Source organism: Mesorhizobium sp. CA14, assembly GCF_020165195.1.
Lineage (GTDB): Bacteria > Pseudomonadota > Alphaproteobacteria > Rhizobiales > Rhizobiaceae > Mesorhizobium.
This window is the reverse complement of record NZ_JAIUHR010000017.1, coordinates 1-112,237: the sequence shown is the minus strand read 5'-3', so window position 1 is coordinate 112,237 and position 112,237 is coordinate 1. Positions and strand designations below refer to the sequence as shown.

Annotated in this window: 102 protein-coding genes, 4 pseudogenes and 1 riboswitch (1 of these 107 cut by a window edge); of the genes and pseudogenes, 64 read left to right on the top strand and 42 right to left on the bottom strand. The window is 63.1% G+C overall.

All coding sequences use genetic code 11. From position 1 onward, the window contains the following. Together asnB (LB565_RS18600) and LB565_RS18595 are read left to right on the top strand one after the other, a co-directional pair. Positions 1-1,508: the 3' portion of an asparagine synthase (glutamine-hydrolyzing) gene (gene asnB, locus LB565_RS18600; RefSeq protein WP_224586477.1), read on the top strand. 478 nt of this gene lie to the left of the window's left edge; the window shows 1,508 of its 1,986 coding nt (coding positions 479-1,986); its start codon lies beyond the left edge, outside the window; it ends in the stop codon at positions 1,506-1,508. A 2-nt stretch (positions 1,509-1,510) separates the two neighbouring features. Continuing rightward, positions 1,511-3,715, top strand: a complete 2,205-nt coding sequence (locus LB565_RS18595) for a GumC family protein (protein ID WP_224586475.1) — start codon at positions 1,511-1,513, stop codon at positions 3,713-3,715. Between the two features lie 174 nt (positions 3,716-3,889). Here the strand turns inward: LB565_RS18595 and LB565_RS18590 are convergent. From LB565_RS18590 to LB565_RS18570, 5 genes and pseudogenes are all read right to left on the bottom strand, one after another. Then, positions 3,890-4,503: pseudogene (locus LB565_RS18590) on the bottom strand (transposase); the annotation flags it as partial. 989 nt (positions 4,504-5,492) lie between these two features. Next, the gene (locus LB565_RS18585) at positions 5,493-5,720 is read right to left on the bottom strand and encodes a Trm112 family protein (RefSeq protein WP_224586472.1); all 228 of its coding nucleotides are present in this window, start codon (positions 5,718-5,720) and stop codon (positions 5,493-5,495) included. A 435-nt stretch (positions 5,721-6,155) separates the two neighbouring features. Then, positions 6,156-7,385 (bottom strand): hypothetical protein, encoded by a 1,230-nt coding sequence (locus LB565_RS18580; protein ID WP_411970665.1) that lies wholly within the window; start codon positions 7,383-7,385, stop codon positions 6,156-6,158. 90 nt (positions 7,386-7,475) lie between these two features. Further along, positions 7,476-8,123 carry a hypothetical protein gene (locus LB565_RS18575; RefSeq protein WP_224586469.1) on the bottom strand — a complete coding sequence of 216 codons (648 nt, stop codon included), beginning with the start codon at positions 8,121-8,123 and terminating at the stop codon, positions 7,476-7,478. 120 nt (positions 8,124-8,243) lie between these two features. After that, positions 8,244-9,764 (bottom strand): lipopolysaccharide biosynthesis protein, encoded by a 1,521-nt coding sequence (locus LB565_RS18570; protein WP_224586466.1) that lies wholly within the window; start codon positions 9,762-9,764, stop codon positions 8,244-8,246. Positions 9,765-10,214: 450 nt separating this feature from the next. On the opposite strand from LB565_RS18570, the gene LB565_RS18565 reads away from it, so the two are divergent. The 3 genes from LB565_RS18565 to LB565_RS18555 all read left to right on the top strand — a co-directional run bounded on the left by LB565_RS18565 (position 10,215) and on the right by LB565_RS18555 (position 13,925). Next, positions 10,215-10,964: a class I SAM-dependent methyltransferase gene (locus LB565_RS18565; protein ID WP_224586465.1), complete on the top strand. Its 750-nt coding sequence runs from the start codon at positions 10,215-10,217 to the stop codon at positions 10,962-10,964. Positions 10,965-10,995: 31 nt separating this feature from the next. Beyond that, positions 10,996-12,105: an acyltransferase family protein gene (locus tag LB565_RS18560; RefSeq protein ID WP_224586464.1), complete on the top strand. Its 1,110-nt coding sequence runs from the start codon at positions 10,996-10,998 to the stop codon at positions 12,103-12,105. A 257-nt stretch (positions 12,106-12,362) separates the two neighbouring features. After that, entirely contained in the window at positions 12,363-13,925 is a 1,563-nt protein-coding gene (locus tag LB565_RS18555; protein ID WP_224586462.1) for a calcium-binding protein, read from the top strand. A gap of 186 nt (positions 13,926-14,111) precedes the next feature. On the opposite strand, the gene LB565_RS18550 is transcribed toward LB565_RS18555, so the two are convergent. Continuing rightward, positions 14,112-14,636, bottom strand: a complete 525-nt coding sequence (locus LB565_RS18550; RefSeq protein ID WP_224586460.1) for a helix-turn-helix transcriptional regulator — start codon at positions 14,634-14,636, stop codon at positions 14,112-14,114. A 538-nt stretch (positions 14,637-15,174) separates the two neighbouring features. On the opposite strand from LB565_RS18550, the gene LB565_RS18545 reads away from it, so the two are divergent. Further along, positions 15,175-16,698, top strand: a complete 1,524-nt coding sequence (locus LB565_RS18545; RefSeq protein WP_224586458.1) for a sensor histidine kinase — start codon at positions 15,175-15,177, stop codon at positions 16,696-16,698. 1 nt (position 16,699) lies between these two features. Here LB565_RS18545 and LB565_RS18540 read toward each other — a convergent pair whose 3' ends face one another. Beyond that, complete coding sequence (locus LB565_RS18540; protein WP_224586456.1) at positions 16,700-17,356, bottom strand: LuxR C-terminal-related transcriptional regulator; 657 nt, start codon at positions 17,354-17,356, stop codon at positions 16,700-16,702. Between the two features lie 428 nt (positions 17,357-17,784). Here LB565_RS18540 and LB565_RS18535 point away from each other — a divergent pair, with 428 nt between their 5' ends. From LB565_RS18535 to LB565_RS18505, 7 genes are all read left to right on the top strand, one after another. Continuing rightward, on the top strand, positions 17,785-18,507 hold the full coding sequence (locus tag LB565_RS18535; RefSeq protein ID WP_224586454.1) for an NDP-sugar synthase: 723 nt from the start codon (positions 17,785-17,787) through the stop codon (positions 18,505-18,507). 39 nt (positions 18,508-18,546) lie between these two features. Continuing rightward, a complete protein-coding gene (locus tag LB565_RS18530) occupies positions 18,547-19,683 on the top strand; it encodes a DegT/DnrJ/EryC1/StrS family aminotransferase (RefSeq protein ID WP_224586453.1) in 1,137 nt (378 codons plus the stop codon). Then, a complete protein-coding gene (locus LB565_RS18525) occupies positions 19,680-20,354 on the top strand; it encodes a sugar transferase (protein WP_224586451.1) in 675 nt (224 codons plus the stop codon). Before LB565_RS18530 ends, LB565_RS18525 begins: the two co-directional genes overlap by 4 nt. Positions 20,355-20,419: 65 nt before the next feature. Beyond that, a complete protein-coding gene (locus tag LB565_RS18520; RefSeq protein ID WP_224586449.1) occupies positions 20,420-21,424 on the top strand; it encodes an SDR family NAD(P)-dependent oxidoreductase in 1,005 nt (334 codons plus the stop codon). Between the two features lie 115 nt (positions 21,425-21,539). Further along, positions 21,540-21,851, top strand: a complete 312-nt coding sequence (locus tag LB565_RS18515) for a hypothetical protein (RefSeq protein WP_224586448.1) — start codon at positions 21,540-21,542, stop codon at positions 21,849-21,851. Next, on the top strand, positions 21,838-23,100 hold the full coding sequence (locus LB565_RS18510) for a polysaccharide biosynthesis/export family protein (protein WP_224586446.1): 1,263 nt from the start codon (positions 21,838-21,840) through the stop codon (positions 23,098-23,100). The genes LB565_RS18515 and LB565_RS18510 overlap by 14 nt, the downstream gene beginning before the upstream one ends. A gap of 55 nt (positions 23,101-23,155) precedes the next feature. After that, the gene (locus LB565_RS18505) at positions 23,156-23,848 is read left to right on the top strand and encodes a N5-glutamine methyltransferase family protein (RefSeq protein ID WP_224586444.1); all 693 of its coding nucleotides are present in this window, start codon (positions 23,156-23,158) and stop codon (positions 23,846-23,848) included. Positions 23,849-23,866: 18 nt separating this feature from the next. Here LB565_RS18505 and LB565_RS18500 read toward each other — a convergent pair whose 3' ends face one another. The 5 genes from LB565_RS18500 to LB565_RS18480 are packed head-to-tail and all read right to left on the bottom strand — an operon-like array spanning position 23,867 to position 31,396. Continuing rightward, positions 23,867-24,142, bottom strand: coding sequence for an acyl carrier protein (locus tag LB565_RS18500; RefSeq protein ID WP_318012171.1), 276 nt, complete (start codon positions 24,140-24,142; stop codon positions 23,867-23,869). 48 nt (positions 24,143-24,190) lie between these two features. Then, complete coding sequence (locus tag LB565_RS18495) at positions 24,191-25,744, bottom strand: class I adenylate-forming enzyme family protein (protein ID WP_224586439.1); 1,554 nt, start codon at positions 25,742-25,744, stop codon at positions 24,191-24,193. Further along, positions 25,741-27,762 (bottom strand): asparagine synthase (glutamine-hydrolyzing), encoded by a 2,022-nt coding sequence (gene asnB / locus LB565_RS18490; RefSeq protein ID WP_224586437.1) that lies wholly within the window; start codon positions 27,760-27,762, stop codon positions 25,741-25,743. The genes LB565_RS18495 and asnB (LB565_RS18490) overlap by 4 nt, the downstream gene beginning before the upstream one ends. Positions 27,763-27,767: 5 nt before the next feature. Next, positions 27,768-28,727, bottom strand: a complete 960-nt coding sequence (nadE, locus tag LB565_RS18485) for an NAD(+) synthase (RefSeq protein WP_411970664.1) — start codon at positions 28,725-28,727, stop codon at positions 27,768-27,770. Between the two features lie 20 nt (positions 28,728-28,747). After that, complete coding sequence (locus LB565_RS18480; protein WP_318012170.1) at positions 28,748-31,396, bottom strand: AMP-binding protein; 2,649 nt, start codon at positions 31,394-31,396, stop codon at positions 28,748-28,750. A 233-nt stretch (positions 31,397-31,629) separates the two neighbouring features. Between LB565_RS18480 and LB565_RS18475 the strand changes: the two genes are divergently transcribed. From LB565_RS18475 to LB565_RS18465, 3 genes and pseudogenes are all read left to right on the top strand, one after another. Beyond that, complete coding sequence (locus LB565_RS18475; protein WP_224586431.1) at positions 31,630-32,649, top strand: NAD-dependent epimerase; 1,020 nt, start codon at positions 31,630-31,632, stop codon at positions 32,647-32,649. A gap of 226 nt (positions 32,650-32,875) precedes the next feature. Further along, a pseudogene (locus LB565_RS18470) lies at positions 32,876-32,986 on the top strand (FCD domain-containing protein); the annotation flags it as partial. A 368-nt stretch (positions 32,987-33,354) separates the two neighbouring features. Then, positions 33,355-33,609: a hypothetical protein gene (locus LB565_RS18465; protein ID WP_224515723.1), complete on the top strand. Its 255-nt coding sequence runs from the start codon at positions 33,355-33,357 to the stop codon at positions 33,607-33,609. Positions 33,610-33,637: 28 nt separating this feature from the next. Here the strand turns inward: LB565_RS18465 and LB565_RS18460 are convergent, their stop codons facing one another. The 3 genes from LB565_RS18460 to LB565_RS18450 all read right to left on the bottom strand — a co-directional run bounded on the left by LB565_RS18460 (position 33,638) and on the right by LB565_RS18450 (position 37,492). Further along, positions 33,638-34,756 carry a P1 family peptidase gene (locus LB565_RS18460; RefSeq protein ID WP_224586430.1) on the bottom strand — a complete coding sequence of 373 codons (1,119 nt, stop codon included), beginning with the start codon at positions 34,754-34,756 and terminating at the stop codon, positions 33,638-33,640. Between the two features lie 7 nt (positions 34,757-34,763). Beyond that, positions 34,764-36,329, bottom strand: a complete 1,566-nt coding sequence (gene xseA, locus LB565_RS18455; RefSeq protein WP_224586428.1) for an exodeoxyribonuclease VII large subunit — start codon at positions 36,327-36,329, stop codon at positions 34,764-34,766. 206 nt (positions 36,330-36,535) lie between these two features. After that, on the bottom strand, positions 36,536-37,492 hold the full coding sequence (locus LB565_RS18450) for a LysR substrate-binding domain-containing protein (RefSeq protein WP_224515716.1): 957 nt from the start codon (positions 37,490-37,492) through the stop codon (positions 36,536-36,538). 237 nt (positions 37,493-37,729) lie between these two features. Between LB565_RS18450 and LB565_RS18445 the strand changes: the two genes are divergently transcribed. Continuing rightward, positions 37,730-38,020: a DUF1127 domain-containing protein gene (locus LB565_RS18445; protein ID WP_224515713.1), complete on the top strand. Its 291-nt coding sequence runs from the start codon at positions 37,730-37,732 to the stop codon at positions 38,018-38,020. Positions 38,021-38,326: 306 nt separating this feature from the next. On the opposite strand, the gene LB565_RS18440 is transcribed toward LB565_RS18445, so the two are convergent. From LB565_RS18440 to LB565_RS18425, 4 genes are all read right to left on the bottom strand, one after another. Then, entirely contained in the window at positions 38,327-39,343 is a 1,017-nt protein-coding gene (locus LB565_RS18440; RefSeq protein WP_224586426.1) for a DUF937 domain-containing protein, read from the bottom strand. A gap of 102 nt (positions 39,344-39,445) precedes the next feature. Continuing rightward, positions 39,446-40,819, bottom strand: coding sequence for a glutamate--cysteine ligase (locus tag LB565_RS18435; protein ID WP_224586423.1), 1,374 nt, complete (start codon positions 40,817-40,819; stop codon positions 39,446-39,448). Positions 40,820-40,924: 105 nt separating this feature from the next. After that, a complete protein-coding gene (locus LB565_RS18430) occupies positions 40,925-41,659 on the bottom strand; it encodes a 16S rRNA (uracil(1498)-N(3))-methyltransferase (protein ID WP_224586421.1) in 735 nt (244 codons plus the stop codon). A 133-nt stretch (positions 41,660-41,792) separates the two neighbouring features. Continuing rightward, positions 41,793-42,440, bottom strand: a complete 648-nt coding sequence (locus tag LB565_RS18425; RefSeq protein ID WP_224586419.1) for a hypothetical protein — start codon at positions 42,438-42,440, stop codon at positions 41,793-41,795. An 86-nt stretch (positions 42,441-42,526) separates the two neighbouring features. Here LB565_RS18425 and LB565_RS18420 point away from each other — a divergent pair, with 86 nt between their 5' ends. Together LB565_RS18420 and LB565_RS29860 are read left to right on the top strand one after the other, a co-directional pair. Beyond that, positions 42,527-43,225: a type 1 glutamine amidotransferase gene (locus tag LB565_RS18420; RefSeq protein ID WP_224586497.1), complete on the top strand. Its 699-nt coding sequence runs from the start codon at positions 42,527-42,529 to the stop codon at positions 43,223-43,225. 292 nt (positions 43,226-43,517) lie between these two features. Continuing rightward, positions 43,518-43,649 (top strand): hypothetical protein, encoded by a 132-nt coding sequence (locus LB565_RS29860; RefSeq protein WP_263488543.1) that lies wholly within the window; start codon positions 43,518-43,520, stop codon positions 43,647-43,649. A 46-nt stretch (positions 43,650-43,695) separates the two neighbouring features. Here the strand turns inward: LB565_RS29860 and LB565_RS18415 are convergent, their stop codons facing one another. The 3 genes from LB565_RS18415 to LB565_RS18405 are packed head-to-tail and all read right to left on the bottom strand — an operon-like array spanning position 43,696 to position 46,495. Beyond that, positions 43,696-44,472: a metallophosphoesterase gene (locus tag LB565_RS18415; RefSeq protein WP_224586417.1), complete on the bottom strand. Its 777-nt coding sequence runs from the start codon at positions 44,470-44,472 to the stop codon at positions 43,696-43,698. A 59-nt stretch (positions 44,473-44,531) separates the two neighbouring features. After that, positions 44,532-45,668: an alpha-hydroxy acid oxidase gene (locus LB565_RS18410; protein WP_224586414.1), complete on the bottom strand. Its 1,137-nt coding sequence runs from the start codon at positions 45,666-45,668 to the stop codon at positions 44,532-44,534. Between the two features lie 23 nt (positions 45,669-45,691). Beyond that, positions 45,692-46,495, bottom strand: a complete 804-nt coding sequence (locus tag LB565_RS18405) for an FCD domain-containing protein (protein ID WP_224586412.1) — start codon at positions 46,493-46,495, stop codon at positions 45,692-45,694. 257 nt (positions 46,496-46,752) lie between these two features. Here LB565_RS18405 and LB565_RS18400 point away from each other — a divergent pair, with 257 nt between their 5' ends. The 5 genes from LB565_RS18400 (at position 46,753) to glcF (ending at position 53,132) form a co-directional block, all read left to right on the top strand. Beyond that, positions 46,753-48,021, top strand: coding sequence for a DUF3422 family protein (locus LB565_RS18400; RefSeq protein WP_263488542.1), 1,269 nt, complete (start codon positions 46,753-46,755; stop codon positions 48,019-48,021). 280 nt (positions 48,022-48,301) lie between these two features. After that, positions 48,302-49,798 (top strand): FAD-linked oxidase C-terminal domain-containing protein, encoded by a 1,497-nt coding sequence (locus LB565_RS18395; protein WP_224586407.1) that lies wholly within the window; start codon positions 48,302-48,304, stop codon positions 49,796-49,798. Continuing rightward, a complete protein-coding gene (locus LB565_RS18390) occupies positions 49,798-50,310 on the top strand; it encodes an endonuclease domain-containing protein (protein ID WP_224586405.1) in 513 nt (170 codons plus the stop codon). The genes LB565_RS18395 and LB565_RS18390 overlap by 1 nt, the downstream gene beginning before the upstream one ends. Before the next feature lie 214 nt (positions 50,311-50,524). Continuing rightward, entirely contained in the window at positions 50,525-51,742 is a 1,218-nt protein-coding gene (locus LB565_RS18385) for an FAD-binding protein (RefSeq protein WP_224586402.1), read from the top strand. A gap of 64 nt (positions 51,743-51,806) precedes the next feature. After that, a complete protein-coding gene (gene glcF / locus LB565_RS18380) occupies positions 51,807-53,132 on the top strand; it encodes a glycolate oxidase subunit GlcF (protein WP_224586400.1) in 1,326 nt (441 codons plus the stop codon). Here glcF and LB565_RS18375 read toward each other — a convergent pair whose 3' ends face one another. Continuing rightward, a complete protein-coding gene (locus LB565_RS18375) occupies positions 53,133-54,053 on the bottom strand; it encodes a bifunctional 5,10-methylenetetrahydrofolate dehydrogenase/5,10-methenyltetrahydrofolate cyclohydrolase (protein ID WP_224586398.1) in 921 nt (306 codons plus the stop codon). Between the two features lie 368 nt (positions 54,054-54,421). Beyond that, positions 54,422-55,162: a L,D-transpeptidase gene (locus LB565_RS18370; protein ID WP_224586395.1), complete on the bottom strand. Its 741-nt coding sequence runs from the start codon at positions 55,160-55,162 to the stop codon at positions 54,422-54,424. A gap of 213 nt (positions 55,163-55,375) precedes the next feature. Here LB565_RS18370 and LB565_RS18365 point away from each other — a divergent pair, with 213 nt between their 5' ends. Next, a complete protein-coding gene (locus LB565_RS18365) occupies positions 55,376-56,014 on the top strand; it encodes a DNA-3-methyladenine glycosylase I (RefSeq protein ID WP_224586393.1) in 639 nt (212 codons plus the stop codon). 92 nt (positions 56,015-56,106) lie between these two features. On the opposite strand, the gene LB565_RS18360 is transcribed toward LB565_RS18365, so the two are convergent. Beyond that, the gene (locus LB565_RS18360) at positions 56,107-56,334 is read right to left on the bottom strand and encodes a hypothetical protein (RefSeq protein ID WP_224586391.1); all 228 of its coding nucleotides are present in this window, start codon (positions 56,332-56,334) and stop codon (positions 56,107-56,109) included. A 329-nt stretch (positions 56,335-56,663) separates the two neighbouring features. Here LB565_RS18360 and hisS point away from each other — a divergent pair, with 329 nt between their 5' ends. The 6 genes from hisS to LB565_RS18330 all read left to right on the top strand — a co-directional run bounded on the left by hisS (position 56,664) and on the right by LB565_RS18330 (position 63,831). Next, positions 56,664-58,175, top strand: coding sequence for a histidine--tRNA ligase (gene hisS / locus LB565_RS18355; RefSeq protein WP_224586495.1), 1,512 nt, complete (start codon positions 56,664-56,666; stop codon positions 58,173-58,175). A 174-nt stretch (positions 58,176-58,349) separates the two neighbouring features. Then, positions 58,350-59,468: an ATP phosphoribosyltransferase regulatory subunit gene (locus LB565_RS18350; RefSeq protein WP_224586389.1), complete on the top strand. Its 1,119-nt coding sequence runs from the start codon at positions 58,350-58,352 to the stop codon at positions 59,466-59,468. Beyond that, positions 59,465-60,166, top strand: coding sequence for an ATP phosphoribosyltransferase (hisG, locus tag LB565_RS18345; protein ID WP_224586386.1), 702 nt, complete (start codon positions 59,465-59,467; stop codon positions 60,164-60,166). The genes LB565_RS18350 and hisG overlap by 4 nt, the downstream gene beginning before the upstream one ends. 84 nt (positions 60,167-60,250) lie before the next feature. Beyond that, entirely contained in the window at positions 60,251-62,011 is a 1,761-nt protein-coding gene (locus LB565_RS18340; protein ID WP_224586385.1) for an AMP-binding protein, read from the top strand. A gap of 9 nt (positions 62,012-62,020) precedes the next feature. Next, the gene (locus LB565_RS18335; RefSeq protein ID WP_224586383.1) at positions 62,021-62,644 is read left to right on the top strand and encodes a poly-gamma-glutamate hydrolase family protein; all 624 of its coding nucleotides are present in this window, start codon (positions 62,021-62,023) and stop codon (positions 62,642-62,644) included. A 119-nt stretch (positions 62,645-62,763) separates the two neighbouring features. Continuing rightward, positions 62,764-63,831 (top strand): calcium:proton antiporter, encoded by a 1,068-nt coding sequence (locus LB565_RS18330; RefSeq protein WP_224586492.1) that lies wholly within the window; start codon positions 62,764-62,766, stop codon positions 63,829-63,831. A gap of 58 nt (positions 63,832-63,889) precedes the next feature. Here LB565_RS18330 and LB565_RS18325 read toward each other — a convergent pair whose 3' ends face one another. After that, the gene (locus LB565_RS18325) at positions 63,890-64,798 is read right to left on the bottom strand and encodes a hydrogen peroxide-inducible genes activator (RefSeq protein WP_224586381.1); all 909 of its coding nucleotides are present in this window, start codon (positions 64,796-64,798) and stop codon (positions 63,890-63,892) included. Positions 64,799-64,971: 173 nt separating this feature from the next. On the opposite strand from LB565_RS18325, the gene katG reads away from it, so the two are divergent. After that, positions 64,972-67,179, top strand: coding sequence for a catalase/peroxidase HPI (katG, locus tag LB565_RS18320; protein ID WP_224586380.1), 2,208 nt, complete (start codon positions 64,972-64,974; stop codon positions 67,177-67,179). A 67-nt stretch (positions 67,180-67,246) separates the two neighbouring features. On the opposite strand, the gene LB565_RS18315 is transcribed toward katG, so the two are convergent. Further along, positions 67,247-67,924, bottom strand: a complete 678-nt coding sequence (locus tag LB565_RS18315; RefSeq protein WP_224586379.1) for an MIP family channel protein — start codon at positions 67,922-67,924, stop codon at positions 67,247-67,249. A gap of 330 nt (positions 67,925-68,254) precedes the next feature. Between LB565_RS18315 and LB565_RS18310 the strand changes: the two genes are divergently transcribed. From LB565_RS18310 to guaA, 4 genes are all read left to right on the top strand, one after another. Then, entirely contained in the window at positions 68,255-69,547 is a 1,293-nt protein-coding gene (locus tag LB565_RS18310; RefSeq protein WP_224586378.1) for an RsmB/NOP family class I SAM-dependent RNA methyltransferase, read from the top strand. A 92-nt stretch (positions 69,548-69,639) separates the two neighbouring features. Next, positions 69,640-70,101, top strand: coding sequence for a PaaI family thioesterase (locus LB565_RS18305; RefSeq protein ID WP_140635058.1), 462 nt, complete (start codon positions 69,640-69,642; stop codon positions 70,099-70,101). Positions 70,102-70,104: 3 nt separating this feature from the next. Next, complete coding sequence (locus LB565_RS18300) at positions 70,105-70,737, top strand: 5'-methylthioadenosine/S-adenosylhomocysteine nucleosidase (protein WP_224586377.1); 633 nt, start codon at positions 70,105-70,107, stop codon at positions 70,735-70,737. A gap of 74 nt (positions 70,738-70,811) precedes the next feature. Continuing rightward, complete coding sequence (gene guaA / locus LB565_RS18295) at positions 70,812-72,377, top strand: glutamine-hydrolyzing GMP synthase (RefSeq protein ID WP_224586376.1); 1,566 nt, start codon at positions 70,812-70,814, stop codon at positions 72,375-72,377. Positions 72,378-72,540: 163 nt separating this feature from the next. Here guaA and LB565_RS18290 read toward each other — a convergent pair whose 3' ends face one another. Both LB565_RS18290 and LB565_RS30050 read right to left on the bottom strand, forming a co-directional pair. Then, positions 72,541-73,263, bottom strand: a complete 723-nt coding sequence (locus tag LB565_RS18290; RefSeq protein WP_224586375.1) for a helix-turn-helix domain-containing protein — start codon at positions 73,261-73,263, stop codon at positions 72,541-72,543. Between the two features lie 22 nt (positions 73,264-73,285). Continuing rightward, positions 73,286-73,567 (bottom strand): annotated as a pseudogene (locus LB565_RS30050) (AraC family transcriptional regulator ligand-binding domain-containing protein); the annotation flags it as partial. 209 nt (positions 73,568-73,776) lie between these two features. On the opposite strand from LB565_RS30050, the gene LB565_RS18280 reads away from it, so the two are divergent. The 11 genes from LB565_RS18280 (at position 73,777) to LB565_RS18230 (ending at position 83,212) form a co-directional block, all read left to right on the top strand. Beyond that, entirely contained in the window at positions 73,777-74,850 is a 1,074-nt protein-coding gene (locus LB565_RS18280; protein WP_224586374.1) for a class I SAM-dependent methyltransferase, read from the top strand. Between the two features lie 226 nt (positions 74,851-75,076). Beyond that, positions 75,077-75,505 (top strand): MaoC family dehydratase, encoded by a 429-nt coding sequence (locus tag LB565_RS18275; RefSeq protein ID WP_224586490.1) that lies wholly within the window; start codon positions 75,077-75,079, stop codon positions 75,503-75,505. Between the two features lie 185 nt (positions 75,506-75,690). Then, positions 75,691-76,056: a VOC family protein gene (locus LB565_RS18270; RefSeq protein WP_224586373.1), complete on the top strand. Its 366-nt coding sequence runs from the start codon at positions 75,691-75,693 to the stop codon at positions 76,054-76,056. A 358-nt stretch (positions 76,057-76,414) separates the two neighbouring features. Beyond that, a complete protein-coding gene (locus LB565_RS18265) occupies positions 76,415-76,684 on the top strand; it encodes a hypothetical protein (RefSeq protein ID WP_224586371.1) in 270 nt (89 codons plus the stop codon). A gap of 291 nt (positions 76,685-76,975) precedes the next feature. Then, positions 76,976-78,178, top strand: coding sequence for an ABC transporter substrate-binding protein (locus LB565_RS18260; protein ID WP_224586369.1), 1,203 nt, complete (start codon positions 76,976-76,978; stop codon positions 78,176-78,178). A gap of 78 nt (positions 78,179-78,256) precedes the next feature. Further along, positions 78,257-79,123 carry a branched-chain amino acid ABC transporter permease gene (locus LB565_RS18255; protein ID WP_224586367.1) on the top strand — a complete coding sequence of 289 codons (867 nt, stop codon included), beginning with the start codon at positions 78,257-78,259 and terminating at the stop codon, positions 79,121-79,123. Positions 79,124-79,130: 7 nt separating this feature from the next. Further along, positions 79,131-80,111, top strand: a complete 981-nt coding sequence (locus LB565_RS18250) for a branched-chain amino acid ABC transporter permease (RefSeq protein WP_224586365.1) — start codon at positions 79,131-79,133, stop codon at positions 80,109-80,111. A gap of 3 nt (positions 80,112-80,114) precedes the next feature. Continuing rightward, on the top strand, positions 80,115-80,894 hold the full coding sequence (locus tag LB565_RS18245; protein ID WP_224586363.1) for an ABC transporter ATP-binding protein: 780 nt from the start codon (positions 80,115-80,117) through the stop codon (positions 80,892-80,894). Beyond that, positions 80,891-81,613 (top strand): ABC transporter ATP-binding protein, encoded by a 723-nt coding sequence (locus LB565_RS18240; RefSeq protein ID WP_224586361.1) that lies wholly within the window; start codon positions 80,891-80,893, stop codon positions 81,611-81,613. Before LB565_RS18245 ends, LB565_RS18240 begins: the two co-directional genes overlap by 4 nt. Before the next feature lie 11 nt (positions 81,614-81,624). Next, complete coding sequence (locus tag LB565_RS18235) at positions 81,625-82,368, top strand: aspartate/glutamate racemase family protein (protein ID WP_224586360.1); 744 nt, start codon at positions 81,625-81,627, stop codon at positions 82,366-82,368. A gap of 136 nt (positions 82,369-82,504) precedes the next feature. Further along, the gene (locus LB565_RS18230) at positions 82,505-83,212 is read left to right on the top strand and encodes a GntR family transcriptional regulator (protein WP_224517853.1); all 708 of its coding nucleotides are present in this window, start codon (positions 82,505-82,507) and stop codon (positions 83,210-83,212) included. Positions 83,213-83,258: 46 nt separating this feature from the next. Here LB565_RS18230 and LB565_RS18225 read toward each other — a convergent pair whose 3' ends face one another. Beyond that, a complete protein-coding gene (locus LB565_RS18225) occupies positions 83,259-84,161 on the bottom strand; it encodes an SDR family oxidoreductase (RefSeq protein WP_224586358.1) in 903 nt (300 codons plus the stop codon). Between the two features lie 98 nt (positions 84,162-84,259). Here LB565_RS18225 and LB565_RS18220 point away from each other — a divergent pair, with 98 nt between their 5' ends. Together LB565_RS18220 and LB565_RS18215 are read left to right on the top strand one after the other, a co-directional pair. Beyond that, complete coding sequence (locus LB565_RS18220) at positions 84,260-85,096, top strand: helix-turn-helix transcriptional regulator (protein ID WP_224586356.1); 837 nt, start codon at positions 84,260-84,262, stop codon at positions 85,094-85,096. 109 nt (positions 85,097-85,205) lie between these two features. Further along, entirely contained in the window at positions 85,206-85,541 is a 336-nt protein-coding gene (locus LB565_RS18215; RefSeq protein ID WP_224586354.1) for a hypothetical protein, read from the top strand. Between the two features lie 147 nt (positions 85,542-85,688). Here the strand turns inward: LB565_RS18215 and LB565_RS18210 are convergent, their stop codons facing one another. After that, positions 85,689-86,669 (bottom strand): LysR family transcriptional regulator, encoded by a 981-nt coding sequence (locus LB565_RS18210; protein ID WP_224586352.1) that lies wholly within the window; start codon positions 86,667-86,669, stop codon positions 85,689-85,691. An 84-nt stretch (positions 86,670-86,753) separates the two neighbouring features. Between LB565_RS18210 and LB565_RS18205 the strand changes: the two genes are divergently transcribed. Further along, on the top strand, positions 86,754-87,578 hold the full coding sequence (locus LB565_RS18205) for a class I SAM-dependent methyltransferase (RefSeq protein ID WP_224586350.1): 825 nt from the start codon (positions 86,754-86,756) through the stop codon (positions 87,576-87,578). A gap of 95 nt (positions 87,579-87,673) precedes the next feature. Further along, positions 87,674-88,177 (top strand): hypothetical protein, encoded by a 504-nt coding sequence (locus LB565_RS18200; RefSeq protein ID WP_224586348.1) that lies wholly within the window; start codon positions 87,674-87,676, stop codon positions 88,175-88,177. On the opposite strand, the gene LB565_RS18195 is transcribed toward LB565_RS18200, so the two are convergent. Beyond that, a complete protein-coding gene (locus LB565_RS18195; protein WP_224586346.1) occupies positions 88,174-88,713 on the bottom strand; it encodes an Lrp/AsnC family transcriptional regulator in 540 nt (179 codons plus the stop codon). The two genes, LB565_RS18200 and LB565_RS18195, sit on opposite strands and share 4 nt — an antisense overlap. Positions 88,714-88,761: 48 nt before the next feature. Between LB565_RS18195 and LB565_RS18190 the strand changes: the two genes are divergently transcribed. Next, the gene (locus LB565_RS18190) at positions 88,762-89,940 is read left to right on the top strand and encodes an MFS transporter (RefSeq protein WP_224586344.1); all 1,179 of its coding nucleotides are present in this window, start codon (positions 88,762-88,764) and stop codon (positions 89,938-89,940) included. On the opposite strand, the gene LB565_RS18185 is transcribed toward LB565_RS18190, so the two are convergent. The 3 genes from LB565_RS18185 to LB565_RS18175 all read right to left on the bottom strand — a co-directional run bounded on the left by LB565_RS18185 (position 89,929) and on the right by LB565_RS18175 (position 92,003). After that, on the bottom strand, positions 89,929-90,912 hold the full coding sequence (locus LB565_RS18185) for an RNA polymerase sigma factor (protein WP_224586343.1): 984 nt from the start codon (positions 90,910-90,912) through the stop codon (positions 89,929-89,931). The two genes, LB565_RS18190 and LB565_RS18185, sit on opposite strands and share 12 nt — an antisense overlap. A gap of 1 nt (position 90,913) precedes the next feature. Beyond that, positions 90,914-91,333, bottom strand: a complete 420-nt coding sequence (locus LB565_RS18180; protein WP_224586341.1) for a GFA family protein — start codon at positions 91,331-91,333, stop codon at positions 90,914-90,916. A gap of 130 nt (positions 91,334-91,463) precedes the next feature. After that, positions 91,464-92,003, bottom strand: a complete 540-nt coding sequence (locus LB565_RS18175) for a dihydrofolate reductase family protein (protein ID WP_224586339.1) — start codon at positions 92,001-92,003, stop codon at positions 91,464-91,466. Between the two features lie 157 nt (positions 92,004-92,160). Between LB565_RS18175 and LB565_RS18170 the strand changes: the two genes are divergently transcribed. Next, on the top strand, positions 92,161-92,586 hold the full coding sequence (locus LB565_RS18170) for a GNAT family N-acetyltransferase (protein ID WP_224586337.1): 426 nt from the start codon (positions 92,161-92,163) through the stop codon (positions 92,584-92,586). On the opposite strand, the gene LB565_RS18165 is transcribed toward LB565_RS18170, so the two are convergent. Further along, positions 92,587-93,702 carry an anhydro-N-acetylmuramic acid kinase gene (locus LB565_RS18165; RefSeq protein WP_224586335.1) on the bottom strand — a complete coding sequence of 372 codons (1,116 nt, stop codon included), beginning with the start codon at positions 93,700-93,702 and terminating at the stop codon, positions 92,587-92,589. 184 nt (positions 93,703-93,886) lie between these two features. Between LB565_RS18165 and LB565_RS18160 the strand changes: the two genes are divergently transcribed. The 8 genes and pseudogenes from LB565_RS18160 to LB565_RS18125 all read left to right on the top strand — a co-directional run bounded on the left by LB565_RS18160 (position 93,887) and on the right by LB565_RS18125 (position 101,879). Further along, complete coding sequence (locus tag LB565_RS18160) at positions 93,887-94,576, top strand: SDR family NAD(P)-dependent oxidoreductase (protein ID WP_224586333.1); 690 nt, start codon at positions 93,887-93,889, stop codon at positions 94,574-94,576. Positions 94,577-94,779: 203 nt separating this feature from the next. Then, complete coding sequence (locus LB565_RS18155) at positions 94,780-95,616, top strand: substrate-binding periplasmic protein (RefSeq protein ID WP_224586330.1); 837 nt, start codon at positions 94,780-94,782, stop codon at positions 95,614-95,616. Between the two features lie 2 nt (positions 95,617-95,618). Next, the gene (locus LB565_RS18150) at positions 95,619-96,983 is read left to right on the top strand and encodes a dicarboxylate/amino acid:cation symporter (RefSeq protein ID WP_224586329.1); all 1,365 of its coding nucleotides are present in this window, start codon (positions 95,619-95,621) and stop codon (positions 96,981-96,983) included. Further along, positions 96,980-97,747 carry an aspartate/glutamate racemase family protein gene (locus LB565_RS18145; RefSeq protein ID WP_224586327.1) on the top strand — a complete coding sequence of 256 codons (768 nt, stop codon included), beginning with the start codon at positions 96,980-96,982 and terminating at the stop codon, positions 97,745-97,747. The genes LB565_RS18150 and LB565_RS18145 overlap by 4 nt, the downstream gene beginning before the upstream one ends. Positions 97,748-97,979: 232 nt before the next feature. After that, on the top strand, positions 97,980-98,822 hold the full coding sequence (locus LB565_RS18140; RefSeq protein WP_224586326.1) for a MetQ/NlpA family ABC transporter substrate-binding protein: 843 nt from the start codon (positions 97,980-97,982) through the stop codon (positions 98,820-98,822). An 83-nt stretch (positions 98,823-98,905) separates the two neighbouring features. After that, on the top strand, positions 98,906-99,997 hold the full coding sequence (locus LB565_RS18135; RefSeq protein ID WP_224586324.1) for a methionine ABC transporter ATP-binding protein: 1,092 nt from the start codon (positions 98,906-98,908) through the stop codon (positions 99,995-99,997). Further along, complete coding sequence (locus LB565_RS18130) at positions 99,978-100,634, top strand: methionine ABC transporter permease (protein ID WP_224586322.1); 657 nt, start codon at positions 99,978-99,980, stop codon at positions 100,632-100,634. Before LB565_RS18135 ends, LB565_RS18130 begins: the two co-directional genes overlap by 20 nt. A 226-nt stretch (positions 100,635-100,860) precedes the next feature. Then, positions 100,861-101,879, top strand: a pseudogene (locus LB565_RS18125) (isopenicillin N synthase family dioxygenase). Here LB565_RS18125 and LB565_RS18120 read toward each other — a convergent pair. After that, complete coding sequence (locus tag LB565_RS18120) at positions 101,840-102,127, bottom strand: hypothetical protein (protein WP_224586498.1); 288 nt, start codon at positions 102,125-102,127, stop codon at positions 101,840-101,842. The pseudogene LB565_RS18125 and the gene LB565_RS18120 sit on opposite strands and share 40 nt — an antisense overlap. A gap of 214 nt (positions 102,128-102,341) precedes the next feature. Here LB565_RS18120 and LB565_RS18115 point away from each other — a divergent pair, with 214 nt between their 5' ends. From LB565_RS18115 to LB565_RS18105, 3 genes are all read left to right on the top strand, one after another. Next, the gene (locus LB565_RS18115) at positions 102,342-102,689 is read left to right on the top strand and encodes a hypothetical protein (protein WP_224586320.1); all 348 of its coding nucleotides are present in this window, start codon (positions 102,342-102,344) and stop codon (positions 102,687-102,689) included. 211 nt (positions 102,690-102,900) lie between these two features. Continuing rightward, positions 102,901-103,887: a zinc-dependent alcohol dehydrogenase family protein gene (locus LB565_RS18110; RefSeq protein ID WP_224586318.1), complete on the top strand. Its 987-nt coding sequence runs from the start codon at positions 102,901-102,903 to the stop codon at positions 103,885-103,887. Between the two features lie 99 nt (positions 103,888-103,986). Then, positions 103,987-104,946, top strand: coding sequence for a dihydrodipicolinate synthase family protein (locus LB565_RS18105; protein ID WP_224586316.1), 960 nt, complete (start codon positions 103,987-103,989; stop codon positions 104,944-104,946). 75 nt (positions 104,947-105,021) lie between these two features. Here LB565_RS18105 and LB565_RS18100 read toward each other — a convergent pair whose 3' ends face one another. The 5 genes from LB565_RS18100 to LB565_RS18080 all read right to left on the bottom strand — a co-directional run bounded on the left by LB565_RS18100 (position 105,022) and on the right by LB565_RS18080 (position 111,878). Beyond that, positions 105,022-108,426, bottom strand: a complete 3,405-nt coding sequence (locus LB565_RS18100; RefSeq protein WP_224586313.1) for an acyl-[ACP]--phospholipid O-acyltransferase — start codon at positions 108,424-108,426, stop codon at positions 105,022-105,024. A 628-nt stretch (positions 108,427-109,054) separates the two neighbouring features. Further along, complete coding sequence (locus LB565_RS18095; RefSeq protein ID WP_224586312.1) at positions 109,055-109,780, bottom strand: MgtC/SapB family protein; 726 nt, start codon at positions 109,778-109,780, stop codon at positions 109,055-109,057. A gap of 114 nt (positions 109,781-109,894) precedes the next feature. Beyond that, complete coding sequence (locus LB565_RS18090; protein ID WP_224586310.1) at positions 109,895-110,053, bottom strand: peptide ABC transporter permease; 159 nt, start codon at positions 110,051-110,053, stop codon at positions 109,895-109,897. 132 nt (positions 110,054-110,185) lie between these two features. Next, a complete protein-coding gene (gene fba, locus LB565_RS18085; RefSeq protein ID WP_224586308.1) occupies positions 110,186-111,250 on the bottom strand; it encodes a class II fructose-bisphosphate aldolase in 1,065 nt (354 codons plus the stop codon). Between the two features lie 160 nt (positions 111,251-111,410). Further along, on the bottom strand, positions 111,411-111,878 hold the full coding sequence (locus LB565_RS18080; protein ID WP_224586306.1) for a 6,7-dimethyl-8-ribityllumazine synthase: 468 nt from the start codon (positions 111,876-111,878) through the stop codon (positions 111,411-111,413). A gap of 78 nt (positions 111,879-111,956) precedes the next feature. After that, positions 111,957-112,103: riboswitch (FMN riboswitch) on the bottom strand. Positions 112,104-112,237 lie beyond the last annotated feature (134 nt).

Here is a 112,237-nt window from a genome sequence, read left to right as displayed (position 1 = left end):
CCCTGGTTTTTGCGTCGGAACTCAAGGCTATCAGGTACTTTCCGCACTTTTCTCCTGAGCTCGATCTTGGCGCCGCCGGAGCTATGCTTTCGAAGGGGTGGGTGCCGGATTGTGCATGCATCTGGCGCAATGTATTCAAGCTGCCGCCCGGTTCCGTGCTCTCGGTCAGATCTGCGGACCTCGCACAGGCGGGCAGCGCCGGATCGCTTTCTCAGCGTGTCGAGCACTGGTGGTCGCTGGCCGAAATTGCCACGAAAGGCCGCGAGGATCCGATCGACGGGACTGACGGCGATCTCACCAATGAGCTCGACGATCTGCTGCGGCTCGCAGTTCGCGAACGTATGATCTCCGATGTGCCTTTGGGCAGCTTCCTGTCGGGCGGTATCGACAGTTCCACCGTAGTGGCTTTGATGCAGGCCCAATCCACGAGCCCGGTGCGCACTTTCACCATCGCGTTCGCGGAGGGGGGATTTGACGAGAGCGGCTATGCGGCCGACGTGGCAAAACATCTAGGCGCAGATCATACGGAGCTTCACCTTTCGCCCGATGCCGCGCGCCAGGTCATCCCCGAGTTGCCCCGGATATGGGACGAGCCATTCGCCGACGAGTCCCAAATACCGACTCTGCTGGTGGCGCGGCTCGCCCGTCAGCATGTGACGGTCGCTCTGTCGGGCGACGGTGGCGACGAGTGCTTCGCGGGCTATGGTCGCCACTTCATGGCAGATCGGCTGAAGCGCCAGCAAAGTCTCCCGCTGGCAATGCGGCGTATGGTGGCCAGGGGCTTGGACCTGCTGGCTCGCGCAGCACGCGAGGATATTTTGGACAGGCTCCCGCTTACCGCAAATGTGCGCCATATGCTGCGGAGCGACCGGCTCAATCGGTTCGCCGGTTTGCTCGGCGCAAGGCATGAAGATGAATTGTATCAGCGGTTGGTAACATCACCGGCCGGGAGCCTCACGCGCCACGCGCATTCGTCGCCGATCGCCACGCCGAAACTCGACGGACTGCTGTCGCGCGTTCTCTACGACGATATGGCCGGCTATTTGCCTGGCGACATACTTGTGAAGCTGGACCGCGCAACCATGGCCAACGGGCTTGAGGGGCGCTGTCCCTTGCTTGACCATCGTGTCGTGGAGTTCGCCTGGCGCGTGCCGTCGCAGGCAAAGGTGCGCGACGGCAAAGGCAAGTGGATCCTTCGCAATCTGCTGCGCCGCTATCTTCCGGACCGGCTGATCGATAGGCCGAAGCAAGGTTTCGACGTTCCGATTGCCGCATGGCTGAGAGGTCCGCTGCACAACTGGGCGACCGATCTTCTCGCCGACATCCGGCATGACGGTGAGGGTGTGCTGGATAGCGCCAAAGTGGACGGCTACTGGCGCGATCACATGCGAGGGCAGGACCACTCACGGGAGCTGTGGTCCGCGTTGATGTTTCAGGCCTGGCGCGATGAGGCAAGGCGAGCGCCAATCGCGACCTCGTCGCGCGAACTGGACATGGCAGGAGTATGAAAATGGCAGGTTCCGCCGTCAGCCGAATGAAACTTCCGCGAACCGTTTCCCAGCCTGTTCCAGCAGTTGTCGAACAAAGGGATCGCTTACGGTCGCGGCGCAAACATCAACCACCGACGCCCACGCATGAGCTGTTGGCTGCCCTGGCAAGAAGAAAATGGCTGATCCTTGCCTTCGCGGTGTTGGGCGGCATCCTTGCGGCATTTGTGGGCGTCGCCCGGCCCGTGATGTTCGAGGCCACCAGCCAGCTGATAATCGATCCGCCGGCACGCGGTTCGCTTGCTCCGGGGGGGTCCTCTGTGCAGGACCTTATCGATTCCAGCATCGATGATCACATCACCATGCTGTCCTCGCAAGGCCATTTGCGCCGCGTTGCGGCGGCGCTGCACGACCTGGAAGGCGCCACGCCGGCGCAGGATGCGCCTGCAACCGGAACCTCCGGGCCTGGAGCAGTTTCCGCCGCGACACAGTCGCGTGCTGCCGAGATCATCGAGCGACTTTGGCCGCAGGGTGGCGAGGCAGGGGTCGATCCCGACCTGAAGCTGTTGAGGAAAAGAATTAGGATTGGGCAGGAACTGCGCTCAAGGGTCATCTCCGTCGCTTTCGCAGATGAAGATCCGGCACGCGCCGCCATGGTCGCGAATACATTTTCCCAAGTCTATATCGACGAGCTCGCGAAAAAGCGGCAGGCCGAGGACCGGTTGGAACTCAATAGAGTGGCCGCCAGCCTGCCGGCTGTGCAAAGCGATCTCGTTGCGGCGACCGATCGACTGGAGAAATACCGGCTGAGCCACGGTGCCGTAGATCAAGGTGCAGCTGACAACGCTGCAAGGGAACAGGCGGATCTCAACCAGCAGATATCGATGTCCAAGGCCGATCTGGCCGCAATGGAAGCACGCCTTGCTCATATTCAGGATCTTCGCAATCAGCGTGCGCCGGTCGTCTCGCTGGCCGAAACCATGGGCATGCCAGATCTGGCCGACCTCGAGGCTCGCAAGGCTAAGGCTCCGGCGGATACGGATCTTAGCGCAAGGATCGACAACGAGATCCAGCAGGGGGTGGCGAGCATCGAGAAGCAGGTGAGCACCTACCGGGCTCAGGTCAAGGCGCTGGAAGACCGCAAGAATGTTCTCGATGTCGTCGTGGCCGACACCGCCAGCCGGCTTTCCGGTTTGCGCGCGCTCGAACCGCAAGTTAACCTGCTGACCCAAAGATACAACGACCTACTGAGCCGGCAGCAGGATTTGACGCGGCGCATCGCGGCTCCTTCAGCAGGCGTCTCAATCCTTTCCCAGGCATGGCCGCCGTCCAAGCCGCTGACCTTGCCGCCGATATTCCTAGTGCCGCCCGGAATGATCGTCTTCGCCATGCTCGGCGCAGCCTTTGTGCTGTTCCGCAACAGGTTCAATCGGTCCCTGCGCGGCGAGGCCGAGACTGAAGCAGCGCTCAGAGTTCCCTGCATTGGCCTCATTCCAGATCCTGGCAATATCGTCATAAAGCAGCTGCGGCAATTGATTCTGGATCAACCCAGATCCGCTTACAGTCGTGCCGTCACGTCGCTTTTGGTTAGCGCTGCGGCAGATCAAGCGAGGCTGCGTTCCCCACATACTATCCTTGTCACGTCCAGCCTGCGCAATGACGGCGCGAATGAGCTTGCCTGGAGTTTAGCATTGGCCGCTACACGGTTGGGCGACCCGGTGCTTCTGATTGATCTGGAACCTAAACACCATCAGCTTACGCAAGAATTCGTCCGTCAGGGCGGCGGGCCGAAGGCTCACCGGTCATTCGGCGATTTCATCCGCAATCGCTGCAGTCTAGAGGATGCAGTGGTGGGTGTACCTGGCGCGGGCGTCGACCTGATGACCGTCGCCCCGGCCGAAGATTTGCTCGAGCTTCTTGCGCGAGCGGACAGCATTGAGTGCAGGGAAGAACTGCAGGCAGAGTACAGCTTGGTCATCATCAACGGGCCCTCCGGCCTTGCCGGCCCGGAAGCGAGGTTCCTGACGAGATGGGCGGATGCGGTTCTTCTTGCCGTCCGCTGGAACAGGACGCCGCGCGATATCGCTCGCGCCGTTTTGGAACTGCTTGAAAGGGATGGCGCGAGCTCGATTCCTATCGGGAGCGTCCTTACCCGGGTCAATCTCAAACGACACGCCAAGTACCAGTTCGGTGACAGCGCAGATTTGTTACTTGAGAGAATACCATGAATCCGGCCGTGATGCGCAGGGTTGAGGGCTGATCCTGATCGGATCATCATCTCGGAAGTGGTGTAGCTGACGGCGTTGGTCGCCGCGCTCTCGGGCGGGAAGCCGGGCTGCTCAGCGCGCGGCTGGCAGGTTGATGAGCGGATCATCACTCATCTGCCTGATGGTTTGCAGGGGGACGAAGGCCGAGACGACGCCGGCGGCCGCTTTGGCGGCGTGCGCCAGCACGTTCCTCAGGAAGTGGATCCGGCAGAGCTGCCATGTGGCTGAGAGCACCTTGGTCACGGTGGCCCTCAGACCAGACCTCATGGGCGTCGGAGACGACCAGCTTGACCCCGCGCGGGCCGCGTCGGGCGAGCTTGCGCAGGAACTCCGTCCAGATCGGCTCGGCCTCCGAGGTGCCGACCTCCATGCCGAGAACTTCGCGGCGACGTCTGAGTTGACGCCGACGGCGATGGTCACGGCGACCGAGACGATACGGCCGCCGCAGCGCCGCTCAGGTAGGTCGCATCCATCCCGATGTAAGGGCCAATCGCCCTCGATCGGCCGCTCGAGGAAGGCCTTGGCCTTGCCGTCGATCTCCTCGCACGGCCGCCTCACCCGGCTCTTGGAGATGCCGCTCATGTTCATGGCCTTGACCAAGTCGTCGACCGAGCGCGTCGAGATGCCCTGCACGTAGGCGTCTTGGATCGCCGGGGTGAGCGCCTTCTCCGCCATGCGCCGCGGTTCCAGGAAGCTCGGGACATAGGAACCCTTCCTGAGCCTGGGTTGCGCAGCTCGACCGTGCCGGCCACCGCGGCGCCGCTCGCTCGCTACGGCGCTGTTGAGGGCGCGCTCGCGAGCGGCTTCGCTACCGACGAGCTACACCACGTCCGGGGAGTACGTCATGCCAAGCTGATGATTGCTTGTGGGTGAAAGTCCCATCCGACCAAAGCCGTAGCGGGCAGGCCGGGACCGAGTCTTGCGGGCGTCGCGGCAACGCGGGGTCTGAAGTGTAGACAGGAGCCATGCGGGGTGCGGGACTGAGCCTCGAAAGGTGGATGTTCGCGGAGGCCGAGTGTGTTCCCACTCACGAAGGCAGCATGAGCATTGTCGATATGCGAGACGATGCCGCTCCGCCGGCGTCGAAGGCCGGATCATGCATGGAAGGTAATCATCGGAACATGAGAGGCCCGACCGGGTCCGCTGGATTCGTCTCCAGCGGGGACAGCGGCAAGGCACTGCCAGAGCTGCTGTCCGAGCTGAGGTCGGGAGTCGGACTGGCCCATAGTACCAATGAAGCTGTGGAAGGAAACGAGACGCGTGGAGGGAAGGGGCCAGCCCAAGAGGAGCCCGCGCGAGGAGGCCACGGTCCGGACGCAGAACCGGGTTGCTCGCCGCCGTTCTGCGTGGACGCTACGGCTACTACGGCAGGTCGCGCAACTACCCAGCGCTCAACGGATTCCATCGGCAAGTGCGCCGCATATGGCTACGGTGTCTGAGACGGCGCAGCCAGAAAAGCCGGCGCATGGGCTGGTCGGAGTTCGAGAACCTGACGGCGCGCTTCCCCTTCCAACTCCGCGCATCACTCGAATTTGGGCGCAAGCACGGATATGACGCGGGTTACTCTTGGGAAGAGCCGGGGTGCGGGCAAGCTGCACGCCCGGATCTGTGAGGGCGAAAGCCGAATGGCTGAACTACTCGACCAGTCGCCGGTTTAAACAAGCCAACTTCGGACACATTGCCCGCGACCGGCAAGAGGCTTATCGGGCCGAGGGTTCTCGGCGATTGCGGCCAGCGATCAGGTCTGGAACACTCGATTGGGCACCTTCGAAGATCGTCTCATCACCGCATCGATTGTCCGCGCCTCGGAAGCCAGCATAACCGGAATGCCGTCGCGTATGGGATAAGCAAGCCCAGCGGTTGTTGAGAGGAGTTCGTCGTGATCCGAATCCCAGGCAAGCGAACCCCCTGTCATTGGGCACACCAGCCAATCTAAGAGCACTGGGTCAAATGAAAGCGTTCTCATCCTCGCGTCTCTCCGTCTTCTTGCCCACCCTCACTAAGCTCCGATCCGAACGACCCTTCACCACAAACCATCCACCGGGATACTGAAGACGACGATGCACCCCGGAAGGTCTCGTCTCGCGTCCCATGTACCATGAGCTCGGAAGGGTGGCACAGAAAGTGGGAACTGCGGCACCAGGGAGCCATCCCACTTTGGGCGCCGTCTCAGCGGCCCCGATCTTAGACGCTTTGCCGCTGCTTCGCTCAAGACCGTGCTCTGGCATGTTACCGCAGACCCGCCGCGCGAATGACATAGCCACCCCTATCTGCAGGGCTGGGCACTGTCGTCGTCCATTCGAATGAATCGCCGAGTTCGAGCGACGCCACGCCGAAGGTTGGACCCGAGAATCAGCCATATGTGAACTAGTTCATCGCAATTGGCGGGAACGAGATTACCTCATGGAAGGCAACTCGCGGCCAAAGCTCCCCGTCCCTCGTCAGGGTTTCTTGGCCAGTCGACACGGGTGACGAAGTCGTAGACGGGACCACCAGGCACGCCCCAATTGCTCGACCATACCACCTGTGAACCGTCTGGGGACGGCGAGGCGTGGGTCTCACTCCAGTAGTCGGAAGGAGCGTTTCTCGTCTGCGCGATGCGTCTTATCTCTCCGCTGCCGTCCGTGCGTAGCGCTATAATTTCCCGGGCGTATGGTGCCCAAGCTGAGTGTTTCGACACTTCGTCCGGATCGCCGGAATAGCTAAGGAACACCCAGCCCAACCTGTCCAGCGACCTCAGCGACGCATGCTGGGCTTCGCCATACTTCATCAGCGAGGTAACCTTCCCGTCTGACAGCCTCCGCTTGATCACCTGAAATTTGTCAGGATCTGACTTGCTGATTCCGACATAGATTTCACAACCATCGGCATCGACCGTCATGTCACCATGACCAGGCCGGTGATGCTCAGTCCATTTCTGGCCCAGAACGCCATCAACTGAAAAGATGAACGTCTGTTGAGCGTCTTCTTTCAGGTTCTGAATACACACGATATTGCCTCCCAAGGGCGAAATCGAGCACGCGCCATTGACTCCCGGGAGTTGTGCAAGATCGATTTCTGGAAATTTTCGCCGCTGTTGAAGATCGAAGGCAAAAACGACCGCTTTCCCGTCCCGTCGAACGGCGCGCACCGCAATACGATTCCCGTCACGGCTTGGATTCCCTTTATACGGACCGAACTGGAGAATGCTGTGGTCAGCCGAAACAAACAGTACCTCCTCGTGATTGGTACGTGGCGCCCACGTGGAGATTTGCTGCCCCCCGACGCAAATCATCAGATCGGGGTCCCGCGGATGCCATTCACATTCGGCCGACTGAGCACGGCGAAAGAGCGGCACATAGGTTTGTCCATCGAGGAAACACAAGCCGCCGCAACCGTTGCTGATTACAAGAAGGCTCTGATCCGCATTCCAGGCCTGAGCGCTAGAGTAACGGTGACTGCAATAATTCCCGCATGCAATGCCAGCGCCAAGGACTCCGGGCTTCGTTATTCGCGTGAAGTTCGTACCGAACGCCGGATCCACCGCCATACGCAAATAGCCCGGCAGTTCCATCGGCACCGGTGCCACGAACTTTGTCGATGCGGCGTTTTCGCCGCTCGTACTTGCCGAGGTGGCGACCGCCGCTAACATAATTCCCACCAATTCCGATATACGACGTAGTTTCATGGTCTGACCCATGGTTCATTCCGCAACATCGACGTGCATCGTCATACCAGCATGCTATCTAACAATGGTACCAAGTTTGTGATAATTAGGATCGAGATTGTAGGGTCGGTGAGGTGTGCGTCGCGTCCGCTCGATCGTGTCTTTGACAATCGTCTCGACAGCCGCTGCGCGACCGACCGCATCTAAGCTTTCGTGAGAACTTATCGGTACCCCGGACGATTCCAAGAGTTCTTCAACTAGATTGACGTGCTCTATCTGGTCGAGGCTTCTCTTCATGTCTAGCTCAAGGAGCTTTTGAAGGATACCCAGAGTGTGCTGGCGCTCCCTCAGTCGCACCTCTAGGATCTCTCTCGGCGCCTGCAATCGGACGAGCAGGTTCGGTTTGGGTATAAGCGCAAGGGCGCGGGACACTCTTTCAGGATCCGTGATGCCGCTGAACAGGACCAGCGAGCAGACGAATTGAACCATGCCTTGGTCAAATATTGAAATCGTTTCATCGGCAAGAAGTGCTGCCTTCCACAGCCGGATAAGGCCTTCAAAATGCCAATTAAGACGAGTTGCCCATAGATCGTTCTTTGGTGGAAGAAGGCTGAATATATCGTTGGTCAGAGAATGATGCCCCATCCATTTTGAATGCATACCAGATGCCAACTTGAACGCAGCTCTTCTGATTGGGTGCCTACGGTCGCCGATCTGCAACACAACGGTGTATCCGCGGCTGCGCAATTGAGGCACAAGCTCGGATGTTAGCGTCGTCTTTCCAGCGCCTGACGGTCCGAATATTTCCAAGATCATTTTGGGACCCGAGTGAATCTTGCTTCGTTAAGGCGCGCTACTATTCCGTCCGAATCGCGCGCGTTCCTTTAGCGTCCATGCCGCGCCAGGAACAATTCCCAAGCGGGAGTAGACATAGACAGCTTGGGCGACGCTCCAGAAAATCAGCATCGCACTTGTGCTAATGGCTGCTCCTTCAACCCCATCTAGCGCGATGCCTCCGATGCATCCCAGAATGTTGATGATCGCCGAAACGGACATGAGCGTGGCGGCCGCGCGTTCGTGTCCCGCCATGGTCAGAAGTTGCTGCTGCGGCCCGGCAGCGACGGCAATCAGCTGCCCGACCACGAGAATTCGAGTTACTTCGACGCCAGAGGCGAATCCGCTGCCAAACAAATGAAAGATCGTCTCCGTGAATATGAGCAACGGGAACGCTAACGTTAAGCCCCCTGCGCAAGACAGAATGGTGGCTTTGGCAAAAACAGTCTGGAGCCTGGGCAAGTCGTTGCGCGCAGACAGGCGCGCGATCGTGGGTGCGAAGGCGCTGCTCACGGCAACCCGCGGCAGAGCAACGAGCATCGCCATATTCGCGGCCGCCGAGAATATGCCTGCATCCTTTACATATCCATTCCACCCGAGCAGCATCACGGCTGTTCGGTTCATCAGGGTATCGATGAACACCATGATCACAATCGGAAGGAGCGAAGGCCACCAATCCCGAAACACATAGGCCGGCTTTGCGGAACTCAGATCAGTCGGCCAATGTCGCCAACCGGCGAAAGCCGTGATGCCTGCCGCAACGGCTGAAGCAATCAGCAGCATCCACATCACGTCCACTGCGTCCAAACGCCACGAGGTTAGAGACGCTGCCGTGCAGACAAGTGCCAGCACAAGTCCGTCGCGCACGATCCGCTCAGGGAGGAGGGCCGATATCAGCGCTTCGAACGCGCGCACGAGGCCCGCGCCTGTAAGGTAGACGGTGACCAAGGGAAGCGTGGCCATGCCCACCAATAAACTGCCGGCGAGTTCCGGACTGAACTCGTGCGCCTCTTCCGTGACAATAAAGGCGCCGACAATCGCAATTAGCAGTGCTGCGGCAATACAGGCTTTGGCGCCGAATAGGATGAACCCTCGCGCCATCGGAAACTGCTTCGTGGCTAGGTAAGTCGGCACGAACCGCATGACCGCCACATGAAAGCCAAGCGTCGATCCGTAAGACAAAAGGGCGATCCAGGCGAAAACGTAGGCATAGATGCCGTAGCTTGCCGGCCCGACCGTGCGCGCAATGGCGATTTGAGTCACGAAGGTCAAGGCGGCGCCGGCCATGTAAATAAAAAACGCCCAAAGGCTTGCGTGAGAGAGACGTCGGGTCAACCCATGAGTTTCGCTGGCCGTTTTCGGCTTGACGTCAACAGTGGGCGGCGAAGAAATCGCCTGCGACTCAACTGGTGGTAAGTCGAATTCGCCGTTTACCCCGTGACGGAAAATGGAAATCCCGGATGTACCGGGGGCTCTGAGGGGAGCCACCGGCAGCGCTTCAGTAGCTATGCTTCCCGGTCGCCCTTGCATTCTTTTTCCGTTCTGTCCCCGCAAAGACCTTGCGGCACGATTTCGCGGCCCTTGACGACAGCACGGTAGTCACAAGTGTTCGCAAGTCTTCATCCGTTCGGGGGATGCGTCAGACACGGTCATCTGGAAGCCTGACCCCGCGATGGACGCCGCAATCCAATCCACTACGTCAGCACGCGTTCGATCGCGTAGCATGACAACGTCCTCGGGCCCGATGGGCCGAGCGGTTACTCACACAAAGGACCGATTTGCAATCATGTTCGGCCGAGCCGCTTGACCAGCTTCCAGTTTTTTCGACTTGTGCTATCGGCCACAACCGGCGTTGTGCCGTCGGCAGACACACCCAGCACCGACGTGCCATACCGCCAAAGCAAAGGCAGTGCTTCCATGAACGTATTGGACAGACATCCGCGATCTCGCAGGCAGGACAAATCTGATGAAAGCCGGCCGATGAGCGAGCATCTCAACTCACGTCAGACTGCAGGAGCGAACATCGCGACGCCAATGAATTACGATGCCGATGTCGCGGCCTATGAACTCGCGACCAAGCACAGATATCAAAATCCAAGCTTTGCGGAGCGATATCTGGACGGATATGCCGGAGGCCTGAAGCTGTCGACGTTTGCATCTCACGTCATCGCACGACGGGAGCAGAACTGCATCGCCAAGGCGCTGAAGACCTGTTCCCCACTTCCGGCTCAGGTGCTCGACATCCCATGCGGAACCGGAAAGCTGGCCGATGTGCTAAGCCGGCACGATTGTCAAGTTATGGCTGCGGACATTTCGATGGAAATGATGGCTTTGGCCAAGACGGCATATGAAGGTCGCCCCGGATTCCGGGGCTTCATCCGATGCGATGTAACCCAGCTGCCATTGGCCGACGAAAGCTTTGACACGGTGATCTGCCTTCGACTGATCCATCTTATCCCGCCGCATCTCAGGCGCAAGATCATCAATGAACTGGCGCGCGTGACCAGCCGTCGCCTCATCGTCTCCTACGGCCTGGCTTCCCGCTTCCAGAGAATACGATTGAGGCTGCGAAGGATGATCACCGGCAGAGTCTCTGCGCCGCATCCGGTCAATTTCAACGTTGCGCGGGAAGATTTCTCAGAGGCCGGTCTAAAGCTGGTTAGCTCGTTCAGTATCCTCCCGCTCTTATCGTGCGAGCAGGTGTTCGTGCTTGAGAAGGTAAGGCCTTAGCCTGCCGGGTTAAGCGATGCAGGAGGTCGGTATGGGATCCATAGGCAAGGTCGGCACCTCGCGGATGACATCACTCGATCTGCTTCGCTTGATTGCAGCCCTCGCGGTTATGCTCTATCACTATCTTTTCCGCGGCGCGATAGCTGGCAATCTCGACGTGAGTTACCCTGCCGCCGCACCTTATGCCATCTATGGCAATCTCGGCGTCAATTTGTTTTTTCTGATTAGCGGTTTTGTTATCGCGTGGTCGGCCGAAGGCCGTACTTGGCAAGAATTCGCTGTCGCGCGCTTCGCCCGGCTTTATCCGGGATTTCTCGTCTGCATGACGGTTACCTTTATTTTCCTGATGGTCGCCAAGGACCAGCGTTTGCCCACCAACGCAACCACCTATATCGCCAATCTTACCATGTTCGCCCGCATCTTTGGTCGGCAGTCCATGGATGGCGTTTACTGGTCAATCATGATCGAAATCCTATTCTACGGCTGGGTTGCGATGCTGATGCTGGCGGGCGCCTTTCAGCGCTGGAAAGTACCCATCGTTGCCGCATGGCTTGCCGTCTCGGCAAGCAACGAATTCTTGTTCGGGAACACAGCGATACGCATTCTTTTCATCACAGATTACGCGCCCTTTTTCGCTGGTGGCATACTGGCCGAAGAGATGGTTGCAAGAGGTCGTTCGCCGGCTGCGCTCCTGCTTCTGGCCGTCGCCTTCCTGGTCTCGTACAAGGCCATGGTACTTCCCCAGGCCTGGATGCAGGAGCACTATGGCGTCTCGCTTTCGCGTGCTGGGCTCATAATCGCCAATACCGGGATATTCGGAATATTCGGTGCGGCGATACTGCTCGGTTCCGCAATTGAACCTTCAAAAACCGTCCTTATGCTCGGGGGACTGACTTACCCCCTATATCTTTTGCACCAGTATATCGGCTACATTTCGCTGAACACGCTGGCGCCTCATGTCGGGAAAAACGCCGCATTCTTCATCGTGTCGGGCGGGGTTCTTTTTGCCTCTTTTCTTGTCTGGCGCTTCATCGAAACTCCGGTGCGCAAGCCGCTTATCCGCGCCCTTACGTCTGGGATATACCGGCTGGCACCAGCTGCGCAGCGAATACGGCCGAACTCCCATACACTGACGTCATAACCGGAGTTTTTCGTGAGCACCGTCTGATGGCGCGGGGACAGAGAGTATCTGCCAATGGCAACGCTTTATGAGGCTCTCCATGCCTCATGCCGGGCGTCTAAGCCGTGTCGCAACGGAAGCCTCATGCGAAGCCATGCACTCGGCCCGTCCAGCGATCAAGGTATCTGTCAGGAGCTGACGATATTTGATTTGGCGCTAATGTAGGTCTCCAATAGGTAAGCCGGAGGGGCATTGTCGAATCAGCCGAAGGAAAGCGCATGCCAACTCTCCACTACACGTCTGGCGGATCAGGCGCCGATATTGCAACGGCCGGATTTAATTTGGCCGACGTCTCGTCCGTTGACCAACTCAATGCCCTACCGGCAGGTATGAAGGGCTTGGTCTGGCTCGGCGAGACCAACGGGGCGACCGCGTCTTTTATCCAAAAAGTCACGCCTTTCATCGGCAATCCGAAGGTATTTGGCTTCTTTCTCGTTGATGAGCCGGACCCCACCGGTAAATGGGGTACCTACGCCAGCGCCGCAAATTTGAAGGCGGAATCAGACTGGATCCATTCCCATCTGCCCGGCACCAAGACCTACATCACGATGATGAGTTTGGGGACTTCGGCCAATCCGGATTTTTCGAACACGTACAACCCCGCCAACACGCATATCGATTATTACGGGGTGGATGCCTATCCGGTGCGCACGGGAGGTGCGATCGACTACAACATGATCGACCGATATGTTGCTGCCGCTGCGGCATCGGGCATCCCGGTGAGCCAGATGATTCCAGGCTACCAGGCGTTTGGCGGCGGCACCTATAACACTGACACGGGCGGCAAGTATCTCGTGCCCACGGCTGCTCAGGAGCAAGCCATTATAGACCACTTCGCCAAGCTGGTGCCATCGCCCGCCTTTGACTACGCATACGCGTGGGGCTCTCAGCAAGGCGATACCCCGCTTGGCCAATCGGCGGAGCTGAAGGCTTTTTTCCTTCAACATAACCATAACGTGGAGAATCTGACGCCGGCCAGCAATGTGTCTGCGGCCACCAACGTGCCTCCGACTACCACCGCACCGTCGACCAGCACGGTGGCTCCATCCAGTTCGACGCCGCATGGCACCATGGCCCCATCCAGCTCGACGCCGCAGGGCACCGTGGCCCCATCCAGCTCGACCCCGGCCAGCCATCACGTTTTCAATGGCACTGGCAGCGCGGATATATTTCACGGCACCGCCGGCGCCGACACGATGATTGGCTACGGGTATAACGACACATATTACGTCAACAACGCTGGCGACAAGGTAGTAGAGCTGCCGGGTAGCGGCAACGATGCGGTGCTGGCCTCGGTAACATATGCGCTCTCGGCCGGATCGGCGGTCGAGCACCTCGCCACAACAAATTCCTCCGGAACCGCCGCAATCAACCTCGCGGGAAATGAGTTCTCCCAAACCATAAGGGGCAATGCCGGCAACAATGTCATAAATGGCGGTGGCGGGCATGATGTTTTAACGGGAGGTGGAGGAAAAGATGTTTTCGTCTTCAACTCTGCCCTAAAGGCTGGCAATGTCGCTAAGGTCACCGACTTCAGCGTGGCTCAGGACAAGATTCAGCTGGACCACAAAGTGTTTGCGGGGCTTCACGTGGGCGCTCTGGCGGCGGGGCAGTTTCACGTCGGCGCGAGTGCGCACGACAGCACCGACCACATTGTCTACAACAGTTCGACTGGAGCGCTCTCATTCGATAGCGATGGAATCGGTGGTGCGCATCAGGTCCAGTTTGCCGCCCTTTCCCATCATCTACACTTGACCGCGTCCTCGTTCGTCGTGATTTGAGCGTCGAAAACGTTCAAGATTTGCCCGAGGCTCTAGAGCCGTGCAGACCCATAAACGCCGCCGAATGCCGCCCGTCCATCGACGTCTCATTCGGCTGGTGTGCGGGGAACAAGGTCCGCTGAGCGATGTCGTTGTATTGGTAAGCTCCGAAGGGGGAGGCGCGCTCGACGATCGGGTTTACCGGCTCTACGGCAGCACCGAGATGCGTCCCAGAAGTGCGACCAGTTCCGCCTGGCGCCTCGTCTCCGTCTTGGCAAACAGGGAGGCGAGCTGGCTGCGGATCGTGGTTCGGCTGAGCCGGCTCCGCTCCGCAATTTCCAAGGGAGCATCGCCACTTGCCAGACGCAAAGCCAGCTGCGTTTCAGCACTGGTCAATCCAAACATTTTCCGCAGCGTCTCCGGATTGGGCCCTGTCCTTGGCTGGCGGTCAAGGAGCGCGACAATGATCGACCCATCGGGCGTGACAACGCCTTCCTCATTCATGACAACCGGCCGATCGCCGGCGTTGCGGATAACGATCCAGGACAACGATCCGGCCACAAAATGGGTAGGCACGCCTGCTATCAGGTTCCTCAACGCCGCGGAGAGATCACCAGGTGGGCCAATGGAATCCTCACAGGCCCAGAGGATGGTTTCGGCGGCCGCATTCCACTCGAGCACCCGCTTTGCCTCACTCAGCACAAGCCACCCGCAGCCAATACGCTCGAGCATGGCCGTTACGGAATTAAGGCACGGCCGCACGCATTTGCTCGCCGTGATCGGCCTAGCGGCCGTGCGAGAGGCACTTCGAGCGAAGGTGGTCGCTGCTCTGCTGCCGGAACTGGGCGCTATCATGCCAGGTCTCGCGACCGATCCCACATCATTCCGCCCGCTGACCAGATTCATGGGTTATCCATCCTCATTCTCTATCACTGCTATCGGTGCTTAACGATCGATAGCCGGCTTCGCTTATAAGGCCTTGGATTCCTAAGATCTGAAAGCAAGCAAACGGACTAGCTGCACGCTCAACGGTCTAAGCTCGACGGGTTAGACCAAAAGTTGTAGTTAGGTTGGATGAGGTAGCCGAGGAGGTCCGATCCTGTCGCGAACTCACCTGGCGTCGGCGGCTGTACTGATCGCTACGCTTCTCTTCGAGGTAAGGGTATCCTTAACGGGCGCTACAGACCCTGCTTTCCTCGAATTTGTCCCGGCGATAATTGTCACCGCCTTCCTCGCAGACCGCCGGCTTGCACTCGCCTCAACGCTTTTGATGGCGGCTGCAGGCCTGGGCGCCCGGATAATCGTGAATGGCCACTCTCTCGCCGATGATTGGGTGCGCGCCATCCTGCTTGTGCTTTGCGGTGGGATGATTGCCTTTCTTTTCGATCGCTCCAGGCAGAGCTTGCGGGCCGCACTGGACGTCAAGCTCGCTGCCGTCGAAGCTGCAGAGTCGCGTTACCGCCGCGCTTTTGAACGAGCCGCGCTGGGCTTTGCGACCGCGAATGACCGCGGAGAATTGCTACAGCTGAACAAACGCCTCAGCGCGTTGCTCGGCTATCTCGAAGACGATCTTGTCGGGCGGCCCATAGATGAGCTTGTCCATCAAGATGATCGCGCGCCGCTTAAGAATTCGCTCGCCGCATTGACTTCCGAAGCGCCGTGGTTCGGCTCGGAAATGCGCCTGATCAGACGGGACGGCAGCATACTTTGGGCCTGGTTGACGCTTTCTCTTTCTGCGTCGGACACGGTGCCGTTGGACAGCCTGTTTGTGGTCGTAGATGACATAACCGAGCGAAGAGCCGCCCGCGAAGCGCTCATAGCTCAAAACGAATGGCTCGACCTCGCGCTATCAGCCGGCCGGTTGGGCACCTGGCGGATAGAGTACGGCCAGAACGTCATCTCGGGCTCACGTCAGTTTTGGGAGATTCTCGGCTTGCCTCCGGCCGCGTTCCGCCCCTTGTCCGATCTATCATCCATCGTCCACGCCGCGGACTGGGACAAACTGGTGTCGCCTCCAGGAAAGGAGCAGCCGGGGGCAAATTACGACGTGGAGGTTCGCCTCAAGCGACCGGACGGCCAGGTCCGTTGGGTCGCCTTGCGAGGACGCGCGGAAAGCCATAGTGGCCGTGACCAGCGCATTGGCATCGCGGCGGATCTGACTGAGCGACGGCAAACCACGCTGCTGCGGGCTGCGGTAAGGCGGCAAGAGAAATTGATGCTGGAGCAGCGCCACCGGTTCAGCAATTTGTTCCCCGTCATCACGGCGATAGTGAAGATGCTGGACGCGCCGGACGGCAGCCTCGCCAAGTTCAAAGAAACGCTGGTGGAGCGAATTCGCGCGCTTGAGGCGACGCATATGCTGCTCACGCGCAGCGCGGATGGATCAACCGCCATCCGGGATCTCGTGGTGCAGGAACTGAAGCCCTTCTCGGACGCCGGCAGGACAATAGTCGCAGGTCCCGACATCAGGATTTCAGGCGGGACGGCGGAGAGTTTCGCAATGATTATCCACGAGCTCACGACCAACTCGATCAAGCATGGCGTGCTCGGCGATGGGCAGGGCAAGGTTGAGGCACGTTGGGATTTCACATCGGCCGAGGCGGGCGATGAGATTGTTTTTGAGTGGATAGAAACGGGGCGCCGACGCGCGGCTCCCTTCAGGCGTCCGGGTTTCGGATCTGTGGTTCTGGGAGTCGACGGGACACCCCTCGTGGGCCATTCCTCGCAATTCGAGGTGCGGGAGGATGGATTGCGATATTCCCTTCGGCTGTCTTCGAAGGAAGTGCACGCTTAGCTCACACCGTTCCCAACCAGGTCTTTATCAGGACTGCGGCTTCCGTACGGTTTCGAACCCCCAATTCCCGCATGATTGCCGCCGCATGTATCTTCGTCGTGGCCTCGGCGATATCGAGATCTCTCGCGATCTCCTTGTTCGAATATCCTTCCGCCATCAGCCTTAGTACATCCTTTTGCCGGGATGTGAGCCTTTCGAGAGCGCCGGTGCCGGCGATGCTCCCGTGACGGATCTCGAGAGGCTGCTCGTGGCTTCCAAAATGCCGGGACAAGAGCGCCGGCACGTAGATTCGGCCTGCCAGGATTTCCTTCACCGCCAGGACGACCTCTTCGTCACTTTGCGATTTCACGATATAGCCGTGCAGCCCCACATTGAGAGCGGTCAGGATTTCGGAGCGTGAATCGTTTCCCGAAACGATCGCAAAGCGCGTGTCGGGGTACGCAGCCAAAACATCGCCAATCACTTCCTGGGTGAAGAGTCCCGGCATGTTCAGGTCAAGCATCGCTAGGTTGACGCGCTCATGTTCGGCGAGAAGCCCCACCACGGCATCGAAGCACGCGGCCTCAAATATCTCAACGCTTTCAATGCCGGCGGTCAGCGCCAACCGTAAGCCACGCCTATAGAGACCGTGATCATCGGCGATGACGATTTTGTACATTTTACCCCAACGCACACGCTTTCGGCCCGGGGACTATGGTACGCGTCCAGAACGTTTTTTGCCTACGCGGCTAATTCTGTGACGATGCTGGACCTGTCCGCCAAGCCGGAACCCAACAGAAATGTGCCTCTTTCGAAGGAAAAAAGCTACTCTGCGTTTACTATAATGCAAAGTCGGACCTTGGTCCCTAGCCATCGCTGCGTCCGCGCCCGGGCCCACGCTCCTGCACCGCCCGCCATTTCACGTCGGCCCAGTCGAGCGCCATTCGAACGCACGACGACAGGCGTACAGGCTGAGCGTATTTCTCGCTCAATTCGGAGCACGTTCGGCAGATCGGGTGGGGAGACCCGCATAGCCGCATGCGTGAGATTTCCGGACGCCGAGCTTGATTGTTGGCCTGTGTCGGCCGAGTGCGCAGGGAGTATCAAATGAAAGCGGTTATCCAATGCGGTGGAATGGGCATGCGTCTGCGCCCGTTCACATCGGTTCTGCCGAAGCCTCTGATGCCGATCGGTGCCCGGCCGGTGCTTGAGTTGCTGCTCAAATGGTTGCGGCGCAACGGTATTGAGAACGTCTACGTCACGACCGGCTATCTGGGCCATTTGATCCGCAGCGTGTGCGGAGATGGTTCGCAATGGAACCTCAAGATACGCTACACGCAGGAAATGGAACCGCTCGGAACCATCGGCCCGCTCTCCTTGATCCGGGATGAACTGGACGAACCGTTTCTGGTCCTCAACGGCGACGTGCTTACCGATCTGAGCCTCAGCCGTTTCGTGGCGGCGCACCGGGCGCACAAGGACCTGGTTACGATCGCGACGGCGGCGCGTGTCACCAAAATGGACTTCGGCGTCATCGACGAGGTCAATGACACTGTTCAGGTGTTTCGCGAAAAGCCTTCGCTCACGCATCTGGTGAGCATGGGAATCTACTGCATGGATCCGGCGGTTCTGCAGTTCATTCCGTCCGGCATTCCCTTCGGCTTCGACGATCTCATGCTGCAAATGCTCCAGGATGGGCAGGTCGTGCACGTCTACAAGCACGAGGGGCTTTGGCTGGACATTGGCCGCGTCGAGGACTTCCAGAAGGCGCAGACGGTTTCCTGGGAGGAGCAGTCAGCTTCGATAGAGGTCGCCGCGGCTGCCGCGTGAGGCGCCTTTCTACTCGCGAGAGTTCACCGGGAGGTTGGGATGCTCTTGGTTAGTGCTCCCTTGTTGGGTGTGCCGGAGAAGGCCGCTTTGTCGAAAGTAATCGACAGCGGCTGGCTGACGATGGGCGAACGCGTCAGGGCATTCGAAGAAGCGTTCGCCGCGATGCACGACGCCGACGATTGCGTCGCCGTCAACTCCTGCACCGCAGCCCTCCACCTCATTCTCCATGGACTTGGGATCGGGCCCGGTGACGAGGTTCTGGTGCCTTCATTGACCTTCGTCGCGACCGTAAATGCGGTCTTGTACGTTGGGGCCAAGCCCGTCTTTGTCGATATAGAATCCGATGACGTGCCTCTGATGTCGATCGAAGATGCGGAGGCAAGCTGCACCTCTCGGACCAGGGCTGTGATCCTGGTCCATTTCGCAGGCTATCTCGCAAACAAACAGGAGTGGCAGACATTTGCCAGCGTGCGAGGGCTCTACATCATCGAAGACGCCGCGCATGCTCCCGGCCTGAAGGAGGTTGGGACCTTTGGCGCGGGAGCGGCGTTCAGCTTCTACGGCAATAAGAACATGACCACCGCCGAAGGCGGTGCGGTCATTACGCGCGACCCCGACCTGCGGGAGAAGATTCGCCAGGCGCGTGGCCACGGCATGACCACCGGCACGCGGCAGAGACTGAACAGCCGCACGCCGCAATATGATGTGACCATGCTGGGCTTCAATTATCGCATGGATGAAATGAGAGCTGCCATCGGCCTGGTTCAACTTCGCAATCTGCAGGAATGGAATGAGGTCAGGCGCGTCCTTGTCACATTGTATAGACGCCTCATAGGCATGCGCTGTCCGGCCGTTTCGATGCCGTTTGCCGAGCCGCGCAGCTCTGCCTATCACATCATGCCGATCCTCTTGCCTCGTTACGTCAATAGGCAGGATGTCATCGATGAGTTGCGCGCGCAGGGCATACAAACGACAATTCATTACCCGCCCGTGCATCAAATGACCTTCTACCGGGAGCTTTTTCCCGGAATTCACCTGCCGCGCACGGAGGACTTCGCCGACCGTGAGCTGACCATTCCGCTGCATCCGCAGATAACATCTCCCGTGGCGGAAGCGGTCGTGGATGCCCTGGCATCCGCCCTCAACAGCGGCGTCCGGGCAGGGACAGCGGCATGAACGCGTTCGACATGCCCATTGGCCGGCTTGCAATGCGCTGCGTAAGCCATGGATTTGGCCGACGCGCCATGGACATCATTGCCGCGTTCGTCGGCCTGGTTGTCCTGTCGCCGCTGATGCTGCTTATCGCAGTGGCGCTGCTGCTGGAAAGCGGGCGCCCGGTGCTCTTTGTTCAGCCGCGCATCGGCGCCGGCGGTCAACTTTTCCGTATGTACAAGTTCCGAAAATTCGATCCGCGCTGCGATGCGGGAGGCCTTGCGCTGACCCTTGCCAATGATCAGCGCATGACGACGGTGGGCAGGTTCCTCGCTTTCAGCAAAATGGATGAACTGCCGCAGTTGTGGAACGTTCTGAAAGGCGAAATGGCCCTGGTCGGTCCGCGTCCGGAGAGTTTGTCATTCGCTGAGTGCTTCAGGGACGGATACGAAGCTGTCCTGCAATATAAGCCAGGCCTGTTCGGTCCAGCTCAGATCATATTCCGCCATGAGGCTCATTTCTATCCTCGAGATGTCGAGCCGACTGTCTTCTACAAGGAGGTCCTGTTTCCGGCAAAGGCGAGGATCGATCTTTCTTATTATGGCCGCCGGACGATCCTCTCAGACACGGCGCTCATCATTCGAGGTGTTTTCATCGTTCTCGGCGTGACCGTGGACCGTTCGATTGGCGCGTGAGTCGTTCGAATGGTTGCAGCAGCATTCGCCGGATTAAGGCCAAGGAGTGCGAGGACTGTCAGGACATGACCTACAAGGGAAAGAGGGTTTTGGTCACTGGGGCGGATGGGTTCATAGGGTCGCATCTGACTGAAGCCCTGGTTCGCGGCGGGGCCGATGTGACGGCACTGGCTCTCTACAATTCATTCGACAGCCACGGGTGGCTGGATGACCTGCCGGACGACATCCGAAGCCAGCTCAAGCTCGTCCGCGGCGACGTCCGCGACAGTGCCTTCCTGAACCGGATCGTACGTGGCCAGGCCGTCGTGTTCCATCTCGCCGCATTGATCGCCATTCCGTACTCCTACGCAGCTGCCCAGTCCTACGTGGAGACCAACGTCCTGGGCACCGTGAATGTGCTCGAAGCCGCCCGTCAGTGGGATACCGAGCGCATAGTGCACACCTCGACCAGTGAGGTGTATGGCACCGCTTTGACCATGCCGATCAATGAGACCCACCCGCTGCAGGGCCAGTCGCCCTACTCAGCTTCCAAGATCGGAGCCGACATGATGGCGGAGTCCTACGCCCGTTCGTTCGACGTTCCAGTCGTGGTGCTTCGTCCGTTCAACACATTCGGGCCACGGCAAAGCGAACGGGCGATCGTTCCGACCCTGATCAGGCAGGCCATCGACCCGAAATGCCAGGCCATCATGGTGGGAGATACGAGTCCGGTTCGCGATCTCACCTTCGTCGAAGACACGGCCGCCGCGTTTCTCAGCGCAGGCTCCGCCGATCTCCAATTCGGCCATGCCTACAATGCCGGAAGCCAGCGTGCCGTGACCATATCCGACGTGCTGGACCTGGTGCTGGAGTTGAGCGGTTCCAACAAGCCGGTCCATCGTGACGAGAGCCGGCTGCGCCCGCAAAATTCCGAGGTCCGGGCACTGCTGGCGGATTCATCCCGGCTTGAGAGCGCAACAGGATGGAGGGCTCAAACGGACTTGCGCGAAGGCCTGAGACGGACCATTGCGTGGTGGCGGGCGCGCCTGAGCGAGGGGCGAGTACGACATGAGATGAGCTACATGACATGAGGCTTCCCAGGCTTTTCGCTGCATTGCTGCTGGTTCGCGTTGCCGGATTTGTCGGCCCGCGGCCGGCCGAGGGGGAGGCGAGCGACACGTCAGCCGGCTTCGGGGCTGCGTGGCGATGAATTTGCCTGACCATCTTCTTCCCGCCACCGACCCGGGGACAGCCAGTTCCCGCACGATCTCGCCGCTCGGAACGTATGTGGTGTGCTTCAAGAACCTTGCGGATGACACGCAGCAGAGAGCCACAGTCACGGTCGACGGCATCTTGCATCAAAGATGGACTAACCATCATCGGCCCGACCATGGCTCCCAGGTGATCTGGTCAAGCAATTGGGGCGTGCCGGGCGGGCCGGTTTACGAGTTCGTCACCCGTGTCGATTGGTCCGAACAACACAACCCGAAGGAGGTTGTTGCGAATGGTCAACCTTAGCCGGTCATTTCTCGCGGCTCTTGCTCTGCTGGGGGCGCTGCCCACGGCCGCGGCCGCCGATCCGTCAACACCCTATCGGATTTCGCCGGGAGATACGGTTGAAATCGGAATAGTCTCCATTCCCGACCGGACTCAGCGTGCCGTTGTCCAGATGGATGGCACGATCGTGCTGCCCGAGGCCGGCGCGGTCTCGGTCGGCGGTCTGACGTCGCCCGAATTGCAGACGCGTATGCAAGCGATCCTGCCGACCAAGATCTTCCACATCCGCATGCCCGATGGCCGTGAACAGATGGCGGTCGTAAGGCCGAGCGACGTGACTGCGATCATCGCCGAGTATCGCCCGATCTATGTGACCGGTGATGTGCTCACCCCCGGACAACAGGTTTATCGTCCGCTGATGACTGTGCGCCAGGCGATCGCCGTGGCCGGCGGTTTCAGCCTTTTGCGGGCGCGAGGCAACCAGGCAGGCCCGGATCCGACGGATCTGCGACGCGATTACGAGATGATCTGGGGAGAATACACCAGGGACTACTTCCACAGCGCCCGCCTGCGCGCGGAGCTTGAAAAGCAGGAAAGCTTCGACATGCAGCCTCCGCAAGGGTCGCCCCTCTCCCCCGCGCTCGCTGCGGGAATAGCAAAGGCTGAAGCGGAAGCGCTCAAGCTCTCCCTGGATAATTTTCAGCAAGAGCAGACCTTTGTCGAAAAGGGCGCCAAGGATGCCGCGGCGCAGATCGAAACCCTGATCAAGCGTGCGCAGGATGAGGCGGATGCAGTTAAGGCCGATGAAGAGGACCTGGAGCAGGTCACCAAGGCGTTCAAGGCTGGAAACCTGACGAACAACAGGCTCGCCGACGTCCGGCGCGCCGTCCTGCTTTCGTCCAGCCGGGCGCTGGAGACGTCCGTCGAGCTGATGAGGACAAAGCGCCAGCAGGAAGACTTTGCAAGGCAGATGGAGCGCAACGAGAACCAAAGGCGCATCGGTCTGCTGAACGAATTGCGCGACACCGAGGTGCGACTGGCCGACATCGGCACGAGGCTTCGTGCCGCGAGCCAGAAGCTGCAGCCCCTGGGCGCGACCGCTGCGCCTCTGTCGATCGCCGGCGAGACTGTTCGAGCCCAGATGACGCTCATTCGCAATGTCGATGGGCAATGGCGCAAGCAGGCCGCCGATGAGGACGCCGAGGTGGCGCCGGGAGATACGATCGAGGTCAGGTTCAGCAACGAGCTGGAGAGCGCGGCGGCACAATAGTGCCGGCGCTTCTGCACCGCTCGGCGAGCGCTGGATCCGGTTGTGGAGGCAGGTCTTGAGCCAGGACATCGATGTCGCGGACGCCTATAGCAGAGGCAGCGCGGTCTTCATGGGCATGGAGATGCTTGTCGCGTCCGGCGCACTTGTGCCGAGGCCGGAGACGGAGCTGTTGGGCTCGTCCGCGGTCGACGTGTTGCATCAAATGAACCTGCCGGCGCCGCGCGTGGTCGACATGTGCTGCGGAGCCGGCAATCTTGCTTGCGCCATCGCCCATCAGGTTCCGGCGGCGCGGGTCTGGGCAAGCGATCTTACAGATGGATGTGTCGAGGTGGCGCGCCGAAATGTCGTCCACCATGGCCTGGCCGAGCGGGTGTCGGTCCACCAGGGCGACTTGTTCGAAGCTCTCTCCACTCTGGTGCCTAAGGGCTCGATCGATGTTGTCGTGTGCAATCCCCCCTACATCTCGGAGAAGCGGCTTGAGGGTGATCGCTCCCATCTGGTCGCGCTCGAGCCGCGTGAGGCTTTTGCGGCCGGGCCCTATGGCATCGCTATCCACATGCGCGTGGTGAAGGATGCCTTGTGGTATCTGCGGCCCGGCGGTGCATTGCTGTTCGAGGTCGGCCTGGGCCAGGATCGCCAGGTGGCGAGCCTGTTGGAGCGCAGCAGGAGCTACGAGAGCATCCGCGCCGTCATCAACCGCGCCGGCGAGGCGCGTGTCGTGCTCGGATACGCCAGGCCGCAGCCCTGAGCGCCTCGCAGCTGGAGCTCATCCCCTCTTGCGGGCGATGAACTGCGCTATTCCCTGGATGGAATCGAGATTCTCCGGGAGGAGCTCGCTGTCCTCGACAATGACGCCAAAGGTCTCTTCGATGAAGCCGATGACCTCGAGCACGCCGGTGGAATCGACGATGCCCTGATCGAGCAGCGATTCCGTGGTGCTGAGCGATTTCACGTCGGCGATGTAGAAGTTCGAAGCCAGGAAATCGCGAATTTGCTTGACGTAAATGTCGCCCGCGGGGTTCGCTGCCAAGATCGTATCCATAACCCACCCTCCAATAAAAACTAAATACTGTGCGCCGTCCAACAGGCGCTACGAAAGAGCCACCTTCTTGAGTTTCCCTGTATCCGTCCTCGGCAGGCTGGGCACGATGACGATAGACTTCGGGACCATGAAGTTTTCAAGCCGCTTCTGACACTCCATCTGAAGCTGCCGCTCGCCGACAATGCGGCCCTGCTCGATCACGACGAAGGCCTTCACGGCTTGGCCGAGAAGCTCGTCGGGCACGCCGACCACCGCGGCCTCCTTGACGCCGGGGATATTCACCAGCACGTTTTCGACTTCCTTCGGCGCAACCTTCTCGCCCCTGGATTTTATGATCTCGTCGCCGCGGCCGATGAAGTAGAGATAGCCCTCCGCGTCCATTCGGCAGTAGTCCCCGGTGTAAAGCACCTGCTCGCCCGGCAAGGGGCCGGGCTTGAGCTTTCTGGCGGTCGCTTCCGGTTTGCCCCAGTAGCCCCTCATCACCGTCGCGCCACGGATGACGAGCTGGCCGACGGTCCCGGGTTCGACGAGTTGATCGTTGTCGTCGACGATCCACATCTCGGTGTTCGGGATCGCGATCCCCACGCTCAGCGGTTTTCGTTCGAGATCTTCCGGCGGCAGATAGGTGCAGCGCTTGCACTCGGTGAGGCCATACATCGAATAGATTCGGGCGCCCTTAAACAGATCCCTGAGCATGGTGATATGCTTGAGCGGCAAGGCGGCGGCGGTGTTGGTGACATAGCGGATGCTCGAGAAGTCGTGATCCTTCAGCGACTTGAGCTCCGCCAGCGAGGCGAAGATGGTGGGCACGCCGGGAAAGCCTGTGATCCTCTCATCCTTGATGATCTGAAGGATTTGCGCCGGAAACGCGAAAGAGCGTTCGAGAACCAGCCGGGCGCCGGTGCGGAACGCCATCAGCATCTGATAGAGACCGTAATCGAAGGCGAGGGGCAGGACGTTGAGGATAACCTCGTCTTCCCGAAGCTCCAGATAGGACGCGATCGAGGTGCACGCCGCCATCATGTTGCGGTGTGTCAGCATCACGCCTTTGGGCTCGCCCGTGGATCCGGACGTGTAGATGATGGCGGCGAGATCGATGTCGATCGATTTGCGCGCAGGCGCAGCGGGATTTCTCTCGGCGGCCGTTTCCCAGCGTATCGCGTGCGGCAGCCGGCTGAGCTCGTCGTCCTCCATCGGCCCCGACACGATCACCTGGCGTAGCGAGTGACAATTGCGCGCCGGCTCGCCGAACACGGAGCGCAGATGCCGGTCACTGATCAGCGCCGCCGGCCGGCAATCATTCAGCAGGTATTCGAGCTTCTCGCTTTTTGTCAGCGGGTTGACGATGCACACGACGGCGTTTGCCTTCAGCACCGCCCAGAAGCTGACAACCGTCTCGACCGTATTGTCGGCGAAGATCATCACCCGATCGCCGCGTTGCACGCCGGCTGTTGTCAGACATTGTGCGACCCCGTTGGAACGCTCGTCGATTTCGGCATAGGTGACGCGTCGCCCGTTGCAGACCAACGCCACCTTGTCGCCGAGCCGGCCGGCTGAGTGGATCAGATAATCGTGCAGGAGCGGTACGGCGCCGTGGATCATGCCAGTTCCCTTTCGCGATGCTCGTAGTCGACATCGATCCTGAGATCCGGCTCTGTCACACCGGCTGGGCGGGTCGCGACAAATTGCTGATGCAGAAGCTGCGTCGAGAGCACGCCGACCAGGGCCATGTTGTCGGAATTCGACATGTCTCCCTCGCCGGTTCGAGCTCGGCACTTCCCGACCAGCCGCGTAACCGACTGTGGATCGAAGATGCCGGCCGCCCGCACTGCCGTCTCGGACAAGGCATCACCAATGTAGGCCGGCGCGCCGTCGGCAAAGAAACTCAGCGCATTCGGCGCCCGGTAGGGCTGCTTCTTCCGGGCGACCACCTGCGGCGGCAGGATCGGCGCCGCGACGCGCTTCAGCACGTGCTTCTCGTCGAGGCCGCGCAGCTTATAGGCATCCGGAAGCGCATTCGCCAAGGTAACGACGTTGTCGTCGAGGAAGGGAAAGCGGCCCTCGATAGAGTGGGCCATCAGCATCCTGTCGCCTTGCGAAGAGAGCAGATAGCTCGACATCAGAGTCCGGATTTCCAGATACTGGTCCTGGGCGAGGGGGCTCCAGCGCGGAAATTCGGCCGGCAGGGTCGAGATCAGTTCGCTCACCGTGTCGCGGCCTTCGGAGGCGGCCCGCATATCGGGGCAGAACAAGCGCTTGGTCGCGCTGGTCGTGCGCCAGCGTGTGTCATGCGCAAATCCGGCCGCGGCGTGGGCCTCAATATTGCGGCCGAAGAACTGCCGGGCCAGTGCCTGCTGATGAACCGGTGAGCGTGAGAGATAAGGATAGAGCCGCTCAAGCAAGCGGGCGCGCCTTGTCGACGCCGGCTGGCGTCCCCAGAAGCGGCGTACCTTGCCCTCGCGGAACAGGTCATAACCGGCAAACATCTCGTCAGCGCCTTCACCGGTCAGCACCACTTTGATGCCGCGTTCCCGCACGAGCCTCGACAGCAGGAAGAGTGGTGCCGGCGCGGTCCTGAGGATTGGCCGCTCGGTGTGGCGGATCACCTCGGGAAAGGCTGCGGCTATATCGCCGCGGGAAACGACTATCTCGTGGTGCTCGCTGCCAGTCGCGTCTGCGACGAGCCGCTGGAATTCGGTCTCGTCATATTCGGCATCGGCAAAACGCAGCGAGAAGGTCTGGAAACGCTCGCCGGCGAAGCGCCTTCCGAGCGTGGCGACAAGGGAACTGTCGAGCCCGCCTGACAGATAGCAGCCGACCGGCACATCGGCCTGCACGATTCGCAAGGCCGTGGCGCCTTCCAGCATCAGCCGCACTTCCTCCACAGCCTCGTCCAGGGAGCCGCTAAACCGGCCCTGGTCCTGATTTTGGATTTCCGGAAAGCGCGGCTGCCAGAATGGGTATTCTCGCGCCGCGCCTTTCTCGTAGAGGCGCACGTGCCCGGGCGGGAGTTCCCGGATGCCCTGAAACACGTTCTGCGGAGCAACAGCCGTCCACAGGGTGAAGGTCTGATCGATGCCAGCCGGGTCGAACGCGCGCGGAATCGCGACCTCGGCCGCGAAAATCGCTTTGACTTCGCTCGCAAAGAACAGGCGGCCGCCATGCTCGCAAAAATGCAGCGGGCAAATGCCGTAGCGATCACGCGACAGCACCAGCCGGCCTATAGCCGGGTCCCAGATCGCCAGTGCCCATTGGCCGTTCATACGCTCGAAGGCTGCCTGGCCCCACTCCCGATAGGCGTGCAGGACGACTTCGGTATCGCTGCGGGTGCGGAACCGATGGCCGAGGGCGAACAGCCTGTCGCGCAGTTCGAGATAGTTGAAGATCTCGCCGTTGAAGACGATCCACGCCGGACCATCGGAATCGGCGAGCGGCTGCTGCCCGTGCTGAAGATCGACGACCGACAAGCGGGCATGCGCCAGACCGGCGCGTCTGTCGCGGTAGAGCCCGCGTTCGTCGGGACCGCGATGCGCAAGCGCGCCAGCCATGCGCAGCAACGCTTCGCGCGAAGGCGGTTCGGCGGTGGCGTTCAGCGCCAGTATCCCGGCGATCCCGCACATCGTCGTCAGTCCACATCCATCGGCACGGACGGCAAGGGCCGCGCATGCAGATAGCGTGCCGCCCGACGCTTCGCTTCGATGTCCTTGAAGACCTTCTCGACCTGGCCGCCGGTGAGGCCCGCCGCGGCTGCGACCTCGTCGGCGCATAACCCATGGTTGACGCCATAGAGGCATAGATCCGTCAGGTGGTAAGGCAGCGCAAAGTAGAATTCCTCCTGGCTTTGCGCCATGGAGAATGTGTCGGTGGTCGGCGGCCTGCGGCGGATTTCTTCGTCCACCCCGAGATATTCAGCCAACTGGTAGACTTGGGTTTTGTACAGGTGCACGATTGGCATGACGTCGGCGATACCGTCCCCTTGCTTGACGAAGAAGCCCTGGTCGTATTCGAGCCGGTTCGGCGTTCCGGCAACAGCGTAGCCGAGGCGATCCGCATGATAATATTCGGTCATCTTGCGGATGCGCTGCTTGTAATTGGTCGCGGCGACGATCTGCAGATAGGCTGTCAGGGGCAGCCGAACCGTGTTGACCTTGCCTTCCGGATCCTGAACCGTAAGGCGGGTGATGTTGAGGCCTTGGCTCTCCAGAACCGAGGTCAGCACGAGCTTGCATTTCCATCCTTCGTCATACTCTGGAACGACGGCGCGGATCGCCTCGATCTGTCGGCGATAGGCGCCGATGGCATCGAGCGCCGGGGCGATGTCTTCGACCAGAGTATCGATGCCGAGCTGGGCCGCGACGACGCGTCCGAGCCTCAGCGAGTCTCCCGAGGAGTCCCGCTCCGGCATGAAGAGCCCCAGCACCTTATCTTTGCCGAAGGCGCGCACGCACAAGGACGCGACGACGGAACTGTCGATGCCGCCCGACAGTCCGACCACCACGCCGCGCCGTCGAAGCGTCACCAGAACCTGCTCGCGCGTCGATGAGACGATGCGGTCCGCCTCCGCGGCTGCGTCCAATGCCAGCACTTCCCTGGTGAATCCCGAGATCACGCCGTTTGGCCCTCCAATTGCAAGGATTCGGCCCGCGTATACGTTTGCAGGACCGCCTTTTCGATCAGCGGACGATTGGTCGCGACGTGAGGCTCCACGACGAGATCGATATGGGTGCCCACGATCGGGATCACCTGCAGGTCGCGAAACACCTGATCCCACCCGATGGCACGGGACATGCCCGGGCGAGCGCAGCGAAACAGGGTCCCTTGGATCGGGAGCGCGACCTTGGGGTCTGCCAACCAGCGGAAAAATGCCTGCGCCCGCAGCACCTCCTGCAATTCCAGCTTGATGCGGAAGCAGGCTCCGTTGAACTGACCTTCGGTGTAACGGTCGATGGCGCGCGCGAGACGGACTTCGCTGCCCATTCTGACCGCGATCTTTGCCAGCGCGCGGCATGCGACGCGCTGGAACGATATGCGGTTGGACCGAAGCCGGCGCATTGTGCGGGTGACCGTGTCCCACAGGCGGCTGCGCTCGCCCTCCAGGCTTGTGTCGAGGATGCCGATGAACTTGACCAACCGTCCGGCCTCGAGCAGGCGCACCGCGACCTCCAGCGCGACCGCGCCGCCGAGCGAGTGGCCCAGAAGCCTGACATGCCCGGACGGCTGAGCGCGGTTGATTTGCTGGACCGCGGCGTCTGCCATGCTGGCGAGATCGCTCTGTCCGCGCAGGATGAGCGCGAGGCTGGGATACCTGATTGGAACCACTTTCGCGGTTCTTCCCATGGCGGAGGCGAAGGCGGCAAGACTTGGACCGTAGCCGACGGATCCGGGAAACAGGAAAAGCAGCGGCGGGTTATGCTCCGGAGCGGCTTTGCCGGATGCGGCTGCCTGCGCCGCGACGACAGCTTTCACCATCTCGCCCGCGCTCATCCCGACGGTGAAACTCTCAAGCCCCAGTTCCTGGCCGATGAGAGTCTCGATCTCCATCACGCAGTGCAGCAGCTTCAGCGAATCTCCTCCGGCCTCGTCCCACCTGCCGGTGGCTGCCCTGGTGTTGAGAACCTTGCTCCATGCCTTCTGCACCACCTTGCCCACCGCCGAATCGGCATCCGAAACTGGCGGGTCGGCGACCGCAACCGGCCTCCTGGCTAGGAGATCCATTTTACCGAGTTTGACGAGGTCGATCTTTCCGCTATCGAGGTAGGGGATCTCGCCTACGCGGTGGAGCCGCAGGGGCCGCAGCGCTGGGGGCAGCGTGTCGGCAATCAGCCGGCGCAGGTCGTCCACGAAATCCGGACCCGCCGCATCGCCCGGAATGGCGAATGCGACAAGTTCAGTTGCCTCCGTGACGATCGCCACGGCGTCCTGAACCGAGGGGGCGGATCGCAGCATTCTTTCGAGCTCAGCCGGCTCAATGCGTCGACCGTTGATCTTTATCTGGCGTCCCTTCCGGCCAATGATCCTCAACAGACCATCGCTGTCCAGACGCACGAGATCGCCGGTCGGAAAAATCCGTGTATGCGGGTCGTCTGGGTCCGCTTCGACTGGGATGACGGCGCCATTTTCCCAATGCCCAAGCAGGACATAGGGACTCTTGATCACGAGCTCTCCCGTTTCGCCGGGTGGAACGCTGTGTCCTTCCTCATCGACGATCGAGAACGCGATACCCGGCAAAAGGCGCCCAACCGGCACGTCGGGCTCGGTGTTCGGCGGTTCCGACGGCACGAACCACTGCGATCCTGTCGTTTCCGTGGACGAATAGCCTATTTGAATCAGGCAATGCGGCGGGACGGCTTTGCGCAGAAGGGCAATGTCGCTCCACAGCACTTTCTCGCCGCCGACGCGGACGACCCGGAGCGATCTGAACGTATCGGCGCAGGCATCCGCCATCAGCGTTCGAAGCAAGGCGGGCACAAGATAAGTAATGGTCGTGCCTTGGTCCTGCATTCGCCCGCGGACGCCGCGCAGCCCCACTGCCTCCAATTCAACGAGTTGCAAGGTGGCCCCGGTAAGGACGGCCGCCAGGATCTCGCGGCAACCGGCTATCGTGGCCAGGCCCGACAAGGGGAGAAAAACATCGTCCGAATTGATGTGACACGCCTCGACATATTGTTGCACGCGCCACAACAAGCTGCGCTGGCTGTTGACGATGCCCTTGGGGCGCCCTGTGCTGCCCGAGGTATAGAGAATTATGGCCGGCTCATCGACCGAAGGCTGCGGCAGGGGCTTCGCCAACGGCTCTTGCTGCGAGGCCGAACTTGCGCCGACATCGATCCATTGAATTTCCGCAGCCAGATCGCTGGGCCTGTTGCCGCTGCCCAGCATGGCCGAGAGCTTGGCCGCGGACACAATCTCGCTGATCCGGGGACCGGGATCTCTCGCGTTAAGCGGAATCGAGATCCGTCCGGCTGCCATCGTGGCGAGCATGGCGACGACGCTCCAGACGGAGCATGGCTGGCAGATTCCGACCGGCTTGCCTTCGGGAACGGCATTCGCAACGCGGCGCGATAGGATATCGACGGCGGCGCCGAGCGCCGAATAGGAGAGTTCGTCCGTGCCGTCATTGATGGCGATCTTATGCGGATGTCGCCCTACAACCGTTTCCAGAAGGGGACCGATGCCGATATCCGCAAAATCGGCTGGCAAAGGCGGATACGACCGCAGGGCAGGTCCGCCCTGGTCCAGAGCATAGTTACGCACCTCTACCCATCCGGGCGGGCTCTGCGGAAGAGGAGCCTCATCAAGATCCTGGTCCGCTGCTTGTGCCTTCACATATGCCGGGAGCATGGCGTGCCTGAGCTAGAGGTGAAGTTCGGTTATGGCTCCGCCGGGCAGATGTTTCATCGATCATTCTGATGATGCTTCCCGGGATAAAGGGAGGCGAGTGTGGGGGTGGGTGTGAATCTGGTCACAGCTAACATTAGGGACGTGCCGTGACGTCAAACAGGCCTGTTCTTGTCACCGGAGCAGCCGGGTTCATCGGCTTTCATTTATGCCGGAGACTGCTTTCCGACGGCTGGCAAATTGTCGGCCTCGATTCCATGAATGAATACTACGACGTTAATCTAAAGCGAGCCCGACTCGATCAGCTGGAAGAATTTCCGCATTTCCGGTTCGAGCATGTCGATCTGGCCGACCGGGACCGCGTTTCAGCGCTCTTCGCCTCGGCCGATCCGGAAATCGTGGTGAACCTGGCGGCCCAGGCCGGCGTTCGTCATTCGCTGACCGATCCCTACGCCTACGGGGACAGCAATCTAAGCGGATTTCTCAATGTGCTGGAAGGATGCCGCCGCGCTCGCGTCGATCACCTGGTCTATGCGTCCTCGAGCTCGATCTATGGCGGCAGCACGCGAATGCCGTTCTCCGTTCACGATTCCGCCGATCACCCGCTCAGCCTCTATGCCGCCAGCAAGAAGGCCAACGAGTTGATGGCGCATACCTACAGCCATCTTTTCCGACTGCCGACGACGGGGTTGCGGTTCTTCACCGTTTACGGGCCATGGGGTCGGCCGGATATGGCCTTATTCATCTTCACCAGGGCCATACTTGCAGGCGAGCCGATCGACGTCTTCAACCACGGCAACATGCAGCGTGATTTCACCTATATCGATGACATCGTCGAGGGCCTGGTCCGCATCATGCGACTGCCCGCGACGGCCAACAAGGAATGGAGCAGTGCCGCGCCCGACCCCGCGACCAGCAGCGCGCCGTTCAGGATCCACAACATCGGCGGCGGTTCGCCGGTTGAGCTGAACCACTTGATCGAACTGCTCGAAGACGCGCTGGGGAAGAAGGCGACACGCAACTGCATGCCGCTCCAGCCGGGCGATGTGCCTGCGACCTGCGCCGATGTCAGCTCACTCGAGCAAGCGACCGGCTTCAGGCCGAGGATCCCGATCGAGATTGGGGTCCGGCGTTTCGTGGAATGGTATCAGGAATATTATCGGGCATGACTGCTCCGGTATCCCGATGCAATCGCAGTTCGCGACACCGGCCGAAGATAGGTCTTCCCAACCATCCAGCGCGCGACCGAGACCTTCGCAGCTCGACATGGCCATCGTGACAACTGGCGTCTTTACGCCGAGCCGACGCTCAAATGGTCGGGAGCTGTGACGATACGATTGTCGCCGCCCATTTTCTAAGCCCGCTTGCGGATCGACGCCTGATGCCACTTATTGCAGCGAGCACCAACTCGTCCTGGATGCCCTGCTGGCGCGCGACTCCGAAGGCGCCAGCGATGCCATGCTGACGCATCTGAGGACCGTCGAGCGCAATCTTCTGGGGAGGTAGCCGCCCGGATGGCGGACCCCGAGTCGACATTGCATGAGGATGCCACTATATAGCGCCTGCTCCGGCTGAGGCCGGGGCAGCATTGGCCGGGAAGCTGCGATGCGGTTTTTGATACGAATGCGCCGTCAAAGTTAGAAAAAAGCAAGCAAAAACAACAACGGTTACCGTCTTTCGACCCCGACCAACGATCCCATCATTCTCAATGATCTGAACGTGCACCTCGAACCCTTCCATCCTTCAGCTTCGCATTCCATTGGCAAGATGTCTTGCCGATCGAGGCCGACTCGGCTCGAATGGGCATGCATCCTCTGCAAGGGGTGCTGAGGTTCATGGCTACCAACCGGCTTGGCCGCTAGGGAAGAAGCAGTATGAGTGAACATGCGATCGAGTTTTTGCGCGGATGGATTGGCGAGAAAGTCCAATGCCAGCATTTGCCGATCAAGATCGACAAGCAGGCCGAGACCCTTGCCAAGGAATGCTGCGCCAAGGCCGCCGAGGCAGGCATTCTGCTGGAGGATATCCAGGAAGAGGTCGGCGACATCCAGGAACTGATCGCGTCGCGCCTCGAGGAAGCCGTTGAAGAGGGCAGCAGCGAGGCAAGGCCCGACAAGCCGGCGGAATAAATACCCGCTGGCATGGGCCGGCGGCGCTCTATCCGAATTTTTCCTTCAGCAATTCCTTGGGCAGCGCCGGCACGAAATTGCCGTCGCGTCCCATCATGTCTTCGTTGGCGGTGAGCGCGTTGAGGATCGCTTCCTCCACCGCTTGCACGACTGCGTCGAAGAATGGGTCGATGTCGACGTCCGGGATGAAATCCGCGCGGGCGATGCGGCCTGAAGGCGCCAGCGCGGCCTCGGCATTGGCGGTCGAGAAGGCGAGAAAAATATCGCCAGAACTATGGTAGCCATAGCCGCCGGTCATGGCGATGCCGAGCGGCACGCGCCGGGCGAGCCGCTTCATCTGATGCGGCAGCAATGGCGCGTCGGTGGCGACGACGGCGATGATCGATCCCTTTTCGGCGCGCGGCGTGTCCTCGCGGATGGCCGGCTCGGCCAATTCCGGGCCGACACGCCGGCCGCGAATGGTGAAATTGTGCCTCTTGCCGAAATTCGCCTGCACGAACACGCCGAGCACGTGGCGTTTGCCCTGCCATTCGACGATGCGCGAGGCAGTGCCGGATCCGGCCTTGAAGCCGAAGCTTATCATGCCGGTGCCACCGCCGACGCTGCCTTCCTCGATGGCGCCGCCGCCGGCGCTGTCGAGTGCCGCGGTCACGTGGCCGACGCTCACATGATGGCCGTTGATGTCGTTGAGGAAGCCATCATAGGTCTCGGCCGCCACCGGCAGGCCCCAGCCTGTGTCGAGCGCGGCCGGCAACACCTTGTGCATCCAGCGCAAGGTGGCGTCGCGGGTGACGCCGCAGGAATGCGTGTTGGTGATAGTGACCGGGAAGTTGAAAGCGCCGGTCTCCTCGATAATGTGCGTGCCCGTCAGCTCGCCATTGCCGTTCTGGCTGAACACGCCGGCAAAGACCGGCGTCGCGAGTTCTTGAACCGGCCTTGGCAGGATGGCGGTCACACCGGTGCGCACCGGTCCGATGCCGACCTGCAGCGGGCCGTCGCCGGAAATCAGCGTGGTGTAGCCCACCGACACGCCCGGCACATCGGTGATGGCGTTGAAAGAGCCCGGCGTGCCGTCCAGCGCAACCCCGAACGACCGCAGGCGCAGCTTGCCCGACGGGGTGCGAAGATGCGGGTCGTGGTTGCTCATGCAGACCTCAGAACAACGAACCCTGATTGCCCGGCTCCTTGGCCTTGGCGGGCGACTTCGCGGCCAGCTTCGGCCGTGCGCCGCCGGAGGTTGCGATGGCCTCGGCAGTGCCGTCGGCGAATTCCAGCTGCAGCGCCGCGCCCGGCGCCAGCTCCGCGACCCCTTTGACGACGGCGCCTTCGGCATCCTTGACCAGCGCGAAGCCGCGCGCCAGCACGGCCTTGTGCGACAGCGTCGACAAGAGCCGGTCGGCCTGGGTCAGCGCCGCGCGCAGCCGGTCGAGACGCCGTGCCAATGCCTGGTCCTGTCTGCGGCCCAGCGCGGTCAGCATATCGGCCTGCAGCTTCTGCCGCCGGACGATCGGCGCCGGCGACAGGCGCGTCGAATTGCGCTGGAAGCGTGCGCGCCGCTCGCGCACGACGGCGAAGAACGCTGCTCGCGCCCGGGCAATATCGCGGCCGGTCAGCGTGCGCGCCTCATTGAGGCGCCGCGACAGGGTCGCCGGCGTCAGCCTTTGCCGTTCCAGCGTCGCCCGCTTGCGCTCGATATTCACCGTCAGCCCGCGGCCGAGGCGGCTGGTCGCATCGTCGAAACGGCGGCGCGGCAGCGCCAGCAACTGGTCGGGCGAGGGGAGCGCGCGCGCCGCTGCTCGCACCGCCTGGCGCTTGCGCTCCAGGTGCCGCGAGGCGCAGGCGTTGAGCCGCGCGCCAAGGCTCGCCAAGGTTGCCTCCAGCTCCGCCCTGACCGGCACCGCGATCTCGGCTGCGCCCGTGGGTGTCGGCGCGCGCATGTCGGCGACAAAGTCGATCAGAGTCGTATCGGTCTCGTGCCCGACCGCCGAGATCACCGGGATGGCGGACGCCGCAACGGCACGCGCCAGGCCTTCGTCGTTGAAGCCCCAGAGGTCCTCGAGGCTGCCGCCGCCGCGTGCCACGATCAACAGATCGGGTTGGCGGATCGGCCCGTCCCATGTCAACGCGTTGAAGCCGTTGACGGCCGCGGTCACCTCCCTGGCGGTCGTGTCGCCCTGGACCCTCACCGGCCACACCAGCACATGAAGCGGAAACCGGTCCTTGATGCGATGGATGATGTCGCGGATAACCGAGCCGGTCGGCGAGGTGACGACGCCGATGACTTTGGGCATGAATGGCAGCCGCCGCTTGCGGCCGGCGTCGAACAGGCCTTCGGCCTGCAGCCGGCGCTTGCGCTCTTCGAGCAGCGCCATCAGCGCGCCGGCTCCCGCCGGCTCCAGATTGTCGATTACGATCTGATAGTTGGATTTGCCGGGGTAGGTCGTCAGGCGTCCGCTGGCGATCACCTCCATGCCTTCCTCGGGGCGGAACTTCAGCCGCGCCATGGTCGTCTTCCAGACAACCGCATCGATCCGCGCGCGGTCGTCCTTCAAGGCGAAGTAAGCGTGGCCGGAGGAATGCGGGCCGCGATAGCCGGAAATCTCGCCACGCACCCGCACATTGCCGAAAGCATCCTCGACAGTGCGCTTCAGCGCGCCGGAAATCTCGCTCACCGTATATTCGGTGGCGTTGCTGCGTGATTCGGTTGCTGTTTCACTCATTTGGCGATTGGGGGACGCTTATCGGCCGGCGTCAAGCTGCGACAAACATCGCTAATGTTATACAGCAGCCCGTTGACGCGTCAGGCCACGCTGACCGCGCTGACCCACGCCGCTTTGCTGTCGCCGCCCCTGGAGCACGGCCAGTTGCTTGCGCTGCCGGGCGTTTCGTCAGCCGATCAGGAGCGCTCCGCCGCTCGGGCCTGACTTTACCATCCAGGCATGATCTGATTTGCCTTCACCCGTTTCATCTTGGCAAAGGCGAGCGCGGCGAAGTCGAAGCTTCCCGCCTCTTCGCCGACCGGCACGGAAATGTTGTCGAGGCTTTCGGCGATGTGACGGGCCAAAGCGTCGACGATCTCCGGCTGCGAGGTCTGGCCGCGCATGATGCCGATGCGGCAATCCGGCAACTGGCCGAAGCCGTCGGCCTCGCCCAGAACGCGCATGCCGGGCCGAAGCGCGCATTCCGGCAGCACCGAGACCGCCAGGCCGGAAAGCACGGCCGCGGTGATGACGGTGGCCGAGAAGCTGGAAAACAGCACACGATACTCGCGGCTCTGGCGGTCGAGCACGTCGACCGCGGCGCGCCGCCAGATGCAGTTCGGCCGCCCGAACGCCATCGGCAGGATTTCCTGTTCATGCGTGGCGTGGTTGGCCGAGGTGACCCACAAAAGCGGCTCGCGCCGCACCACCTCCGACTGGCCGCGCGTGTCGTTATGCGTCACCAGCGCCAGGTCGAGATTGCCGCGCTTGATGTGCTCGACCAGCCCGGGCGTCGGCTCGCAGACCACCGTCAGCTCGACGCGCGGGTTGGAACGCGAGAAGCGCGCCATGATCTCGGGCAGGAAGCGGTCGGCATAATCATCCGGCGTGCCGATGCGGATCGTGCCTTCCAGCCGCTGGTCGTCGAAGGCGGCAAGCGTCTCGCGGTTGAGATAGATCAGCCGCCGCGCATAGGAAAGCAGCCGGTCGCCCTCCTCGGTCAGCTTGTTGGTGCGGCCGTCCTTTTCGAACAGCGGCTTGCCGATCCGCTCCTCCAGCCGCCGCATCTGCATCGACACGGCCGACTGTGTGCGGTGCACCTCTTCGGCCGCGCGGGTGAAGCTTCCTGTGTCGGCGATCGAGATGAAGGTCTGCAACTGATCGAGGTCGAGCGGCGCTTTCATCGGTCCAACCTATCATTGATGTTGATGTTAGAGATTAAAAACATTCGTTGGATTAATCAATCGCGCGATGGCAAATTGGCATTGTCCACATGACGGTAGTGCATGTCGCCCAGAAGTGGTTCCCGGTTCTGGGACGACGACATGCATCACATCAATGAATGGAAACCGGAGCGGCGCTTCTCCCAAGGCGCCGATCGCCCGGTTTCGTCCGCTCGACTCCTGGAAGGAGAGACTGACATGACCACGATTGAATTCGCTTCCGAGACCCCGCGCATCACCACGCGTCCGGCCGTTGCGACGCGTGTGCTCAATGCTCTCGCCAACGCCTATGTCGCCTGGAAAAACCGCCGCGCCTTCTATCGCCTGGGCGAGATGTCGGATGCCGAGCTTGCCGATATCGGCCTGACGCGCTCCGACCTTCATGTCGCCGTCGCCGTGCCCTTCGGCCGCGATCCGACGGTGAAGCTGCGCGCCATTGCCAGCGAGCGCGCCGACACGATCGAGGATCTTGCTCGTCAGGTGGCCTGAAAGGCCGCATTGCCTGGATCTCCGGTCGCGTTGAATCTTTTCACGGCTTGGCGCGACCAAGTTTCATGCAGGCTCCCACACTCCCTGCCGGTTCCCCGCCGGCCAGCCTGCACATTGCCCGGTTCTCCTCCAGGACCGGGCATTTTTTAAGGTGTACCGACCTTCAGGAGGGGCGGGCCTGCAAACGGCGGCTTCCTGCGCTTCCGGTGCTCACGTACTTAAGTACGCTCCGCTCCGGTTCTCGGAAACCACCGTTTTCGGCTCGGTCTGACCTGAATCTCGGCACACCTTTGGGCCGCGCGAGTTCTACCGCCGGTCCATGTCGCGCTTGAACTGGTCGAAGATCGTTCCGACGTTCTTCTCATATTCGTCGCGCTGCTGAGCACCGGTCTCGAACATCTTGCCGAAGATGTCGTCGAACGGGTTTCGCGGCCGGCCGCTCGGGTTGGTCTGCGGCTGTTGCGGCGCGCTCTGCTGCGGCTGCGGCGCCGGCTGCCCGCCGGGCAGGCCGAAGCCGCCGCCACCCTGCCGCAGCATCTCTTCGAAGATCTTGCCGAGCGGGTTGTCGCCATAGGGGCTTTGCGTCTGTTGCGGCTGCTGCGTCGTACCGCCGCCGAACATATCCTGCAGCACTTTGCCGAGGGGATTTTCGCCGTAGGGGTTCGGCGATTGCTGCGGCTGGCTCTGCGGTTGGGACTGGGACGCATCGCCTCCGAACATATCCTGCAGCACTTTGCCGAGCGGGTTCTCGCCATAGGGATTGGGCGCGGGCTGCGGCGCCTGGCGTTGCTGCGGCGCCGGCGCGACGCCACTTTGCCGCATCATCTGCTCGATGATCTCGCCGAGCGGATTGTTGCCGCCACCGAAACCGCCGGCGGCCTGCATCTGTCCCCCACTCAATTGACTGTTGGTCTGCTTGAACAGCCCACCCATCATCATCGAAGCCATGGCCGGCAGCATCTGCTGCAGCACCTGCTGGCTCAATCCCGTTGCCTGCGCGGCTTGGGCTGCCACGGCGCGCGACAAATCCTTCGAGCCGAACAGATGACCGAGAATGCCGTTGCCCTCATCGATGCCTTGCGGCGAAAAGGCCCTCGTGGCGTCCTCGAAATACTTGGCGTGCTGGCCGCTCGCCATCGCCGTCATGAAGGCGCCGAGACCGTAAGGGTCGGCGGTGTTGCGCTGCAGCCCTTGCGAGAATGCCGGCAGCAGCGCCTGCACCGCGGCCTGCGTCTGCTGCATCGAAAGCCCATATTGCTGTGCCAGCGCCTGCATGCCGGCGCCGTTCTGGGCCTGGGCGAAAATGTCGAACAGGGAAGGCATTTGGGTTCTCCTCCGAGAATATCCTCATCGGAGAGCCTAGTTCGTTTCCATCACCGATTGAAGCGGCTTTTGGCACCCAACCGCTCGGCGCATGCCGGACGGTTAATACGCATATTCCATGAACACCGGCTCGATCGAGCCGCCCCAGCGCGTGTGGTAGGCCGACAGCATCTCCTCGGCGCTGGTGGTGCCGCGCGCCACGACCTCGTCGAGCGTGTTGAGGAACGACGTCTCGTCATAGCCGTCGCGGTTCTTCTTGGCCCGGTTCTTGAGGCCCGTGCGGGAGATGGCGAGCACGTCGCGGGCGACGTCGCGCAAGTTGGCGTTGCGGAACGGCGCGGCGATGCCGAGCTCCGGCACGGCGTTGCGCATTGCGAGCGCTTCTTCATAGGTCCAGCTCGAAGTCAGCGCCTCGGCGGCGTCCAGCGCCTGCTCGTCATAGAGCAGCCCGACCCAGAAGGCGGGCAGGGCGCAGATGCGCCGCCACGGCCCGCCGTCGGCGCCGCGCATTTCCAGGAAGCGCTTCAGGCGCACGTCGGGGAACAAGGTCGAGAGATGGTTTGCCCAGTCGCCCATCGTCGGCAGGCCGTCGGGGACTTCATTGCGCGCAGCGCCCGCCATGAACTGGCGGAAGGTGTAGCGCGTCATGTCGTGATACTGGCCGTCGCGGATGACGAAATACATCGGCACGTCGAGCGCCCATTCGACATAGTCGGCAAAGCCGAAATCGGGCGAGAAGCAGAATTCGAGCATGCCGGAGCGCTGGTTGTCGGTGTCGCGCCAGATGTCGCCGCGCCAGCTCTGCAGCCCGTTCGGCCGGCTCTCGGTGAAGGGCGAGTTGGCAAACAGCGCCGTCGACAGCGGCTGCAGCTTCAGCGACACCTGCATCTTGCGGCGCATGTCGGTCTCGCTCTCGAAGTCGAGATTCACCTGGATCGTGCAGGTGCGGTACATCATGTCGAGGCCCTTGGTGCCGACCTTCGGCATGTAGCGCGTCATGATCTCGTAGCGCGACTTCGGCATTTTCGGCGTGTCGGCCAGCGACCATTTCGGGCTGCCGCCGAGGCCGAGGAAGCGGATGCCGAGCGGCTCGGCGATCTCGCGCACCTGCGCCAGATGCGCGTTGCCCTCGCGGCAGGTCTGGTGGATCGACTCCAGTGGCGCGCCGGAAAGCTCGAACTGGCCGCCAGGCTCCAGCGAGATCGCGCCCTGGCCGGTCGGCTCGACCAGGCCGATGATGCGCCCGGCATCCATGATCGGATCCCAGCCGAGCTTTTCCCGCATGCCTTCCAGGATGGCGCGGATGCCGCGCTCGCCGCCATACGGCACCGGCGCGTTGCCGTCGATATAGAAGGGGAACTTCTCGTGCTCGGTGCCGATGCGCCATTTTTCGCGCGGTTTGTTGCCGGCGGCCAGATAGCCGACCAGTTCGTCGACGCCTTCGATGGGGTGGGTATCTGTTGTGTCGCGCGCCATAAGAAAGCCCTCCGCAGCCATCAGTTAGCCGCCGGGCGCTAGATGGACGAAATGTCAGTAGCCGATCAAGCGAAAAATCCTGAGCCACGACTCAACTGGATTTGATCACCAGTCGCCGATCGTCGCCTGGATCACCGCCAATGCCGCCACCGCCGCGGTGTCGGCGCGCAGGATGCGCGGCCCGAGCGGGATGGTGGTGACGAAAGGCAAGGCCTTCAGCATCTTGCGCTCGTCCTCGGAAAATCCGCCCTCCGGACCGACCAGAAGCGCAAGTTTCTTCTCACTGACCGCTTGCAAGGCCGGCAGCGGATTGTTGGTCGAGGCATCCTCGTCGCAAAAGATCAGCCGCCGCTGCTTGTCCCAACCGGCGAGCAACCGTTCCAGCTTCTCCGCTTCTCGCATTTCCGGCACCGCCAGGATGCCGCATTGCTCGGCCGCCTCGACGACATTGGCGCGCAGCCGATCGATGCCGGGCTTCGCCACCTGCGTGTGCTGGGTGATGACCGGCTGCAGGGTGCCGGCGCCCATCTCGACAGCCTTCTGCACGAGGTAGTCGAGCCGGCCCTGCTTCAGCGGTGCAAAGCAATAGACGAGATCGGGCAGCGGCGGCTGCGGCCGCTGCAGTTCGAGCACCCTCAGCCGGACCGCTTTTTTGGACTTCGCGGCGATCGACGCCGACCATTCGCCGTCGCGGCCATTGAAAAGCAGGACTTCGGCGCCTTCGCCGAGCCGCAGCACATGGGCGAGATAATGGCTTTGCTGTTGCCCGGCATCGAATTCGAGACCCGAGCCCAGATCGTCCGGCACGAACAGCCGCTGCATTTTGTAGTTGGCGCGCATGGCTCAAGCAGGTTCCGCAAAAGTGTCCCGCGGTTTTGCGATCAGAACCTGCGAAAAACAAGGGAATCTAGGCAGATATTCGCGGGACATCCCACGAATATCTGCTTGGCGATGAGCGAGGCCGGCTGCGGCGTCAAGCATCGGCCGTTGGATGCCAAACCGGCGCGAAGCCCTGCCGCAGCACCGCGATGGTGGTCGCCGGCGTCAGCAGGCGCAACGGTCGGTCGTCCAGGCGATCGAAGGCAATTGGACCGGCGTAGCCCGCGAACGACCATTTGCGTGCCGTGCCGGCACGCAGCGCATAGGCAGCGTCGCCGTGCGCTACCAGGGTTCCATCCGGCAAGCCTCCGAGCTCCGGTGCGGCCACGGCAGGCGGGCGTCCGCCTGAGGCCAGGCGTTCCTTGTGCAGCCTTTTGTCGACCATCGGCGCGCGGGGCTCAGCAATGCCGAACGCCTCGCCGAAGCGCTTGACGAACTCGGTCGCTCGTTCGCGTTGGCAGAAGAAGCAGGGCCGGTGGCCGGCAGCCAAAGCCGTCACCTCGTCGAGGAAGAACAATTCGGTCCAGCCGGCTTTTCCTCCCGGCCTGTTGCGGCCCATCGGCTCGCGCCGCACGTTGCGGAACCGGCAAACGCAGATGATCCAGGCCGGCAACGCCCAGCGCTTCCTCAGCAGCGTCTTGGTCACCGGATCATGGATGATGCCGCGGTTGCCGGTGAACAGGCCGCGTTCCGGCACGGCCTGGATGGCGCCGAACGGGTCGACCCGGTTCTGCAGTGGCATAGCTTTCTCTCCGGCACGCATCTTGGCTGAAATACAAGCTGCATGATATCGCTCGCCCCAGCGTTTTCATGTCAGCAGGATTCTCGATGCGCGTGCTGGTGGTCCAGAACTACGACAATACCGGCCTCGGTCAGGTTGGTGCCGCTCTGGCCGAAGTCGGCGCCGATCTCGACCTGCGGCGCCCGTACCAGGGCGATCCGTTGCCGGAGCATGCAGGCGGGCATGATGCGATGGTCTTGCTGGGCGGCGGGCAGAATGCGCTGGCCGACGAGGACTATCCCTATTTCCCGGCGCTCCTCGAGCTGACGCGCGATTTCGCCGATAAGGACCGCTCGGTGCTCGGCATCTGCCTCGGAAGCCAGCTTCTTGCCCGCGCGTTCGGCGGCGACAACCACATCGGCGGCGCCACCGAGTTCGGCTGGCACAAAGTTTCGCTGACGCCGGCCGCCAAGTCCGACCCGGTGCTGGCGGCGCTGCCCGAGAAGTTTCCGATTTTCGAATGGCATGACGATACCTTCGCGCTGCCGGAAAACGCCGTGCGGCTGGCCGGCAGCGAGGTCGCCGAAAACCAGGCCTTCCGCCTCGGCCGCGCCGTCTATGGCTTCCAGTTCCACTTCGAGGCGGATACGCCGATGGTGCGCGACTGGAGCACGTCCTTTGCGGCCACGATCGCCGAGCGCCACCCCGACTGGAACGATCGCCTCGGCGAAGAACTGGCCCGCAATGGCGCCGACGCCGACGCCGCCGGGCTGGCGATTGCCCGCGCCTGGGTGGCTACCATCTGATCATCCAGGCCGTCCTCGCCGGCCGTGGCATAATTGGCACGCCTGCGGGCTTCCGCCTGGGGATAACATTCTTCTTTCTTGGTTTGTGTCCGGCCGCTCTTCTAAGAGGGCGCGCTTCGTATCGTCGATGCAACCGCCATGAACCTTTTGTGTGATCCAGCCGACACACCGGCGATACAGAATCTGCTTAGAAGCGCGAAATCGTCGAAACATTGAGACGCATTTTATCGTTTCAACGCATTGGTAACCGCCTCGTGCCCAGATGCAGAAAGCTTAACCAGAGATGACGTCCGTGAAAGCAGCTCTCCTGTCTTTTGTCATGCTGTCTGCCATCATCGTGTGCGGCCTCGGCATTTATACTGCCGACGCAGCCAACAATCATCAAGCCGTCGACGGCTACGGCGTCACCGCCGCGCTTCGCTAAAGCCTGATCCTTCCCGACCGACGGAAAGCTGATCCAACGGTCCGGATCATGGCTGGAACGCCTTTCCTTCGGCTGTCAGGATACGCTTTTCTGCGCCGTTGACGGCGAGCGCGCTCAGCGTTCCCGATTGCCAGGCGAGCGTGTCGACATTGACGCGGTTGGCCAACACTTCGGCCTCCGGCACCGGAGTGTGGCCGTGCACGATCACCTTCGGATAAAGGCCGGGGCGATCATGGAAGGCGTCGCGGATCCAGATCAGGTCCTGCGGGCTCTGGCGGTCGAGCGGAATGCCCGGCCTGATGCCGGCATGGCAGAAGAAGAAGTCGCCGAAGGTCACTGAAAAGGACAGCGAGCGCAGGAAGTCGACATGGGCTTGCGGCACCGCTTCGACCAATGCCGCGTGTCCGCGCGCCAGCGCCTCGTCCGGCCTGCCGAACCAACTGCTGCCGGTCGAGAGCTTCACGCCGTATGACGCCGCGGTCTGGACCCCGCCATAGCGCATGAACAGCCCGTCCGGGTCCGGACGGTCGAGAAAATCGAGGAAGCCGATATCGTGATTGCCGGCAAGCATCAGGTTGCGCGGATCGCGCGCTCGCGCCTCGATCAGGAAGTCGATGACGCTTTTGGAGTCGGGTCCCCTGTCGGTATAGTCGCCGAGATGGATGATGCGCCAATCGGAGGATGCCGCGTATTCCAGCTCGCTTTCGATACGGCGGTGCATGGCGGCGAGCAGGTCGTGGCGGCCATGCACGTCGCCAATCGCATAGAGACGCATGCCGTCCGGCCCGCGCGCGTCGAGATAGTGGATGCCGGTTTCAGTCAAGGCGAGCGTCTTCCCGTGTCGTTTATCACGGGAAACTAGGGCGCATCGGTGAACAAGGCCTAGCGCCGCAGCTGGTCCTTGCCCATGTCGGTTACCAAACGCTTACCGCACAGCGCCAGCGTGATGTCCATTTCCTTGCGGATGATTTCGAGCGCCTTGGTGACGCCGTCCTTGCCCATCGCGCCGAGGCCGTAGAGGAAGGGTCGGCCGATATAAGTGCCCTTGGCGCCGAGGCAGAGCGCCTTGAGCACGTCCTGGCCGGAGCGGATGCCGCCATCCATATGGACTTCGATCCTGTCGCCGACCGCATCGGCGATTTCTTCCAGCACGGAGATCGAGGAGGCAGCGCCGTCGAGCTGACGCCCGCCATGATTGGAGACCACGATCGCATCGGCGCCGGTCTCGGCCGCCATCAGCGCGTCCTCCTTGTCGAGGATACCCTTCAGGATCAGCTTGCCGCCCCAGCGCTCCTTGATCCAGGCGACATCCTTCCACGACAGGTGCGGGTCGAACTGCTCGTTCGTCCAGGAAGACAGCGAAGAGACGTCGCCGACGCCCTTGGCGTGGCCGACGATGTTGCGGAAGGTACGGCGCGGGGTGCCGGCGATCCCCAGACACCAGCGCGGCTTCAGCGCAAGGTCGATGATGTTGGCAAGCGTCATCTTCGGCGGCGCCGAGAGACCGTTGCGGATATCCTTGTGGCGCTGGCCGAGGATCTGCAGATCGAGCGTCAGCACCAGCGCCGAGCACTTTGCCGCCTTGGCGCGGTCGATCAGGTTGAGCACGAAATCCTTGTCGCGCAGCACATAGAGCTGGAACCAGAACGGCTTTTTGGTCGCCGAGGCGACATCCTCGATCGAGCAGATGCTCATGGTCGACAGCGTGAACGGCACGCCGAACGCTTCCGCCGCCTGCGCCGCCAGCATCTCGCCGTCGGCATGCTGCATGCCGGTCAGTCCGGTCGGCGCAAGCGCCACCGGCATCGCCACCTTCTCGCCGATCATGGTCGATTCCAGCGAGCGGTTGCTCATGTCGACCAGCACGCGCTGGCGGAATTTTATCTTGCCGAAGTCCTCTTCGTTGGCCCGATAGGTGCTCTCCGTCCAGGCGCCCGAATCGGCATAGTCGAAGAACATCTTCGGCACCCTGCGGCGTGCCAGCTCCTTGAGGTCGGCGATGGTGAGGATGTCGCTCATGGTGGTCCCTGCTAAATCTGTGCTTACGAGCGTTTGCGTGTGGGTTCGGTGTCGCCGGCTTCCGATCGCTGTCTCAGCCTTAGCCGCGACACCCGCTGCCAGTCGCCGCTGCGCTCGGCTTCCGCCATCGAGCGCTCGACATAGGTGATGTGGTCCATCGCAGCCTTGCGCGCCTCGATTGGGTCTGCCGCCTTGATCGCGGTATGGATCGCCCGGTGCTGCTCGAGCAGCGCCTCGCGCGCGCCGGGTACGCCGAACACCAGAAGCCTGTTCTGGAACACGCCCTCCGACAGCAACCGGTAGCAGGAGCGCAGCGTGTGCAGCAGGATAATGTTGTGGGCGCATTCGCACACCGCATGGTGGAACTCGACGTCGATTTCCGCCTCGTCGTCGAAATCGCCGGTCCGGTGCGCCTCGTCCATGCGCGCCATGATGCGGTCGAGCAGGGCCAGATCCTCCGGCGTCGCGCGGCGCGCCGCATATTCGGCCGCCACCGCCTCGATCTCGCGCCGGTATTCCAGATAATCGGTCACCGCCTTGCGGTGCGTGGAGATCAGGTCCGTCACCGGCTTGGTGAAGAGTTGGCCGATGACGTCGGCGACATGCGTGCCGCCGCCGGCCTTGGTCGTCAGCAGACCGCGCCCTTCCAGCGCCTTCAGCGCATCGCGCAGGATCGGCCGCGATACATCGAACTGGCGTGCCAGTTCGCGCTCGCCGGGCAGCCGGTCGCCGGTGCGCAGCACGCCTTCGAGGATCAGGCTTTCGATCTGCTGCACCACCTCGTCGGCGGTGCGCGAATGCTCGATCCTGGAAAAAATATCGCTCAAAGGGGGCGCCTGGAGAACGGAACGGAAGTAGCCCAGATTAAAGCGTCCGTCGCCAACTGGTCAAATTATTTATCCAATTCGTACAGTCCGATCGGATCGCTTGCCGCGCGTCACCGTCCCCACACGGCAATATTTGCTGTTTACGCGTCTCGCCGATTGCCGCAAGACGACCGGATTGCACGATGGGTCGAAAATCAGGGGGACCAGCCGTGTCGGACGAGAAGCTCGAATTCCAGCCGCGCGCGCAAGGCAGCGTGATGGGCTTTCCGGCGCATGAGGGGCGACCTGGCGCGCTGGGCGAGGTCCATGCCCGTCCACACCCGCTGATCGAAAAACCGCGGGTGCTCATTCAGCTTTCCTTCATGACCGAAGGCGGCGCCGCGGTCGACCATGCCGTGCTCTCGGAGCTGTCGCGGCGGCTGGGCATCGCCGCGCCCGAGCGCTATGCGCGCCATCATGCCATGAAATGGGGCAAGGGCACGCTGCGCTGGGAACGGCATACGGAATTCTCGACCTATCTCTGGGAGGGGCCGCTGGCCGAAAACGGCCGGGCCCAGGAGGACTCGCCCTTCGGCAACGGCTTCTCGCCGCCGGGTACCGTGATTTCCGGCATCCGTCTCGAAATCCGCAAATGGACGCAGGCGAGCGAAAAGCTGATCGCCGGCTTCGACCCGACCAGCCTGTGCTATTCGCTGGTCGAGCGGGGCGCTGCCGCCATCATCACCGATTTCCGCCAGGATGGCGACGGCCTGACCCGCATGCTGGTGCTCGATCGCGGTCTGACGCCGGCCAGCACCGGCGCCTTGTCGCAGCGACTGATCGACATCGAGACCTATCGGACGCTGGCCATGCTTGGGCTGCCGATGGCGTTGACGCTGTCCGGCCGCGCCCGCCGCATCGAGGACCGCCTGGCGCAGACCACGCTGGAGATGAAGGCGGTCGAGACCCGCGACAGCCAGACGCTGCTCGCCGATCTCACCGAACTCGCCGCCGAGCTCGAGGCCGACGCTGCGTCCAGTCTCTACCGCTTCGGTGCCAGCCGCGCCTATGACGGCATCGTCACTGCGAGGCTCCAAGCGCTGGATGAAGAGCCGGTGCAAGGCTACGACACCTGGGCGGGCTTCCTGTTGCGGCGCATGGCGCCTGCCATGCGCACCTGCCGCTCGGTCGAGGAGCGCCAGGCCAACCTGTCGCGAAAACTCACCCGCGCCACCACGCTTCTGCGCACCTGGGTCGATGTCGATGTCGAGAAGCAGAACCGCAACCTGCTCGCCTCGATGAACAACCGCGCCCGGCTGCAACTGCGCCTGCAGCAGACCGTCGAAGGCCTGTCGGTCGCCGCCGTGTCCTATTACGTCGTCGGCCTCATCGGCTATGTGGCCAAGGGCGCCTCGATCTTCGGTCACGCTTTCGCGCCCGAAATCGTCACCGCGGCCTCCGTCCCGGTCGCCATCCTGCTGGTCTGGTGGGGCGTTCGACGGGTGCGGAAAATGCATTCCGAGCCGGCGAAGCATCCAGGCGAGTAATCTCCCCTCTTGAGGGGGAGATGTCGCCGAAGGCGACAGAGGGGGTTGCTGCGCGTGAAGCTCCAGCGCCTTCCTCGACAGCAGAGGGACGTTGGCGCTCTACGTGAGCGACCCCTCTGACCGCTTCGCGGCCATCTCCCTCTCGACGATGGGAAAACCAGCGGCAGATTGCCGCTGCGGAAGCTTGGCGTCACGCTCGCCGCCGAATGCAACCAAAGCAGCGTTTGCAACAAAACGGTCAAGCTGGTAAAAGATTTTGACCAGCCAAGCGAGATGACCGATGTCCGGCCTAGCCATGCCCAAGCCAGATGCAGGCACGCTGCGCCGGCGCGCCGAGATCGTCGCCGACATGCGCATCATCGTGCCGGGCGAGGGGGTCGTCGACGCGGCCAATGAAATGCGCGCCTTCGAAAGCGACGGTCTCACAGCCTACCGGCAGCTGCCTCTGGTCGTCGTGCTGCCGGAAACGGTGGCGCAAGTCTCGCGCGTCCTGAAATATTGCAACGAGCGCAACATCCGCGTCGTGCCGCGCGGCTCAGGCACTTCGCTGTCCGGCGGCGCGCTGCCGCTAGAGGATGCGGTGCTGCTGGTCATGAGCCGCTTCAACCGTATCCTTCAAATCGATTATCCCAATCGTGTCGTTGTCGCCCAGCCGGGCGTCACCAATCTCGGCATCACCACCGCCGTCGAGCAGGAGGGCTTTTACTATGCCCCCGATCCATCCTCCCAGATCGCCTGCTCGATCGGCGGCAATGTCGCGGAGAATTCCGGCGGCGTGCACTGCCTGAAATACGGGCTCACCGCCAACAATGTGCTGGGGATCGAGATGGTGCTTATGAATGGCGAGGTGGTGCGCCTCGGCGGCATCCATCTCGACCAGGAAGGTTATGATCTGCTCGGCGTGATGACCGGCTCGGAAGGCCTGCTCGGCGTCGTCACCGAAGTGACCGTGCGCATATTGAAGAAGCCGGAGACGGCGCGCGCTCTCTTGATCGGCTTTCCGACCAGCGAAGAGGGCGGCCAATGCGTCGCCGACATCATCGGCGCCGGCATCATCCCGGGCGGCATGGAGATGATGGACCGTCCGGCGATCCACGCGGCGGAAGATTTTGTCCATGCCGGCTATCCGCTCGATGTCGAGGCGCTGTTGATCGTCGAACTCGACGGACCGAGCGTCGAGGTCGACCACCTGATCGGCCTCGTCGAGGCGATCGCCTACAGGAACGGCTCGACCACTTGCCGCATCTCGCAATCCGAGCAGGAGCGGCTGAGTTTCTGGGCCGGGCGCAAGGCGGCTTTCCCGGCCGTCGGCCGCATCTCACCGGACTACTACTGCATGGACGGCACCATCCCGCGCAAGGAACTGCCGCGCGTGCTCGCCGGCATGCGCGATCTTTCCGAGAAATACGGCCTCAGTGTCGCCAATGTCTTCCACGCCGGCGACGGCAATCTGCACCCGCTGATCCTCTACGACGCCAACGTGCCGGGCGAGCTCGACAAGGCCGAAAGCTTCGGCGCTGACATCTTGCGGCTTTGCGTCGAGGTCGGGGGCGTCCTGACCGGCGAACATGGGGTGGGCGTCGAGAAGCGCGACCTGATGACGGAGATGTTCAACCAGATCGACCTTGACCAGCAAATGCGCGTCAAATGCGCCTTCGATCCCAACCATCTGCTCAACCCCGGCAAGGTGTTTCCGCAGCTGCGCCGGTGCGCGGAACTGGGAAGAATGCATGTGCATCGCGGGCAGGTGGCGTTTTCGGACATTCCGAGGTTTTGATGGGGGATCAGGATCAAAGTTCCTCGCCCCCGCAAAGCGGGGGAGAGGTGGCTCGGGCGAAGCCCGAGACGGAGAGGGGGGCGGCCTATCAGCCAAGCCGCCGCTCGCCCGAGAAAATTGCCCGCGCCCGCGCGCTTCGTAGCGGCGATAACCAGGCGGAAGCGATCCTTTGGAACGAACTGAAGGCAAGAAGGCTAGGCGGATACAAATTCGTTCGCCAGATGCCCATCGGTCCGTATTTCGCGGATTTTGCGTGCAGGAGCGAAAAGCTGATTGTGGAACTGGACGGCAGCCAGCACGCGGACAGTTCGTACGACAGGCGGCGGGATGAATTCATGCGGGGCAAGGGCTTCTCGGTTTTGCGGTTTTGGAGCTTCGATGTTTTGAAGAACAAGAGGAGCGTTTGCGAGACGATCTTTGCAGCGTTGGAAGGACGGCTTGCCGAAGACGTAGTTGCTGCCGACCTCAGGTTTGTTTTCGCAGCCAGGAAGACGGGAGACAGCGCTCTATGATGGCCCCCTCTCCGTCTCGGGCTTCGCCCGAGCCACCTCTCCCCCGCTTTGCGGGGGCGAGGAACCAAAGCTTTCCAAGGTCGCAACGTCGGCGGTCGGCGTTTCCTCGCCCCCAAGAAATGGGGGAGAGGTGTCCGCGTAGCGGACGGAGAGGGGGCAGCGCCGCCATATGCGATTGCCCTGGCCTCGCGGGGGCGAGGAAAGGCGCCCGCTCATGACCACCTTCACCCCCTCCACACCCGCCGAAACCCTCTCCACCATCCAATGGGCGGCGGCGGAAGACACGCCGCTCGAAATCCTCGGCCATGGCTCCAAGCGCGGCATCGGTCGCCCCTTGCAGACCGAGCATACGCTCGACTTGTCGCACCTCACCGGCGTAACCCTCTACGAACCGGCCGAACTGGTGCTCTCGGCCCGCGCCGGCACGCCGCTCGCCGAGATCGAAAAACTGCTTGCCGAAAACGGCCAGCAATTCGCTTTCGAACCGATGGACTATGGCCCGTTGCTCGGCGGCGAGCCGGGCCAAGAGGGCAAGAACGGCACGATCGGCGGCGTGCTGGCTTCGAACCTGTCCGGCCCCCGTCGTCTCAAGGCAGGTGCGGCGCGCGACCATATTCTTGGCATCGCCGCTGTCTCCGGCCGCGGCGAGGCGTTCAAGTCGGGCGGGCGCGTGGTCAAGAACGTCACCGGCTACGACCTCTCCAAGCTGATGGCCAACAGCTGGGGCACGCTCGCCGTCTTGACCGACGTCACCTTCAAGGTCCTGCCGGCCGCGGAAATCGAAGTGACCTTGGCCATTCGTGGCCTGCTCGACGATGCCGCCGTTGCCGCCATGGCGCTGGCGCTCGGCTCCAGCGCCGAAGTGTCGAGCGCCGCGCATCTGCCGGAGCGGATCGCCGCGAAGGTCGCCGGCGGCAAGCATGGCAGCGATGCCGCGACGCTGTTGCGCGTCGAAGGTTTTGGCCCTTCGGTCGTCTATCGCATCGAGGCGCTAAAGCAACTGCTCGGCAAGGTCGGGCCGATCGAGGAGATCGCGGGCGAGGCGTCGAAAGTGATCTGGCGCGACATTCGCGACTGCGGGCCTTTCGCCGATGGCGGCACGCGACCGGTTTGGCGCGTCTCGATGGCGCCATCCGAGGCGCATCACATGGTGATGGCGCTGCGCATGCAGGCCGCGGTCGATGCCTTCTATGATTGGCAGGGCGGCCTTGTGTGGCTGTCGATGCGCGAGAACGACCCGGAAGCCGGGCTGCTGCGTGGACTGATCCGCAACTATGGCGGCGGCCACGCGACGCTGGTGCGCGCGTCCGCCCCGCATCGCGCGGCGCTGCCGGTGTTCGAGCCGCAGCCGCCGCATCTGGCCGCACTTTCGGCGCGGCTCAAGGCCGAGTTCGACCCGAAGCAGATTTTCAACCCCGGCCGCATGGCCTAAAGCAATTCCAGGAAAAGTGTGAAACGGTTTTCCGTCCGGAATTGCGTCTAACAGAGACGGCGATATGCAGACCAATTTCTCCGCCGCGCAGCTTGCCGACCCGCATGTCGCGGAATCGGAAAAGATCCTGCGCAAATGCGTGCATTGCGGCTTCTGCACCGCCACCTGCCCTACCTATGTGACGCTGGGCAATGAGCTCGATTCGCCGCGCGGCCGCATCTACCTCATCAAGGACATGTTGGAGAACGGCCGGCCGGCCGACAAGGAGATCGTCACCCATATCGACCGCTGCCTGTCCTGCCTTGCCTGCATGACGACCTGCCCCTCGGGCGTGAACTACATGCATCTGGTCGACCATGCCCGCGCCCACATCCAGGAGACCTATAAGCGCCCGCTGCTTGACCGGTTGACTCGCGCCATGCTGGCCTTCGTGCTGCCTTACCCGAACCGCTTCCGCGCCGCGCTGAAGCTCGCCGGGCTCGGCCGGCCGTTCATCGGCCTGTTCGAGAAATTGCCGGCGCTGAGACCGGTGGCGGCCATGCTGAAGCTCGCGCCTGCGTCGATCCCGCCGGCATCGCCGCTGGCCTTGCCCGGCACACATGCCGGGAAAGACGCAAGGCGCGGCCGCGTCGCGATCCTCACCGGCTGCGCGCAGTCCGTGCTCGATCCGGCGATCGACGATACCACCATCTCTTTGCTGACAAGATTGGGCGTCGAGGTCGTCGTGCCGGAAGGCGAAGGCTGCTGCGGCGCGCTCGTCCATCATATGGGCCGCGAGGGTCAGGCCCTTGCCTCGGCAAGGCAGAATGTCGAAGCCTGGACGCGCGCCATCGACCACGGTGGCCTCGACGCCATCATCATCACCGCGTCCGGCTGCGGCACGACCATCAAGGATTACGGTTTCATGCTGCGCCTCGATCCGGCCTATGCGGAAAAGGCGGCGCGCGTCTCGGCTCTCGCCAAGGACGTCACCGAATATCTCGCCGGCCTCGACCTGCCTGAGCCTGTGCGCAAGCCGGGCATGGTCGTCGCCTATCACTCCGCCTGTTCCATGCAGCATGGCCAGAAGATCACGCGCCAGCCGAAGGAGCTTCTGGCCAAGGCCGGCTTCGTCGTGCGCGAGCCGCGCGAGGGGCATCTGTGCTGCGGCTCGGCCGGCACCTACAACATCCTGCAGCCCGAGATTTCGGCCAAATTGCGCGACCGCAAGGTGAAAAACATCGAGGCGACCGGCGCTTCCGTCGTCGCCACCGGCAACATCGGCTGCATCACGCAGATCGCGTCCGCCGCGAAGCTGCCGGTCGTGCACACGATCAAGCTGCTCGACTGGGCCTATGGCGGCCCGAAACCGGAAGGCGTTTCCGACAGCGGTTTGATCGCTGCCGAATAATTATTCCGCCGCGAGCTGGTCCGGCACGCCATAGGTCGCGCGATAAAGCGCGCGCTGGCGGTTGAGCGCGACCATCGTGTTGCGCAACAGGATCGCGACCGTGAGCGGGCCGACGCCGCCCGGCACCGGCGTGATCCAGGACGCCACCTCCTTGACGCTGTCGGTGTCGACGTCGCCGACGATGCGGGTTTCGCCGTCGGGCCCGACCTCGGAATTGATGCCGATGTCGATGACGGCGGCACCCGGCTTCACCATGTCGGCCTTGATCAGCCTAGGCTTGCCGACCGCGACGAACAACGCATCGGCGCGCCGCGCATGCGCCGCTAGCGATCGCGTCATGTGATGGCACACCGTCACCGTCGCGCCCTCGCTCATCAACAGGAAGGCGATCGGCTTGCCGACGATCTCCGAATGGCCGACGACGACCACTTCCAGCCCCTTGAGCTCGAGGCCGGTCTCTTTCAGCAATTCGACCGATGCCGCCGCCGTGCAGGGCGCCAGGTCGAGCTGGTTGTAGACGATGTTGCCGATTGAGGCCGGATGCATGCCCTCGACGTCCTTCAGCGGATGCACCGCCGCCTGCAGCGTCTTGATCGGGATATGCGCCGGCACCGGCCGCTGGATGATGATGCCGGTGACGCGCGGGTCGGCATTGAGGCCGTGGATCGCCGCTTCCAGCTCGCCGGCGGTGATGTCGGCGGCAAAGCGCCGCTCCTCGAAGGAGATACCGGCAAGGGCAGCCTTGGCGCGCTGGTTGCGCACATAGACATCGACCGCGGCGGTATCGCCGACCGTGATCGAGACCAGCTTCGGCGGAAAACCTTCGGCCGTGGCGATCGCCGCGTCTTCGCGCACCGACGCGATGATGCGCTGGGCGACCGGGCCGCCTTTCAGGTAGCGGCTGTCGTCGGTTCGGGTCATGGCTGGCACCTCTGCCTTCTGAAGCAATTCGGACGACAAACGCAACAGCGGCTTTCTGTCTGGAATTGCGCAACAACTGGGATTTTGTGCACTGCAATAGCAGAGAAGCGCCGAGAAATCAGCCCCGAAAGCGAAACCGCCTGCTTTGCGGGCGACTTGCAGCGTCATGCATGGAAAAAACGCAAAAACGAAGAAGGCAGCGCGGTTTCCCTGCGCTGCCTTTTCGCGACTGGCCGTATCCCCACACGGCCCGTCCCCCGTAAACCCCTTCACTGGTTAAAGCACATCCAGCAGGATAGCACTATGACTTGGCTGCAACAGCATCGGACAAAAAGTGCTGCGCCGTCTAACCAGCGGATTCGCGGTGACTATATCACCTCGACCGTGGTTCCGACATTCACGCGCTCATAGAGATCAACGACATCTTCGTTGCGCATGCGGATGCAGCCGGAAGACACCGCGCCGCCGATCGTCCAGGGCTGGTTGGTGCCGTGGATGCGGTATTCGGTGGTGCCGAGATAGAGTGCGCGCGCGCCGAGCGGGTTCTCGATGCCGCCGGCAAGATAGGTCGGCAGGTAGCGGCCCTTGGCAGCTTCGCGCTTGATCATCTCCGCGGGCGGACGCCAGTCCGGCCAGACCTTCTTGTCGGTGATCTTGTGCGTGCCGGACCATTCGAAGCCGGGCTTACCGGTGCCGACGCCGTAGCGCCGCGCCTTGCCGTTCTTCTCGACCAGATAGAGGAAATTCTGGTGCGTATCGATGACGATGGTGCCCGGCTTCGCAGGGCCGTCATAGGCGACTTCCTGCGGCAGGTAGACCGGATCGATCTGCGGCCGCATCACCATGCGCTTGGCCGGCTGCTGCACCGCCGCCGTCTTCTGCCGGTCGGGCTGCCCCTGGAACAGGCGCTGCAGGGGCTGCTGTGCCGCCTGCCGGGTTGGGCGCACGATGCCCGGCGCGTGGCCAAGCTGCAGCACCCAGGGCGCCGAAAGGTCGGGGCTCACCATCACCGGCGGCACGTCGGCATAGCGGTCATTGGCAAGGGAAGTCGTGGCGCCGGCGGCAAGAATGGCCACCGCGCCGAGCAGGGAGCAAAACGCTGTCTTCATCGGAACGCACCTTGATCGAACTCATCCGGGGCGGCGAGGGCGCCCTCGGTTTCGCGATCCTTGGCGCGGAGCGGCAAGCAAAACATGAATCGGAATGCGTAAAATGCGGAACTGTCAGTAAACCTTTTGGTGTGGTTACCGGCCGGTTCAGGAATCTGGTAAAGCCACGGTAAAAGCTGCGCCGAGGCGCATTAATGAATGGATCTGCTAGCGATGGCGACTGAAAATGCCGGTATTCTCGATGGTCCCGACGGCAAGGCGCGCTGCTTCTGGCACGGCAATTTGCCGGACTATCTTCATTACCACGATCATGAATGGGGCCGGCCGGTAACGGATGATCGTCGGCTGTTCGAGAAGATCTGCCTCGAAGGCTTCCAATCGGGCCTGTCGTGGCTGACCGTCCTGCGCAAGCGCGAGAATTTCCGCGAGGCCTTCGCCGGTTTCGACTTCGACAAGGTGGCGGCGTTCACCGAAAAGTATGTCGAGCGCCTGCTCGGCAATGCCGGCATTATCCGCCATCGCGGCAAGATCGTCTCGACCATCAACAACGCCAAACGCGCCCGCGAGATGGTGGACGAGTTCGGCTCGCTTGCCGCCTGGTTCTGGAAATTCGAGCCGGGTCCGGGCGAGCGGCCCGAAATCGTCGACCTGGCGCATCTGCGCGCCAATCCGACGACGGCGGTATCGGTCAGGATATCGAAGGAATTGAAGAAGCGCGGCTGGAGCTTTGTCGGCCCGACGACGGTCTACGCCTTCATGCAGGCGATGGGCTTGGTCAACGACCATCTCGAAGGCTGCTACTGCCGCGCCGAGGTGGAGGCGGAAAGGAAGATGCTCAAGCGACCGAAGTAGAGCGCTTTCCCTTCTCCCCGTTTTGCGCGTTCCACGGGAAGGGCGGATGGGAGCAGCGCCGACCTTGGAGAATTTCTCGGCGAAACCTGAAATCAAACGCTGCTGGCGCCGGCCAGGAACAGTCCGGCCAGGATCGCCGCCACCGCCGCGAAAGCTGGGTAGATCACCAAAAGCCCGGTGACCAGCGCGTCGCGCGCGCTCGGCTTGGCCGCCGCAATCTCGAACGGCCCGGCAGGCTGCTGCGCCGGTCTGAGCGCCGGAACCTCGGCAGGTCTCAGCCTTGCGGTCTCATTCTCGGTGATGTCTTCAGCCGTTGTCATGACCCCCGAACCCTTTGTTTCGGCGCGCTTTATCGTCTTGGATTGTGTCGGCAGCATGCCGCGCTGGTGGCGGAATTGTTTCGTTTTTGGCGCGGGCTTGTTTCAGTTTTCCTTCTCCTCTTGTGGGAGAAGGTGGCCGCGAAGCGGCCGGATGAGGGGTGCTCCAGGAAAAGCCAGCGCCTCACTCCGCTGGACCACCCCTCATCCGTCTCGGCGCTATCGCGCCGATCCACCTTCTCCCGCAGGGGAGAAGGCGAGGCGCCAACCCTTGCCGCTCCAAGCGGCATCGTTTAGGAAACGCGCGCCCATTGACCAGAAAGACCGATCCCATGGCCGACAAATCGGAAAAGACAAAAGCGCGGTTGCCGCGCGGTTTTGCCGACCGTAGCGCCGAAGACATCCGCGCCGTCGAGAAGATGATGGCGACCATTCGCTCGGTCTATGAGCTTTATGGTTTTGAGCCGGCCGACCAGCCGCTGATCGAATACACCGATGCCCTCGGCAAATTCCTGCCCGACCAGGATCGGCCAAACGAAGGCGTCTTTTCCTTCCAGGACGATGACGACCAGTGGCTGTCGCTGCGTTACGACCTGACCGCGCCGACGGCGCGTTTCGTCGCCGAGAATTACGACAGGTTGCCAAAACCCTATCGCAGCTACCGCTCCGGCTGGGTGTTCCGCAACGAGAAGCCTGGTCCCGGCCGCTTCCGCCAGTTCATGCAGTTCGACGCCGACACCATCGGTACGCCGGGTGTCGCCGCCGATGCCGAGATGGCGATGATGATGGCTGACGTGATGGAAGCGCTCGGCATCAAGCGCGGCGACTACGTCATTCGCGTCAACAACCGCAAGGTGTTGGACGGCGTGCTGGAAGCAATTGGCCTTGGCGGCGACGAGAACATTGGGCGCCGACTGCAAGTGCTGCGAGCCATCGACAAGCTAGACAAGTTTGGACCACAGGGGGTGAAACTCTTGCTGGGCAAGGGTCGTTGGGACGGCGGCAAGGAAGGCGAAGGTGATTTCACCAAGGGAGCCGGCCTTGACGATGTCCAAGTTGAGGCCGTCCTTTTCGCTACCGCAAAGCCTGATCGAGCCAGCGAGGGCCACCAAGATTCGGCTATTCGAGCGAGCCAATTCTTCAATGACGGTCTGGCTGAATTGTCGACTATCGAAGCTTTGGTCAGGGCCGCTGGCTATGGCGAAGACCGCATCGTGATGGATCGCTCCGTCGTGCGCGGCCTCGAATACTACACCGGCCCGGTCTTCGAGGCCGAGTTGCTGGCCGAGATTCCGAATGACGAAGGTCAGATCGTGCGCTTCGGCTCGGTCGGCGGCGGCGGCCGTTATGACGGGCTGGTCTCGCGCTTCCGCGGCGAGCCGGTGCCGGCGACCGGCTTCTCCATCGGCGTCTCGCGGCTGATGACGGCGCTGAAGAACCTCGGCAAGCTCGACATCTCCGATGTCATCGCGCCGGTCGTGGTGCTGGTCATGGACAAGGATACGGAAAGCCTCGGCCGCTACCAGAAGATGGTCGCCGAGCTCCGTGCCGCCGGCATCCGCTCCGAAATGTACCTCGGCGGCGCCGGCATGAAGGCGCAGCTGAAATATGCCGACCGCCGCGGCAGCCCGGTCGCCATCATCCAGGGCGGCGACGAGCGCGCCAGAGGCGAGGTGCAGATCAAGGACCTGATCGAAGGCGCCCGCCTGTCGGCTGAGATCACCGACAATGCCGAATGGCGCGCGGCACGGCCTGCCCAGGTGACGGTGGCGGAAGGTGAGCTGGTTGGCGAGGTGAAGAAGATCCTGGTGGCGCAGGCCGAGGAGCGGGCACGTGGCCGATAGGGCGCTGACCTCCCCTTCTCCCCTTGTGGGAGAAGGTGGCCGAGCGAAGCTCGGTCGGATGAGGGGTGTTCCAGGGAACGCCGGCGTCTCATTCCTTCCAACACCCCTCATCCGTCTCGGCGCTGCGCGCCGATCCACCTTCTCCCACAAGGGGAGAAGGGGAAGGGGCGCCGCATGACCACCCGTCCCGTCATCGCCGCCGACATCGCCAAACTCTTCGCCACGCGCGACACCCACGCCGTGGAAGTCGCCGTGCTGCAGCCGGCCGATCCGTTCCTCGATATGGCCGGCGAAGACCTGCGCCGGCGCATCTTCCTGACCGAAAGCGAGACCGGCAAGACACTGTGCCTGCGGCCCGAATTCACCATTCCGGTCTGCCTCGATCACATCGCCAGCCAGGCCGGCACGCCGCGCCGCTATTCCTATCTGGGCGAAGTGTTCCGCCAGCGCCGCGACGGCGGCAACGAGTTCTTCCAGGCCGGCATCGAGGATCTCGGCGACCGCGACACGGCCGCCGCCGATGCCCGTTCGCTGGCCGACGCGCATGCGCTGCTGTCGCTGGTGCTGCCTGGCCGGAAGCTCGCCATCACGCTTGGCGACCAGACCCTGTTCGAAGCGGTGCTGGCGGCGCTCGGCCTGCCGCGCGGCTGGCGCATGCGGCTCGCGCGTGCCTTCGGCTCGGCGCCGATGCTGGAGGCCGCCCTTGCCGATCTTGCCAACCCGCCGCGCAACAGCCAGCTTTCCGGTCCGGTCGCCCTGCTGGTGCTCGACGGCGATGCGGAAGGCCTTGCCGCGCATATTGCCGACGGCATGGAGGAAGCGGGGCTGTCGGCGTCGTCCGGCCGCGCCCCGGTCGATATTGCGCGCAGGCTGATCGAGAAAGCGCAGCTGCGCAGCGTGCGCCTATCCGACGAGGCTTTCTCGGCGCTGAAAGGTTTTCTTGAGATCGACGTCGCGCTCGACGGCGCGACCGCGGCGCTGGAAAAATTCGCCGCCGATGCCGGCCTGTCGCTGGGACCGGCGCTGGAGAATTTCGCCGCCCGCGCCAAGGCGATCGAGGCGCATGGGCTGTCGGCGGCAGAAATCCGCTACGACGCCGCCTTCGGCCGCCCGCTCGATTACTACACGGGCCTGGTCTTCGAGATCGCTGCGGCGGATGGCGATCGCCCGCTGGTCGGCGGCGGTCGCTACGACCGGCTGCTGACGCTGCTGGGAGCAAAAAAGCCAATCCCGGGCGTCGGCTTCTCGGTTTGGCTCGATCGCATCGAAGCCTTGCGGGAGAATGCCAAATGATCACGCTGGCGATCCCGTCGAAGGGCCGTCTCAAGGAGCAGTCCCTCGAAATGCTGGCCAAGGCCGGCCTTGCCGTCACCTTGCCAGAGGACGACCGTAAATACCGCGCCCGCATCGATGGTCTCGGCAATGTCGAGGTGGCCTTCCTGTCCGCGTCCGAGATCGCCGGCGAGATCGGCCAGGGCGCGGTCGATCTCGGCATCACCGGCGAGGACCTTTTGCGCGAGAACCTCGCCGACTGGGAGGCGCGCGCCGAGATCGTCGCGCGCCTCGGCTTCGGCCATGCCGATGTCGTGGTCGCGGTGCCCGACATCTGGCTGGACGTCGACAGCATGGCCGACCTCGATGACGTCGCCGCCGATTTTCGCCAGCGCCATGGCCGGAGGCTCAGGATCGCCACCAAATACTGGCGGCTGACGCAGCAGTTCTTCTCGCTCAAGCACGGCATCCAGGTCTACCGCATCGTCGAAAGCCTCGGCGCCACCGAAGGCGCGCCGGCGGCGGGGCTTGCGGACGTCATCGTCGACATCACCACCACCGGCTCGACGCTGCGCGCCAACCACCTCAAGGTGCTGGGCGACGGCGTGATCCTGAAGTCGCAGGCCTGTCTGGTCGCTTCGAAGAAACAGCGCGATGCGGCCGACGAAGCGGTGTTGCGCGACATCGCCGCGAAGATGAGCGTCCTCCGTCACCCTTGAGCGCCCTCAAAGAGAGGGGACCTTTGACGGATTTCCACCGTCCTCATCGGCTGATAGGCTGGCTTATCCCGGGAGGAGACGGCGATGCCGATCAAACTCGACGAGCTCATGAACGCCACCAATCTGCGCAAAACGCGCAACAGCTTCATTGCTCCGGTTGGCGGCAAGGCGCATGTGTCGGGCGACCGCTCGGTGCCCCTGCTCGACAAGACCATCCCCGAATTGTTTTCAGAAACGGTGAGCAGATACGCGACGCTCGACGCCGCCGTCTTCGTCGGCCAAGACAAGCGCTTCACCTGGAGCGAGCTGTCGGACGCGGTGGACGCCTTGGCCGCCGGTTTCCTGGCGCTTGGCCTCGAAAAAGGCGACCGCGTCGGCATCTGGTCGCCGAACCGCTGGGAATGGCTGGTGACGCAGTTCGCCACCGCCCGCATCGGCCTGATCCTCGTCAACATCAACCCGGCCTATCGGCTGACCGAGCTCGAATACGCATTGAACAAAGTCGCCTGCAAGGCGCTGGTCACCGCCGCGCAGTTCAAGACCTCCGACTATCTCGGCATGATCGAGACATTGGCGCCCGAACTAGCCAGGGCCGAGCCTGGCAAGCTCAAGGCGAAAAAACTGCCGGCGCTCAAGATCGTCATCCGCATGGGCGACGACAACTCGCCCGGCATGTTCAATTTCGGCGACGTTCTGGCCATGGCCGGCCGCGACGAGCATGATAGCCTCGACCGCATCTCCGAAGGCCTGAAGCCCGGCGAGGCCATCAACATCCAGTTCACCTCCGGCACGACCGGCGCGCCAAAAGGCGCGACGCTGACGCATTCCAACATCGTCAACAACGGCAATTTCGTCACTTCGGCAATAAAACTCACCGTCGACGACCGGCTCTGCATCCCGGTGCCGCTCTATCACTGCTTCGGCATGTCGATGGGCACGATGGGCTGCGTGTCGAAAGGCGCGGCCATGGTCTTCCCGGGTGAAGGTTTTGACGCCGGCGCGACGCTGAAGGCGGTCGCGCAGGAACGCTGCACCGGCCTCTACGGCGTGCCGACCATGTTCGTTGCCATGCTCGACCATGCGGATTTTTCGAGCTTCGACCTCTCCAGCCTGCGCACCGGCATCATGGCCGGCTCGCCATGCCCGATCGAGGTGATGAAGAAGGTGGTGTCGCTGATGCATATGAGCCAGGTGACCATCGCCTATGGCATGACCGAGACCAGTCCCGTCTCCTTCCAAAGCAGCGTCGACGATCCGCTGGAGAAGCGCGTCTCCACCGTCGGCCGCATCCACCCGCATGTCGAGGTCAAGGCGATCGGCGCCGACGGCGCCACCGTCGCGGTCGGCGAGCCGGGCGAGCTCTGCACGCGCGGCTATTCGGTGATGAAGGGCTATTGGGACGACGCCGAAAAGACCCGCGAGGCGATCGACGCCGACGGCTGGATGCATACCGGCGACCTCGCCACCATCGACGCCGAGGGCTATTGCAATATCGTCGGCCGGGTGAAGGACATGGTCATCCGCGGCGGCGAGAACGTCTATCCGCGCGAGGTCGAGGAATTCCTCTATCGCCATCCCAAGATCAAGGAAGTGCAGGTTTTCGGCATCCCGGACGACAAATATGGCGAGGAGCTCTGCGCCTGGATCGTGCTGAAGCCTGACCAGATCGCCACCGCCGAGGAGATCAAGGCCTTCTGCGCCGGCCAGATCGCGCATTACAAGGTGCCGCGCTACATCCGCTTTCGCACCGAGCTGCCGATGACGGTGACCGGCAAGCCGCAGAAATTCCTGATGCGCGAGGCGATGGTGGAGGAATTGGGACTGGTGGCGCAGAAGACGGCGTGAACGGCATCTATGGAAAACGAGTTTCCAAATTTCGCGGCGCTGAAAGCCGCCAAGATCGAAAACATAGATTATCGCATCGTCGTCCGGCGCGGCGCGCGAACCGGCAGAGCGATCGTCATGGCCCCGCATGGCGGCAAGATCGAGCCTCGCACCTCCCTGATCACCGAGACGATAGCAGGGGCCGATCTCGATATGTATTGCTTTGAAGGGCTCATGCCCGAAAGCAACCGGGAGCTGCACATAACGTCCAGAAACTTTGACGAGGCAACCGCGCTCGAACTGTTGCGGACGAAGTCCACCGTCGTCGCTATCCACGGCCGTCAGGATCGCGACGATCCCTCGACAGTCTACCTGGGCGGCAAGGACGCCATGTTAGTTTCAGAGATAGCCGGGCGTCTGCAAGAGGCCGGCTTGCAGACAAAAAAGGATAACCATCCGTTTCCGGGTGTCCAGGATTCGAACATCGTCAACCGCGGGCTGACGGGGAAAGGAGCACAGCTGGAAGTGCCCTTCTCGCTGCGCCGCCGACTGGGGAACGAGCCGGAACTTCTGGAAAAATTCTGTGGGGCGGTTCGCAAGGCCATCGAGACATTCGACGCCATAAACGGCGCCCGGTCCCCAATCATGTTTTGAATGCTGCAAAGATGCCCGTGAGAGGTGCTCCCCACGCGCTTTTCCGCTAAGTTCGCGCAAACGCCTGGCGTTCGGGGGCTTCGATGACTGGTTACGGGCGATCGGTGATTTCCTACACGATGCCGTTGGCCGCGCTGGCGATGGCTTTCGCGGTCAGGGCCAGCGGCCTTTCGGTCGACGAAGGGTCGCTGAATATCAGGATACTCGTCGGAGCGCTGTCGAGCGCCACCATGTTCACCACCATTTTCGTCGTGCTCGACCACGCCGAGGCAGTCGCCTTGCGCGTGGGCGAGCCCTATGGAACTTTGGTGCTGACTTTTGCGGTGACGGCAATCGAAGTGTCGATCATCGTCTCCATGATGCTGCATGGAGAAAACAACCCGACGCTGGCGCGCGAGTCCGTTTTCTCGACGGTGATGATCACCTCCACCGGCGTCGTCGGCATCTGTCTGACGCTCGGCGGCTGGCGCTACCGCAAGCAGGCGATCCTCCGGCAAGGCACCAACGCATACCTGTCGGTTCTGATCGCGCTGACCGTAATGACGCTTATTCTTCCGACCTACACCCAGGCTACGGATCCCGGCACGTTCTCGGCGGCTCAGCTTGGTTTCGTCAGCGTCCTTTCGGTGTTGCTCTATGCGAGCTTCGTGTTCGCCCAGACCGTCCGGCACCGGGAGGACTTCGTCCAGGGGCAGGCGCACGACGTTCCGATGCAGACCGCCTCCCACAAAAGCATTTTCGTCAGCGCCCTGCTGCTGTTGAGCGGGCTCATCGGCATTGTCCTGCTCGCCGAGCAGGTCGCCGCGAGCGTGGAGGATGCGCTCGCGGCCTATAAGGTGACCCAGGCCGACAGCATCGTGGGAGCAATGATCGCGGCACTGGTTTTGATGCCGGAGGCGATCTCGGCGATCCGCGCCTCCTTCAAGAATGAGCTGCAGCGCAGCCTGAACGTCGCGATGGGCTCGGCCTGCGCCACGATCGGGTTGACGATACCGGCGGTCGCGGCGGCCAGCCTGCTGACGGGCAGGGGGCTGACCCTGGGGCTCCCGGCGTCCGATGCCGTGCTTCTGGTGCTGGCGCTTTTCATATGCAGCGTCAGCTTCAGCACCGAAAGAACGACGTTCCTGACCGGCATGGTGCATGTCGTGGTGTTTTTCACCTACGTGTTTCTGATCTTTGTGCCGTGAAATTTGTGGTGGGCCGAGCATCGGCGCCGCAGATGGAAAGGGGCGTGGGACAGCCACCTCACGCCGCAAGCACCGCCCGATCCAGCCCGCGTATGATCCGCGCCAGCTCCACGCACTCGTCCTGACGCACTTTGTTGCGGCGCCAGGCCATGCAGATCATGCGCTGCGGCATCGGCTCCTGGAATGGCACGATCCTCAGATCCGGCATGACGCCGGCGGCACTTGCCGCCATTTCCGGCACCAGCGTGACGCCGAGCCCATGCGCCACCATCTGCAGGAGCGTCGTCAGGCTGGTGGCGCCGTAGCTTGCCATCGCCACCGGCCGCACATTGCCGCAGACGGCCAGGGCCTGCTCGCGCAGGCAGTGGCCTTCCTCCAGAAGCATCAGCCGCTCCAGCGCCGGGCTTTCGGGCAGCACCGGCGGCGAGGCGAAGGCCGGATCGCCGGCGGGAACGGCAAGGAAGAAGCGGTCTGGAAAAAGCGCTTCGGTGACGATCGCCGGCTGCTCGAGCGGCAAGGCCGCGATGAAGGCGTCGAGCCGGCCGGACGTCGCGTCCTCGACCAAGGACGCGGTCACCGACTCGCGCAGTTCGAGCTGGAGGGAAGGGTAGCGCTTCTTCAGCTCCGGCAGCACATGCGGCAGGAGATAGGGCGCGACCGTCGGAATGATGCCCAGCCGGAAGCGTCCGTGCATGGTAGGCCGGCCGCGCCGGGCAGTCGTCTCGACGTCACGTATGTCGGCCAGAATGCGCTCGATACGCGGCTGCAGGGCAAGCGCCTCGTCGGTCATGCGCACCGTCTTGCCGCCGCGTTCGAACAACAGGCAGTTCAGCCGCTCTTCCATCTCGGCGATCTGCGCGGAAAGGGCCGGTTGGCTGACGCCGGCAAACTTCGCCGCGCGGCCGAAATGCAGCGTCTGCGCCAGCGCGTCGAAATACTGCATTTGCCGGACGGTGAGGCCAATCATAAGAAAATCCTATCAAACGAAACAGGAAAGGCAATTTGTCTTTATCGGCAGGCCGGCCTAGTCTGAAATCGTTCCAGGTTGGCGCGGCCAGTGGCTGCCCCCGAAATTTCGGGAAAAATCAACCTCGGCAAAATTCAACCACTGCAAAACCTCGGCAGAATCGGGAGACTAAGATGGACGCGAAAACCGACGACAACAGCGCTGGCAAATGCCCGGTGGCGCATGGATCCGCACGGACCAACCGCGACTGGTGGCCGAACCAGCTCGACCTTTCCGTTCTCCACCAGCAGTCGAACCTCTCGGACCCGATGGATGAAGATTTCGACTATGCCAAGGAGTTCGCAAGCCTCGACCTTGATGCGGTGATCGCAGACCTGCACAAGGTCATGACGGATTCGCAGGACTGGTGGCCAGCGGACTTCGGCCATTACGGGCCGCTCTTCATCCGCATGGCTTGGCACAGCGCCGGCACATATCGCATCGGCGACGGCCGCGGCGGCGCCGGCGCCGGTCAGCAGCGTTTCGCGCCGCTGAACAGCTGGCCGGACAACGCCAATCTCGACAAGGCGCGCCGGCTGCTGTGGCCGGTCAAGCAGAAATACGGCCGCAAGATCTCCTGGGCCGACCTTCTGATCCTCACCGGCAACGTCGCGCTGGAATCGATGGGCTTCAAGACTTTCGGCTTTGCCGGCGGCCGCGCCGATGTGTGGGAGCCGGAGCAGGACGTGGACTGGGGATCCGAAACCAAATGGCTCGGCGACGAGCGCTATTCGGGCGACCGTGAGCTTCGCGGCCATCTCGGCGCCGTGCAGATGGGCCTGATCTACGTCAACCCGGAAGGCCCGAACGGCAAGCCGGATCCGGTCGCCGCGGCGCGCGACATCCGCGAGACTTTCGGCCGCATGGCCATGAACGACGAGGAGACGGTGGCGCTGATCGCCGGCGGCCACAGTTTCGGCAAGACGCATGGCGCGGGTGACGCCTCGCTGGTGGGTTCCGAGCCGGAAGGCGCCGGCATCGAGGCGCAGGGCCTCGGCTGGTCGAGCAAATATGCCTCCGGCATTGCCGGCGACGCCATCACCTCGGGCCTCGAGGTCACCTGGACGACGACGCCGACCAAATGGAGCAACAATTTCTTCGACAATCTCTTCAACTATGAATGGGAGCTGACGAAGAGCCCGGCCGGCGCCCATCAGTGGACGCCGAAAGGCGGCGCCGGCGCCGGCACCGTTCCGGACGCGCACAATCCCTCCAAGCGTCGCGCGCCGGCCATGCTCACCACCGACCTCGCGCTGCGTTTCGACCCGGCCTATGAGAAGATCTCGCGCCGCTTCCACCAGAACCCGGACCAGTTCGCCGACGCCTTCGCCCGCGCCTGGTTCAAGCTCACGCATCGCGACATGGGCCCGGCCGTTCGCTATCTCGGCCCGCTCGTGCCGAAGGAAGAGTTGATCTGGCAGGATCCGATCCCGGCCATCGACCATGAGCTGGTAAGCGAGGACGACATCGCTGCGCTCAAGGCCAAGATTCTGGCCTCCGGCCTGTCGGTCTCCGAGCTGGTCTCGACCGCCTGGGCCTCGGCCTCGACCTTCCGCGGCTCGGACAAGCGCGGCGGCGCCAATGGCGGCCGCATCCGTCTGGCGCCCCAGAAGGACTGGGAGGTCAACGAGCCGGCTCAGCTCGCCAAGGTGCTGGCCAAGCTCGAAGCGATCCAGAAGGAGTTCAACGCAGCCCAGACCGGCGACAAGAAGGTCTCGCTCGCGGATCTGATCGTGCTTGGCGGCGTCGCCGCGGTCGAGAAGGCTGCGAAAGACGGCGGCAACGTGGTCAAGGTGCCCTTCACGCCGGGCCGTATGGATGCTTCGCAGGAGCAGACGGATGTCGCCTCCGTCGCGGCATTGGAACCGAAAGTCGACGGCTTCCGCAATTACGCCCGCGGCACGTTGCCGATGTCGGTCGAAGCGATGCTGGTCGATCGCGCCCAGTTGCTGACGCTGACGGCGCCGGAGATGACGGTGCTTGTCGGCGGCTTGCGCGTGCTCGGTGCCAATACCGCCGGCTCGAAACATGGCGTCTTCACCGACAGGCCGGGCACGCTCACCAACGACTTCTTCGTCAACCTGCTCTCGATGGCGACCGTCTGGGATCCGGCGGCCGGCTCCGAGCCCGGTTCGGACGAGGTCTACGAAGCGCGCGACCGCAAGACCAGAGAGGTGAAGTGGACCGGCACCCGTGCCGACTTGATCTTCGGTTCGCACGCGCAGCTGCGCGCGCTCTCCGAAGTCTACGCCTCGGCCGACGCCAAGGCCAAGTTCGTCAAGGATTTCGTCAAGGCCTGGACGAAGGTGATGAACGCCGACCGTTTCGACATCGCGAAATAAGGTCGTACCTCCCAAGCAAAAAGGCGCGGGGTCATGCCCGCGCCTTTTACTTTTTATCGAACTGCGGTCAGTCCTTTTCGAAGATGCCGGCCTTGGCGACCACGCCGGCGATCGCTCCGCCGATCAGCGGCGCGACGATGAACAGCCAGAGCTGGCTGAGCGCAGCACCCCCCGAAAACAGCGCCGGGCCGATCGAGCGGGCCGGATTGACCGAGGTGCCGGTCACCGGGATCATGGCGAAATGGATGCCCGCCAGCGTCAGGCCGATGACCAGGCCGGCAAAGGCGGTGGTGTGCTTGGCGTTGGTGACGCCGAGGATCACGGTGACGAAGGTGAAGGTGCCGATCAGCTCCCACAGGAAGGCCGAGCTCATGCCCCATTTCGTCTCGTCCCAGCCATTGGCGCCGAAGCCGCCGGTGTGGCCGCCGGCCTGGCCCGAAACGATGATCCACAGCGCCAGCGAGGCGATGATGGCGCCGATGATCTGCGCGATCCAGTAGGGGACGACGTCCTTGACCGGCATCCGCCCCGCCAGGAACACGCCGAGCGTCACCGCCGGATTGAGATGCGCGCCCGAGATGGGGCCGATCGCATAGGCCGCGGCAATCAGGCCGATGCCGAACGCCAGGCCGATGCCTTCCTGTCCGAGCGGCAGCGCGCCGCCGAAACCGCCCGTGACCACGGAGGCGGTGCCGATGAACACCAACAAAAACGTGCCGAGAACTTCTGCAAGATAAGTCTTCATTGCCCTCTCCTCATAGGATCCGTCAAACCGCGTTTCCCGCGTCGCGAATCACTGCCGGAAGAGTATTCCTGCAGACAACACTTGGAAAGCTGATAGGTTAAGCCAGTGGGCTTCCTTACAGACGTCAATCAAAACATTAGAAGTCTTTCATGCTCTGATCGATTGTTCTTGTTTCCTGGCTGCGCCGCTCACCGAGGAAAAACCGTTCGGCCAAATCGTCCGGTCCTGAAACATCATTTCATCGGCAAGCCGAACGGAACTGTTTCAATCCTGGCCTGAAAGGCTTTATGAGCGGGCTGGAACCGATTTGTAACAGCTACGGAAAACGGGATGCGACTGGGCGGAAGGCTGGCGGCGGCCATAGAGGTTCTTGAAGACATCGGCCGGCGGCACCGGCCGGTGGCCGACGCGCTGCGCGACTGGGGCCTGTCGCATCGCTTCGCCGGCGGCGGCGATCGCGCGGCGATCGGCAACATCGTCTACGACGCGCTGCGCCGCAGACGCTCGGCCGGCTGGCTGTTCGGCGAGGACACGCCGCGCGCCATCGGCTTCGGCGCGCTTCTGTTGGAGTGGGGGCAGACGGCGCAGTCGCTCAACGACGCGCTGGACGGCGACAAATTCGCGCCGCCGCTGCTCAGCGCGCCCGAGCTGAAAGCAGCTGCCGGCCGCAGGCTGGCCGACGCGCCCGATGCTGTGCGGGCTGATGTTCCTGACTGGTGCGCGCCGTTGCTCGAGCAAGCCTATGGCGACGCCTGGGTGGTGGAGGGCGCCGCGCTTGCCCAGCGCCCGCCATTGGACCTCAGGGTCAACACGCTCCAGGCCGATCGCGCCAAGGTGCTGGCCGAGCTCCAGGGCACGGGTGCCGCGCCTACAGCGATCGCGCCGCATGGCATCCGCATCCCGCCGATCGACGGGGACGGCAGGCATCCGAACGTGCAGGCCGAGCCCGCCTTCCAGAAAGGCTGGTTCGAAGTGCAGGACGAGGGCTCGCAGCTTGCCGCGGCGCTCGCGGGGGCTGCGCCCGGCATGCAGGTGCTCGACTATTGCGCCGGCGCCGGCGGCAAGACCCTGGCGCTGTCGGCCGAGATGGACAATCGGGGCCAGCTCTTTGCCCATGACGCGGAGAAGGTGCGGCTGGCGCCGATCTTCGAGCGCATCCGCCGCTCGCACAACCGCAACGTCCAGGTCGTCAGCAAGCCGACGGAGCTTGCACCGCTCATCAGCCATATGGACGTCGTGCTGATCGACGCCCCCTGCACCGGCAGCGGTACCTGGCGCCGCCGCCCGGACGCCAAATGGCGTTTGACCGAGCGGCAGCTCGATGCCCGCAAGGGGGAGCAACAGGCGATCCTCGACACCGCGCAAGCTTTCGTCAAGCCGGGCGGCCTGCTGGTCTACATCACCTGTTCGGTCTTCGACGCCGAGAACGGCGAGCAGGTCGCGGCGTTCCGCGAACGCCATGAAGGCTTCGCGCCGGTCGATCACCGCCAGCTCTGGGACAGCCGCTTCCCGGGCCATGACAGGCGCGCGCGCATTGCCGATAGCGGCGGCATCTCGCTGTCGCCGGCGCTCAGCGGCACCGATGGGTTCTATCTCCACGCCTTGCGCAGGACTGCTTCTTGAAGACAGCCGGCTTTTGCTGCGCTGCAGCATAAACGATTGCCTGTCTTGCCTGGCTCTGCAATAACTTCGCCAGCAATATGAGGCAAAGCGCCATGGCAGCAGCCAAGATCGTACCCGCTCCGGATTTCGAGGAACGCGTCAGGGCGTCCTTTGCCCGCCAGGAGGCGATGGCGACGATCGGCGCCGAGCTGACGCTGGTGACGCCCGGTATCATCGAGATCGAGATGCCGTATTCCGCCTCGCTGACCCAGCAGCACGGTTTCCTGCATGCCGGCGTCATCTCCACCGCGCTGGACTCCGCCTGCGGCTACGCGGCCTTTTCGCTGATGCCGGAGAATTCCGGCGTGCTGACCATCGAGTTCAAGGTGAACCTGCTCGCGCCGGGCAGGGGCGAGCGCTTCCTGTTCCGAGGCTCCGTGACGAAGCCCGGCCGCACCATCATCGTCGCCGACGGCCAGGCCTACGCCTTCGCAGCCGACGGCGAGGCCAAGCTGATCGCCACCATGACCGGCACGATGATGACGGTGGTCGGCCGCGACGGAATTGAAGGTTGAACCATGGCGGGTGCAGTTCAGATCGCCGGCAAGGCTGTTCTCTTCGTCATGGCGGCGGAGGCCGAATACGGCCCACACCTCAAAAATCTGTTCACGCCGCTGATGACCGGCGTCGGTCCGGTCGAAGCCGGTGTCAGGCTGGGTGCCGAACTGGCCGCATTGAAGGCCGAGGGAGCGCTTCCGGACCTAGTCGTCTCGCTGGGCTCGGCCGGCAGCCGCACGCTGGAACAGACCGAAATCTATCAGGCCGTGTCGGCGAGCTATCGCGACATGGATGCTTCGCCGCTTGGCTTCGAGAAGGGGGCGACGCCTTTCCTCGACCTGCCGGTGACGGTGCCGCTGCCTTTCGTCATCCCGGGCATCAAGACCGCGTCGCTTTCGACCGGCGGCGCGATCGTCTCCGGCGCCGCCTACGACGCCATCGGTGCCGACATGGTCGACATGGAGACCTTCGCCTGCCTGCGCGCCTGCCAGCTGTTCGGCGTGCCGCTGATTGGGCTCCGCGGCATTTCCGACGGCGCGGCCGATCTGCGCCACGTCAATGATTGGACGGAATATCTGCATGTGATCGATGAGAAGCTCGCTGCGGCCATCGGCTTGCTGGAGCAGGCGATCGGCGGCGGCGCGATCCGCTAGGTTAGGCCCAAAGGGACTGAAAGCCGCAGCGCTGAGCCATTGCGCCGACTCGTTTCTTTCTCTAAAGGCTCGCCATGACGACGACAGCCAATCATCCCGACACCGTTCTGATTGTCGATTTCGGCAGCCAGTTCACGCAGCTCATCGCCCGCCGCATCCGCGAGGCCGGCGTCTTTTCCGAGATCGTGCCGTTCCAGTCGGCCGAAGCGGCCTTCAAGCGCATCAAGCCGAAAGCGGTGATCCTGTCGGGCGGCCCGGCCTCGACCACCGACATCGGCAGCCCGCGCGCGCCGCAGATCGTCTTCGACGCCGGCGTGCCGGTGCTCGGCATCTGCTACGGCCAGATGGCGCTCTGCGTGCAGATGGGCGGCGTCGCCGAAAGCTCCAATCATCGTGAGTTCGGCCGCGCTTTCGTCGAGATCGAGAAGGAGAGCCCGCTGTTCGAAGGTCTGTGGGCGCCCGGCCAGCGCCATCAGGTGTGGATGAGCCATGGCGACCGCGTCATCGAACTGCCGCCGGGCTTCAAGGTGCTCGGCAAGTCGGAAAGCTCGCCCTTCGCGATCTTCGGCGATATCGAGCGCAAGATGTACGGCATCATGTTCCATCCGGAAGTGGTGCACACGCCGGACGGCGCAAGGCTGCTCAGGAACTTCGTCCACAACATCGCCGGCATCGAGGGCGACTGGACGATGCGCGCCTATCGCGAGCACGCGGTGGAGACGATCCGCAAGCAGGTCGGCAAGGGCAAGGTCATCTGCGCGCTTTCGGGCGGCGTCGACTCCTCCGTCGCGGCGCTTCTCATCCACGAGGCGGTCGGCGAGCAGCTGACCTGCATCCTCGTCGACCACGGCCTGATGCGCAAGGACGAGGCCAAGGGCGTGGTGGAGATGTTCCGCCAGCACTACAACCTGCCGCTGATCCTGGTCGATGCTTCCGACCGCTTCATCTCGGCGCTGGAAGGCGAGGCCGACCCCGAAAAGAAGCGCAAGACCATCGGCCGGCTGTTCATCGAGGTGTTCGAGGAAGAGGCGAAGAAGCTCGGCGGCGCCGATTTCCTGGCCCAAGGCACGCTCTATCCCGATGTCATCGAGAGCGTCTCCTTCTCCGGTGGCCCGTCTGTGACGATCAAGTCGCACCACAATGTCGGCGGCCTGCCCGAGCGCATGAACATGAAGCTGGTCGAGCCGCTGCGCGAATTGTTCAAGGATGAGGTGAGGGCGCTCGGCAAGGAACTCGGCCTGCCCGAGAGCTTCATTGGCCGCCATCCCTTCCCAGGCCCCGGCCTCGCCATTCGCTGCCCGGGCGGCATCACGCGCGAGAAGCTGGAAATCCTTCGCGAGGCCGACGCCATCTATCTCGACGAGATCCGCAAGGCCGGCCTCTACGACGCCATCTGGCAGGCCTTCGCTGTGCTGCTACCAGTGCAGACGGTGGGCGTCATGGGTGACGGCCGCACCTATGAATTCGTCTGCGCGCTGCGCGCCGTCACCTCCGTCGACGGCATGACGGCCGACTTCTACCACCACGACATGAACTTCCTCGCCGCCGCCGCCACCCGCATCATCAACGAGGTCAAGGGCATCAACCGGGTGGTGTATGACGTGACGTCGAAACCGCCGGGGACGATCGAGTGGGAGTGAGGGTGTGGGGATACCCCGGCGGGCTTTGGAGAGGAATAGCGTAGAAAAAGTAGAGGGTTACGGGATAGTTCGTCGATCACCTGCCCTCCATCGTCTCTTCGAGCCGTTGTTTGTCCCAAGTCATTGATGGAACTGGAGTCGACGTTCGATGAGCGGAGCCATTTTAAATCGATCCCGTGGCCGATGGTTCTGAATTCTTCTCTGCGGCGGAATTGGAACGAGCCGCTCGCAGGCGGCGATAATCGCCCGGCGATTGGCCAACCCAGCGCCGGAAGGCGTGATTGAACGCGCTGACTTCAGAGTAACCGAGTGAAAAGGCGATCTCACCCAGCGCCAGCGTCTCATTCTCCAAGAGATTCAGCGCCAGCGTTTTGCGAACATCGTTCAGCAGGTCGTTGTAATTCACGCCGGCTTCCTTCAGCCGCCGCTGCAGCGTCCGCACGGAGGTGCTAGTCGCGTTAGCGAGGTGCTCGATGCCGATTTCGCCCTTGACCAACGCGCGGGCGATCTCGCGCCGCAACTGCTCGATCGCGCCGCGTTGTTCCGGCAAAGCGGCGAGCCGAAGATCGCCGTAATGGCGCATCAGGCTCTCGATCATGGCATCGGCCGTCGCCATTGGCCGTTTAAGCAGGCCGGCGTCAAACCGGATGCCGGCCCAGGGGTGGCCCACCCGAATATTGTCACCCATGATCTCCGCGCGGCCGCGGCGTTCCGCTGGCGTTTCATCCGCCAATTGCGGGAGCAGGACTTCCTGCGGGGTCCAACGTGGATCGCCGAGCCCGACGCGCATGAGGTTGCACGCGAAAGCGATCGCCCAGTCGCCTTTCTGCCGGTACGACATCATCAGCGGGTCGATGTAGTAGGAATACACAAAAGGCGACCCCATCGCTCACTTCCACACCATGAACCGTGGCGTCGACCATGGTCGGCAGATAGCGGCCCATGGATTCCAAGGCTTCGCCTACCGTGCGCGAGGCCAAGGCGATATTGCCGACGACGCCGGCGTGGCGCGGATCGTACTGAGCTCCGAACTTTAAGCCGAATTGCCGATCCTCCAAGACGTCAGCGCAGATTTCCAGCAGCTCCAGATAGCGAATGAGCGGTACGCGTCGGTCAGGGTCGGTCAGATCCCCCGGCTCGAGCTCGGTACGGCGCAAGGCTTCGCCTGCATGACCCCCGCGCGAGCGCATATAGGCGTCGAGGCCGTAGACGATGCTGGCCAGATTAATGCTCGGCGTAGCGAGCTTGGCTGCCGCGCGTCTTTCCGTCGTCATTGGCACGATCTCGCAAGGCTTTGGCGCAGTATATCAAGACCTGCTTCCCTTTTGCCGAATATCTCAGGCGCTGCAGCAAGCGGCTGCTTTCGGCCGCGCTACACCAACGCAAAAGGAAACCGGTCATGACCCAGTTCACACCACCGCCAGCGCCGAGCGAAGTCGAAGCTTTCATCGGGCGGGTCGTTACCGACCTCGGCGCCGCCTTTTCCGGCGTGCTCGTCAATGTCGGGCGCAAGCTCGGACTCTATCAGGCGATGGCCGATCTCGGCGCCTGCACCTCGACGGCGCTTGCTGAAGCCACTGGCATTCGGGAGCGCTATATCCGTGAATGGCTCGCCAATCAGGCAGCCGGCGGCTATGTCGCCTATGATCCCGCGAAGCAGACTTACGCGCTGCCGCCGGCGCAAGCGATGGTGCTGGCGCTCGAGCAGAGCTCCATCTTCATGGCATCTGCCTTCGAGGTCGCGGCCTCGTTCTGGCTCGACGAAGATCAGATCGTCGCGGCCTTTCGCTCGGGCGAAGGCTTGGGCTGGCACGCGCATAATCATCGCTTGTTCTGCGGCACCGAGAGCTTTTTCCGCACCGGCTATCGTGCATGTCTGGTGAACGAGTGGCTGCCGGCGCTCGATGGCGTCGTCGAGCGCCTGAAGCGAGGCGCCCGGGTTGCCGACGTCGGTCGCGGACACGGCGCCTCCACTATCTTAATGGCGCAGGCGTTCCCCAAATCGAGTTTCATCGGCCTCGACTATCACGACGGGTCGATCGCGACCGCGCGCGCACGCGCCGCCGAGCAGGGCGTGACCGGCAACATCGCTTTCGAAGTCAAGTCTGCGACCGAATTCGACGGTGAAGACTTCGATCTCGTCTGCTTCATGGACTGCCTGCATGATCTCGGCGATCCCGTCGGCGCGCTCGCGCGCTGCCGCAAGGCGCTCAAGCCCGATGGCAAGGTGCTGCTGGTGGAGCCCTATGCGGGCGACCGGCTGGAGGAGAACCTGAACCCGATCGGCCGCATGTACTACGCCGCATCGGCGATGGCATGCACGCCGAACTCGCTGTCGCAGGAAGTCGGGCTCGGCCTCGGTGCCCAGGCGGGCGAAGAGCGACTGCGCAAGGTGGCGCGCGAAGCGGGGTTTTCCAGCCTGCGGCGCGCCGTGCAGACGCCGATCAACCTGATCCTCGAACTGACTCCCTGAGCGGCGACGGTCGACCCGGCATCACTCATGGTTCCGCCCCTGGTCCTGTACCCCCACTCGCCTCTAGCCCGCGAGGGCTACGGCAACAACGTCGCATCCACCCTGCAAGCTATCGGAGACGATCATGACGACGAATACTGACACTCAGTCCAAACCCGTGATCCCGAACCTAGATCATATCCAGGATAAGCCGACGATTGAGTGGTTCGACGATTTCGCACTAGGCATGCGCTTCAGGAGCCGCGGGAAGCGGATCACGCGTGAGGACATCAAGCGCTTTGCATCGGAGTTCGACCCGCAGCCGATTCACCTCGACGAAGCCGCTGCCGCTCTAACGCCGCTGAAAGGCCTTGCGGCCTCTGGCTGGCATACTGCCGCGATCGCAATGCGTCTGTTGGTCGAGGTTGGTGCCGGCGGGCGGCATCCCCTGTTGGGTATAGGCGTGGATGAATTGCGCTGGCTCGCCCCCGTTCGGCCGGACGATGTCCTCCATCTTGAAGGTGAAGTGACCGAACTCATTCCGTCGAAAACGAAGCCGCAAGGGCTCGTCCGGACCAAGTGGACGGCGTTCAACCAACGCGGCGAGCCGGTCTACACGTTCACGCCGATCAGTGTGGTGCCGCGCCGGGGAATGACAGGGAGTACCGCGGAGTAGCATGGGGTAGGAGAGTAAGCGAATTGGAGGCCAGCGATAAATCGAGCGACGCGGCTCCACAGGCGGTAGAGGGCCAGGTCGTGTTCTCATCAGCCGACGGGCCGACTGTTGGCCGTGATCCCCATTGCCAAGGAACCACGTTCGCATTGGCCAGTTCACTTTCTACAGTGAAAGGAGCACGGACCATGGCATCTATCCGATACATCGTGACAGACATTGACAGTTCGGTCGCGTTTTATCGCGATAAACTCGAGTTCAAGGTTGACATGCACAACCCTGGCAAGTTCGCAGCGCTCATTCGCGATGATCTCACGCTTTACCTTAGTGCTCCGGGGGCAGGCAGTGGAGGAACTGCCGGCGGTAAACCGGAGCCCGGCGGATGGAACCGGTTCATGATCGTCACAAAAGACATAGACGCCCTCGTCGGCCGGTTGAACGATGCAGGCGCCAAATTCAAAGGAGAAATCAGCGAGGCGGGAGCTGGTCGCGCCAGACTTGTGGAAGATCCGTCGGGCAATCTGGTTGAACTGTTTGAGTTCAAAAAGAAATGAATGGGCGCGCAGATCGTCGACAACTAGTTTGATGTTCATGCGCTTCACAAAGTCCGAACGAATGCATCTGTGACGGTCCGTCAGGGGGAATATTTTGCGCTCATAAATCAACGCGTTACAATGCATAGAGACAATCGAGTTAAGGCGAGTACGGTGAAGTAGTATCGGATGGCACAGGACGCTCCAGCGAATCCAGGCCATCGATAGAAGTCGACAGATTCTAGGCGACCTGCAGATCTGCCGCTCTGTCGAGCATTAGCGGTGCTGAAAGCAGCTATGGGAACTTTTGCTCCGCTGGCGATTTTGGATATGCTGCAAATCAAATTGCCGGAAGGTCGCTGCCCGGAAGGTCGCTGCTATGACGAAATTTTTTGCAATCGCCGCGCTCATGCTTGTCACAGCGGCCATGATGGCCGGCCCGGCTGGCGCCGGCGAACATCGCTACCGCGTCGTCAAACAGGAGCGTTATGTTCCGGCCAGCGACGACATCATCGAGACGCTGTTCGGCGGTCCGCGCTATTACGATCGGCAGATGACCACCACGGCGGCGGGCGCCTGCGCGTATCACCGCGTCGGACCGGACGCGAATGCGGTAAACGACATCAACGATAACTATTGCGGGAAGTAGGATTCCCCGGGTCAGCGTTCCTCGGGACCAGTGTTCGATAAGCCTCGACCCTCTTTGCATTTATGGTCCCCGCGGCTTCATCGGAGCCGCTGGGGTGGCTGTGACTGGCCGGACGTGGCCTCCTTTGAATGCCGGTCCTCTCACGGGCTGCGGGTCGCACGCAGTCGATCCAGATATTGTATACAATACCGAAGAAAGATGTTGACAATCGATCTCGGCCGGTTTCCCTTACGCTATACGCGCAGCCTACGAGCAAAACACAAAGCGCGATAACCAAGGGGAACTGAAGCTATGATCAACCGTCGCTCGACTCTGAAATCAATGGCGCTCGGCGCCGTCTCGACCCTGGCGCTTGCCGCTCTCGGCATCTCGTCCGCGCAGGCTGAAAACAAGGAACTGAAGATCGGCTTCGTCGGCGTTACCAGCGGCCCCGCTGCCGCCTGGGGCACGTCGAATGTGCGCTCGATGCAGACCCGCGCCGCCTGGATCAACGAAACCGGTGGCGTCAAGATCGGCAACGACACCTACAAGATCAACATCGTCACCTTCGACGACCAGAAGGATCCCAAGCGCGCCATCGCCGGCATGGAGAAGATGGCGCAGGAAGGTGTCCACTATGTCGTCGGCCCGAACGTCGATGACGGCGCCGCCGCGGTGCGCCCCGTTGCCGAGGCCAACGGCATCATCTATTTCCCCTACGCCTTCCCCAAGGCGCTCTACCAGAAGCCCGCCTCCAATGCGGTGCTCGGCATGATCGCCAACTACCAGTCCGGTCCGGCTATCTACAAATACCTCAAGGAAAACAAAGGCGTGAAGAAGATCGCCTTTGTCGCGGCCAATGAATCCGACCCGCTCAGCCAGCGCGACAGTGGCGTCGAGGCGGCGAAGGCACTTGGACTGGAAGTCGTCGCCCAGAACGACACTTACCAGAACGACACCCGCGACTTCACGCCGGTGCTGACGCCGATCGTCGCCTTGAAGCCCGACCTGCTCGTCCTGTCGGGCGTGGCGCCGGCCAACGCGCCGCTGCTCATCCGCGCCGCCCGCGAGCTTGGCTATGAAGGCCTGATCTCGACGGAAACCGCGCAGGACGCCAAGGTCCTGGAAGAGGGCGCCGGCGAATACGCCAACGGCTTCATCTCCGTCGGCGGTGCCTCCACGCCGGAGATCGCCTCGGACGCGATGAAGGAATTCGTCGCCCGCTACACCAAGATGTTCGGCGAATACAACGACGAGTCCAACACCAAGGTCTATGCGCTCGAATACATCATCGAGACCTTGAAGGCCAATCCGGCGGCCATCAACGACGTCGCCGAATTCAAGAAGACCATGGACACTTTCTCGGCGCCCAATCCCTTCCTGAAGGGCGACGCGAAGCTCAGCTATGTCGGCATGACGTCCTTCGGCCAGAAGCGCCAGCTTTCGGTGCCGATGGTGGTCAACGAATATAAGGATGGCGCTTTCCAGACCTTGTTCGTCGGCTCCGTCGACTAGCGCTACCTTCGAGCGACATTTCCTGCAGCTTGCCGCGGGGTCCGATAGGCCGGACCCCGCGGAAGATCGAAGGTATCCATGGAACAGGTCATCGCCAACGGATTGTATCTCGGTGCCCAATACGCGCTGATCGCGCTGGGCTTGACCCTGATCTTCGCCCTGATGAACGTGCTCAATTTCGCCCACGGGCAGATGTATGTGCTGGGCGGCTTCATCACCTACACCGTCTACGGCCAGCTCGGGCTGCCTTTCGTGGTGGCGCTGCTCGCCTCCGGCGTCACGCTCGCCGTCATCGGCGCGCTGATGGAGAAATTCCTCTTCCGCACCGTCATCAGGCGCAGCCATCGCGAGGAGAGCACCATGCTGCTCGCCGCCGCGACGGCCTTTTTCTTCGACGCCGTCATCCTGCTTCTGTTCGGCGAAAAGCAGCGCGGCGTTCCCAAGATCGTCAAGGGCGTCTTCAACGAGGCCGGCATCATCATGCCTTACGATCGTATGGTCGTCGGCGTGCTGGCCATCGTCTTCATCGCCGCCTTCGTGCTCTATATGCAGTACAGCCGGGTCGGGCGCGCCATGCGCGCGCTTGCCCAGGACCGCGTCGCGGCCCAGCTGATGGGCGTCCGTGTCGACCGCTATTCGATGATCGGTTTCGCCATGGGCGCCATGCTCGCGGGCGTCGTCGGCGGGCTGCTGGTCACCATCACCGGCGTCAACTCAGGCATTGGCGGGCCGATCTCCATCAAGGCCTTCCTGATGGTGATGATCGGCGGCGCCGGCGTCGTCGGCGGGGCCATCGCCGGCGGCTTCATTCTCGGCATGATGGAGTCGGTCGGCCTCACCGTGCTGCGCGAATATGGCGACATCACCTATCTCGTCATCTTCGCTGCCCTGATGGTGTTCCTGTCGATCCGCCCCAACGGGCTGATGGGCAAGCCGTGGGGTTGATGGCGCCATGACCCGCAATCGCAACATGAAAATCGCGTCGGTCGCGGCCTTCCTGGCGATCGTCTTCATCGCGGTGCCGGCCGCGATCTCGGGAAGCGGCCGCTTCGACCTCTATTACACGCTGACCTCGGTGGCGCTGCTCAGCATCGCCAGCGCCGGCGTTTGGCTCACCTTCTACATCGGCCGCATCAACATCGGCCAGGGCGCCTACGCGCTGATGGGCGGCTATGTCTCGGCCATACTGGTGATGAACTATGGCTGGTCGTTCTGGTTGACCTTACCGGTGGCCGGACTTTTTTGCGCCGCTGCGAGCGTGCTGATCGGCCTGCCGATCCTGCGGCTGCGTGGCGTTTACTTCGCCATGGTCACGCTGGTGCTGACCGAGGTGGCGCGGCTGCTCGCGCTGGCGCTGCCGATCACCAACGGCGCCAAGGGCATCGTCAGCATCCCGCTGCCCGGCGCGCTGTCGGTCTTCGGCCTGACCATCATTCCGGATTTCGCCACGCTGCAGAATTCGCGGCTTGCCTTCTATCTTCTGGCGGTCACGCTGATGGTGGTCTGCTTCGGGGTCATGTACCGGCTGGTCAATTCGCGCATCGGCAAGCTTTGCCAGTCGCTGCAGCAGAATGAGGAACTGGCCTCCTCGATCGGCGTCAACATCGCTTCTCTGCGCATCATCGCCTACGCCGTGTCGTCCTTCTTCGGTGGCGTGGCCGGCGCCATCTTCGCCGCCATCTCGCAATCGATCTATCCGTCGAGCTTCACGGTCACCGATTCCGTCAACTTCATGCTGAACTGTTTCCTTGGCGGCCTCGGCTACGTGTTCGGGCCGATGCTCGGCACGCTCGTGCTCTATTTCGGCTGGGATCTCTTGTTCCAGACGGGCCAATTCCAACTGCTCATCTATTCCGGTCTGATGATCGTCCTGATGCTGGTGCTGCCCAACGGCCTGCTCAGCCTCGCGGCTTCGATCCGGAAGAAGGCTTGAGCCATGGCCGAAATGCTCGAAGTCTCTGGCATCACCAAGCGCTTCGGCGGTCTGGTCGCGGTCAATAACATCTCCTTCTCGGTGCGCGAGAAAGAGATCCTGTCGGTGATCGGCCCGAACGGCGCCGGCAAGTCGACTTTGTTCAAGCTGATCTCGTCCTTCCTCAAGCCCACGACGGGCGAGGTGCGCCTGAAGGGCGAACGCATCTCAGGCATGGCGCCGCATATCGCCGCCCGCAAGGGCGTCGTGCGCACCTTCCAGGAGACCACCATCTTCAAGAACATGAGCGTGCGCGACAACGTCGTCATCGCGCATCACCTGCGCTCGAAGGCAGGCCTTCTCGGCTTTTTCCTCGGCACCGGCGCGGCGAAGGCCGACGAGGTGGCCTTCGGCGCCTCCGCCGACGAAATCCTGGCGCTGCTCGGCCTCTCCTCGCTTGCCAATGAGACCGCCCGCAACCTGCCGCACGGCCATTTACGGGCGCTGGGCATCGCCATCGGCCTTGCCACCGATCCTTCGATCCTCCTGCTCGACGAGCCCTTCGCCGGCATGAACCACGACGAAACGATGCGCATGGTTGCGATGGTGCGGCGCCTGCGCGACCTCGGCCTCACCATCCTGCTCGTCGAGCACGATATGCCGGCCGTGATGAAGATCTCGGACCGCATCGTGGTCCTCAATTTCGGGCAGAAGATCGCCGAGGGGACGCCGTCGGAAATCCAGGCGAACGAGAAGGTGATCGAAGCCTATCTGGGCAGCGAAGACGAGGCGATCGGCCTATGAACCAGATCCTGAACTTCGCCAATGTCGAGCTCTATTACGATCACGTCTATGCGCTGAAAGGCGTCTCGCTCGAGGTCAACGAGGGCGAGACCGTCGCGCTGATCGGCGCCAACGGCGCCGGCAAGTCGTCGATCCTTCGCGCCATCACCGGCTTGCGCAAGATCAGGTCCGGCGAGATCCATTACGGCGGCAAGCGCATCGACGGCGCTGCCCCAGACGAGATCGTCAAGATGGGCATCGCCATGGTGCCGGAAGGGCGCCGCGTCTTCCCCTTCATGTCGGTCAGGGACAACCTCCTGATGGGCGCCTTCATCCGCACCAGCAAATCCGAGATCGCCGCGTCGATGGAGATGGTTCTGGGGCGCTTTCCGCGGCTGAAGGAGCGCTTCTCGCAGGCCGCCGGCACGATGAGCGGCGGCGAACAGCAGATGCTGGTCATCGGCCGTGCGCTGATGGCGAAGCCGAAGCTTCTGCTGCTCGACGAGCCGTCGCTCGGCGTCGCACCAAAGCTCGTCCAGGACATCGCCCGCTCCATCGTAGCCATCAACCGCGACGAGAAGGTCAGCGTGCTGCTGGTCGAGCAGAATTCGCGCATGGCGCTGCGCATCTCGCAGCGCGCCTATGCGCTGACTACCGGCAGTGTCGCGCTGAGCGGCAACTCCGCCGAATTGCTGACCGACGACCGGGTCAAGCGTCTTTATCTCGGCGGTGAGATCTGAGGCTGATTTCAATGCGCATACTTGTCATCAACCCCAACACGACCGCCTCGATGACCGCCAAGATCGGCGAGGCGGCGCAAAGCGTCGCCTCCGCGGGAACCGAAATCATGGCGGTCAATCCGGCCGACGGTCCACCAAGCATCGAGGGCTACTTCGACGAGGTCTTCGCCGTGCCGGGCATCATTGCCGAGATGGGCAAGGCGCCGGCAGCCGATGCCTATGTGATTGCCTGTTTCGACGACACCGGGCTCGACGCGGCGCGCTGTGCCAGCGGAGCCCCCGTCATCGGCATCGGCGAGGCCGCCTTCCATATGGCGAGCCTGATCGCCGGCAAGTTCAGCGTCGTCACGACGCTTGCCCGCTCGGTGCCGGCGATCGAGCACAATCTGGCGAAATACGGTCTCGCTTCGCGCTGCGCCAAGGTACGCTCGTCGGAAGTCGCCGTGCTCGAGCTCGAACGTCCGGGCTCGAATGCAAGGCACAAGATATCGCAGGAGATCGCGCGCGCCATAAGCGAGGATCACGCCGAGGCCATCGTGCTCGGCTGCGCCGGCATGGCCGACCTTGCCAACAGCCTTTCGGAAGAACATGGCGTCCCCGTGCTCGATGGCGTCGTCTGCGCCGTCACGCTGGCCGAGAGCCTGTGTAAGGTGGGATTGAGGACATCGAAGATCGGTGGCTATGCCGCGCCGCGCGGCAAACAGTTCGCCGGCATGTTCGCACCGCTGTCGCCCACGGAAGTCGAAGTCGTCTAGGCGACTTCATGCTGCCGGGCGACCGGCCGGCGCCCGGACAGGTGGGATTGACCGCCGCGCGAGCGATACTAGATTGGACGGGCTGCCGGCGATTTGGGGGGCAGATCGGGCCATTTCGGGCCCGCGCATTGAAAGCATGTTGACGGTACTCAAGGAAGAAGATCGAGACGACAAGCCGGCCGCGCGCTGGTCGCCGATCTATTATGGGCTGAGGGACGCCATCGTCAGCCATCGTCTCGCGCCGGGCACCAAATTGCCGGAGGACGAACTGGCCTCGATCTATTCGGTGAGCCGCACGGTGGTCCGGTCCGCGCTGCAGGCCCTTGCCCATGACCGGCTGGCGCGGCTGGAGCCCAATCGCGGCGCCTTTGTCGCGCAGCCGTCGAAGATCGAGGCGCGCGAAGTGTTCGAGGCGAGGGCGCTGATCGAACCCAAGGTGGCCGCGCTCGCCGCCAGGACGGCGGTGCCGTCCGATATCGCGCAATTGCGGTCACACCTGGAGAAGGAGCACGAGGCGCTGCATGCCGGCCGCGACAGCGACGCCATCATGCTGTCCGCGCGCTTCCATGTCGGCATCGCCGAGATCGCCGCGCATTCGGTGTTCACCAATTTCGTGCGCGACCTCGTCTCGCACTCCTCCCTGATCATCGCGCTCTACTGGAAGCGCCGCGACGCCACCTGCGAGAAGCACGCCCATCACGCGCTGGTCGACGCCATCGAGGCCGGCGACAGCGCCGACGCCGCCGCGCTGATGAACAGCCATCTGGTCGACTTGCTGTCGGGGCTGGATCTCACCGACAAGGTGGAAAAGTCCGACAGCCTGGCGGATCTGCTCCGAGCTTAGAGCGAACAGCGGTCCAGCCGGTCACTGAACCGCCGGAGGACTGGGCTTAGGCCGCGGCGGCTTGCGAATAATCCATCCGCTCAAGGTCGGCGATGAGACCGGGTCCGGTCGGCTGCCAGCCGAGATGCGCGCGCGTCCATTCGCTCGACGCCGGCATGTCGAGGCCGGCGAACATGGCAAGCCATCCGAAATGGTCCGCTGCCTCTTCCTGCGAGAGCGGGACCACAGGCACGTTGAGCCCGGCGCCGATCACTTCCGCGATCTCGCGCACCGGGATGCCTTCCTCGGCGACGGCGTTGTAGCGCACGCCGGCTTCCTGCTTGTCCAGCGCCAGACGATAGAGCTTCGCGACGTCCAGCACATGCGCCGCCGACCACCGGTTGCGGCCCTCGCCAAGATAGGCCGACACGCCCTTGGCGCGCGTCTGCGCGATCAGCGGTGTGATCAGGCCTTGCTTCACCGTGTCATGCACCTGCGGCAGCCGCACCACCGACACCTTGGCGCCCTTCTCGGCCATCGCCGCGCCGGTAAGCTCCGACAGGATGCGCGGATTGGGATGGTCGGTGTTGAACACGTCTTCTCTCGCCGGCTGTCCGTGTTCGGCGGATCCCATGCCCACACCCGACGTGATGATGAGCAGCCGGTCCGAGCCGGCGAGCGCGCCGCCCAGCGCTTCGATGACCCGTTTGTCCTTTTCGCAATTCGCCACGAAGTTCGAGAAATTGTGGTCGAAGGCGGTGTGTATCACCGCATCCGATTTCGCCGCGCCGTCGCGCAGGCTGTCGAGGTCTTCGAGGTCGCCGCGATGCGGCTCGGCGCCGGCGGCGACAAGCGACCGCGCACCTGCATCGGAGCGGGTCAGGCCGAGCACCTGGTGCCCGGCGGCAAGAAGTTCGGGCACGATCCTGGAACCGATGAAGCCGGTCGCGCCGGTAAGGAATACACGCATGGGAGGTCTCCTGTGGTTGTTCGGAGGCCTTATTTGCGCTATAAATCATTCTGTTAAAGTAGTGACTTTATCATGGTATAATAGCCAACAGGATCGCGATGGCGCTCGAAACGACCAACAAGCTTGGCACCTTTTTGCGAGATCGCCGCATGCGCCTTGATCCCGCCGCCTTCGGCTTCGCCACGGGGCGCCGGCGCACACAAGGGCTGCGCCGCGAGGAGGTGGCGCAGCGCGCCAATATCAGCCCGACCTGGTATACCTGGCTGGAGCAGGGGCGGGGCGGCGCGCCCTCCGCCGACGTGCTGAATCGCATCGCGACCGGGCTGATGCTGACCGAGCCCGAACGCGAGCATTTGTTCATGCTGGGTCTAGGGCGGCCGCCGGAAGTTCGCTACAAAAGCGTGGACAGCGTGACGCCGCGCCTGCAGCGCGTGCTGGATGCCTTGGACCCCAGTCCGTCGATCATCAAGACCGCGACATGGGATGTGGTGGCATGGAACCGTGCCGCGGCAGCAATGCTGACCGACTATTCCAAGCTGCCGCGCGAGCAACGCAACATCCTGCGCCTGATGTTCGGCAACCCGCGCGTGCGCGATGCGCAGGACGACTGGCAGAGTGTCGCGCGTTTCGTGGTCGGGTCCTTCAGAGCCGACGCCGTCCGCGCGGGCGCCGGCGCCGAGGTCACGGAACTCGTCGAGGAGCTTTCCAGGACCAGTCCGGAGTTCGCGGCACTCTGGCGCGACAATGACGTCGTTACGGCGCATGGCGAAGGCGTGAAGCGTCTGCGGCATCCCGAAATCGGGCTGATCGAGCTGGAGTTCTCCGTCTTCGCGGTCGACGGCCGCCCGGAGCTCGGCATGATCGTCTACAATCCTGTCACGCAGGCCGATGCGGAACGTATCCGATCGTTGATCGCATCTCGCGCCGCAGAATGATGGCCGCCATGCGCGGTGTTCCGCCAAGCTGCGGCGAAGCGGAAACAGGTCACAAAGGCGACACGGTTAGGATAATATCCACCGCCCGACTCCTGCGTGGAAGATGTCTATGACCTTGAATGAGCTTAGTTGGTCGCCCTCCGAAAAGAAAGTTGCCCGCGCCGCATATGACAAGGCTCTTGAGAGGGCACTGGCCAGCATCATGGCCGAATTCAAAAGACGGGCGAACGCCGCGACCACGCCGCCCGAGATGTGGGAGGTCGAGGACTATCTGAAGGAGCAACGTCGCGATTTGGATCGGACGTTCGACTATCGCTATTCGCAACTGACCGTCGTTTTCGCAACTCTCATCCGGCAAGGATATCTGGACGAGGACTTACTCTCGGGTCTGTCGGAAGAAAAACGCGAGGAGATCCGCAGAATGCTTGCGTGGCACAAAAGATAAGGATTTAGAAAGGCGTTACCTTCGCGCCGTCGCACGCCGGATCGCTTGCGGTGGTTGGCCGAAGCTCCTCTGAAGGCGCGGCGCATGCGACCGGCATCGCCGAAGCCGCTCTGCTCCTCGCGGCGGTCGAGCGGCTTGTCGCCTGGTTCAACCGCCTTCACGGGTCTTCGAAGCGTCAGCTCTGCCGCCGCGTGCCCGATCGCTCCGCGGAGCGTCAGCGCCGCCCGGCTGTCTGATGTGGTCGATGAAAGCGCGCAGCTTGGGCAGCACCTGGTGCCTTTCCGGATAATAGAGGAAAACGCCCGGCGTGGTCACTGCGAAGCGGTCGAGCAGCGCCTGCAGTCGCCCGTCGGCGATCGGCGCTTCGGCGATCGGGCTCGGCACCTGGGCTAGCCCGATACCCTGGATTGCCGCGCCGAGCAGCGATGGATAGTCGTGCGCGATGAGCGGTCCCGACACGATTGCCTCGACGGCCTTGTTGCCGTCGACAAAGGACCAGGGCGCGACCGAACCATTCGAGCGGCGCAGGCGCAGGCAGGCATGGTCGCGCAGGTCCTCGATGCGCTCGGGCGCGACGCGCCGGCGCAAGTAATCCGGACTGCCGACCACCACCATCGGAAAGGAGGGCGTCAGGCGAACCGCGATCATGTCGGGCGCGATCAGGTCGCCCATGCGGATGCCGGCGTCGAATCCTTCGGCGGCGAGATCGGTAAGTTCGCCGCTGGCGACGATCTCCAGCTCGATCTCGGGATAGGCCTGGGCAAAGGAGGCGATCATCGGCTCCAGCAGCACCGGCACCACGGCTGGCGGTACTGAAAGGCGCAACAGCCCCGCCGGCCGCTGGCCCATCCCGCGCGCGATCTCGCTTGCGGCGATCAGTTCCTCGAACGCCGGCCGGGCGCGGGCGAAAAAGCGCTCGCCGGCTTCCGTCAGGCCGACGCTGCGCGTCGTGCGGATGAACAGCGCGGTGCCGATGCGCGCCTCGAGCGTGCGTATCGCCTGGCTGATTGCTGACGGGGTGACGGCAAGCTCAGCCGCTGCCTTGCGGAAATTGCGATGCTTGGCCACGCTCAAAAACGCTTCGACCCCATCGAGCGCGCCGTGCCTGACTGTGAAGTTCTGCTTCATGACCTATCGACATTATCGCGGATAGGCGCTCGCAGAAAGCGGTCGTATCTCTTGCGTGACCTGGAAGCTTGAAAGGAAACGGCAATGACCGATGAACTCGATCGCGTGCGCGATCACTATCGCGCGACCGGCTTGACCGATCGATTGAAGAACGCACTGGCGGTGTTTGGGCCTGAGCAACAGCGGCTGAAGCCCGAACAGCTGGCGACCCTCGACCAATTCCATACCCGCGGGCTGGCCGCGACTGCGGAGCTCGCCAATCTGGCCGCCATCAATGCCGGCATGTCCGTGCTCGACGTCGGATCGGGCGTCGGCGGGCCTGCCCGGTTTCTTGCCGAGACCTATGGCTGCACGATGATCGGAGTCGACCTAAGCGAACCCTTCGTCGAGGCCGCGCGCTACCTGACCACGCGCACCGGCCAAGACGCCAAAGTGTCGTTCGAAGCCGGCAGCGCTCTGGCGCTGCCTTTCGAAGACAGCCGTTTCGATGCCGCGCTGTTGCAGCATGTGGCGATGAACATCGCCGACCGGCCGCTGCTCTACCGCGAGATCAGGCGCGTTTTGAAGCCGGGCGGAAAATTCGCCACCTTCGACGTCGTGCTGAATGGTGGCGATCCGCTCTATCCGGTGCCCTGGGCGAAGACGCTGGGCGAAAGCTTCCTGCTGACGGCCGATGCGACCTGCGAGGCGATCGAAGCCGCCGGCTTCGGCACGCTCGTCCGCCGTGACGACACGGCTGCCGCGAAAGCCTGGTTCGCCGAGCTCCGTGCCGCGGGCCCGCCCTCGCTCAATCTCGGGGTCGTCATGGGCCAGGGTTTCGCCGAATTCGCCACCAATCTCGGGCGCAATCTCATGGAGGGACGGCTGGGCATTCTGACGGCTGTGTTCGAAGCCGTTCCGGTCAATTGAGCAATTCCAGGAAAATCGTTCGGCGGTTAGGCTCGGCGGCTTCGCCATAGCCTTCCCTCCGGAATTGCGAAAAACCAACACTGAAGGAGGCGAAGATGTCACCAGCGATGATCTTCAACATCCATCTTGCACTCGGCTATGTGCCGTGGCTGCTTTGCTTCGTCGCCTATATCTGGCCAAGACTGAGGTCGATGGAGCCGATAGAGGCGCAGCGCGCGATAGCAACGCTGCACAGCTTCCGCTTCTTCGGCCTCGTCTTCCTCATCCCGGGCGTCGTCGGTCCCGACCTTGCTCCTGGCTTCGCAAGCTTCGCCGCCTATGGCGATTTCGGGACCGGCCTGCTTGCCATGCTGGCGCTGGTCGCGGTGGGGAGGCCCGCGATCTTCTGGCCGTTGGTCGTCGCCTTCAACCTCGCGGGCGTGGTGGACCTTGTCGGCGACTATTATCTCGGCACCGTGCTCGATCTTCCTGGCCATGCGGGGCAGTTGGGCGCGACCTACGCGATCCCGATCCTCTACGTGCCGCTGCTTATGATCACGCATGTCGCGGCGTTCTATCTGCTGGCGCGTTCCAGGCGCCACCAGATCGCGGCGACTTAATAAACCGGGTTCGCCATGTGCTTCGGCGCCGGCCATTCGTTCGTGATCTCGGGCTGCACCGGCCGCTCGAGATAGGTCGAGAGCACCACATAGCTGCGCGTCGAGGTCACGCCGGGCGTATCGTAGAGACGGGCCAGCAGGCCCTCCAGCGCGCGCGTGTCCTCGGTGCGCACCTTAAGCAGCATGCAAGTGTCGCCGGCGACCGTGTGGATCTCCTCGACCTCCGGATATTTGGAGACCGCCATCAGCTCCGGCGTCTTGCCCCAGCCCCGGGTGTCGATATGCACGAAGGCAAGCAGTGGCTTCTTCACCGCCCTCGGATCGATGATCGCCGATGTGGCGCGGATGGCGCCGCTGCGCTTCAGCCGCTTGACCCGCTCATGTGCTGCCGGCGGCGACAGGCCGACGCGCTCGCCGAGCTCGGCATAGCTGATGGTCGCGTCCTCGACGAGGACGCCTAATATCTTTCGGTCGATAGGGTCGACCTCCCGGGCCAGATGCTTGTTCCGCTGAATGTCATCTGTTTCTGCGTCCATATGGAAATTCTCCGTTGTTGCGGAATTTAATTCGGTCATTATGATCATATGTCGAACAGCAATCAATCAGCAATTATAACCGAGGCGCCCCGCGCGCCGATCCCCGCAGCCGCCTATCTGCTGACCGGCTGCATCGCCGTCATCGGCTCCAATTCGCTGGTTCTGGGGCCGATCGCGCCCGCTGTCGCGGCATCGTTCGGGGCCAGCGTGCCGGCGGTGATGACGGCTGCCGCTGCCTTCGGCCTCGGCACGTCGGCCAGCGCGCTCTTCCTTGCCCGCTACATCGACCGGATCGGCGCGCGCCGCATACTGCAGGGCGCATTGCTGCTGCTGGCCATCGCGCTGGTCGCCAGCGCTTTGGCGCCGACGGTGACGATGCTGGTGGCCGCCCAGCTCGTTGCCGGCATCGCCGCCGGCATCGCCATGCCGGCGATCTATGCCAGCTCGGCCGCGATCGCGCCGCCTGGCCGCGAAAGCGGCACCATCGGGGTGGTGCTGACCGGCTGGACGCTTTCCATGGTCGCCGGCGTCTCGCTGTCGGCCGTGATTGCCGATCTCATCCACTGGCGCGCGGTCTTCGCGGCCGTTGCGCTGCTCGCAGGAGCGGCCGTCGCCGGCTTGGCCATGAGCTCGCTGCACGATAGTAGGAAAAGCGGCCCCGCGCCGTCGCCGCTTGGCGCGCTCGCCGTTCTCGGCATCCTGCCGCTGCTCATTGCCTGCGGTGCCTTCATGACCGCCTTCTACGGCGTCTACGGCTATCTCGGCGATCATCTCCACCAAGCGCTCGGCGAGCCGGTCAGCGCCAACGGCCTGGCGGCGGTCGCCTATGGCCTCGGTTTCGGCGCGGCCGCCTTGCTCGATGGCATCATCGACCGGCTCGGCGCCCGCCGCGTCATGCCTTTCGCCTATCTTCTCGTCGCCTCAGTCTATGTCGCGATCGCGTTGGCGAGCGGCGGCTTCGGCCTGCTGATCGCGACGATCGCCGTCTGGGGCCTTGCCAACCATTTCGGACTGAACGTGCTGGTCATGCGCCTCACCGCGCTCGACCCGTCGCGGCGCGGCACCATCATGGGCCTGAACAGCGCGGTCACCTATCTCGCCGTCACCGTCGGCACGGCAGGCTTCGGCCCGCTCTACACGAGCCTCGGCTTCGCCAACTGCGCCTTGATCGCGGCGGCACTGATGCTGGTGGCGGCGGGCGCAGCGGCGTGGCGGTCAGCGGGCTGAACGGTCACAGTTCGGATCCGCAACGACAACCATGCGCGCCGCTCTTAGCAGCCACGAGCATGCATAATAGTCGCTGATCCGAACGACGGCATCCCCGGTCGCTTCGATCCGAACCGGATAGGCCGGTACCCAGCCTGCTTCGCCTCGGTGGAGCACGAGCAGCACGATTTCGTCATCCACCGCGCCGATGGCTATCCGCCAGTTCGCTTTGCCCTTTTCATATTCGACGAAGTAGATCGAATCCGACAAAGGCCCCCTGAAGCAGTCCGATACCCGCAACTGTGCGTCCGCGCTGGTCAGTGCCCGCACGCCCTCCCAGTCCCGGCGGTTGAAGAGTTCGACATAGCGGTTGAGCAGCCTTGAAAGCTGTGGATCCGGCGAAGGCTCGGAACGAACGACTGACTGGCTCGGCAGCGCTGCCAGCTTGGCGCGGCCGCGGCTCAAGGCGGCCTTGACGCCGCCGATCGTCGACCCGACGAGGTCGGCGATCTCTTCGAGCGAATGGTCGAAGACGTCCTTCAGCAGAATGCAGGCCCGCTCCTTCGGCGGCAGGTGGATCACCAGCCGTTCGATGGCGCGATCGGTGCCCTGGCCAGCGGGTTCCGCCGGCAGAACGATCTCGTCGATGGCAAAATTGGTTTCGGCGCGTCGCCGCGTTTGCCGGTTGCGCAGGAAGTCGATGCAGCGGTTGTGCGCGGTGCGAAACAGCCACGAGCGAAGCGCGCCCGGATCGTCGATCATCTCGATCTTGCGATAGATCTCGAATAGCGTTTCCTGCATGACGTCCTCGCCGTCGAGCGCCGAGCCCGTCATGCGCGTGCAATAGCGGTGCAGCCGTTCCCGCAAATGCGCGACCGTTTCTAAGAATGCGGCATAGCGAACGTCGAAGAGTCCCGTAGGTTCAAGCCTTGGCTGCATCGTCATGACAACACGAACACCGTTATGCGCGTCCCGCGGCGCAAGCTCCGTCATGTTACATCAGCCTTATGTCGTCGGGAGCCCGATCGAAGCGATCATGTCTGCCGTCGACATGCCTCACCGGCGCCGCAGCTAGCTCTTCGGGGTCTATCCCGTCGAGAGCCGCCATCGGAATGGCGTAGACGATGCCGCCAAGTGCCGGAACATCGCCACGCGCCGGCATGCGCACGCCGCAGGTCGCGCAGAAGTGATAGTGGACGCTGGGCGCTTCCCTGCCTGGCGGAGTCCACCGGTATTCGGTCTGCGCTTCGGCCCCGGACACAAGACGAAATTGCCGAGGACCGACGAAGCCCACCCAGGAGCGCGTTTTGGTGCAGGTCGAGCAATTGCATTTGACGGTTCCCTGGCTGAGGTCGATATCGGCCTCGAACCGCACCTTGCCGCAATGGCAGCTTCCTGCGTAGGTCTTCAACATAGCCCAATAGTCCCCAGGTTTGGCGCCCGGCACGATCGCCGGCCGGTTCCAAGACGTATGGCGGTGAGAAAAGGATACGTGCCGCCTGACGGATTCGCTCGGCAACCAGTATGTCGACTTTGCGCCCACGTCATTTCAGCACGCGATAGGTGAGCGTCACGATGCCGCTTTCGAACCGGCGCGTGTCCGTGAGCTCCAACCTGACCAGGGACGGATCGACGTCCTGGAAGGCGCGCTTTCCTTGGCCGACCCGGATCGGCAGGATCGACAGCTGATATTCGTCGACGAGACCGCCGGCGAGCAGGGTCTGATCGAGCTGGCTGATGCCGTATTTCAGTATGTCGCCGCCGCCTTGCGCCTTGATCGCGGCGAGGCCCTTCGTAACGTCGCCTTCGATCAGGGAAGCATTCCAGCCGACCTCCTTCAGGCTGCGCGACGCGACCAGCTTCTTCAGCCCATTCATGCGGTCCATGTACTTGCCCTGGATTTGCGGCCACCGGCTGGAAAACAGCTCGTAGGTCACGCGGCCGAGCAGGAAATACTCCACTTCGCCGGCCTTCTGATAGGAATGCTCCAGCGCGTCTCCGACAAAGAAGGGCGGTGCCCAGGTCATGGGCGCTTCGATAACGCCGTCGAGCGAAACGAAGCTGCCGACGATCAATTTCCTCATCAAAGTTTCTCCTGCTGCGTGATGAAGCGCCTAGGACGTACGAGGCGCGCTCCGGGATACGTGATGGGGAAATTTTTTTGCGGGTCGTGGCTGGCTTGCCGAAACCTTGGGTCCTTCGCTATGGCTTGGCGCAATATCGGCCGGAGCGAAAACCGCGATGAAGACAAGCCTCGAGATCACCGCCGAGCCCTCGCCGCAGGACCTCGCTTTCCTGAGCGGAAGCCTCACCGCTTTCAACGATGCCGATGTCGGAGCGTCAGGCCGAAAGTCGCTCGCGATTTTCGTGCGCGGCGAAACCGGCGCCCTCGTTGCCGGTATTTCCGGCTACACCGCCTGGGGCTGGCTCTATGTGCAGTGGCTGTGGGTCGACGAAAAACAGCGCGGAAAAGGCATTGCCGCTGGCATGCTCGACGCCGCCGAACGGGAGGCGATCGCGCGCGGTTGCCACGGCGCCTGGATCGACACCTTCAACCCGATCGCCGAAAAGGTCTATCGGCGCCAAGGCTACAAGCCGTTCGGCGAGCTGCCGGATTTCCCGGCCGGCCGCAGCCGCACCTTCCTGCAAAAGAAGCTGTCGTCCTGATCAGCCCGCCAGTTTTCCGCCGCGCAGCGGCTCGGGCGCGCCGGTGGTGCTCGGAAAGCTGATCGGCAGGCCGCGCAGCACGCGCACGGCGAGGAAAGCGAAACATTCCGCCTCGACGGCATCGCCCTTCCATCCGAGCGTCTCGGCCTGCACCACTTCGACGCCGGCGCGGCTTTCGAGCATTGCCATCATTGTCGGATTGTGGCGGCCGCCGCCGCTGACCGCGAGCCGCTTCGGGCGACGCGGCAACAGGTCGAGCGCCTTGCCGACGGCCGACACGATGAAGGCCGTCAGCGTCGCCGCGCCATCCTCCGCGCCAAGCCCCTCGGCCATCGCCGCGGTAAAGTCGAAGCGGTCGAGCGATTTCGGATAGGGCTTCGTCAGGTACGGATGCTGCAGGAGCCTGGCGAGCCGTTCCTCGTCGACCTTGCCGGCGGCAGCCAGCCTGCCGTCGCGGTCCATCTCGCCGAGGCCCTTGGCCTTGATGAAATCGTTCACCGGCGCGTTCGCCGGACCCGTGTCGAAGGCGACGATATTGTCCTTACCGTCCCACCAGGTGATGTTGCCGACGCCGCCGAGATTGAGCACGGCGGTGTCGCCGCTCGGATCGGCTTCCTTCAGCAGCGCTGCATGGTAGGCGGCAGCCAAGGGGGCGCCTTGCCCGCCGGCCGCGACATCGGCCGAGCGGAAATCATAGGCGACCTTGGTGCCGAGCAGCGAGGCCATCAGCTCGCCATCGCCCAGCTGGCGCGTGCGGCCGATGCGTCCCGGCTGCGGAGCGCGATGCAGCACCGTCTGGCCGTGGAAGCCGACGATGCCGATATCGGCCATGCTCATCCCCTGGCTCTCGACCAGATCCTTGACCGCCGCCGACTGCGCGTGCGTCAGCGCCTCCTCGGCCTCGCGGAAGATCTCCGGCTCCGGTCCCTCGAAATTCCAGGCGCGCGCCTGGCGCAGCGTTTCCTCGAGCAGGGCGCGGATCGGTTGCGGGTAGGGGGCCAGCGTGTAGGTGCCGGTGTCGGCGATGCGCTCGCCGTCCGTCTTGATCAGCGCCACGTCGATATGGCCGTCGAGCACCGTGCCGGTCATCAGGCCGACGGCCCAGATTGATTCCATGGTCTTGTCCCCGAATCGTCGTCCAACCACGTGTCGGACGGATCGGCGCGGCAGGCAAGTCTTTCACCTTACTGGCCGCCTTTTGCGCCAAATGGCGAAAATCGAGCAACCACGTTCTTGCCTCTTGCCGCCGAAGGCGCGAGCCTGTGGACCCGACATCGAGCTATCCCAAGGAGGAAACGCCATGACAGCCAAAGTCGCATTGATCGCGGGCGCCGGCTCCGGACTAAGTGCCTCGCTGGCGCGGCTTCTCGCCAAGGAGGGTTTCGGCGTCGTCCTTGCCGCGCGCAACGTCGGCAAACTGGACGCGCTGGTCAAGGAAACCGGCGCGCAGGCCGTGGAAACAGACGTATCGGACGCAGCCTCCGTCGAGCGGCTCTTCGAGGCGGCCGACAAGGCCGGTTCCCTCGAAATTGCCGTCTTCAACGCCAGCGGCCGCACGCGCGGCCCGATCGCCGAGCTCGATCCCGAGGCGGTCAAGCAAGCCCTGCTCGTCGGTGCCTATGGCGGCTTTCTGATCGGCCAGCAGGCGGCGCGCCGGCTCCTGGCGCGCGGCTCCGGCTCGATCCTGTTCACCGGCGCCACGGCAAGCCTCAAGGGCTTCTCCGGCTCGGCCGGTTTCGCCATGCCGAAATTCGGCCTGCGCGGGCTGGCGCAATCGATGGCGCGCGAGCTCGCGCCGAAGAACATCCATGTCGCGCATTTCATCATCGACGGCCAGATCGAGCCGGCCGGACAGGCGCCCGAGCCCGACCGTCCGGATCGTCACCTCTCGCCCGACGCGATCGCAGAGACCTATCTCGCCGTCCATCGCCAGCATCGCAGCGCCTGGAGCTTCGAGGTCGAGCTGAGGCCCTGGGTCGAGACGTTCTGACGATCCATCGCACGAACCGCGCGACGACACGCCTGGCTGCGGACTCGTTAACTTTAGAAAGTCTGCATGTATCATGAAGCCATTTTAGCGGTCTGCAATGTAAAAAGGCGCAAAACAAAAGATACCTTTACTTAACTTCGGCATGCATACTGCGTATTGGTCAGAATTGTTGTCCGGCTCTCCTGCACGATAGAGAAATGCGCATGCCGCTTACACGTCGCACGCTGTTTGCAGCCGGAGGCGGAGGGCTGCTGCTCGCGCAGGCGCAAGCCGTGGCCACGCCGGCCCAGGCGCAAGACGCTCCCAAACCCATTGTCAGCGACAACAAGCTGCGCATCGCCATGCCGGCCTTCGCGTCGGATCCGTTCTTTCCGGCCGACGGCTCGGGGGACAACGGCATCGATATGGACCTTGCGCGCGGCATAGCCGCCGAGCTTGGCGTCGAACCGCTGTTCGACCGGTCCGCCGTGACCTTCGACGCCATGGTGCAAAAGCTGACCTCCGGTGAGGCGGACCTGGCGATCGGCAAGCTCAGCCGCACCCTCCGGCGCGGCCGCTCGATCCTCTATTCACGGCCCTACGCCATGCTGCACCAGGGCCTGCTCGCCAACCGCGTAAACCTGGCCCGCATCACGCAGGGCAAGCCGGCTGAACAGATCATCCGTGATTTCTCCGGCTATCTCGGCGTGATCGAAGGTTCGTCCTTCGCCGCCTACGCGGCCGCCACGTTTCCGCACGCAACGATCCAGCGCTTCGCCGGCTGGAGCACGGTCATCGATGCGATCCGCAACGGTGCGATCGACCTCGCCTATCGCGACGATTTCGAGATCAAAAAGCTGATGGTCGACGATCCGTCGATGACGGTGGTCGCGCGCTCGATCACGCTGACCGACAAGGTCGACACGATCGCGGTCGGCATCAGCCCAGCCAACCCGCATCTGGCGGCCTTCGTCGATCTCTATCTCGATCTCGCGCGAGGCCAGCAGGTCCTCAACACCGACGAGATCATCGCGCGTTATCGCCAGGGGAGCAAAGCCTGACAATGGCCGTCTCGGATGTAGCCGCAGCCATGCCTTTCGATTGGCGCCTGGCGGCAAAGCGCATCCTGCGCTCGCCGACGACGACGATCATCATGATCCTGGCCGGGATCCTGTGCGGCCTCTATTACCCGGCCTTCGCCCATGCGATCAGCCCCATCGCGCAGGTCTATCTGAATTTCCTCAAGATGGTCGTCCTGCCCTATCTGGTCTCGTCCGTCATCTTCTCGATCACGGCCATGGTCCAGGACCCGAAATCGGTCCGCTATCTCGGCAAAGTCGGCATAGCGGTACTGGTCGTGTCGTTCCTCGCCGTGCTGGTCAGCGGCACCTATTCGCTGATCCTCAAGCCCGGCCAGATCGAGAACCCGCAGTCGCGCATCGAGCTCGGCGAGTTCATCAATTCGCAAGGCAGCGTCTCCACCGATCTCGCATTCCCCTTCCAGCTCCCGCCGCCGACCGGGGATCCGAACAGCGGACATTCGATCTTCCTGGATCTGGTGCCGAACAACGTCTTCAACGCGCTGGCCTCGGGCCAGACCATCCAGGTCCTGTTGTTCTGCCTGCTTTTCGGGCTTGCAATGGGCAAGATCCCCCAGCCCTCGTCGCTCAGCCTCTCACAGGCGCTCAACGCGGTGTACAAGGCCTGTACGGTGCTGACCAACTGGTTCGTCTGGGGATTGCCCTTCGCGACCTTCATCCTGATCGCCGACCAGACCGCGTCTACCGGCATCAAGCCGCTGATGCTGATGGGCGGCTACCTGCTGGTGATGGGCCTTTCCTGCGTGACATTCCTCGCCGGCGCGTTTGCCGTCATCGCCATACGCTCGCGGCGAAGCTACTGGGCCACGATCAAGACCCTTCAGCCGCTTCTGATGGTGGCCATCACAACGCGCTCCACGGTCGCCTCGCTGCCTTGGGTCATCAACCTTTTGACAGAGCGCCTGAGGTTCAACCTGGTGGTCGTCGAGCTGCTCGTGCCGCTGCAGGCGGCGCTGCTGCGGACCGGCCCGGCGCTGGTCTACACCTCGGGCGTCCTGTTCATCGCCCAGCTCTACGGCCATCCGCTGGCGATCCCGGACCTCTTGCTCGTCGGTGTCGTCTCCGCGCTTCTGGCGCTGACGACAGGCGGCATGGGCAGCCTGCTCATCCTGTCGCAGATGTCCATTGTCTGTGGCAATCTGAAGCTTCCCTTCGAGGCGGCGTTCGTCCTGTTCGTCGCGGTGGACGCGGCCGTGGACACGCTGATGACGCTGTCCAGCGTCTCCACCGTGGCCGCAAGCACGGCAATGATCGCGCCCAGCCATCGGGAAGCGGCGCAGGCTGCTGAAGCCGTCGCACAAGAGCTCGAAGCCGAGCCCGCCCGATGATCGACGACGGCATCCGTCCGCGGCTTGGCATCATCGGCGGTCTCGGGCCGCTTGCATCGGCCGACTTCTACTTCAAGCTGACCCGGATGACCGAGGCGCTGCGCGACAACGAGCATGTGCCTTCCGTCATCCTCAGCGTGCCGCAACTGCCCGACAGGACCGAAGCGATTCTGGCTGGCCATGACGGGCCTCTTGCGCCGCTGCAAGCTGCGGTCGCAACGCTCAACGCGCTCGGTGTTGACTGTATCGTCATGCCCTGCAACACCGCACATCATTGGTACGACAAGCTGGCGGCGAACTCGCCAGCCGAGATCATCCACATCGGCGACGCGGTGGTGGCGGAAATCCGCCGCAGCCTGGACCGGGGCAGGGTTGCGAACCTCGCAACCCGGGGCACCCTGGTCTCCGGCTTCTATCAGCACAGGATATCGGCGGCGGGATTCGACCTCTGCCTTCCGCAGGACGCCGAGTTTCAGGAGCGCGTCGACAGGGCGATCATGCTCGTCAAGGCCGGTTCGATTCCGGAAGCCGCGGCCGAGACCGAGCGCGCGCTTCATCTCGCGCAAATGGCCGGCGCCGATGCAGCGCTTCTCGGCTGCACCGAATTGTCGGTGGTGGCGGCCAGCCTGAACGATTCGAATGGGCTGCTGGTCGTCGACAGCAATGCGGCCCTCGCACGAGCCTGCCTGGCACGATTGGGCTTCGGCATTCAGGAAGCGAGAGGCCTGCCAACTGTGGCTCGCCTGCGGGGTATGGCCGCTTGAGCTGCCGCGCAGCGGGCCTCGTAAGCGTTACCGCTTCGGCCTTCACCGGATCATAGCCGGCTTGCGAGCAGCCGGTGTTCTCCAAGTGTCAAAATCTTTGAGAGAATATTTTCCGCCTCCCGTCCGAGAGGAAAAGCGCTTCTTTGCCCAGCCGGGCAGCATTGGTGATGCTGTGAACAAGGCTTCGCATTCCGCCAAGCCGAACTGATTTCAGGATTGCAAGGAACGCATCATGTCCGACGCTTCAAAGTCTCTCGTTATGTCAATCACCAGGCGCGCCGGATTGGCGGCATTTCTCGCCACGACATTGGCGGTCATCGGCCTTGGTGCGCCGTCGCCATCCTTCGCCGAGGACAAGAAGTCGATCAAGGTCGGCATCATCAGCGGCGAGGATGAGGATGTTTGGCGCGTCGTCACGGCCGAGGCAGCCAAGAAAGGGCTGACCATCGAGACCGTCGTCTTCAACGATTACACCCAGCCGAACGAGGCGCTGGAGCGCGGCGAGATCGACGCCAACGCTTTCCAGCACAAGCCCTATCTCGACAACCAGATCAAGACGCAAGGCTACCACATCGTGCCGGTCGGCTATACCGGCGTCTGGCCGATCGGGCTTTATTCGAAGAAGCATGCCAAGGTCGCCGACCTGCCGGAAGGCGCGGTGATCGGCCTGCCGAACGATCCGTCCAACGAAGGCCGCGCGCTGCATGTCTTGGAACATGAAGGCCTGATCAAGCTCAAGGATGGCACCGGCATCCTGGCGACAACCGCCGACATTGCCGACAACCCGAAGAAGCTCGAGATCAAGGAACTCGACGCCGGCATCGTCGGCCGCTCGGTGGACGATCTCGACGCCGCCGTCGTCAACACAGACTGGGCGCTGAAGAGCGGCCTCGGCCCTGAAAACCGCATCGCGCAGGAGCCCGTGGCCGACAATCCCTATCGCAACTTCATCGCTGTCAAGGCGGGCAGCGAGAACGAGCCCTGGGTGAAGACGCTGGTCGCCTCCTACCAGAACGAGACCGTCAAGGCCGAGTTCGACAAGGTCTACAAGGGCACCGGGATCAGCGCCTATTGATCGGGGCCTGGCTGGCAGAGATAGGCGGCCCGCTGCTGAGCGGGCCGCCGTGGCGTTTGCGCGGCACAGAAACGGACATAGAAATGAACCAGCATGTCACGGCCGAACGCGCCGATCCGATCCACATCCAGCCGACCGGGCGGGAAGACGTTGTCCGCCTCGTCGGCCTGAAGCGCCGCTTCGGGGCGACGCCGGCGCTCGACGGCGTCTCGCTGACTGTTCAGAAGGGCGAGATCGTCGGCATCATCGGCCGCAGCGGCGCCGGCAAGTCGACGCTGATCCGCTGCCTGAACGGGCTGGAGCGGGCCGATTCCGGCGAGGTCTTCATTGAGGGCCGCGAGATCGGCCGTCTGGGCGAGCGCGAGCTGCAGCCGCTGCGTCGCCGCATCGGCATGGTGTTCCAGCACTTCAACCTGCTGTCGGCCAAGACAGTCGAGGAGAATGTCGCGCTGCCGCTCAAGATCGAAGGCCGCCCGCGCGCCGAGCGTATGGCGCGCGCGGCGGAACTGCTGCAGCTCGTCGGCCTGTCGGAGAAGGCCAAGGCCTATCCGGCGTCGCTGTCGGGCGGACAGAAGCAGCGTGTCGGCATCGCCCGGGCGCTTGCCGCCCGACCGGCGTTGCTCTTGTCGGACGAGGCGACCTCGGCGCTCGATCCGGAGACGACGCGCTCGATCCTGGCGCTGCTTAAGGACATCAATTCCAGGCTCGGTCTTACAATCCTGCTCATCACGCATGAGATGGAGGTGATCCGTTCGATAGCCGACCGTGTGGCGGTGATCGATGCCGGCCGGATCGTCGAGGAGGGCGCCGTCTGGCAGGTCTTCGCCAATCCGAAATCGGAGATCACCCGCAGCCTGCTCGGCAGCATCCGGCCGCAATTGCCGCCCGAGATCGCCAGCCGGCTGGCTCCGGGCGTAGGCGCGGAAACGATTCTCCGGATCGATGTCGCCGGCGAGGCCGCGCGCGGTGCTTTGCTTTCCGATCTTGCCGCGGCGGTGCCAGGCCAGTTTCGCCTGGTGCAGGGCGGCGTCGATCATGTCCAAGGCCAGCCCGTCGGCACGCTGTTCCTGGCTGTTGCCGGCGCTGAAGCCGCGCATCTTGCGCAAGTGACGACATTCCTCAAGGACCGCGGCGCGCGGGTGGAGGTGCTTGGCCATGTCGCCGGTCCTGTTTGAACTCCTGCTTCGCTCGATCTGGGAGACCGTGCTGATGACCGGCGCGTCGGGTCTCATCTCTCTGGTCTTCGGCCTGCCGCTCGGCCTTGCCTTGGTCGCCACCGATCGCGGCGGCATCGCCGAGAGCCTTTGGGTCAACCGCAGTCTCGGCGCCATCATCAACGGCTTTCGTTCGGTTCCCTTCATCATTTTGCTGGTGGCGCTGATCCCGGTGACGCGCCTGATCGTCGGCACCTCGATCGGCACATGGGCGGCGATCGTGCCATTGTCGATCGCCGCCACACCCTACTACGCCCGCATGGCCGAAGTGTCGCTGCGCGAGGTCGATCACGGCCTGATCGAGGCGGCGCGCGCCATGGGCGGCAACCGCTGGACGATCATCCGCGAGGTGCTGGTGCCGGAGGCGCTGCCGGGCATCGTCGCCGGCTTCTCGGTGACGCTCGTGACGCTTGTCGGCGCTTCGGCCATGGCCGGCGCCATCGGCGCCGGCGGTCTCGGCGACCTGGCCATCCGCTACGGCTATCAGCGTTTCGAGACCAGCGTCATGGTCGCCGTGGTCGTCGTGCTCATTGTGCTCGTCTGCGGCATCCAGTGGATTGGCGACCGCCTTGTCGCTCGGCTGGACCATCGCGGATAGAGCGCGGACACGAGATGGCGGCGCGAACGCAATTTGCCGCAAAAGCCGGGAATTGAGCGCCGGCTTGCTTCGTTTGCAGCGAGATTGGGTGGTGCGTTTCTTCACCCGCAATGGCGCGCATGTCATCGTGCCGCGGGGTCGCTGGAGCAATTCCGAGAAAGTGCGCAGCGGTTTTCCGTCCGGAATCGCGAAAAAACAAAGAGTTGCCGCCAAGAGGAGCCTGTCCATGGCAAGAATAATTCCGGTGCTCGATCTCGACCGCCTGGAGCAGGGCGCATCGGAACTGCGGACATTCTTGCTCGATCTGCGCACCGCAGCCCGCGATGTCGGTTTCTTCTATCTGAGCGGCCACGGCATCACCCAGCCGGAGATCGATGCGGTGCTGGGCGCCGCGCGCCGCTTCTTTGCCTTGCCGGAGGCCGACAAGCTCGACATCGAAATGGTGAAGTCGCCGCAGTTTCGCGGCTATACGCCCGCCGGCGGCGAGCTGACCAGGGGCAAGGCCGACTGGCGCGAACAGCTCGACATCGGCGTCGAACGCGCGACCATTCCGCAAGGGCCAGGCGTGCCGGCCTGGACGCGGCTGCAGGGCCCGAACCAGTGGCCGGCCGCGCTCCCCGATCTCAAGCCCGCGCTGCTTGCCTGGCAGGCCAAGTCGACCGATGTGGCGATCCGGCTGCTCAAGGCCTTCGCGCTGTCGCTCGACCAGCCGGAGGACGCTTTCGATCCGATCTATCGCGGCGAACCGAACCACCGCATGAAGATCGTGCGCTATCCCGGCCGCAATGCCACCGGCGACGACCAGGGCGTCGGCGCGCATAAGGATGGCGGCTTTCTCACGCTTCTGCTGCAGGACGAGAACAAGGGCCTGCAGGTCGAGTATGACGGCAGCTGGGTGGATGTCGACCCGATCCCGCGAACGCTCGTCGTCAATATCGGAGAGCTGCTTGAGCTCCCTCGAACGGCTATCTCAGAGCCACCGTGCATCGCGTCGTCACGCCGCCGGCCGGCGTCGAACGGATTTCGGTGCCGTTCTTCTTCAGCGCCCGGCTTGACGCCACCATCCCGCTGCTCGATCTGCCCGAGGAACTGGCGGCCGAAGCGCGCGGCCCGGCCAGCGACCCCGACAATCCGCTCTTCCGCAATGTCGGGACCAACGTGCTGAAAAGCCGGCTGAGGTCGCATCCCGACGTGGCGCGGCGTCACTATGCCGATCTTCTGGAAAAAGCATCGGTCGCCGACTGACGATTCCTGATGATTGAGCGAGATTTTTTCGCGATTTCGCTCTTTTTTGGAATTCTGTTCGTGGAAAATACGCCGTTCAGGCCCCAAATAAGGAGCATCGCTCGGTGTTTTCCTCCCATTGCGCCGGGCGATGTTCCCCTCTGAAGGTTATGACCTTCATACTTTGGCCGGGCCGCTTTCGCGCCCGGCCTTTTTCTTATCTGCGTCGGGAATCCACCGATCAGACCGGCGATGCGCTCGGTCTGCATTTGGATGTTGACCCCTTCACCGGCTGCGGTCCCGGTCGGCGGTCGTCTGCTCGAATTCCGCGCGCTCGAACCTCAAGCGCATTTCCTCGCTATCCATCCTGACATGAATGCGCGAACCATTGTGTTACGGTGCTGGTGATGTTCACGGCATCCGCTCGGGCCTGCCGTGAGATGAAGAGGAGAGTTCGCCACGCCCAGGATCAGCCGCCGCGCCTTGCTCTTTCACTCCGGCTGCGCGGTCGTCGCCTCGACCGTCGCAGCAAACGGTCACAGCACGAAGGCGCTAAAGCGTAACCAGCAACCATCCGAGGACCTGGTCGCCCTGATTGAGGCGCACAAGGCAACCTATGCAGCGTTCGGCAAGGCCATCCACAAAAGGCGCGGCCGTGACCACATCGAGGCCGGCCGAGCGGAGGAGAGGGCGCTGCTGGCCATCTGCGCCTATCGGGCGGTCAAGGAAGGCGACCGCCTGGCCAAGGCCCGATATCTTCTGAAGGTCGAGGCGCGCGGCGAGCTCGACCTGCCAGAACACATGCAGGCTCTTCTGCGCTCTACAGTGTGAAAGGCGTGAGACTTCCAGCCGCATAGAGGTCGAGCGCCGCCGCGGCGGCCGCGAATGAGCCGAGATCGACAGCCTTGACGAACACGTCCATGCTTTCGAGGCGGTCCATATTCAAAACCAATCGTTTCGACTGTTCTGCCTGCGTGCCGATTTATCGGTTCTCGATGCCTCTGCATAGTCCATTCCATCGAATGGATTTGGAGTTGCAGGCATGGCAAGGGTTGTCCGCTTTCACAGTCACGGCGGTCCAGAGGTGCTTCGCATCGAGGATATGGAGGTTCCGCCGCCAGACCCCGGCGAGGTCCGGATCCGCGTCAGGGCGCTGGGCTTGAACCGCGCCGAAACCTCGATGCGCAGCGGCTCTTATATCGAGAGGCCGACGCTGCCGTCCGGACTCGGTCTCGAAGCGGCGGGGATCGTCGAGGCGGTGGGAGCCGGCGTGGAAGTCTTCGCACTGGGTGATGCGGTCAGCGTCATCCCGCCGCGCTCGATGGCGCGCTGGCCGGCCTATGGCGAGCTCGTGAATTTTCCGGCCAAGCTTGTGGTAAAACATCCGCCGTCGCTTTCGTTCGAGGCCGCCGCCGCGACATGGATGCAATATCTCACCGCCTATGGTGCGTTGATCGACATCGCCGGTCTCGACCGCGGCGAGCCCGTCGTCATCACCGCGGCCTCGAGCAGCGTCGGGCTCGCCGCCATCCAGATCGCCAACATAATTGGCGCCGTACCGATCGCCGTGACGCGGACATCGGCCAAGAAGATGGCGTTGCTCGGTGCCGGCGCCGCTTATGTCGTGACCTCGCAGGAGGAAGACCTCGAGGCGCGGCTGAGGGAGATCGCGCCGCACGGCGTGCGCGTCGTCCTCGACCCGGTCGGCGGCCCGATCTTCACTCCGCTGACGGCGGCGATGGCGCGCGGTGGCATTCTCATCGAATATGGCGGCCTCAGCCCCGAGCCGACGCCGTTCCCGCTGTTCGACGTCCTGGCGAAGACGTTGACGCTGCGCGGCTACCTCGTCCACGAGATCACCGGCGATCCCGCCCGGCTTGAAGCCGCCAAGGCCTTCATCCTCGATGGCCTCGCCTCAGGCGCGCTGAAGCCGGTCATCGCGAGGACGTTTCCGTTCGAGGAGATCGCCGAGGCGCACCGCTTTCTGGAAGCAGGGGAACAGTTCGGCAAGATCGTGGTGACTGTTTGAGGCTCGCTTCAGCCGGAAAAGCGACTATCCGCTTGGCAAGCGGTGCCGCGCCGGGCCAAACTGGTCATTCCGGATGCCTGCCTCAAGGAGACTTCGAAAATGCTCGCCAATGTTTTTTCCGGCTGCATGCCGGCGCTGATGACGCCTTGCACCGATGACCGGCTTCCCGACTTCGACGCGCTGGTGCGCAAGGGGCGCGAGCTGATCGCCGCTGGCATGTCGGCCGTCGTCTATTGCGGCTCCATGGGCGACTGGCCGCTGCTGACCGATGCGCAGCGCATGGAAGGCGTCGAGCGCCTGGTGAAAACCGGCGTCCCGGTGATCGTCGGCACCGGCGCGGTCAACACCGCCAGCGCCGTGGCGCACGCCGCCCATGCGCAAAAGGTCGGCGCGCGGGGCCTGATGGTGATTCCGCGCGTTCTGTCGCGCGGGCCGTCGGTGACGGCGCAGCGCCATCATTTCAAGGCGATCCTTGCCGCCGCGCCCGACCTGCCGGCCGTCATCTACAACAGTCCCTATTATGGCTTTGCCACACGCGCCGATCTCTTCTTCGCGCTGCGCGCCGAGCATCCGAACCTGGTCGGCTTCAAGGAGTTCGGCGGCCCGGCGGATTTGCGCTATGCGGCGGAAAACATCACCAGCCGCGACGATGAGATTGCGCTGATGATCGGCGTCGACACCGCCGTCTTCCACGGCTTCGTCAATTGCGGGGCATCCGGCGCCATCACCGGCATCGGAAATGTCCTGCCCAAGGAAGTGCTGCATCTGGTGGGCCTCAGCCAGGCGGCGGCCAAGGGCGATGCCGAAGCGCGCCGGCTGGCGCAGGAACTGGACGCGGCGTTGGCCGTGCTGTCCTCTTTCGACGAAGGTCCGGACCTCGTGCTCTATTTCAAGCACATGATGGTGCTGAAGGGTAATCCCGAATACAGGCTGCACTTCAACGAGACGGATGCGCTGAGCGACAGCCAGCGCGGCTATGCCGAGCAGCAGCTCAAGCTGTTCGACACCTGGTATGCCCAGTGGTCGAGGCAGCCCGTCATGGCAAGATACGCGGCCTGAGTTGACATCTCGACCGGACCTGCCGGCCGGGACGAACAGGCCCGCGCTTGCCGCGGGCCTGTTCGCACGTTCAGGTCAGGCGGCCTTGACCTTCAGTTCTTCGTCGCCGCGCACCATCCTGGTCACGCCGGCGAAGTCGAGCTTGCCGGAACCGAGCACCGGCACTTTCGCCACGACGCGCACTTCGGCCGGCACCATCAGATCCATGGCGCCGTTCGCCTTGGCGAAGGCCAGGAAGTCGGCGCGGGTGGCGTTCGGCGCTTCCGTGATCAGGATCAGCTTCTCGCCCTTGCGCGCGTCGGGCAGCGTGGCCACGGCCGACAGCGAGCCTTTCCAGAGTTCGCCGGCCAGCGCCTCGACCGCCGCAAGCGAGACCATCTCGCCGCCGATCTTGGCGAAGCGCTTGGCGCGGCCGCGGATCGAGATGAAGCCCGCGTCGTCAACTGTCACGACGTCGCCGGTGTCGTGCCAGCCGTCCTTCAGCGACTCGATCACGCCCGGATTCTCGGTGCGCAGATAGCCGGCCATGACGTTCGGGCCGCGCACGAAGAGCCGGCCGCCCTCGTCGACGCCGGGCACCGGCTCGAGGCGGTATTCCATGCCGGGCATGATTTTACCGACGCTGCCCGACTTGTTGTACATCGGTGTGTTGATGGCGATCACCGGCGCGGTTTCGGTCACGCCATAGCCTTCCAGGATGCGCAAGCCGAACTTCTCCATGTAAGTCGTGCGTGTGGCGGCCTTGACCGGTTCCGCGCCGGCGAAACAGTAACGCACCGAACGGAAGTCGTAAGGGTGTGCCGTGCGGGCATAGCCCGACAGGAACGTGTCGGTGCCGAAAATGATCGTGGCGTTCGACGCATAGATCAGTTCCGGCACGATGCGGTAGTGCAGCGGCGAGGGATAGAAATAGACCGGCACGCCGGAGATCAGCGGCAGCACCGTGCCCGCCGTCATGCCGAAGGAGTGGAAGATCGGCAGCACGTTGAACACCTTGTCGCCTGAATGGAAGTCGATGCGCGAGGCGGCCTGGGCGGCATTGGCCAGGATGTTGCGGTGGGTGAGCACCACGCCCTTGGGCGTGCCTTCCGAGCCTGAGGTGAACAGGATCGCTGCCGGATCGTCCGCCTTGCGCGCCACCCGCGGTGTCGTCCTGCGCAACAGGCCGAGCAGCTTGTCCTTGAGGCCGATCGTGGCCCGCAAATCGTCGAGCCAGATGATGTCGACCGAACGGCCGATCTCCTCCACCACCGGCCCGAGCTTTGCCTGCTCGACAAAGGCGCGGGAGGTGAGTACGGCCCGCACCTCGGCCGCTTTGCAGGCCGACAGGATGTTCGCGGCACCGGCGGTGAAGTTGATCATCGCCGGGACCTTGCCGGCCGACATCACGCCGAGAAGTGCCGCGCAGGCACCATTGGCGTTGGGCAGCATGATGCCCAGCGTCTGCTGGCCGGCATAGAGATGCTCGAACTTCTCGCCAAGCACCGCGGCGGCCGTCAGCAGTTTGCCGTAGCTCAGCGAACCGGTGACCGGATCCTGCACGGCGAGCTCCTTCATGCCACGCTCGTTAGCCGTCTCGATGATCTTCTCCAGCACCGTGTTGTCGATGTCCTGGGTGCGGAAGACGAGGTCCGACATCACCTGGTAGAGCGCGGAGCCCGCAGCGGCGCGGCGCTGGCGGCCCTTCAGTTCCTGCGCGACTTCGAGCCTCACCGGTTCCAGTATGGTCACCTTGACCTTCGGGAACAGGCGATGGCGCACATGCTGCGAGGTCAGCCGCGAGAAGTAGCTCTTCTCCAGCCCCTCGATGCGCACCGGCACCACCATCGACCCGGTCTTGTCGGCAACCATGGCGGCGCCGTCATAGACCTTCATCAGGCCGCCGGTGACCGTGATGCGGCCTTCCGGGAAGATGACCAGCGGATCGCCGCCCTGCACGACCTTGATCAGCGTGCGGGTCGACATCGGCTTTGCCGGATTGAGCGGCAGCGCCCGGGCGAGCTTCATGAACGGCTTCATCCACCAGGCCTGGGCGATCGTGTAATCGATGGCGAAGACCGGCTCCTCGTCGGTCAGCGTCAGCGCCAGCGGGCCGTCGAGGAAGCTGACATGGTTGAGGGCCAGGATCGGCGCCTTGCCGGCCGCCTTGAGGTTTTCGATGCCCTCGACCTCCAGCCGCAGGAAGGCGCGGAAGAGGATGGAGACGAAGTCACGGAACGGGTTGGTTGGCAGGAATTTCAGCATCAGCCAGGCAGCGATCGCGTTGGCGACCACGAGGCCGAACAGGATACCCGCAATCGAGACGCCCGCAGCCTGGATCGCGGCGACGAGGATGCCGCCGACGGTCATGAAGCCGGCATTGACGATGCTCACCGCGGCAACGACCCGGGCGCGGCGCGCTTCCGGCGACCAGGCCTGCACGGCGGCGAAGGTCGGCACCACCAGGAAGGCGGCGGCGATGGCCATGCCGGCGAGGTCGATGGCGACACGGATGGTGTTCGGGCCGGCGAAGAAGGCGGCAAGCGTCTCGGCCTTCGGCGAATGCTGCATGCTGCCGATGGTCCAGGCCAGATGCAGGCCGAACAGCGCAAGCAGCGCGGTGCCGACCGGCGCCGGCAGCAGCACCATGCGCCCCTGCGACATCCAGGCGGCGATGGCCGAGCCGACCGCGATCGAGACGGCGAATACCGCAAGATAGGCGGTGACGGCGATCTCGTTGCCGCCGAGCGAATCCTTGATCATCGCCGGCAGGATCGACAGCACGATGGCGCCGACCAGCCAGAACCACGAGGTCATCAGGCCGGCGCGCCAGATGCGCGTGTCGGTGCGCAGTTCGGCGACCTGGCGCCAGGTCGAGCGGAGGATGTTCTTGTCGATGGCAAGGTTGGGCGCGGCCGAAGCGGTGGTGGGGATGTAGCGGCTGACGAACCAGCAGCCGACGGCCAGCGCCATCATGATCGGCCCGAACACCGCGACCCCGATGCCGTCGGCGGAGACGACGCCGCCGGCGATGGTGCCGCCCAGGATCGCCGCGAATGTCGCCGACTCGATCCAGGCATTGGCCTTCGGCAGTTCCTTGCGCTCGAGATGATCCGGCAGGATGCCGTATTTGATCGGCCCGAACAGCGCCGAGATGATGCCGAACATCAAGAGCGCCGTCATCAGCACCGGGATCGACGACAGCGCGATGCCGACGACGGCGACGGCGGCCGCGGCGATCTCGGTGAATTTCAAACGGCGCGCGATCAGCGCCTTGTCGAAGCGGTCGGCGATCTCGCCGCCAAGCGCCGAAAGCAGCAGGAAGGGCGCCATGAAGACAGCGCCCGCCAGCGTCACCAGTGACGCGGCCTGATCTTTCGCCAGCGTGAAGAGAATGAGGAACACCAGCGTGTTCTTCAGGAAATTGTCGTTGAAGGCCGAGAGGAACTGCGTCCAGAAGAGAGGCGCGAAGCGCCGCGACATCATCAGATGGGTGTTCATGGCAATTTCCATTGGGCAAGTCCGGCTGGCAATCCGATTGGACTGGGCGGACACTTGCGCGGTTTGAGCCTTGTTTATCGGAAAGCCGTTAAGCTTCGTTGCTGCGATTCAATCCAATCCATTTATTTGTTGTTCTTGGTGCCTGGAATCTGTCGCCCATGATCGGCTTCCAGGCCTTCCAGGCACTCGACTGTTTGCGGGCTTGGCTGTCAGCGAGCATCGATATGATCCTTTCGTTTCAGCGTGAGTGTGGCTCGGCACAGGCTTGTTTCAGGTCGGATACATTTCTTGAACGTCGTTCAAGTGCACCATAGCACATCGTGAACGCCGTTCAAGACAAAAATGAACGACGTTCACGTTGCTCGGAGCGTGGTTAATAAGCGAAGAGGCAGGTATGGAAGGGCGGGGCTTGTCCTCGGGCGTTCTGGGGCAACCGCTTGGGGTATTCCCCTTTCCGTCTCGGATTCGCCGGCGGACCTCTCCCTCATCTCATGGGGCGGGGAACCGCCGAGGACATCGCATCCTGCTGTCTGTCCTTGCCTCCGACAAGTGTCGTCGTCACCGGGGCGGTGCTGCTCGCGGATGGCGCTGCCGTGTACCGATGACGAAACAGGGCAGTGCGAATCCCTCAGAACGACCTCTCGCCGGTCATATCGAACCGCTCAACCGTGCAATGCTTGCCGACCACGCCCAGCACGTCGGTCGAAGGTTGGTCCGCTTCCGGCTGCTTCCATCGGATTTGGAAGGAAAACACGAAACGGTTGCCGCCGGGGTCATGCTCCATGCTGACAAGGCGAGCCTCGTAGCCGAGCGTCCGTATCATGCCCTGGAGGTCGGGGGGCGAGTTTTTCGGCCATGAGACCGACAGGATCGCCTTGTGGTCGCGTGAAATCTTGAGGTCGACCCACTTCAAGCCCTGAAGCGTCACCAGTGTCAGCACCGTCGCGATCGCGCCGAGGCCGAACTGACCGCCGCCGAAGGCCAGCCCGATCATGGTCATGATCCACATCGTGGCGGCGGTGGTGACGCCGGTGACCAGATCACCGCGCCGCAGGATGGCGCCGCCGCCGATGAAGCCGACACCGGTGAGCACGCCGAGCGCGAAACGCATCACGTCCATGCGCACGAAAGAGCCCGGCCCTTTGCCGGAAACATCGAGCAGCATGTTGGCCTGGACCATGGCCACACATGCCGCAAGACCGACCAGTATGGTCGTGCGCAATCCGGCGGAGTGGCCGCGCGCTTCGCGGTTCAAGCCGATGAGAAAACCTGCGACCAGTGTCGCCAACAACCGCGCTACGAGGTCCGGCCAGGTCGGATGAAGCGGCATGTCGCAGCAAAGCGGCTCGAACATCGTCGGTCAGGGCGGCCTAAGCCCCTCCGTTGCGTCTGGAACGTTCAACTAGGCTTGGCCGCCGATGGTTCCGTGGCCGGCGCAGTTCGACGCCGTGGGGCCGCGAACGGTCCTTCATCGGACGGCGATGCTTAGCACCAGTGCCAGCACGACGATGCCGACAAGCCCGGCGATAAAAATGATGCGGCGTGCGCGCGTGCGCAGGATGATCTCACCCTGTCGAGCATCTTGCCCGGAAATGACCGGGCCTTCCTTGTCGCGATCCTTGCTCATGAAGCGCTCCTTGCCTTGGGGTGGGCATGGACGGGGTCAGGGCAGGAACCGATCTCCCGGGTTGTGGTTCCGCGAACCCACCGGCTGAAAGTGTGCCCGCGACCGGATTTGGTCGGCCGCGGGCAATTTGGCTCAGCCGAATTTCGGGTCGAGGCTGCCCGACTTGTAGCGCTTGGCCATGTCGGCCAGCGGGATCGGCTTGATCTTCGGCGCGTTGCCGGCGGTGCCGAACTGCTCGAAGCGCTCCTTGCAGAGCTTCTTCATCGCCGCCATCGCCGGCGTCAGATATTTGCGCGGATCGAACTCCGACGGGTTCTCGCTCAGCACTTTGCGGATCGCGCCGGTCAGCGCCATGCGGTTGTCGGTGTCGATGTTGATCTTGCGCACGCCATGCTTGATGCCGCGCTGGATCTCTTCCACCGGCACGCCCCAGGTCGGCTTCATCTGGCCGCCATATTTGTTGATGATCTCCTGCAGCTCCTCGGGCACCGAGGACGAGCCGTGCATGACCAGATGCATGTTGGGCAGGCGGCGGTGGATCTCCTCGATCACGTTCATCGCCAGCACCGCGCCGTCCGGCTTGCGCGAGAATTTATAGGCGCCGTGGCTGGTGCCCATCGCGACCGCCAGCGCGTCGACATGCGTGTCGCGCACGAATTGCTCGGCCTGCACCGGGTCGGTCAAAAGCTGGTCGTGGCTGATCGCGCCCTCGACGCCGTGGCCGTCTTCCTGCTCGCCGCCGCCGCTCTCCAGCGAGCCGAGCACGCCGATCTCGCCTTCCACCGAAACGCCGCCCCAATGCGCCATGTCGACGACACGCCGCGTGATGCCGGAATTATAGGCGTAGTCGGCCGGCGACTTGCCGTCCTCCTTCAGCGAGCCATCCATCATCACCGAGGTGAAGCCGTACTGGATGGCGGTGACGCAGGTCGCTTCGTTGTTGCCGTGGTCGAGATGCATGCAGACCGGGATGTCGGGATGGATCTCGACCAGCGCGTCGATCAGCTTGGCCAGCACCACGTCATTGGCATAGGCGCGCGCGCCGCGGCTGGCCTGCAGGATGACCGGCGACTTGGTCTCCTCGGCCGCCTCCATGATGGCGAGCCCCTGTTCCATATTGTTCATGTTGAAGGCAGGCACGCCATAGCCATGTTCGGCGGCATGGTCGAGCAATTGTCTCAGTGTGATGCGAGCCAACGAATAGTCTCCCGTATCTGGTTCGAGCCCGTGTTTGAAAGAGCCGCCCGGGCGTCGGGCGGCCCCGTTGCTTCTGGCCGGATTTCGGACCTGCCGCAACCTTTCGGAGCCTTTTCGGCCGCAATTCTTGTTGCAGCGCTGAAATCAGGCGCTTTCGGACTTACGCGGCGATGCGTGCGCGTGCGGCGAGGATCTCGGCGCAGGCTCTCGCCGCTTCCTTGCCCTTCACGATGAAATGCTCGTGGAAGAAGCGGTGATGCTCGGCGCTGTCATGGTAGCTGTGCGGCGTCAGCACCGCCGACAGCACCGGCACGCCGGTCGCGAGCTGCACGTTCATCATGCCGTCAACGACGGCGCTCGCCACGAAGTCGTGCCGGTAGATGCCGCCATTGACGACGAAGGCGGTGCCGAGGATCGCGGCGTAACGGCCGGTCTCGGCAAGCGTCTTGGCGTGCAGCGGAATCTCGTAGGCGCCCGGCACGTCGAAGACCTCGACGGCGAAGCCGCCGAGCGCGGCAAGCTCAGCCTCAAAGGCCTGCACGCATTGATCGACGATATCGGCATGCCAGCGCGCCCTGATGACGGCGATACGACGGGCAGTATGGTCTTTGGGGAAATGCTGATTCATGGGTCCTCCTTCCGTTTCGAACCAGAATCAGGACGCACGACGCAAAAACGCGGCCCGCGCGAGCGGACCGTCTCCTGCGATCGTTCTCTTCCATCCGGACTGTAACCGTCGGCTCCGGAATCGCACCGGATCTGCTGACCCTTCCGTTTACGCGGAAGGCGCTCGCGGGCTTGAGCCGAGGCTCTTACCGCCGGTGGGGACTTTCACCCCGCCCTGAGAACATTAACGCGGGTAGATATGAGAGGGCTCGGGTGCGCTGTCAATCGGCGACTAGCTAATCTCCCCCCTTGAGGGGGAGATGGCCGGCAGGCCAGAAGGGGTCGTCGCGCGTGAAGCGCCAACGATGTCTCGGTTAGAAG

What these genes read in the sequence shown, in the direction of transcription:
- LB565_RS18445 (WP_224515713.1), top strand. Translation starts at nt 37,730, where the DNA reads ATGACCACGATTGAATTCGCTTCCGAGACCCCGCGCATCACCACGCGT.
- LB565_RS18530 (WP_224586453.1), top strand. Translation starts at nt 18,547, where the DNA reads ATGCTCTTGGTTAGTGCTCCCTTGTTGGGTGTGCCGGAGAAGGCCGCT.
- LB565_RS18390 (WP_224586405.1), top strand. Translation starts at nt 49,798, where the DNA reads ATGGGGGATCAGGATCAAAGTTCCTCGCCCCCGCAAAGCGGGGGAGAG.
- LB565_RS18500 (WP_318012171.1), bottom strand. Translation starts at nt 24,142, where the DNA reads ATGGATACGATCTTGGCAGCGAACCCCGCGGGCGACATTTACGTCAAG.
- LB565_RS18465 (WP_224515723.1), top strand. Translation starts at nt 33,355, where the DNA reads ATGAGTGAACATGCGATCGAGTTTTTGCGCGGATGGATTGGCGAGAAA.
- LB565_RS18140 (WP_224586326.1), top strand. Translation starts at nt 97,980, where the DNA reads ATGTCCGACGCTTCAAAGTCTCTCGTTATGTCAATCACCAGGCGCGCC.
- LB565_RS18090 (WP_224586310.1), bottom strand. Translation starts at nt 110,053, where the DNA reads ATGAGCAAGGATCGCGACAAGGAAGGCCCGGTCATTTCCGGGCAAGAT.
- LB565_RS18560 (WP_224586464.1), top strand. Translation starts at nt 10,996, where the DNA reads ATGGGATCCATAGGCAAGGTCGGCACCTCGCGGATGACATCACTCGAT.
- LB565_RS18265 (WP_224586371.1), top strand. Translation starts at nt 76,415, where the DNA reads ATGACGAAATTTTTTGCAATCGCCGCGCTCATGCTTGTCACAGCGGCC.
- LB565_RS18290 (WP_224586375.1), bottom strand. Translation starts at nt 73,263, where the DNA reads ATGGGGTCGCCTTTTGTGTATTCCTACTACATCGACCCGCTGATGATG.
- LB565_RS18410 (WP_224586414.1), bottom strand. Translation starts at nt 45,668, where the DNA reads ATGAGCGACATCCTCACCATCGCCGACCTCAAGGAGCTGGCACGCCGC.
- LB565_RS18280 (WP_224586374.1), top strand. Translation starts at nt 73,777, where the DNA reads ATGACCCAGTTCACACCACCGCCAGCGCCGAGCGAAGTCGAAGCTTTC.
- LB565_RS18400 (WP_263488542.1), top strand. Translation starts at nt 46,753, where the DNA reads ATGGGCTTTCCGGCGCATGAGGGGCGACCTGGCGCGCTGGGCGAGGTC.
- LB565_RS18580 (WP_411970665.1), bottom strand. Translation starts at nt 7,385, where the DNA reads ATGTTAGCGGCGGTCGCCACCTCGGCAAGTACGAGCGGCGAAAACGCC.
- LB565_RS18215 (WP_224586354.1), top strand. Translation starts at nt 85,206, where the DNA reads ATGACCTTGAATGAGCTTAGTTGGTCGCCCTCCGAAAAGAAAGTTGCC.
- LB565_RS18195 (WP_224586346.1), bottom strand. Translation starts at nt 88,713, where the DNA reads ATGGACGCAGAAACAGATGACATTCAGCGGAACAAGCATCTGGCCCGG.
- LB565_RS18235 (WP_224586360.1), top strand. Translation starts at nt 81,625, where the DNA reads ATGCGCATACTTGTCATCAACCCCAACACGACCGCCTCGATGACCGCC.
- LB565_RS18370 (WP_224586395.1), bottom strand. Translation starts at nt 55,162, where the DNA reads ATGAAGACAGCGTTTTGCTCCCTGCTCGGCGCGGTGGCCATTCTTGCC.
- LB565_RS18420 (WP_224586497.1), top strand. Translation starts at nt 42,527, where the DNA reads ATGCGCGTGCTGGTGGTCCAGAACTACGACAATACCGGCCTCGGTCAG.
- LB565_RS18180 (WP_224586341.1), bottom strand. Translation starts at nt 91,333, where the DNA reads ATGTTGAAGACCTACGCAGGAAGCTGCCATTGCGGCAAGGTGCGGTTC.
- LB565_RS18220 (WP_224586356.1), top strand. Translation starts at nt 84,260, where the DNA reads ATGGCGCTCGAAACGACCAACAAGCTTGGCACCTTTTTGCGAGATCGC.
- katG (WP_224586380.1), top strand. Translation starts at nt 64,972, where the DNA reads ATGGACGCGAAAACCGACGACAACAGCGCTGGCAAATGCCCGGTGGCG.
- LB565_RS18520 (WP_224586449.1), top strand. Translation starts at nt 20,420, where the DNA reads ATGACCTACAAGGGAAAGAGGGTTTTGGTCACTGGGGCGGATGGGTTC.
- LB565_RS18170 (WP_224586337.1), top strand. Translation starts at nt 92,161, where the DNA reads ATGAAGACAAGCCTCGAGATCACCGCCGAGCCCTCGCCGCAGGACCTC.
- LB565_RS18135 (WP_224586324.1), top strand. Translation starts at nt 98,906, where the DNA reads ATGAACCAGCATGTCACGGCCGAACGCGCCGATCCGATCCACATCCAG.
- LB565_RS18595 (WP_224586475.1), top strand. Translation starts at nt 1,511, where the DNA reads ATGGCAGGTTCCGCCGTCAGCCGAATGAAACTTCCGCGAACCGTTTCC.
- LB565_RS18540 (WP_224586456.1), bottom strand. Translation starts at nt 17,356, where the DNA reads ATGTACAAAATCGTCATCGCCGATGATCACGGTCTCTATAGGCGTGGC.
- LB565_RS18335 (WP_224586383.1), top strand. Translation starts at nt 62,021, where the DNA reads ATGGAAAACGAGTTTCCAAATTTCGCGGCGCTGAAAGCCGCCAAGATC.
- LB565_RS18100 (WP_224586313.1), bottom strand. Translation starts at nt 108,426, where the DNA reads ATGAACACCCATCTGATGATGTCGCGGCGCTTCGCGCCTCTCTTCTGG.
- LB565_RS18225 (WP_224586358.1), bottom strand. Translation starts at nt 84,161, where the DNA reads ATGCGTGTATTCCTTACCGGCGCGACCGGCTTCATCGGTTCCAGGATC.
- LB565_RS18570 (WP_224586466.1), bottom strand. Translation starts at nt 9,764, where the DNA reads ATGCAAGGGCGACCGGGAAGCATAGCTACTGAAGCGCTGCCGGTGGCT.
- LB565_RS18565 (WP_224586465.1), top strand. Translation starts at nt 10,215, where the DNA reads ATGAGCGAGCATCTCAACTCACGTCAGACTGCAGGAGCGAACATCGCG.
- LB565_RS18385 (WP_224586402.1), top strand. Translation starts at nt 50,525, where the DNA reads ATGACCACCTTCACCCCCTCCACACCCGCCGAAACCCTCTCCACCATC.
- LB565_RS18185 (WP_224586343.1), bottom strand. Translation starts at nt 90,912, where the DNA reads ATGACGGAGCTTGCGCCGCGGGACGCGCATAACGGTGTTCGTGTTGTC.
- LB565_RS18175 (WP_224586339.1), bottom strand. Translation starts at nt 92,003, where the DNA reads ATGAGGAAATTGATCGTCGGCAGCTTCGTTTCGCTCGACGGCGTTATC.
- LB565_RS18130 (WP_224586322.1), top strand. Translation starts at nt 99,978, where the DNA reads ATGTCGCCGGTCCTGTTTGAACTCCTGCTTCGCTCGATCTGGGAGACC.
- LB565_RS18275 (WP_224586490.1), top strand. Translation starts at nt 75,077, where the DNA reads ATGCGCTTCAGGAGCCGCGGGAAGCGGATCACGCGTGAGGACATCAAG.
- LB565_RS18375 (WP_224586398.1), bottom strand. Translation starts at nt 54,053, where the DNA reads ATGACCCGAACCGACGACAGCCGCTACCTGAAAGGCGGCCCGGTCGCC.
- LB565_RS18425 (WP_224586419.1), bottom strand. Translation starts at nt 42,440, where the DNA reads ATGCCACTGCAGAACCGGGTCGACCCGTTCGGCGCCATCCAGGCCGTG.
- LB565_RS18325 (WP_224586381.1), bottom strand. Translation starts at nt 64,798, where the DNA reads ATGATTGGCCTCACCGTCCGGCAAATGCAGTATTTCGACGCGCTGGCG.
- LB565_RS18310 (WP_224586378.1), top strand. Translation starts at nt 68,255, where the DNA reads ATGCGACTGGGCGGAAGGCTGGCGGCGGCCATAGAGGTTCTTGAAGAC.
- LB565_RS18165 (WP_224586335.1), bottom strand. Translation starts at nt 93,702, where the DNA reads ATGGAATCAATCTGGGCCGTCGGCCTGATGACCGGCACGGTGCTCGAC.
- LB565_RS18150 (WP_224586329.1), top strand. Translation starts at nt 95,619, where the DNA reads ATGGCCGTCTCGGATGTAGCCGCAGCCATGCCTTTCGATTGGCGCCTG.
- LB565_RS18230 (WP_224517853.1), top strand. Translation starts at nt 82,505, where the DNA reads ATGTTGACGGTACTCAAGGAAGAAGATCGAGACGACAAGCCGGCCGCG.
- LB565_RS18535 (WP_224586454.1), top strand. Translation starts at nt 17,785, where the DNA reads ATGAAAGCGGTTATCCAATGCGGTGGAATGGGCATGCGTCTGCGCCCG.
- LB565_RS18245 (WP_224586363.1), top strand. Translation starts at nt 80,115, where the DNA reads ATGGCCGAAATGCTCGAAGTCTCTGGCATCACCAAGCGCTTCGGCGGT.
- LB565_RS18250 (WP_224586365.1), top strand. Translation starts at nt 79,131, where the DNA reads ATGACCCGCAATCGCAACATGAAAATCGCGTCGGTCGCGGCCTTCCTG.
- LB565_RS18300 (WP_224586377.1), top strand. Translation starts at nt 70,105, where the DNA reads ATGGCGGGTGCAGTTCAGATCGCCGGCAAGGCTGTTCTCTTCGTCATG.
- LB565_RS18305 (WP_140635058.1), top strand. Translation starts at nt 69,640, where the DNA reads ATGGCAGCAGCCAAGATCGTACCCGCTCCGGATTTCGAGGAACGCGTC.
- LB565_RS18120 (WP_224586498.1), bottom strand. Translation starts at nt 102,127, where the DNA reads ATGCAGACCGAGCGCATCGCCGGTCTGATCGGTGGATTCCCGACGCAG.
- LB565_RS18240 (WP_224586361.1), top strand. Translation starts at nt 80,891, where the DNA reads ATGAACCAGATCCTGAACTTCGCCAATGTCGAGCTCTATTACGATCAC.
- LB565_RS18550 (WP_224586460.1), bottom strand. Translation starts at nt 14,636, where the DNA reads ATGCTCGAGCGTATTGGCTGCGGGTGGCTTGTGCTGAGTGAGGCAAAG.
- LB565_RS18095 (WP_224586312.1), bottom strand. Translation starts at nt 109,780, where the DNA reads ATGTTCGAGCCGCTTTGCTGCGACATGCCGCTTCATCCGACCTGGCCG.
- LB565_RS18585 (WP_224586472.1), bottom strand. Translation starts at nt 5,720, where the DNA reads ATGAGAACGCTTTCATTTGACCCAGTGCTCTTAGATTGGCTGGTGTGC.
- LB565_RS18160 (WP_224586333.1), top strand. Translation starts at nt 93,887, where the DNA reads ATGACAGCCAAAGTCGCATTGATCGCGGGCGCCGGCTCCGGACTAAGT.
- LB565_RS18080 (WP_224586306.1), bottom strand. Translation starts at nt 111,878, where the DNA reads ATGAATCAGCATTTCCCCAAAGACCATACTGCCCGTCGTATCGCCGTC.
- LB565_RS18555 (WP_224586462.1), top strand. Translation starts at nt 12,363, where the DNA reads ATGCCAACTCTCCACTACACGTCTGGCGGATCAGGCGCCGATATTGCA.
- hisG (WP_224586386.1), top strand. Translation starts at nt 59,465, where the DNA reads ATGATCACGCTGGCGATCCCGTCGAAGGGCCGTCTCAAGGAGCAGTCC.
- LB565_RS18510 (WP_224586446.1), top strand. Translation starts at nt 21,838, where the DNA reads ATGGTCAACCTTAGCCGGTCATTTCTCGCGGCTCTTGCTCTGCTGGGG.
- glcF (WP_224586400.1), top strand. Translation starts at nt 51,807, where the DNA reads ATGCAGACCAATTTCTCCGCCGCGCAGCTTGCCGACCCGCATGTCGCG.
- LB565_RS18350 (WP_224586389.1), top strand. Translation starts at nt 58,350, where the DNA reads ATGACCACCCGTCCCGTCATCGCCGCCGACATCGCCAAACTCTTCGCC.
- LB565_RS18110 (WP_224586318.1), top strand. Translation starts at nt 102,901, where the DNA reads ATGGCAAGGGTTGTCCGCTTTCACAGTCACGGCGGTCCAGAGGTGCTT.
- LB565_RS18360 (WP_224586391.1), bottom strand. Translation starts at nt 56,334, where the DNA reads ATGACAACGGCTGAAGACATCACCGAGAATGAGACCGCAAGGCTGAGA.
- LB565_RS18330 (WP_224586492.1), top strand. Translation starts at nt 62,764, where the DNA reads ATGCCGTTGGCCGCGCTGGCGATGGCTTTCGCGGTCAGGGCCAGCGGC.
- LB565_RS18515 (WP_224586448.1), top strand. Translation starts at nt 21,540, where the DNA reads ATGAATTTGCCTGACCATCTTCTTCCCGCCACCGACCCGGGGACAGCC.
- asnB (WP_224586437.1), bottom strand. Translation starts at nt 27,762, where the DNA reads ATGTGCGGGATCGCCGGGATACTGGCGCTGAACGCCACCGCCGAACCG.
- LB565_RS18145 (WP_224586327.1), top strand. Translation starts at nt 96,980, where the DNA reads ATGATCGACGACGGCATCCGTCCGCGGCTTGGCATCATCGGCGGTCTC.
- hisS (WP_224586495.1), top strand. Translation starts at nt 56,664, where the DNA reads ATGGCCGACAAATCGGAAAAGACAAAAGCGCGGTTGCCGCGCGGTTTT.
- LB565_RS18270 (WP_224586373.1), top strand. Translation starts at nt 75,691, where the DNA reads ATGGCATCTATCCGATACATCGTGACAGACATTGACAGTTCGGTCGCG.
- LB565_RS18525 (WP_224586451.1), top strand. Translation starts at nt 19,680, where the DNA reads ATGAACGCGTTCGACATGCCCATTGGCCGGCTTGCAATGCGCTGCGTA.
- guaA (WP_224586376.1), top strand. Translation starts at nt 70,812, where the DNA reads ATGACGACGACAGCCAATCATCCCGACACCGTTCTGATTGTCGATTTC.
- LB565_RS18210 (WP_224586352.1), bottom strand. Translation starts at nt 86,669, where the DNA reads ATGAAGCAGAACTTCACAGTCAGGCACGGCGCGCTCGATGGGGTCGAA.
- LB565_RS18440 (WP_224586426.1), bottom strand. Translation starts at nt 39,343, where the DNA reads ATGCCTTCCCTGTTCGACATTTTCGCCCAGGCCCAGAACGGCGCCGGC.
- LB565_RS18495 (WP_224586439.1), bottom strand. Translation starts at nt 25,744, where the DNA reads ATGATCCACGGCGCCGTACCGCTCCTGCACGATTATCTGATCCACTCA.
- LB565_RS18200 (WP_224586348.1), top strand. Translation starts at nt 87,674, where the DNA reads ATGTCACCAGCGATGATCTTCAACATCCATCTTGCACTCGGCTATGTG.
- LB565_RS18190 (WP_224586344.1), top strand. Translation starts at nt 88,762, where the DNA reads ATGTCGAACAGCAATCAATCAGCAATTATAACCGAGGCGCCCCGCGCG.
- LB565_RS18315 (WP_224586379.1), bottom strand. Translation starts at nt 67,924, where the DNA reads ATGAAGACTTATCTTGCAGAAGTTCTCGGCACGTTTTTGTTGGTGTTC.
- LB565_RS18260 (WP_224586369.1), top strand. Translation starts at nt 76,976, where the DNA reads ATGATCAACCGTCGCTCGACTCTGAAATCAATGGCGCTCGGCGCCGTC.
- LB565_RS18435 (WP_224586423.1), bottom strand. Translation starts at nt 40,819, where the DNA reads ATGGCGCGCGACACAACAGATACCCACCCCATCGAAGGCGTCGACGAA.
- LB565_RS18545 (WP_224586458.1), top strand. Translation starts at nt 15,175, where the DNA reads ATGGCGGCTGCAGGCCTGGGCGCCCGGATAATCGTGAATGGCCACTCT.
- LB565_RS18340 (WP_224586385.1), top strand. Translation starts at nt 60,251, where the DNA reads ATGCCGATCAAACTCGACGAGCTCATGAACGCCACCAATCTGCGCAAA.
- LB565_RS18395 (WP_224586407.1), top strand. Translation starts at nt 48,302, where the DNA reads ATGTCCGGCCTAGCCATGCCCAAGCCAGATGCAGGCACGCTGCGCCGG.
- LB565_RS18365 (WP_224586393.1), top strand. Translation starts at nt 55,376, where the DNA reads ATGGCGACTGAAAATGCCGGTATTCTCGATGGTCCCGACGGCAAGGCG.
- xseA (WP_224586428.1), bottom strand. Translation starts at nt 36,329, where the DNA reads ATGAGTGAAACAGCAACCGAATCACGCAGCAACGCCACCGAATATACG.
- LB565_RS18205 (WP_224586350.1), top strand. Translation starts at nt 86,754, where the DNA reads ATGACCGATGAACTCGATCGCGTGCGCGATCACTATCGCGCGACCGGC.
- LB565_RS18255 (WP_224586367.1), top strand. Translation starts at nt 78,257, where the DNA reads ATGGAACAGGTCATCGCCAACGGATTGTATCTCGGTGCCCAATACGCG.
- LB565_RS18460 (WP_224586430.1), bottom strand. Translation starts at nt 34,756, where the DNA reads ATGAGCAACCACGACCCGCATCTTCGCACCCCGTCGGGCAAGCTGCGC.
- LB565_RS18155 (WP_224586330.1), top strand. Translation starts at nt 94,780, where the DNA reads ATGCCGCTTACACGTCGCACGCTGTTTGCAGCCGGAGGCGGAGGGCTG.
- LB565_RS18430 (WP_224586421.1), bottom strand. Translation starts at nt 41,659, where the DNA reads ATGCGCGCCAACTACAAAATGCAGCGGCTGTTCGTGCCGGACGATCTG.
- LB565_RS18105 (WP_224586316.1), top strand. Translation starts at nt 103,987, where the DNA reads ATGCTCGCCAATGTTTTTTCCGGCTGCATGCCGGCGCTGATGACGCCT.
- LB565_RS18450 (WP_224515716.1), bottom strand. Translation starts at nt 37,492, where the DNA reads ATGAAAGCGCCGCTCGACCTCGATCAGTTGCAGACCTTCATCTCGATC.